The organism is Streptomyces sp. NPDC100445, from assembly GCF_044759735.1.
Classification (GTDB): Bacteria; Actinomycetota; Actinomycetes; order Streptomycetales; family Streptomycetaceae; genus Streptomyces.
Genome location: NZ_JBIVZV010000011.1, coordinates 237,498 through 340,014, shown reverse-complemented (window position 1 = coordinate 340,014; position 102,517 = coordinate 237,498). Strand labels below are relative to the sequence as shown.

At 74.5% G+C, this 102,517-nt stretch carries 65 protein-coding genes and 4 pseudogenes (1 of these 69 running past the window's edge); 32 read left to right on the top strand and 37 right to left on the bottom strand.

The genetic code is table 11. From position 1 onward, the window contains the following. The 6 genes from ACIQVT_RS25950 to ACIQVT_RS25925 all read left to right on the top strand — a co-directional run. A partial coding sequence (locus ACIQVT_RS25950; RefSeq protein WP_403758647.1) for an SDR family NAD(P)-dependent oxidoreductase occupies positions 1-2,412 on the top strand: 2,412 nt, incomplete at its 5' end. A gap of 4 nt (positions 2,413-2,416) precedes the next feature. After that, complete coding sequence (locus ACIQVT_RS25945) at positions 2,417-3,220, top strand: arylamine N-acetyltransferase (RefSeq protein ID WP_403758644.1); 804 nt, start codon at positions 2,417-2,419, stop codon at positions 3,218-3,220. Continuing rightward, positions 3,217-4,857: a bifunctional 3-(3-hydroxy-phenyl)propionate/3-hydroxycinnamic acid hydroxylase gene (locus ACIQVT_RS25940; RefSeq protein WP_403758641.1), complete on the top strand. Its 1,641-nt coding sequence runs from the start codon at positions 3,217-3,219 to the stop codon at positions 4,855-4,857. Before ACIQVT_RS25945 ends, ACIQVT_RS25940 begins: the two co-directional genes overlap by 4 nt. A gap of 43 nt (positions 4,858-4,900) precedes the next feature. Beyond that, complete coding sequence (locus tag ACIQVT_RS25935) at positions 4,901-5,851, top strand: methyltransferase domain-containing protein (RefSeq protein ID WP_403758638.1); 951 nt, start codon at positions 4,901-4,903, stop codon at positions 5,849-5,851. Positions 5,852-6,115: 264 nt separating this feature from the next. After that, positions 6,116-6,343 (top strand): hypothetical protein, encoded by a 228-nt coding sequence (locus ACIQVT_RS25930; protein WP_403758635.1) that lies wholly within the window; start codon positions 6,116-6,118, stop codon positions 6,341-6,343. 381 nt (positions 6,344-6,724) lie between these two features. Beyond that, positions 6,725-7,909, top strand: a complete 1,185-nt coding sequence (locus ACIQVT_RS25925; RefSeq protein ID WP_403758632.1) for a type III polyketide synthase — start codon at positions 6,725-6,727, stop codon at positions 7,907-7,909. A gap of 40 nt (positions 7,910-7,949) precedes the next feature. Here the strand turns inward: ACIQVT_RS25925 and ACIQVT_RS25920 are convergent, their stop codons facing one another. The 7 genes and pseudogenes from ACIQVT_RS25920 to ACIQVT_RS25890 form a co-directional block, all read right to left on the bottom strand. Beyond that, on the bottom strand, positions 7,950-10,112 hold the full coding sequence (locus tag ACIQVT_RS25920) for a SpoIIE family protein phosphatase (RefSeq protein WP_403758629.1): 2,163 nt from the start codon (positions 10,110-10,112) through the stop codon (positions 7,950-7,952). Between the two features lie 307 nt (positions 10,113-10,419). Continuing rightward, positions 10,420-10,989, bottom strand: a pseudogene (locus ACIQVT_RS25915) (fatty acid desaturase family protein); the annotation flags it as partial. A 285-nt stretch (positions 10,990-11,274) separates the two neighbouring features. Further along, a complete protein-coding gene (locus ACIQVT_RS25910) occupies positions 11,275-12,864 on the bottom strand; it encodes a PfaD family polyunsaturated fatty acid/polyketide biosynthesis protein (protein ID WP_403758626.1) in 1,590 nt (529 codons plus the stop codon). Next, positions 12,861-13,265: a hypothetical protein gene (locus ACIQVT_RS25905; protein WP_403758623.1), complete on the bottom strand. Its 405-nt coding sequence runs from the start codon at positions 13,263-13,265 to the stop codon at positions 12,861-12,863. The genes ACIQVT_RS25910 and ACIQVT_RS25905 overlap by 4 nt, the downstream gene beginning before the upstream one ends. A gap of 2 nt (positions 13,266-13,267) precedes the next feature. Then, positions 13,268-19,459, bottom strand: a complete 6,192-nt coding sequence (locus ACIQVT_RS25900) for an SDR family NAD(P)-dependent oxidoreductase (RefSeq protein ID WP_403758620.1) — start codon at positions 19,457-19,459, stop codon at positions 13,268-13,270. Between the two features lie 259 nt (positions 19,460-19,718). Then, positions 19,719-20,549: a class I SAM-dependent methyltransferase gene (locus ACIQVT_RS25895; protein WP_403758617.1), complete on the bottom strand. Its 831-nt coding sequence runs from the start codon at positions 20,547-20,549 to the stop codon at positions 19,719-19,721. A gap of 443 nt (positions 20,550-20,992) precedes the next feature. Continuing rightward, positions 20,993-21,142, bottom strand: a complete 150-nt coding sequence (locus tag ACIQVT_RS25890; protein WP_403758615.1) for a hypothetical protein — start codon at positions 21,140-21,142, stop codon at positions 20,993-20,995. Positions 21,143-21,264: 122 nt separating this feature from the next. Between ACIQVT_RS25890 and ACIQVT_RS25885 the strand changes: the two genes are divergently transcribed. Further along, a complete protein-coding gene (locus ACIQVT_RS25885) occupies positions 21,265-21,465 on the top strand; it encodes a hypothetical protein (RefSeq protein ID WP_403758612.1) in 201 nt (66 codons plus the stop codon). A gap of 24 nt (positions 21,466-21,489) precedes the next feature. On the opposite strand, the gene ACIQVT_RS25880 is transcribed toward ACIQVT_RS25885, so the two are convergent. Both ACIQVT_RS25880 and ACIQVT_RS25875 read right to left on the bottom strand, forming a co-directional pair. Continuing rightward, positions 21,490-21,735, bottom strand: coding sequence for a DUF5133 domain-containing protein (locus ACIQVT_RS25880; RefSeq protein ID WP_403758609.1), 246 nt, complete (start codon positions 21,733-21,735; stop codon positions 21,490-21,492). Between the two features lie 196 nt (positions 21,736-21,931). After that, positions 21,932-22,213, bottom strand: coding sequence for a hypothetical protein (locus ACIQVT_RS25875; RefSeq protein ID WP_403758606.1), 282 nt, complete (start codon positions 22,211-22,213; stop codon positions 21,932-21,934). Positions 22,214-22,414: 201 nt separating this feature from the next. Between ACIQVT_RS25875 and ACIQVT_RS25870 the strand changes: the two genes are divergently transcribed. The 4 genes from ACIQVT_RS25870 to ACIQVT_RS25855 are packed head-to-tail and all read left to right on the top strand — an operon-like array spanning position 22,415 to position 38,553. Then, positions 22,415-28,708, top strand: coding sequence for an amino acid adenylation domain-containing protein (locus ACIQVT_RS25870; RefSeq protein WP_403758602.1), 6,294 nt, complete (start codon positions 22,415-22,417; stop codon positions 28,706-28,708). 56 nt (positions 28,709-28,764) lie between these two features. After that, positions 28,765-36,012: an amino acid adenylation domain-containing protein gene (locus tag ACIQVT_RS25865; protein ID WP_403758598.1), complete on the top strand. Its 7,248-nt coding sequence runs from the start codon at positions 28,765-28,767 to the stop codon at positions 36,010-36,012. After that, positions 36,009-37,262: a cytochrome P450 gene (locus ACIQVT_RS25860; protein ID WP_403758595.1), complete on the top strand. Its 1,254-nt coding sequence runs from the start codon at positions 36,009-36,011 to the stop codon at positions 37,260-37,262. Before ACIQVT_RS25865 ends, ACIQVT_RS25860 begins: the two co-directional genes overlap by 4 nt. A 40-nt stretch (positions 37,263-37,302) precedes the next feature. Beyond that, positions 37,303-38,553, top strand: a complete 1,251-nt coding sequence (locus tag ACIQVT_RS25855) for an MFS transporter (RefSeq protein WP_403758592.1) — start codon at positions 37,303-37,305, stop codon at positions 38,551-38,553. A 31-nt stretch (positions 38,554-38,584) separates the two neighbouring features. Here the strand turns inward: ACIQVT_RS25855 and ACIQVT_RS25850 are convergent, their stop codons facing one another. The 3 genes from ACIQVT_RS25850 to ACIQVT_RS25840 all read right to left on the bottom strand — a co-directional run bounded on the left by ACIQVT_RS25850 (position 38,585) and on the right by ACIQVT_RS25840 (position 45,051). Then, positions 38,585-41,500, bottom strand: a complete 2,916-nt coding sequence (locus ACIQVT_RS25850; RefSeq protein WP_403758589.1) for an AAA family ATPase — start codon at positions 41,498-41,500, stop codon at positions 38,585-38,587. 152 nt (positions 41,501-41,652) lie between these two features. Beyond that, on the bottom strand, positions 41,653-41,889 hold the full coding sequence (locus tag ACIQVT_RS25845; protein ID WP_403758586.1) for a hypothetical protein: 237 nt from the start codon (positions 41,887-41,889) through the stop codon (positions 41,653-41,655). A 54-nt stretch (positions 41,890-41,943) separates the two neighbouring features. Next, on the bottom strand, positions 41,944-45,051 hold the full coding sequence (locus tag ACIQVT_RS25840; RefSeq protein WP_403758583.1) for a type 2 lanthipeptide synthetase LanM family protein: 3,108 nt from the start codon (positions 45,049-45,051) through the stop codon (positions 41,944-41,946). 558 nt (positions 45,052-45,609) lie between these two features. Between ACIQVT_RS25840 and ACIQVT_RS25835 the strand changes: the two genes are divergently transcribed. Both ACIQVT_RS25835 and ACIQVT_RS25830 read left to right on the top strand, forming a co-directional pair. Next, a complete protein-coding gene (locus ACIQVT_RS25835; RefSeq protein ID WP_403758580.1) occupies positions 45,610-46,221 on the top strand; it encodes a LuxR C-terminal-related transcriptional regulator in 612 nt (203 codons plus the stop codon). A 68-nt stretch (positions 46,222-46,289) separates the two neighbouring features. Continuing rightward, the gene (locus ACIQVT_RS25830) at positions 46,290-46,895 is read left to right on the top strand and encodes a response regulator transcription factor (protein WP_403758576.1); all 606 of its coding nucleotides are present in this window, start codon (positions 46,290-46,292) and stop codon (positions 46,893-46,895) included. Between the two features lie 83 nt (positions 46,896-46,978). Here the strand turns inward: ACIQVT_RS25830 and ACIQVT_RS25825 are convergent, their stop codons facing one another. From ACIQVT_RS25825 to ACIQVT_RS25815, 3 genes are all read right to left on the bottom strand, one after another. After that, complete coding sequence (locus ACIQVT_RS25825) at positions 46,979-47,719, bottom strand: Type 1 glutamine amidotransferase-like domain-containing protein (protein WP_403758573.1); 741 nt, start codon at positions 47,717-47,719, stop codon at positions 46,979-46,981. Positions 47,720-47,848: 129 nt separating this feature from the next. After that, positions 47,849-48,631 (bottom strand): 4'-phosphopantetheinyl transferase family protein, encoded by a 783-nt coding sequence (locus ACIQVT_RS25820; RefSeq protein WP_403758570.1) that lies wholly within the window; start codon positions 48,629-48,631, stop codon positions 47,849-47,851. Continuing rightward, positions 48,624-48,875, bottom strand: coding sequence for an MbtH family protein (locus ACIQVT_RS25815; RefSeq protein ID WP_403758566.1), 252 nt, complete (start codon positions 48,873-48,875; stop codon positions 48,624-48,626). The genes ACIQVT_RS25820 and ACIQVT_RS25815 overlap by 8 nt, the downstream gene beginning before the upstream one ends. Positions 48,876-49,136: 261 nt before the next feature. Between ACIQVT_RS25815 and ACIQVT_RS25810 the strand changes: the two genes are divergently transcribed. The 5 genes from ACIQVT_RS25810 (at position 49,137) to ACIQVT_RS25790 (ending at position 56,663) form a co-directional block, all read left to right on the top strand. Further along, positions 49,137-51,461 (top strand): lantibiotic dehydratase, encoded by a 2,325-nt coding sequence (locus tag ACIQVT_RS25810; RefSeq protein ID WP_403758563.1) that lies wholly within the window; start codon positions 49,137-49,139, stop codon positions 51,459-51,461. Then, the gene (locus ACIQVT_RS25805) at positions 51,461-52,948 is read left to right on the top strand and encodes an amino acid adenylation domain-containing protein (protein ID WP_403758560.1); all 1,488 of its coding nucleotides are present in this window, start codon (positions 51,461-51,463) and stop codon (positions 52,946-52,948) included. The genes ACIQVT_RS25810 and ACIQVT_RS25805 overlap by 1 nt, the downstream gene beginning before the upstream one ends. Beyond that, the gene (locus ACIQVT_RS25800) at positions 52,945-53,976 is read left to right on the top strand and encodes a threonine/serine dehydratase (protein WP_403758557.1); all 1,032 of its coding nucleotides are present in this window, start codon (positions 52,945-52,947) and stop codon (positions 53,974-53,976) included. Before ACIQVT_RS25805 ends, ACIQVT_RS25800 begins: the two co-directional genes overlap by 4 nt. Positions 53,977-53,990: 14 nt before the next feature. Next, positions 53,991-54,245, top strand: a complete 255-nt coding sequence (locus ACIQVT_RS25795) for an acyl carrier protein (protein WP_403758554.1) — start codon at positions 53,991-53,993, stop codon at positions 54,243-54,245. A gap of 66 nt (positions 54,246-54,311) precedes the next feature. Then, complete coding sequence (locus ACIQVT_RS25790; RefSeq protein ID WP_403758551.1) at positions 54,312-56,663, top strand: lantibiotic dehydratase; 2,352 nt, start codon at positions 54,312-54,314, stop codon at positions 56,661-56,663. On the opposite strand, the gene ACIQVT_RS25785 is transcribed toward ACIQVT_RS25790, so the two are convergent. The 16 genes from ACIQVT_RS25785 to ACIQVT_RS25710 all read right to left on the bottom strand — a co-directional run bounded on the left by ACIQVT_RS25785 (position 56,605) and on the right by ACIQVT_RS25710 (position 77,292). Continuing rightward, on the bottom strand, positions 56,605-57,549 hold the full coding sequence (locus ACIQVT_RS25785) for an aldo/keto reductase family oxidoreductase (protein WP_403758548.1): 945 nt from the start codon (positions 57,547-57,549) through the stop codon (positions 56,605-56,607). The genes ACIQVT_RS25790 and ACIQVT_RS25785 overlap by 59 nt on opposite strands. Before the next feature lie 38 nt (positions 57,550-57,587). Continuing rightward, positions 57,588-59,078 (bottom strand): GMC family oxidoreductase, encoded by a 1,491-nt coding sequence (locus ACIQVT_RS25780; RefSeq protein ID WP_403758545.1) that lies wholly within the window; start codon positions 59,076-59,078, stop codon positions 57,588-57,590. A 62-nt stretch (positions 59,079-59,140) separates the two neighbouring features. Continuing rightward, positions 59,141-60,067, bottom strand: a complete 927-nt coding sequence (locus ACIQVT_RS25775; protein ID WP_403758542.1) for an SDR family oxidoreductase — start codon at positions 60,065-60,067, stop codon at positions 59,141-59,143. Then, the gene (locus ACIQVT_RS25770; RefSeq protein ID WP_403758539.1) at positions 60,064-61,104 is read right to left on the bottom strand and encodes an ROK family protein; all 1,041 of its coding nucleotides are present in this window, start codon (positions 61,102-61,104) and stop codon (positions 60,064-60,066) included. The genes ACIQVT_RS25775 and ACIQVT_RS25770 overlap by 4 nt, the downstream gene beginning before the upstream one ends. Next, complete coding sequence (locus ACIQVT_RS25765) at positions 61,085-61,456, bottom strand: cupin domain-containing protein (protein WP_403758536.1); 372 nt, start codon at positions 61,454-61,456, stop codon at positions 61,085-61,087. Before ACIQVT_RS25765 ends, ACIQVT_RS25770 begins: the two co-directional genes overlap by 20 nt. Beyond that, on the bottom strand, positions 61,449-62,636 hold the full coding sequence (locus ACIQVT_RS25760) for a sedoheptulose 7-phosphate cyclase (protein WP_403758533.1): 1,188 nt from the start codon (positions 62,634-62,636) through the stop codon (positions 61,449-61,451). Before ACIQVT_RS25760 ends, ACIQVT_RS25765 begins: the two co-directional genes overlap by 8 nt. A gap of 8 nt (positions 62,637-62,644) precedes the next feature. Beyond that, positions 62,645-64,696: a 4-alpha-glucanotransferase gene (gene malQ / locus ACIQVT_RS25755; RefSeq protein WP_403758530.1), complete on the bottom strand. Its 2,052-nt coding sequence runs from the start codon at positions 64,694-64,696 to the stop codon at positions 62,645-62,647. After that, positions 64,693-67,710: a Cof-type HAD-IIB family hydrolase gene (locus ACIQVT_RS25750; RefSeq protein WP_403758526.1), complete on the bottom strand. Its 3,018-nt coding sequence runs from the start codon at positions 67,708-67,710 to the stop codon at positions 64,693-64,695. Before ACIQVT_RS25750 ends, malQ begins: the two co-directional genes overlap by 4 nt. A gap of 11 nt (positions 67,711-67,721) precedes the next feature. Beyond that, entirely contained in the window at positions 67,722-68,669 is a 948-nt protein-coding gene (locus ACIQVT_RS25745; RefSeq protein WP_403758523.1) for a carbohydrate kinase family protein, read from the bottom strand. Further along, positions 68,666-69,772 carry a sugar phosphate nucleotidyltransferase gene (locus ACIQVT_RS25740; protein WP_403758520.1) on the bottom strand — a complete coding sequence of 369 codons (1,107 nt, stop codon included), beginning with the start codon at positions 69,770-69,772 and terminating at the stop codon, positions 68,666-68,668. Before ACIQVT_RS25740 ends, ACIQVT_RS25745 begins: the two co-directional genes overlap by 4 nt. Next, entirely contained in the window at positions 69,765-71,858 is a 2,094-nt protein-coding gene (locus tag ACIQVT_RS25735; protein WP_403758517.1) for a glycogen/starch synthase, read from the bottom strand. The genes ACIQVT_RS25740 and ACIQVT_RS25735 overlap by 8 nt, the downstream gene beginning before the upstream one ends. Beyond that, positions 71,855-73,315: a hypothetical protein gene (locus tag ACIQVT_RS25730; protein ID WP_403758514.1), complete on the bottom strand. Its 1,461-nt coding sequence runs from the start codon at positions 73,313-73,315 to the stop codon at positions 71,855-71,857. Before ACIQVT_RS25730 ends, ACIQVT_RS25735 begins: the two co-directional genes overlap by 4 nt. Then, a complete protein-coding gene (locus ACIQVT_RS25725; protein ID WP_403758511.1) occupies positions 73,315-74,115 on the bottom strand; it encodes an ABC transporter permease in 801 nt (266 codons plus the stop codon). Before ACIQVT_RS25725 ends, ACIQVT_RS25730 begins: the two co-directional genes overlap by 1 nt. Beyond that, positions 74,112-74,966, bottom strand: a complete 855-nt coding sequence (locus ACIQVT_RS25720; RefSeq protein ID WP_403758508.1) for an ABC transporter permease — start codon at positions 74,964-74,966, stop codon at positions 74,112-74,114. Before ACIQVT_RS25720 ends, ACIQVT_RS25725 begins: the two co-directional genes overlap by 4 nt. Next, positions 74,963-76,003, bottom strand: a complete 1,041-nt coding sequence (locus tag ACIQVT_RS25715; RefSeq protein WP_403758505.1) for an ATP-binding cassette domain-containing protein — start codon at positions 76,001-76,003, stop codon at positions 74,963-74,965. Before ACIQVT_RS25715 ends, ACIQVT_RS25720 begins: the two co-directional genes overlap by 4 nt. Next, positions 76,000-77,292: an aspartate aminotransferase family protein gene (locus ACIQVT_RS25710; protein WP_403758501.1), complete on the bottom strand. Its 1,293-nt coding sequence runs from the start codon at positions 77,290-77,292 to the stop codon at positions 76,000-76,002. The genes ACIQVT_RS25715 and ACIQVT_RS25710 overlap by 4 nt, the downstream gene beginning before the upstream one ends. Before the next feature lie 245 nt (positions 77,293-77,537). Between ACIQVT_RS25710 and ACIQVT_RS25705 the strand changes: the two genes are divergently transcribed. From ACIQVT_RS25705 to ACIQVT_RS25660, 10 genes and pseudogenes are all read left to right on the top strand, one after another. After that, positions 77,538-78,605, top strand: a complete 1,068-nt coding sequence (locus tag ACIQVT_RS25705; RefSeq protein ID WP_403758499.1) for a glucose-1-phosphate thymidylyltransferase — start codon at positions 77,538-77,540, stop codon at positions 78,603-78,605. Further along, positions 78,602-79,579 (top strand): dTDP-glucose 4,6-dehydratase, encoded by a 978-nt coding sequence (gene rfbB / locus ACIQVT_RS25700; RefSeq protein WP_403758496.1) that lies wholly within the window; start codon positions 78,602-78,604, stop codon positions 79,577-79,579. The genes ACIQVT_RS25705 and rfbB overlap by 4 nt, the downstream gene beginning before the upstream one ends. Before the next feature lie 407 nt (positions 79,580-79,986). After that, positions 79,987-81,684, top strand: a complete 1,698-nt coding sequence (locus ACIQVT_RS25695) for a carbohydrate-binding module family 20 domain-containing protein (protein ID WP_403758493.1) — start codon at positions 79,987-79,989, stop codon at positions 81,682-81,684. A 188-nt stretch (positions 81,685-81,872) separates the two neighbouring features. Beyond that, positions 81,873-84,965, top strand: a pseudogene (locus ACIQVT_RS25690) (alpha-amylase family glycosyl hydrolase); the annotation flags it as partial. Between the two features lie 124 nt (positions 84,966-85,089). Then, positions 85,090-88,161 (top strand): annotated as a pseudogene (locus ACIQVT_RS25685) (alpha-amylase family glycosyl hydrolase); the annotation flags it as partial. A 482-nt stretch (positions 88,162-88,643) separates the two neighbouring features. Continuing rightward, entirely contained in the window at positions 88,644-89,936 is a 1,293-nt protein-coding gene (locus ACIQVT_RS25680) for an extracellular solute-binding protein (RefSeq protein WP_403758490.1), read from the top strand. A gap of 128 nt (positions 89,937-90,064) precedes the next feature. Continuing rightward, entirely contained in the window at positions 90,065-91,063 is a 999-nt protein-coding gene (locus ACIQVT_RS25675; protein WP_403758487.1) for a carbohydrate ABC transporter permease, read from the top strand. A gap of 13 nt (positions 91,064-91,076) precedes the next feature. Beyond that, positions 91,077-91,994 (top strand): sugar ABC transporter permease, encoded by a 918-nt coding sequence (locus ACIQVT_RS25670; RefSeq protein WP_403758484.1) that lies wholly within the window; start codon positions 91,077-91,079, stop codon positions 91,992-91,994. An 89-nt stretch (positions 91,995-92,083) separates the two neighbouring features. Further along, positions 92,084-93,748 carry a glycoside hydrolase family 13 protein gene (locus ACIQVT_RS25665; protein WP_403758481.1) on the top strand — a complete coding sequence of 555 codons (1,665 nt, stop codon included), beginning with the start codon at positions 92,084-92,086 and terminating at the stop codon, positions 93,746-93,748. Between the two features lies 1 nt (position 93,749). Then, the gene (locus ACIQVT_RS25660; RefSeq protein WP_403758478.1) at positions 93,750-94,796 is read left to right on the top strand and encodes a LacI family DNA-binding transcriptional regulator; all 1,047 of its coding nucleotides are present in this window, start codon (positions 93,750-93,752) and stop codon (positions 94,794-94,796) included. Positions 94,797-94,907: 111 nt separating this feature from the next. On the opposite strand, the gene ACIQVT_RS25655 is transcribed toward ACIQVT_RS25660, so the two are convergent. Together ACIQVT_RS25655 and ACIQVT_RS25650 are read right to left on the bottom strand one after the other, a co-directional pair. Further along, the gene (locus ACIQVT_RS25655; protein WP_403758475.1) at positions 94,908-95,186 is read right to left on the bottom strand and encodes a GlsB/YeaQ/YmgE family stress response membrane protein; all 279 of its coding nucleotides are present in this window, start codon (positions 95,184-95,186) and stop codon (positions 94,908-94,910) included. A gap of 165 nt (positions 95,187-95,351) precedes the next feature. After that, positions 95,352-95,501, bottom strand: a pseudogene (locus ACIQVT_RS25650) (hypothetical protein); the annotation flags it as partial. Between the two features lie 243 nt (positions 95,502-95,744). On the opposite strand from ACIQVT_RS25650, the gene ACIQVT_RS25645 reads away from it, so the two are divergent. Both ACIQVT_RS25645 and ACIQVT_RS25640 read left to right on the top strand, forming a co-directional pair. Further along, the gene (locus tag ACIQVT_RS25645) at positions 95,745-97,391 is read left to right on the top strand and encodes a glycoside hydrolase family 27 protein (protein WP_403758472.1); all 1,647 of its coding nucleotides are present in this window, start codon (positions 95,745-95,747) and stop codon (positions 97,389-97,391) included. Positions 97,392-97,633: 242 nt separating this feature from the next. Next, positions 97,634-98,044: a peptidase inhibitor family I36 protein gene (locus tag ACIQVT_RS25640; protein ID WP_403758466.1), complete on the top strand. Its 411-nt coding sequence runs from the start codon at positions 97,634-97,636 to the stop codon at positions 98,042-98,044. A gap of 70 nt (positions 98,045-98,114) precedes the next feature. Here the strand turns inward: ACIQVT_RS25640 and ACIQVT_RS25635 are convergent, their stop codons facing one another. The 4 genes from ACIQVT_RS25635 to ACIQVT_RS25620 form a co-directional block, all read right to left on the bottom strand. Further along, complete coding sequence (locus tag ACIQVT_RS25635) at positions 98,115-99,008, bottom strand: glycoside hydrolase family 19 protein (protein ID WP_403758463.1); 894 nt, start codon at positions 99,006-99,008, stop codon at positions 98,115-98,117. A 420-nt stretch (positions 99,009-99,428) separates the two neighbouring features. Further along, positions 99,429-99,818, bottom strand: a complete 390-nt coding sequence (locus ACIQVT_RS25630) for an STAS domain-containing protein (RefSeq protein ID WP_403758461.1) — start codon at positions 99,816-99,818, stop codon at positions 99,429-99,431. A 162-nt stretch (positions 99,819-99,980) separates the two neighbouring features. Then, positions 99,981-100,652, bottom strand: coding sequence for a phosphatase PAP2 family protein (locus tag ACIQVT_RS25625; RefSeq protein WP_403758457.1), 672 nt, complete (start codon positions 100,650-100,652; stop codon positions 99,981-99,983). Beyond that, positions 100,649-101,254, bottom strand: coding sequence for a phosphatase PAP2 family protein (locus ACIQVT_RS25620; RefSeq protein WP_403758454.1), 606 nt, complete (start codon positions 101,252-101,254; stop codon positions 100,649-100,651). Before ACIQVT_RS25620 ends, ACIQVT_RS25625 begins: the two co-directional genes overlap by 4 nt. Positions 101,255-101,478: 224 nt before the next feature. Between ACIQVT_RS25620 and ACIQVT_RS25615 the strand changes: the two genes are divergently transcribed. After that, entirely contained in the window at positions 101,479-101,850 is a 372-nt protein-coding gene (locus tag ACIQVT_RS25615; RefSeq protein WP_403758451.1) for a BlaI/MecI/CopY family transcriptional regulator, read from the top strand. Then, positions 101,847-102,517, top strand: the 5' portion of a protein-coding gene (locus ACIQVT_RS25610; protein WP_403758448.1) for a M48 family metalloprotease. The gene runs 259 nt beyond the window's last position; the window shows 671 of its 930 coding nt (coding positions 1-671); it begins with the start codon at positions 101,847-101,849; the stop codon falls past the right edge of the window. The genes ACIQVT_RS25615 and ACIQVT_RS25610 overlap by 4 nt, the downstream gene beginning before the upstream one ends.

The following is a 102,517-nucleotide window of genomic DNA, read 5'->3' as shown; positions in this document are numbered from 1 at the left end:
GTGGACCACGTGCGCGGCACGGTCCGTTTCCACGACGGCGTCCAGGCCATGAAGGCCCAGAAGGTCACCACCTTCCTGGAGCTGGGCCCGGACGGAGTCCTGACCGGGATGGTGGAGGAGGACTGTGTACCGTCCCTGCGCCGGGACGTGCCGGAGGACCGGGCCCTGATGCACACGGTGGGACGGCTGCACACCCGTGGTGCCGGGATCGACTGGGAGCAGGTCCTCGCCGGCACCGGCGCTCGCCGGGTGGCTCTGCCCACGTACGCCTTCCAGCACCGGCGGTTCTGGATCGAGGGCGACGGGCCGGCTGCTCCCGAGACGGTCACCGATCCGGTGGACGCGGCGTTCTGGGAGATCGTGGACAGCGGTGACGCGGACTCGCTGGCGCGGTCGCTGCACCTCGACACTGCGGCCCTGGACGGTGTGCTGCCCGCCTTGTCATCGTGGCGCCGCCGCCGTCGGGACCAGGCGCTGCTGGACGACTGGCGTTACCGGATCGCCTGGGAGCCCTTCGCGGACCTGCTCGCGCCGGATGACGCCGTCGCCGACGGCGGGTGGCTGATGCTGGTGCCCGCCGGACAGGCCGACGCGACGGCGGTGGCCACGAGTGCTGCGCTGACCGCCCGCGGCGGACGTGTCGTGCGGGTGGACGTGGACCTGGACGGTGAGGACCGGGAGGCCTTGGCGAAGCTCGTACGGGGCCGCCTCGACGCCGAGCCCGGCACACCGGCCGGGGTGGTGTCCCTGCTCGCGCTGGACGAGCGGCCGCATCCCGCCCACCCGACGCTGTCGCGGGGTACGGCCGCCACCGTCACGCTCGTGCAGGCTCTGGGCGACGCGGACGTCACCGCACCGCTGTGGTGCCTGACTTCGGGCGCCGTCGCGGTCCGTGCGGACGCGGAGGTGGTGAGCGCGGCACAGCCGATGATGTGGGGACTGGGCACCGTACTCGCCCTGGACCACCCGAAGACGTGGGGCGGGCTGGTCGACCTGGCCGCCGAGCCCGACGCCGCCGCGTGGGACCGGTTGGCCGCCGTGCTGTGCGGACAGCATGGCGAGGACCAGGTGGCGATCCGGGCCGACGGCGCGTACGGGCGTCGCCTGGTCCGCGCGGATTCCGCTGCCCCGGGCGACGGGACCGGGCCCGCCGAGGCCTGGACGCCGCGCGGCACGGTGCTCGTCACCGGTGGCACGGGCGGTGTCGGCGCGCACGTGGCGCGCTGGGCCGCCGCCCGGGGCGCGCGGCACCTGCTGCTGCTCAGCCGGCGGGGCCCGGACGCGGCGGGCGCGGCGCGGTTGGAGGCGGAACTGACCGCGCTGGGCGCCGGCGTCACCGTCGTGGCCTGCGACGTCACCGACCGGACGGCGCTCGCCGAGGTGATCGCGGGAGTGCCGTCGGACCGGCCGGTCACCGCCGTCTTCCACGCCGCCGGGGTCGCGCAGGAGCCGTGGAAGCTGGCCGACAGCACGGTGGCGGAGTTCGCCGAGGTCGGCCGGGCGAAGGTCGCCGGTGCCGTACACCTCGACGAACTCCTCGCCGACCGCACCCTCGACGCGTTCGTGGTGTTCTCCTCCGGGGCGGCCGTCTGGGGTGGTGCGGGGCAGAGCGGGTACGCCGCCGCCAACGCCTTCGTCGAGGGGCTGGCGCACCGCAGGCGTGCCGGCGGGCGTCCGGCGACCGCCGTGGCCTGGGGTGCCTGGGCCGGTGGTGGCATGGTCGACGACTCCGTGGCCGAGGAGTTCGCGGAGGTGGGCGTGGAGCTGATGCGGCCCGAGCTGGCCGTCGAGGCGCTGGGCCGCGCCATGGCGAGCGGCGAGGGGCATGCCGTGGTGGCGGGCATCGACTGGACACGGTTCGCGCCGTCCTACACGGTCGCCAGGGCACGTCCGCTGCTGCGGGCCCTGCCCGAGGCCGACGCCCCGGAGCGGGCGACCGACGCGGGCGCCGAGCGGGTGGGGGACGACGGTACGGCGCTGCGGTCGCGGCTGCTGCCCCTGTCGCCGTCGGAACGGCAGGCGGCGCTGACCGGCCTGGTGCTGGCGGAGGCGGCGCAGGTGCTGGGGCACGCCACGGGCTCCGGCGTCGTCGAGGACGGGGTCGCCCTCCTCGACATCGGGTTCGACTCGCTGACCGGCCTGGAGCTGCGCAACCGGCTGAACCGGGTGTCGGGACTGGAACTGGCGCCGGGGCTGATCTTCGACTTCCCGACCGCCGGCATGATCGCCGAGCTGATGCGGGACACCCTGGAGCCCGGTCTGACGATCACCCCGGAGGCGGTGACGGAGGAGTTCGGCAAGCTGGAGCTCGCGCTGACCCCGGCGCTGCACGACGGCGCGGCGCGTGCGCGGGCCGTCTCGCGGCTGCGCGAACTGCTGTCCGAGTGGGACCGCCCGGAAGAGGGAGAGTAGCCGGATGTTCGAGGTCGAGACCTACCTGCGGCGCCTGGGGTTCACCGAGGTGCCCGAGCCCGACGCCGAGACACTGCGTGTGCTGCACAAGAACCACATGATGGCGCTGGCCTACGACAGCAGCGACTTCATCAAGAGCTTCACGGGGTTCCGCAACGTCGTCGACATCGACGTCGACGCGGCGTTCCGGGCGATCGTCACCGGTGGCGCGGGAGGCGTGTGCCACGACCTGAGCGGCCTGTTCCGCCGGCTGCTGACGGAACTCGGCTACGACGTCTCGATCCTGGCCGCGTCCCAGCGCTGGCCCGACGGCCGGTTCGGGCCGGACTTCGAGCACACCTTCAACCGGGTGCGGCTCGACGGGGAGAGCTGGCTCGTCGACGTGGGCTTCGCCGGCCCGTCGTACCTGGAGCCGCTGCGGGTGACCGACGAGGTGCAGGAGCAGTACGGCTGCGCCTACCGGCTCCGGACGGACGGCACGTACCACGTGCTGGAGCGGAAGGCCGCGGCCGGGGACTGGCGGTCGGTGTACCGGTTCGAGCTGACGGACCGCGCCGTCTCCGACTGGGACAGTCCGCGGGACACCGCCGTCGAACGGATCGTCAAGGACTCGCTGTTCGCCGGGACCGTGCTGCGGGGTCGCGCCACCGGCAACGGGCAGGTCGTCCTCACCGGCAGGCGGCTGACGCGGGTCGAGGACGGACACGAAACGACCCGCATGCTGATCGACAAGGCCGAGTTCGACGCCGTGGTGAAGGACATCCTCGCCGGCTCGGGCAACGGCCGGGACGGGAGCGTACCGCGATGACGACGCGGACACCGGCCGGTGGCGCCGGGCCCCGGACGGCCGCCGCCGCCGACACGGACGTGGCCGTCGTCGGCTACGGCCCGGTCGGTCAGGTGCTGGCGATCCTCCTGGCCCGGCTCGGCCATCGGGTCACGGTCGTGGAACGCTGGCCGCGGCCCTACCCCATGCCGCGGGCGGTCGGCTTCGACGACGAGGCGGCCCGCATCCTCGCGGCCGCCGGCATCGGGCCGTTCCTCGACAAGTTCGGTGAGAACTCACGGGAGTACGCCTGGCGCAACGCGGCCGGTGAGACCCTGCTGCACATGGAGAGCGCCGAGCACGGCCACTGCGGCTGGCCGCAGGCGACGGCCATGTACCAGCCCGGCCTGGAGGCCACGCTCATCGAGCGCGGTACCGACTTCCCCGACCTGCGGGTGGTGCGCGGGCGCGAGGTCGTGGAACTCGACGACCGCGGCGACCTCGTCGAGGTGGTCTGCGAGGACGGCGACGAACGGGAACACAGCTTCACCGCGCGGTACGTCGTCGGGTGCGACGGCGCCAACAGCTTCGTCCGGGAGGCCATGGAGAGTCCCCTGACCGACCTCGGGTTCTTCTACGACTGGCTCATCTGCGACGTCGTCCTGGACGAGCCCCGCGACTTCCACCCCAACAACCTCCAGATCTGCGACCCGCAACGGCCCCGGACCGCCGTCTCGGCCGGCCCGGGGCACCGCCGGTACGAGTTCATGCGGCTGCCGGGCGAGACCTTGGAGGAGCTGGAGCGGGACGACACCCTCTGGCGCATGCTGGGCATGTTCTCCCTGCACCCCGAGAACGCCACCCTCGAACGGCACGCCGTCTACACCTTCCAGGCCCGCTGGGCGGCTCAGTGGCGCAAGGGCCGGCTGCTGATCGCCGGGGACGCCGCCCATCTCATGCCGCCCTTCGCCGGGCAGGGCATGTGTTCCGGTTTCCGGGACGCGGCCAACCTGTCGTGGAAACTCGACCTGGTGCTGCGCGGCCTCGCCGACGACTCCGTCCTCGACACCTACACCGTCGAACGCCGGGCCCACGTCCGCAACGCCGTCACCACGTCCGTGAAGCTCGGCAAGGTGATCTGCGTGACCGATCCGGCGGCCGCCGCCGACCGGGACGCCATCATGCTGGCCGGCCGCGACCGCGACGGCGGTGGCGCGCTGCCGATGTCGACCGCGATCCCGCTCACCGAGGGACTGCTCCACCGTGCCGGCGACGGCACGCCGCTGCCGCCCGCCGGCACCCTGTTCCCGCAGGCGCGGGTGGCGGGCGCCGACCGGGAGGGGCTGCTGGACGAGGTGGTCGGCCTCGGTTTCGTCCTGCTCACCGCCGCCGACCCGGCGACCGTGCTGGACGACCGGCGGCGGGCCTTCCTCGACGGCCTCGGCACGCGCTGTGCGCACGTCCTGCCCGCGGGCGCGCCACCGCACGCACCCGGTCACACGGCCGTGACCGACATCGAGGACCGGTATCTGCCCTACCTGGCGGACAGCGGTGCGACGGCCGTGCTGGTGCGCCCCGACTTCACCGTCTTCGGCGCGGCGCACGGACCGGAGGCGCTGGCCGCCCTCGTGGACGACCTGGCGCACCAGCTGGGGGCGCCGCCCCCGGCCGCCGGCTGACGCTCACCCACCTGACGAGCACGACGAGAGAGGACCACCGACCATGGGCGCACGCGAGGACATGTACGGCCTGTTCACGAGTGTCAACGAGATCAACCTGACGGACGACCAGGGCGGCCAGCAGGCCAAGGAGGGCGTGCACAAGAAGAACATCTCCACCAGCTACGACCTCCAGGCCCGGATGTCGAAGAAGGGCATCCTGTGGAACTGGGGCTACCACGACGACCAGGTGGCCAAGGAGATCAACGCCCGCATCCCCGGTTTCCTGGACTACGACACGGACGGCTTCTCGGAGGAGCTGTACTTCGCCGCGCTCCGGGAGGTGCCGATCGACCTGGACGACTACGCGGACCGGTTCGTCCTCGAGGTCGGTTGCGGACTGGGCGAGGGGCTGAACTTCCTGTCCCGCGTGGTCGACGCGAAGGACATGGTGGGCCTCGACCTGTCGCAGCAGGCCGTCAACCGGGCGAACGCCGCGCTGTCCCGCAAGGGGCTGCGCTACGTCCAGGGCGACGCGGAGAGCCTGCCGTTCGGGGACGGCGAGGTCGACGTCGTGGTGAACATCGAGAGCGCGCACAACTACCCGAGGCTGGAGGAGTTCCTCCGGGAGGTGGCGCGGGTCCTCAAGCCGGGGGGCTACTTCACGCACGTCGACCTCTACACCACGCAGCGGCACGCCTTTCTGACGGAGCTGCGGCGCAAGGACCTCGGCCTGGAGTGGGTGCTCGACCGTGACATCTCGCCCAAGGTCCGGGCCGCCATCCACCGGCGGCTGTCGCCCGACGGCTCCTTCCACAAGGCGCTGCGCGAGCAGCGGGTCGGCGCCGTCCAGCGTCACATGGCCAAGCGGGTCGGCCCGCAGGCCGTCGGCGGCGCCTTCGCCGGTTACACCGACAGCGGCTCCACCAAGCTGCTGAAGCGGATGGGAGTACTGCCGTCGCAGTTCATGCCGCCGGTGGACAGCTACCGGCACTACGTGGCGAAGAAGGTCTGAGCGCCGGACCGGTGAGCCCCGGCCGGTCCGACGGCCGGAGAACCGTGCGCGGATCCGAGCTGATAGCCAGCGGGACACCGTGCGCGTGGACATCATGAAGGTGACCGGCACACAGGCGCGGTGCAGCGGCATCCTGATCAACCACAGCTGGCACCTCACCACGAAGAGCGCTGCCCGGGGCGACGCCGGGGAGCATGACCGTAGGCCGCCGTCACGAGTCCTGGAGGATTGGGGGCCGGCGGCCGGTTCCCGTCGCGCCCGGCGGTGTGCACGGTCAGGCCCGACCAGCAGCAGGTGAACGAGATCGCCGTGCGGCGCTTCCGCTTCGTCCGGGGGAACGGAATCCAGGACCAGGGTGACTCCGGCGGCCCGATCATGGACGCCGGGGGAGTCGCCCACGCCATGACGATCACGGGCAACAGGGTGGACAGGGCGGTGGCCGTCTCCCTGCCGGACGCGGGTCCGCGGGCCCGGGTGACGAGCAGGCTCTGAAGTCCGGGCGGGCCCGCCGATACGGCCCCCGTCCCCCGCGGCGCGCTCCCGGGCGCGCGACGCGCCGGGGGCGGGGGCCGCGCGCTTCCCCCGCCCCGGCGCGAACGCCTCGGCAGGCCGCCGCGCAGTTGAGGACGGGTCAGCTCCGTCCTGTCCCGAAAAGATCCTCATCGCGGTGATGTGTGCCGTATCACGCCCCTGATGGGCGCCCAAGTTGTCTGAATCACAGCGGATATGTCCCTTTGGCTCCATGCTGGGGTGGGGACGCCGGCTCCCCGAGTGGAGCCCCCCGGCATGGGCACCCGCTTCCCAAGTGGCCCATGGCGCAAGCCTCGTGACCGTCCCCTCCCGTCCCCCGTTCCCCCCGGAAAGGTGCCCATCATGGCCGCTTACCTGTGCCCTCCCGCCGTGATACACGGCGAGCACGCCGTGAAGACCAGCCAGATCGTGGCGGAGGTGCGCGACCGGCACCCGCACGCGGCGTGGGCGCCGCGGATCGACGGCATCGCGGCCGGCACCGGCATCGAGACCCGCGGCTGGATGCTGCCGCTGGAGACCGCCGTCGCACCCGGCAAGGGCGGCGGCCTGCGTGACATCGGCGTCGGCCCCGCCCAACAGGCGCTGACCCGCGAGGGGTTCACCGAGCAGGACGTGAACCGGGTGATCGCCGCCCTGGAGGCGGCCCCCGCGCCGCAGACCGTCCAGGAACGCACCGCGCCCGCCTGGGAGGCCGTACGGTCCTACGGCGAGCGCGCGGCACGTGGAGCCCTCCAGATCGCCGGGCTGGACACCGCGGACGTCGACTGCCTGATCACCAGTCACTCCACCACCCCGGCACTGCCGGGCCTCGACATCGCCCTCGCCAACAGGCTCCCGCTGCGCGGCGACGCGATGCTGCTGCCGGCCACGCAGTGGGCCTGCGTCGCCGGGACCCGCTCCCTCGCCCTGGCCGCCGACCTCGTGGCCGCGGACCCCGACCGGGTCGTCCTGGTCGTCATCTCGGAGGCGCTGAGCACGACCTACCAGCCCGCGGACGACACCCTCGAATCCCTGATCGTCCGGCTGCTCTTCGCGGACACCGCGGTCGCCGCGGTGGTCACCGGCCGCCCGCGGCCCGAGTCGGTGCTGCGGCTGGACGCCGCCTGGCACCACACCCTGCCCGGCACCCAGGACCTGCACCGCCTGGACACCCGGGCGGACGGCACCCACTTCGTGATGGACCGGCGCGGGCCGCGCGCCGTACAGGAGACGGTCACCGCCATGTGGGAGTGGCTGCGCGTCCGCTACCAGGACGACCCCGACTCCTGGCACCCCGACGTGCTGCTCGCCCACCCCGGCGGCACCCGGGTGCTGGAGTACATGGAGCAGACGATGCCCGAGGCGTGGCCGTCGGGGCTGCTGAAGCACAGCCGGGAGAGCTACACCAGCGGCAACCGCGGAGGCGCCGCCGTGTTCGACATCCTGCGGCGGGCGCACGACGCCGGGCAGAAGCCGGGCAGCCGCGCCGTCCTGTACGCGGCGGCACCGGGCCTCACCGCCACCGCCCTCCAGGGGGAGTGGCTGTAGCACGGGCCCACCGCCGGCCGCGTCTCGCCCCGCGACCGCCTCACCTGGCGATCTCCGCCCAGATCACCTTGCCGGTGTCCGTCCACCGCACCCCCCACCGGGTGGTGAGCCGGTGCACGACGTGCAGGCCGCGCCCGCCGTCGTCGAGGAGACCGCCCCGGCTGAGCCGCGGCCTGCCGTTGCCGGTGTCACCCACCTCGCACAGCAGGCCGTGACCGGTCCTGATCAGCCGTACCGTGATGGGACCGGTGGCGAACCGGACCGCGTTCGTCACCAGCTCGTCGACCAGCAGCGGCACGTCGTGCCGGGTGTCCTCCCTGGCCCGCCAGCGGTGCAGCAGGGCGGAGACGTACGCGCGGGCGCGGGCGGGCGCGTCGTCGCGGGCCGGCAGCCGCCAGGTGACGGTGTCACCCTTGCGGTAGCCGAGCACGCGCGCGAGCAGCAGGGTGACGTCGTCGCGCCGGCCCGGGGGCGTCAGCGTGGCGACGACGTGCCGCGCGGCCCGCTCCAGGGCGTCCCAGGGGTGCACCGTGGACACGGCGTCCGCGAGCCTGCCGATCCCCTCGTCGATCGACAGGGCCGGATCCTCCACCAGGCCGTCGGTGTAGAGGGCGAGCAGGGAGCCCGGGGGCGTGTCGAACACGTGGACGCCGAACGGCTCGCGCAGCGCGAACTCGGCACCCAGACCCGGGTGGGGCCGGACCGCGAGCGGACCCGCCCGCCCGTCCGGCAGCACCAGCACCGGCGGGAGGTGGCCGGCGCTGGAGAGCGCCACCTGGTGGCTGACCGGGTCGTAGAGGGCGATGCAGCAGGTGGAGCCGAGGGCGCTGTAGCCGGCCGCCAGCCCGGACTCCGCGTCGTCCAGCAGGGTCACGGTCTCGTCCAGGTGCTCCAGCACCTCGTCGGGCGCCAGCCCCGCCGACAGCAGCGCGCGGGCCTCCATGCTCAGCTGGCCCATGGTCGCCGCGGCTCCCAGGCCGTGTCCGACGACGTCACCGACGACCAGCGCGGTACGGCCGTCCGGCAGCGGGAAACTGTTGACCCAGTCGCCGCCGACACCCGCGCTGTCCGGGGTGGCGGGGTGGTAGACACTGGCGATCTCGACGGTGCCGCCGCCGGTGCGGGGCAGCAGCCGGCGTTGGAGCGCCAGCACCTGCGTGTGCTCACGCTGGTGCTGACGGGCCAGGTCGACGTGGTGGGCGGTCCTGGCCACCAGCTCCTGGAGGTCCAGCAGCTCGCTGTCGCGGAACGGGTGGTCCACCCGCCGCCAGACCTCCGCCACGCCCAGCACGACGGGCGGGGTGCCGTCCAGGACCAGCGGTATGCACGCCACGCTCGCCGCCCGGTCACCGGGGACCAGGGCACGGATCACCCGCGGACTGCCGAGCACCCGCTCCACCGTCTCCCGGTCGGGTATGACGATCGCCTGCGGGGCGTCGTCACGGCGGACCGCCTGCGCCAGCAGGCGACTCGCGTCCCCCGGGAGGTCGTCGCCCGGCGTCACGTAACCCTCCGGCCATGCCCGGTCCGGCACCAGGGCCGCCCGGCGCAACCGGATGCGGCCCTGCGCCCGCTCGGTGACCCCCTCGCCCGTCCACACGGCGAAATCCAGGTCCACGGCGGCCACCTCCCCCCAGGCCAGCAGGGACTCCGCCAGCGACTGGGCGGTCTCACCGATGTCCAGCGAGGTGCCGATCGCGGTCTCGGCGGCGTACAGGTGCAGCCTCCTCGCCATGGCGATCACCGAGACGGTCAGCCCTTCCTGGGGCGCCGCGGCGGGCAGGATGCTCATCGAGACCACCAGCTCCGACCCGTCGCGCCGGCGCAGGCGCTGGATGCGGGCGACGTGCGCCTCCCCCAGCTCCAGGACCTGCCGCAGCCGCCGGGTCACCGTCGGCACGTCCCCCGGCGGCAGGAGGTCGACGAAGGAACTGCCGGCCTCGGCGTCCAGACCCGCGAACACGGGAGCGTCCAGGTTGCAGCGGGTGATCCTCAGCTCCCGGTCCAGGTTGACCACGCCGAGGATCTGGTCCTGCCGGTCGTCCGCCGGGCCGTCGGGCACCCGCGCGCGGACCGTCCGGTCGCCCTGCGCGCCGCCGGGCCCGGCGGCGGCTGACGCTCCGCCGCGCGGGATGTAGCGCCCCAGCGCCCCGCTGACCAGTTCGAACGGCGAGGAGGACGAGGAGGAGGGTGTGGAGTCCATGCGGCTCTCTCGGCAATCCCCGGCACAGCGCCGGGGCCGGTACTCGGACCCGTGCGGCGGGGCCCCGAGATCCCTCACCGCACACCCCATTGAATAACACCGGCGGCCGCTTCGCCCACACCGGCCCATACCCGGTGAACACCGACAGTGAGGAGGCACCGCGGCCGGCCGGCGCCGGGAACCGGTCACCGCCGCGGCGGGCCGGCCGCCGCCATGTGGTCCCGGGCCTCGCGCAGCGACTCGACAGACCGGCCTCCGTGTAGGGCAGCCCCAGACGGTCACGGGGCAGGTCGTCGGCCATGGTCATGCCCTTGTGGTTCGGGGCGAAGGCGCAGCCCAGGTGCAGGCCGGGCAGGCTCTGGTGGACGGCGGCGAAGGCGAGGGCCCGCAGGGGGCCGAGCGCGGCCACCAGCCCACCGGTGCAACCGGCGGCGTGCAGGAGCAGCAGCCCCGCCTTTAGGGCCCGCTCGCCTCGCGGGAGGCGGCCGAGGCGGGCGATCCCGGCGGCGCGGATCAGCGCGGCGTCCAGTGCCACGGTCGGGAGTAACAGCGGACCCTGGTGGCGTGCCGCCCAGCGTCCGGCGCGGTTGCGCGCGGCCGCCCGCGCCGGGGTCCACGCGAGGGGTCCGTCCGTGACGTCGGGGTCGCGGCGGCTGTCGTTGGGGTGGGCGTGGTGGCGCCGGTGGCGGTCGTTCCAGCCGTTCCAGGCCACTCCCACCGCCAGTGCGAGGTGCGTGCGGCCGACGGCGCGGCCGACCGCCGTGCTCCGGGTGATCTGCCGGTGACCGGCGTCGTGCCCGACGAACGCGCAGCGCACCGACCAGACGGCGGCCGGCGGGGCGACGCACAGCGCCCACCAGGAGGGACCCAGGCGCACGAGGGCGGTGACGAGGACCGCGAGGTACGCGCGGTCGCCGACGATCTCCGCCGTGCAGTACGCCACGGCCGGCCGCAGCAGCCCGGCGGAGCGCACCTGCCGCAGCAGCGGAGCGAAGTCGCTGCCTCCCGGCGCCCGGCCGGCGGGGCCGCGGACGGCCGGGGAGCCGGACGGGGCTCTCGTTCATGGGTGTCATCAGCCGTGCTTCCGTAAGGGCGGGGAGGTCGTGCCGCACGGCCGGGGCACGGGCCGTGCGCACGGGGGCGGTCACCGGACGGGGCGCGGTCATACGGGAGGCAGGCGGTACTCGGCGCACCGGACCGGAAGGCGCAGCCCCGCCCCCCGCAGGTGGGTCACCCGGGTGTGGAAGGCCGCGCCACGCATCAGGTGCTCCGCGACGGACACCACCTGCCGGTTCCCGGGCGAGGCGAGGGCGGTGCCCGCGGTCCAGCCGTTGAACGCCCCCATCGCCGGCCCGCACCAGATCTGCCAGTCGCCCCGGCGTTCCTCGGCGCCGGAGATCGCCCAGCGGCTGGCCATCGCCAGGTACCAGCGGAAGACCATGGCCATGCGGAACTTGGGATCCTGTTCGGCCCTGCGGTGCCAGGCCGGATGGTGGGCGAGCAGGTGGTCCGCGGTGTCCCGCCAGGCCGCGGCCAGCGGGCGCCGGAGGATCCGCTCCTCCACGTCGCGACGCTCGGCCGCCGGGAGGTCGTCGAGGGACGCGTGCTCCCGGTAGAGGCGGTACAGCCGTGCGGCGTTGCCGGCGAACATGGTCCCCCGGCCGAGGACCTGCACGGTGCCGCCCTGTTCGAACAGATCGGCGGCCGGGGCCATGGCGCAGTCGGCGAGACCGGCCCGGGCGAGCAGCTCCTTGACACCGGGTGAGGTGCCCGCCTCCGTCGCGCCCTGGTTGACCGACCCGGTGACGACGTAGCAGGCTCCGAGCGCGAAGGCGGCGGTGATCGCCTCCGGCGTCGCGATGCCGCCCGCCGCGCCGATCCCGGTCCGGCCGGCGGCGGGGTGCTCACGGGCGACACGGTCACGCAGCCGCAGGACGGCGGGGAGGGTGACGACCAGCGGCCTGCGGTCGGTGTGACCGCCGGAGTCGGCCTCGACGGTGATGTCGTCGGCCATCGGGACGTGCCGGGCGAGTTCGGCCTGCGCCCGTGTCACCTGCCCCCGCGCGAGCAGGTCCGCCACGAGTTCCTCCGGCGCCGGCCGCAGGAACAGCTCCGCGACCTCCTCCCGGGAGACCTTCGCGACCACGCGGTGCTCGGCGCGCACCCCGCCGCCGGAGTCGGACCGCAGCCCGGTCAGCCGGTAGCGGACCAGGTCGGTGGTGAGCCGGACGAACGCGGAGGCCTCCACGCAGGGCACCCGGTGGCGCAGGCAGGCGTCGACACAGGCGCGTTCCCGCTCCGGGGAGAGGGGCTGGTGGATCAGGTTGCACGCGTACGGCGTCGCGGTGTCCCCGAGCGCGCGGGCCAGCCGTGCCAGCGCCCGGTCCAGCCGGTCCTCCGGCAGGCCGGCGGCGCCGAAGGAGGCCAGGAGACCGGCCCGGGCCAGGCTCAGCACCAGTTCCTCGGAGGCGATGCCGCCGGCCATCGCGCCGGCCATGTACGCGTACCGCACGCCGTGCCGGCGCCGGAAGTCGGAGGAGCCGAGCCGCTCGGGCGGCTGCGGGGGCGCGGCCGCGAGGAGCGTCCACCCGCTGCCCGGTCCGGGCGGGTGCGGCGTCATCCCGACCCGGTGCCCGTCGCCGACGGCGTAGCACGGGCTGTCGAGGTCGGCGAGGACGCGGTACACCTCGTCGGGTTCGAGGCCGACCACACCGTCGGCGCTGTCCCGCGCTGCGGTCGTCGCCGTGGTCATCGGGCCTCCTCGGCCGCGGGCGGGGCGGTGGGGACGCCGGACCGTGGCGCGCCGGGCCGCCGGCCGTCCCGGGGCGCGGCTCCGGTGAGGGGGGCGGCGGCCCGCCGGAGCAGCCGGGCGTCGACCGCCCGGTGCGCGGAGAGGACCTGGCGGTGCGCCCGCTGGATCCGCTCGGCCAGGCACACGGCGAGAGTGGCCGCGTCGAGGTGACGGCCGGTCGCGGCCGGCGGTGCCGTGGGTACGGCCGTCCGGTCGGCGGACCCGGGGGGCCCGGCCGGTGCGGCCGAGGCGGGTCCGGGCGGGGCCGGCTCCGTCCAGGAGCTCCTGGGCACGGCGCGCGCGGTACCGGGCGCGCCGGTCGGCAGGACCATCGGGGTGCCCTCGAAGACCAAGTGGTCCATGCTCACTGTCCTCCTCGTCCGTGGCCGGACAGGGCCGGCGCCGCGTGCCTCTCGACGTTCCGCGCGACGGCCTCGGGGGCCGCCCAGAGCAGCCGGACGCGGGTCCAGCGCTGGTGGACCCGGCCGTCCGGGGCGGCCGCGGTGAGCGTGCACTCGCCGAACAGGGGATGGGCCCCGTCGTCGTGGACCTCGACCACGACGGCGAAGGGTTCGTCGTCCGGCAGCGGCGTGAACATCTCCAGGCGCCGGAACCCGACGGGAACCGGGATCCGGGGGCCGCCGGGCTCGGGCACCAGGGTGACCAGGGCGGCCTGGAGCAGCAGGTCGGCCGTCGCGGGACGGTAGAGCTGTCCGGCATAGGCGCCGTCGGCCAGGCAGGGTTCGGCCAACCGCGCGGCCAGCACCGCGCGGCCGGGCTCCTGCGCCAGCACGTTCCGCAGGCCCCTCAGCGTCGGCCCGTGGAACAGCCGCCCGTCGCCGTACGCGGGATGAGCGGCGGTGTCGATCCGGTACGGCGGCAGGACCACGCGGGGTGCCGGGCCCGGCGGTACCTGCCGGAACACGCCCTCGTACCGGCGTCTCCCCTCCGGCCCGGGATCGGACACGTGCACGGCGACGGCCGCGGGGTCGTCCTGGGGGAAGAGGTCGACGCGGAAGTGCTCCTGGTGGCCCGGCGGGAGCAGGACACCGCGCGGGATGTCGAAGTCCTCGCAGCCGGTCACCGGACGCACGCCGCCCAGTGCCCGCTCGACGCAGTGCACGCCCCACCCCACCGCGGCCGTCATGGGCAGGACCGGCACCCGCGCGAAGCGGTGGTCGCGCAGGACCGGCTCCGCACCGAGACCGGTCACCGTGCGGAGCGCGCTCCGGCCGCCCGCGGGCAGCCGTTCGACCCTGCGGTAGAACGGGGTGGTCGGCCCGACGACGGTGACCCCGTTCCGTCCGGCACCGGGCGCCATCCGGTCGGTGAAGTGGGCGGTGCCCTGCTCCCGGGTGAGCACCGGGACCCCGGCGTTCGCGAACACCTCGTGGATGCGGCCCGCCATGCCGCCCTCCCAGGGGCCCCACGCGATGGACACGACCCGGCAGCGGGGGTGAGCGGCCTGGAAGGCGCGGCCGAGGCTGTTCACCGCCTCGTTGGCCAGCGCGTAGTCGCTCTGACGCAGGTTCCCCCAGATGCCCACGACGGAGCTGAACAGCACCAGGTGCCGCAGCCGGCCGGGGTCGAGCGCGTCGAGCACGTGGTGCAGTCCGCCGACCTTGGTCTCCACCACCGAGGCGACGGAGTCGGCGGCGGCGTCCCGCAGCGGTCGGTCGCCGAGCACCCCGGCTCCGTGGACGACACCGGTGATCCGGGCCGCGTACGGCGCGAGGACCGACGCCACCCGTGCGGCGTCCCGGACGTCCGCCGACACGTAGTGCGCCTCGGCCCCGACGGCGCGCAGCGCGTCCAGCGTGGCGCGGACCTCGCGCCCACCGAGCAGCCGGCGTGCGCGCCGGGTGATCCCGGCGGCGGTCGCCGGGTCCCGCGGGTCCTCGCCCGCCGCCCGGGCGCGGTCCGCCAGCGCCCCGCGCAGGTCGTCCTCCGTGCGCAGCCCGGCGGCCCAGGCGGGCTCGTCCTCCAGCGGGGTCCGGCCCAGCAGGAGGTATCCGCAGGCGTGCCGGGCGGCCAGGGCCCGCACGCACCAGGACGTGATCCCTCCCGCGCCGCCGGTGACGAGCAGGAAGTCGTCCCCGGTGAGGCCGGTGTCGTCGCCGGTGGCGGGCTGCGGGGGCGCCGGTGTCCGGGACAGCACCGGTGTGCGGCGTCCGCCGTCGGCGTCGAGGCCGACCTCGTGCACATCCGTCGCCAGGTCGGCGATCTCCGCCGCGAACGCCGCGCCGATCCGCTCGGCGTCCAGCCCGGGTGCGAGGTCCAGCGCACGGCAGAACAGGGAGGGGGCCTCCAGGGCGGCGACCTTCACCAGCCCGCCGAGGCCGGCGGCCGGTGCCCGTACGGTGTCACCGTCCGTGCCGGCCTGGCCGAGGGCGCCGTCCAGTTGCGTGACGGAGACCAGCGCGGCCCGGGTGCCGCCCGCGGCCGCCGACCCCAGGCGCGGCAGCACGTGTTTGGCGATGAGGACGGCGTGACACAGCCGGCGGGTCGTGAGGCGCGCGTCGGTCTCCGCGTCCCGGCTGAACGGCAGGACGCACAGGTCGACCCGCACCTCGTCGGCGAGCAGCTCCGCCAGGCGCGCGGAGATGCTCCCCTCCTCCCAGTCGGCGAGCCCCAAGTGGTCCGCCGGGCCCGGGCCGCCGGCCGGCGCGGTGCCGGGCAGGGACAGCCGCCGGGTCCGCCAGCCGAGCGCCGACAGGCTTTCTGTCAGCGTGGTCACCAGCTCGCCGCCGTCGTCGAGCAGCAGCGCGGACGGCCGGTCCGGGTAGAGACCGGCGCAGACGTCCACCGGCGGCAGCCGCCGCAGGGTCACGAAGGTGGGGCCGACGTCGGCGCTCATCGGCGTGATGACCAGCTCGGACCGCGCCTCCGTCCGGGTGATGACGCTGCGCAGCAGGTCCGTCAGGTCGCCGACCGTCCGCGCCTCGGTGAAGCGGTACAGCTCGTCACGGCCGATGGCCGGGTAGCGGCGCCAGATCTCCGCGCCGATCTCCACCTGCTTCAGGGAGTCGATGCCCAGCTCCTCCTGGATGTGCATGCCGGGTTCGATCATGTCGAGGTCGTAGCCCGTCTTCTCCGCGACGACGGTGCGGCAGACGTGTTCCAGCTCCGCCAGGTCCACCTCGCCGGGCGGCGCCGCCGGTGCCGGGGCGGTGGTGCCGCGTTGTTCCGCCGTCCACAGCTCCGCGAGGGCGGACCTGGCCGGCGGCGGTGCCGGCTCGTCGTCCGCCGTGGGCCGTGCGCCGGGTGGGCCGGGCTGCCTGGGCAGCGCCGGCGCCGCGGCCTCCTCGGCGGCGGGGTGCTCGGACGCGTCGGCGGGGGAGCGGAGGGAGGCGGGCGCCGGTGGCTCGACCCCGGCGTCTTCCCCGGCGGGGCCGTCGGAGGGGACGCCCAGCAGACGGGACACGACCTCACCGGCCCGCTCGTGCGTCCGCCCCAGCGCCATGCTGTGCTCCGCGACGGTGTGGACGGCCGCGGCCAGCGTCGCGTCGATCCCCTCGCCCCGGCTGCCCCGCCGCAGCAGGTCCGTCAGCTCCTCGGCCGTGCGCAACTGGCCGTCCAGGTACCGGGCGTGCGCCGCCAGGTGCTCCGCCGCCGCCCGGGCCAGCGGATCGTCCGGCGCCGCCGGGGCGGCGATCGTGGCGCCCACCGGCGGGACGCCGCCGTCCGGCTGTGCGGGCGCGGCCGCCCGTGCGGTGTCCCGGGCGAGCCGTTCCTCGTGCGCCGGGCGGAGCGCCCCCATCGCGAACATCGGGCCCTCCAGCACCCGTGCGACCCTCGACGGCCGCGCCTTCCTCCGCCGTGCGACCTGGGCGCAGGGATCGGCCACGGACTCCAGGACCCCGAGGACGGCCAGCCTTACCGCCGCCTCCTTCAGCGCGGCGGCGCCGTCCGTCCCCGGACCGCGGTCGCAGGCGACCGTCTCCACCCCGCGGTCGCCCAGCGTCCGCTCCACCAGCTGCGTCAACGTCCGCCGGGGCCCGAACTCGACGAAGACGCGCACCCCGTCCGCGTACATCTCCTCCAGGCGCGCGGCGAAGTCCACCGGCCGCAGCAGCTGTTCGACCAGGGTGCGGCGATCGGCGTCCGCGTCCCCGGTGTACGCGGCGCCCGCCGTCGCGGAGTGCACCCGCAGGGCCGGCGCGGCGAAACGGGTCTCGGCGCAGGCCGCCGCGAACGCCTCGGCCGCGTGCCCGACGAGCGGCGTGTGGAACGCGGCGGCCACCTCCAGCCGCTTCGCCCGCACACCGCGGCCCGCGCACAGCTCGGCGCACCGCAGGACGGCGGCGGTCGGCCCGGCGAGCGTGTACTGGTCCGGGGCGTTGCGCGCGCCGACGGCCAGTCCGGGGACCTCGCCCAGCAGGGCGTCCAACCCGGCGGAGGACACCTCGACCGAGAGCATCGCCCCAGCGTCGGCGTCCTCGCCGGCCGGCAGCTCCATGGCCCGCCCGCGGGCGCGGGCCAGCCGGGTGAACGCCTCGTCGTCCAGTACGCCGGCCGCCCACAGCGCGGTCAGCTCCCCGAAGCTGTGCCCGAGGACGGCCCGCGGGGCGAAGCCCATCGTGCGCAGGTACCGGTACTGCCCCATGGACAGGGCCCCGATGGCCGACTGGGCGTGTCCGGTGCGCCGCAACCGCTCCTGCGGGGTGTCCGGCCCACCCGCCACCGGCGGCGGGAACACCGCCCCGGCGAGGCTGTCCCCCACCGGGAAGAGGGCGTTGGCCTCGTCGAAGGCGGCCCGGACGGGTGGGACGGCGAGCGCCGTGCGCAGCCCCATGTCCACGTACTGGCTGCCCTGCCCGGCGAACAGGGCGCCCACGCCCGCCTCCGCCGGCAGCGCCGCGGCACGGTAGTGGACGCCGCGGGGGTGCCGCCAGTGGGGCAGGTCCCGGCCGCGCCGCAGCCGGTCCACCGCGATGGCGAGCAGCTCGTCGTACTCCTCCTCGCCGGTGGCCACGAAGCCGATGCGGGGGTGCCCGGCCGGGGCCGGTCCACGATCGGGGGCGTCGCCCCGCTCCAGACGCCGCAGCAGCTCCTCGGGGTCCGGCGCGTGCCACAGGGCCGTCGCCGGGGTGTCGTGCAGCGGGTGGTCGCGGTCCTCGCCGCCGCCCGTGTGCTCCTCCAGGACGGCGTGATAGTTCACCCCGCCGAAGCCGAACGACGACACCCCGGCCCGGCGCACCGGGCGGGACGGGTCGAGCACCCACGGACGGACGTGCGTGTTCAGGTACAGGGTGCTGTCCTCGCGCGTCGTGCGGGGGTGGGGCTCGCGCACGTTGATGGTCGGGGGCAGCACCCGGTGGTACAGGGCCAGCACCGCCTTGATCATGCCCGCGGCGCCCGCCGCCGCCTTGGTGTGGCCGATCTGGGACTTCACGCTGCCGACCGCGGTGAAGTGGTGTTCCGGCGGCCCGGACAGCACCTCGTGCAGAGCCGTCAGCTCGACGTCGTCACCCACCCGGGTGCCGGTGCCGTGCGCCTCGATCAACTGGACCGTCCGGGGCGGGCAGTCGGCGTCGTGGTAGGCCCGGCGCAGCGCCGCCACCTGACCTTCGCCACAGGGCGCGTAGATGCTTCCCGTCCTGCCGTCGCTGGAGCTGCCCAGCCCCCGCAGGACGGCGTAGACGCGGTCGCCGTCCCGCTCGGCGTCCGCGAGGCGCTTGAGCACCAGGACGCCGATGCCCTCGCCCACCAGGGTGCCGTCGGACTCGGCGTCGAACGGGCGGACCCGCTCGCTCGGGGACAGCGCGGGGGTCTTGCTGAAGCACATGAACGACACGATGGCGTTGTCCGCGTCGCAGCCACCGGTGAGCATCACGTCCGCCCGGCGGCTGAGGAGTTCGTCCACGGCCGAGCGCAGCGCCGCCAGGGAGCTGGCGCAGGCGGCGTCCACGGTGTGGTTGGCGGCGCCCAGGTCGAGCCGGTTGGCGATCCGCCCGGAGACGACGTTGCCGAGGACCCCGGGGAAGCTGTCCTCCGTCCATTTCGGAAGGGCCGCGAGCTGGCTGCGCACGATGGCGTCGACCTTGTCCTCCGGCACGCCGTGGGACCGCATGGTCTCGGCCATCTGCGGGACGAACAACCGGGCGGCCAGCGGCAGGATCGTGGAGTTGGTGCCGCACACCCCGAGCACCACGCCGGTGCGTGCCGCCTCGTACCAGTCCGGTCTGCCGAGCCCCGCGTCCTGAAGCGCCTCCTTGGCCACGACGAGGCCGAGGAGCTGCACCAGTCCGGTCGAGTCGAGGGTGTTCGGTGGGATCCCGAACTCCTTGGGGTCGAACACCTCGGGGGTGAGGAAGCCACCGCGCCGGCAGTAGGTCCTGTCCTCGGCGAACGGATCCGGGTCGTAGTACTGGTCCGGGTCCCACCAGGCCGACGGCACGACGTCCGAACAGTCACGGGCGGACACGACGTTGTTCCAGAACTCCTGGACGTCCCCCGCTCTGGGGAAGCGTCCCGCCAGCCCGACGATCGCGACGGGGTCTCGGGCTAGCCGGTGGTCTGCGGCGGGTGGCTCGGGAGCGGTGTGTTGCACCATGACCTCATGGGGTGAGTGGGGGGTGGGTGAGGGGTGCGGCGGCCGGGGACGTACCGCCGGTCCGGGAACTCACGTATACCGGCGACGACGGGCCCGTCGGAGAGGTCCTCGCGCGTTTCGCGTGACGAAGCCTCGATGCGCGCCGACCGGGAGGGCCGCGGGTTGACAGGGGCCCGGGAAACGCATGATGAGATGTCCGCCGAACGGCCGGTGCCACGGTCTCCCGCACCACCCGGACGCGGTGGGCCCGACGATCACCTCATCGGTTCTCGCACACCGGGAACACGACCCGCACGGTCGCGGGAACACACCGGCGTACGAAGGGGATTCGATGGCCGAGGCGCTGGAACGCCGCGAAGGGACCGGAAGCGTCCCGCGTCGGAATGTGCGACACGGACGTTCCCGCGGGCAGCCGGGACCGCAGCCGGGCCAGGCCGCGCGGTGACAGGCTGCTGGACAGCGCAGGGATGCGGAACCCCCCGCACCGCAGCCACTTGAGCCGGGACAGGACGAGGAACCACCACGGCGAGGTGTCGAAGATCATGGTGTCGCCCGGGTACCTGCGCGCACAGGCGCGGAGCAGCTCGGTGACCTGCCGGGGCCGCAGGTACATGAACAGGCCCTGGGCGGTGATCAGCAGTGGTCCGTCCCGCGGCACCTGCTCCATCCAGTGCGGGTCGAGCACCGAGCAGGCGACGTGGGTGACCCGGTCGGACGGCGGCATGAGGCGCTGGCGCAGGCGGACAACCTCGGGCAGGTCGACCCCGATCCAGCGCAGCCTCCCGTCGTCCACCCGCCAGAACTGCGTGTCGAGTCCCTCGCCGAGGGTCACGACCACGGCACGGGGGTGCCGGGACAGGAACTGCCGGATCTCGGCGTCGAAGAGCCTGGCGCGCTGCGTGAAGTAGTGCGCCATGATCGAGGTGCGCCTGCCCATCAGGGGCCCCGGCGTGCCCCGTCCGCTGCCGATCTGCGCGAGGACCCGCTCGGCCACCGGATCGTGCAGGTGCAGGCTGCGGTGGTGCAGCGCCCACAGCGCGGTCAGGCCGATACCGCTCAGCGCGTGGGGCGGCGGTGGTTGCTGTCCCATGGAGCCTCCTCGTGGCCGGCGGGAGTACGCGGGGGGCGCGCACCCCGGACGACGGCGAATGCGCTGGTGCACGGGCGTGCGTCCGCGACACCGCAGGCCCTCGGGTGCGGTGAGCCGGCACCGGCCCGGGAGCACACGGGGAGAAAGGGATCGGGGGGTGGGAATTGCCGTTCCCGGTGCGGGGAGGGAATGAGCCGTCACCGGGAGCGGGTGGGATGTCCGCGGCACGCATTCAACGCACTGCGATGGTCCCACGCGGAAGTGGAATCGCCATGGCCCGGACGGGGAATCCACCCGGGCGCGTGAAGGGCGCGGCTCGGATGCGACGACTCCGGGGGAACGCGGGACGGTCGGTGTCAGCCGGACGGCCTCGCGATGAAAATAAGATCAGGGAGCCGTCGAAAACGATCCTCGGGGCCCGCGCGCCGATTCGGATGACACGGTCAGCTGACCGAGAGGTTGCCGCGTCCGGTGAGGTGGCCGACACCACCGCCGAAGCACCGTCGTACGTCGTTGGTCGGCACCGCGCTGCCGGAGAAGCGGTGACCCGACATGAGCCCCGAGGTGATCCGCCCCCTGAGGAAGGAATCCATCGGCGGGTAACCGCCTCCGCCGCGGACATCCGGCACCAGGACGGAACGTCCGACGACCCGGCCGGTGCGGCCGGTCCCGCTGTCTCCTCCTGGTCATCGGGGCGCGCATCGACCGCGGCGACGTGTTCGCGCGCCTGCGGCGCCGGGCCGGGCCGACCGCGGGACCGTCACCGTGGCTGAGGACGGCGCGCCTGTCCACGGACCGGCCGGTGCTGGTGGGCGCGGGTGCCGCCGTGCTGCTGCTCACGCTGGCGCTGCCCTTCGCCGGTGCCCGCGGCGCGGGAGGCCGGTCCATGAGCCCGGGGAGCGACCGGGCGGGCTGAGGGCCCGTCAGCGTGGTGGCGCGGTCAGGCGGCCAGGGTCTGGGCCGCCCTGGCGGCCGGGCGGCGGGTCGCCCGGAGCTGGTCCAGGAGCGTGTCGGCCGCGGCGAGGGCCGCCTCCACCGTCTGCGTGCCCGTCATCACGCACAGCGTGTAGGAGGTGTCGGCCAGTTCCCGGCTCGAACGGCCGGTGGGGTGCAGGTCGTGACGGAAGCGGGCCTCGGCGAACCGGGCCAGTACCGTACGCAGTTCCTTCTCCGCAGGCAGCAACACAGCGACATCCTCCTGAAACGGCGGCCGTCGGTCCGGCTCGCGACACCCCGGGAGGCGCGCACCCCGCCAGGTGGCGCCACCGTCGACATGGAGAGGAGATCACCTCCTCCGACATGCCGTGTGCCCCCGCCGGGTCACTGTATGCACCGCTTCTGTCGCTGTGGGCACGACGCGCACCGCACGCCGGGCCGCCGCGTCACCCGTCGGGGTTGAGTTCGGAGTGCACCATGTCGACGAGGTCCCCGGCCTCGGGGGAGTCGGGGTCGCCGGGAACCCGGTAGTACCCGCCCAGGGTGGTGATCACGTCCTCCCGGTCGTCGTCGTACGCGTGGCCACCGTCCTCCCCCTGCTCGGCGGCGTCGGGGGTCCACCACCACACCCGTCTGCGGACCTCGTCCTTCGACAGCCCTCCCTCCAGGGTGATGTCCCGCCCCCGCACCTTCGCCGTGATCCTCGCCGCGTTCGCGTCGCTGCCCATGTGCCCACTCTCCCTCGTCGGACGAACGGCACGCCGCCCCGGCGGCGTGGTCGCGTTGCGGCTACCCCGAGAACCAGGCCGGACGCCGGCCCCGAGCCCCCGGAACGGCAGCCCGCTCTGCCGTCGGTGCTGCGTCTTCTTCCCTATGGCCCGCGGCGGCCCGAGGGCAGTCTGCTGCAAAACACGGCTGGGAGGCTCACAGTGACAACAGGCCCGGCCCCCGAGGGGGCACCGAACGACGTGGACGGCCGCACGGCGTCCTTCGCCCAGCGCCGGCTGTGGTTCCTGGACCAGCTGGCGGGCTCCTCCACCGGCTCGATGCTCCCCCTGGCGCTGCGGCTGCGCGGCCGCCTGGACCCGGTCCGGCTGGCGCGTTCGCTGTCCGGCGTCGTGGCCCGGCACGAGGTGCTGCGCACCCGGTTCACCGCCGTCGACGGCGAACCGGTGCCCGTCGTGGACCCGCCGGCGGACGTGGTCCTGGAACACATCGACGCGACCGGACCCGACGACCTGTTCGCCCGCTGCCTCGGCCGCCCGGTCGACCTGTCCGCACAGCACCCGATCCGGGCCACGCTGGCACGGGTGACACCCGAGGAGCACCTGCTGCTCGTCGAGGTGCACCACATCGCCGTGGACGGCTGGTCGTGGGGCGTCCTGCTGGACGAACTCGCCGCCGGCTACCGCGGTGAAGTCATCGCCCCGCCCGCTGTGCGCTACGCCGACCTCGCCCGCGCGCAGGCCGGCCGGCTCTCCGGCGAGCGCCTCGAACGCCTCCTCGCCCACTGGCGGGACCGGCTCGACGGACTCGCACCGCTCGACCTGCCCACCGACCGGCCCCGCCCCCGGGTCTGGGACGGCTCCGGCGACGTCGTCCGCTTCGACCTGCCCGCCGACCTGGTCGCCGCGGTCGACGTCCTGGCCCGGTCCCGGCGCGCCACCCGCTACATGCTGCTGCTCACCGCCTACCAGGCGCTCCTCGGCCACTGGGCGGGCCGTACCGACGTCGCCGTGTGCAGCACGCTCGCCGACCGCGCCCAGCGCGGCGCCGACGCCCTGATCGGCCCCCTCGTCAACACGGTCGTACTGCGCACGGACCTGTCCGGCGGCCCCGGCTTCGGCACGCTGCTGGACCGGGTGCGCGGCCGGGTCCCGGCCGACCTCGCGCACGCCGAGGCCCCCTTCGACCTCGTCGTCGGCGCGCTCGGCGGCTCCCGCGACCTGTCCCGTCACCCCCTCGCCCAGGCGTCGTTCACCCTGCTCAACAGCCCGATCCGACCGATACGGATGCCCGGCCTGGAGGTGGGCCTCGTCCAGCCGCCCCTCACCGAGACGCCGCTGGACGTCTTCCTGGACCTGACCCTGCGCACCGACGGCAGCATCGCCGCCATCCTCCAGTACGCCACCGCGCTGTTCGACCCCGGCACGATGCGCGCGTTCGCCCGGGCCTACTCGGCGCTGCTGCGCGCCGTCCTGGCCGACCCGGACACCCCCGTACGGGACCTGCTGCGCGCGCTGCCCGCCGGCCCCGGGGCCCCGGCGAGGCCCCGGCCCGAGTGGCACCGGGCGGCCGACCGGCCCGCCGGGCCGCCCCCGCCGGCCGGCTTCCACGGGCGGCCGGACGCCACCGCCCTGCGGTGCGGCGCCGACAGCGCCACCTACGCCGAACTGGACGCCATGACCGGCGGCCTGGCCGGCGCGCTCCGCGCCGCCGGGGTCACCGCGGGCAGCCCCGTGGGCGTACTGCTGCGCCGCGGGCTGTGGTCGGTCGCCGCCATCGAGGGGATCTGGCGGGCGGGCGGCGCCTATGTGCCCCTCGACCCCGAACTCCCCGCCGAGCGCCTGCGGTTCATGGCCGCCGAGGCCGGGATCGGATGCGTGGTGACCGACCCGGCGACCTCCGGCACCGCCACCGGTCTCGCCCCCGTCACCGTCGACGTCACCGGTGTCCGCCCGGCCGCGGACGGACCCCGCCACCGGCCCGACCCCCGCGCACTCGCCCATGTCATCTTCACCTCCGGGTCCACCGGCCGGCCCAAGGCGGTGGGCGTGGAGCACGCGGCGCTCGCCTCCCATGTCGCCGCCGCCCGGACCCGCCTCGGCATCACCGCCGCCGACCGGGTGCTGGCCTTCGCCTCCTTCTCCTTCGACGCCTCCCTGGACCAGGTGCTGCCCGCCCTCTCCGCCGGCGCCACGGTCGTCATGCGTCCCGACGAACCCTGGCTGCCCACCCAGGTCCCCGAGATCGTCCACCGCCACGGACTGACCGTCGTCAACGTGCCGCCCACCTACTGGTCGGAGCTGACGCTCTCCCTCGACCGCCGGCAGGCCGCGGCGCTCGCCTCCTTGCGGCTGCTCGTCCTCGGCGGCGAGGCCGTCCCGGCCGACACCCTCGCCGCCTGGCGCGCCGCCGTCCCCTGGGTCCGCGTGTGCAACGCCTACGGGCCGACCGAGACCACCGTCACCGCCACGACGTACGACGTCGGCGGGGAGCCCGGGGACAGCGTGCCCATCGGCAGGCCGCTCGGCGACCGGAGGGTGTACGTGGTCGACGCCGACGGCGAACCGGTGCCGGTCGGGGTCGCCGGCGAACTGCTCATCGGCGGGACCGAGGTGGCCCGCGGCTACCTGAACCGGCCCGCGCTGACCGCCGAACGGTTCGTGCCCGACCCCTACGGGCCGGCCGGCGCCCGCCTGTACCGCACCGGCGACCTCGTGCGCTGGCAGCCCGGCGGAGACCTGGAGTTCGTGGGCCGCCGCGACGACCAGGTGAAGATCCGCGGCTTCCGCATCGAACTCGGCGAGGTCGAGTCCGTGCTGCGCGCCTGCCCGCTCGTCGCCGCGGCGGCCGCCCGTCCCGACCGCGCCACCGGACGCGCCCTGGTGGGCTACGTCGTCCCGGCGCCGGACGCACCCGGCGTCCCGGACCGGGCGGAACTGCGGGCCTGGTGCGCGCGCCACCTGCCGCACTACGCCATCCCCTCCGACTACGTCGTCCTGGACGCCCTGCCGGTCGGTGTCTCCGGCAAGCTCGACCGCGGCGCCCTGCCCGACCCGGTCCACACCCGCTCCACCGACGACCCCGGCCTCAGCGCCCCGCGGGACGAGACCGAGCGGATCGTCGCCGAGGTCTGGGCCGACGTCCTCGGCCTGGACCGGATCGGCATCGACGACAGCTTCTTCGACCTCGGCGGGCACTCCCTCCTCGCCACCATGGCGGTCTCCCGGATCGCCCAGCGGCTCGGCCGCGACATCGAACTGCGCACCGTGTTCGAGCACCCCACCGTACGTGGCTTCGCCCCCCGGGTCAGCGCCGCCCGGGCCGCCGGGACCACCGAGGTGCGGCCGACCGGCCGCGACCGGCCGCTGCCGCTGTCCTTCGCGCAGGAGCGCCTGTGGTTCCTGGACCGCACCTCCGACCACGGCGACTCCTACCTGCTGTGGTACTGCTGGCGGGTGCGCGGCGGCCTGGACCGCACCGCGTGGCAGCGGGCCCTGGACGACCTCGTGGAACGGCACGAGGTGCTGCGAACCGCCCTCGTCGAGAGCGACGGCCGGCCCGTGCAGCAGGTGTACGACCCGGTGGGCGTCCCCCTCCACTGGGAGCCGGCGCCCGGCGCCCCGGACGAGGAGTCACGTCTGGCCGCCGTCCGCCGGGCCGCCGCCGCCCTCGCCACCCGCCGCTTCGACCTCGCCCGCCCGCCCCTGCTGCGGGCCGGCGTGTGGGAGCTGGCCGACGACGACCACGTCGTCCTGCTCGCCCTGCACCACGCCGTCACCGACGGCTGGTCCAAGGGCGTCCTGCTGGACGAACTGGCCCGGCACTACGCGGCCCGCCTCGCCGGCCGGAGCGCGGAACTGGCGCCGCTGCCCGTCCAGTACGCCGACTTCGCCGTCTGGCAGCGCGACCGCGCCGACGGCGGTGCCCTCGAACCCCAGCTGGACTACTGGGAGAACATCCTGGACGGGGCGTCCGTGCTGGAGCTGCCCACGGACCGGCCGCGCCCGGCCGTCTTCACCGGCCGCGGCGGCGCCGTCGAGGTCGACCTGCCCGCCGCCCTCGTGGCACGCGTGGACACCCTGGCCCGGGAACGCGGCGCGAGCCGCTTCATGGTGCTGCTGGCCGCCGCCCAAGCGGTGCTCGCCCGCTGGACCGGGCAGACGGACGTGTCCGTGGGCACCCCCGTCGCCGGCCGTGACCGGCTCGAACTGGAGCCGTTGGTCGGCTTCTTCGTCAACACGGTGGTGCTGCGCACCGACCTGTCCGGGCGGCCCACGTTCGCCGGCCTCGTGGACCGGGTGCGGCAGGTCGTCCTGGGCGCCTTCGACCACCAGGAGGTGCCGTTCGAGCGGGTGGTGGAGCGGCTGCGCCCCGAACGAGATCTGTCCCGCAACCCGTTGTTCCAGGTGATGGTGGACGTCCAGGACGCCTCCACGGGCGGCACCGGCCTGCCGGGCCTGGACACGGCCGACTTCACCCTGCCCTGGGACTCGGCCAAGTTCGACCTGACCGCCACCTTCGTGGTCCGCCCGGACCGGTTCGCCCTCAACGTCGAGTACGCCGCCGACCTGTTCGACCCGGCCACCGCCACCCGGTTCGCCCGGCACGTCGGCCGGCTGCTGGAGGCCTTCCTCGCCGACCCGGCCGTCCGCGTGGACGAGGCACCCCTCCTCGCGGCCGACGAGCGCGAGCGGCTGCTGGCCACGGCCGGCACGGACGCCGCGCCCGCGCCGAGGTTCCGGGTGACGGGCCGGCCGGACGCCACCGCCGTCGTCTGCGAGGGCACCGCTCTCGACCACGCGCGCCTGGACGCCCTGACCGGTGGGCTCGCCACCGCACTGGCCGGCGCGGGCGTGACCGTGGGCGACGCCGTGGGGGTGTGCGTGAGCCGGGGGGTGTGGTCGGTCGCCGCGATGCTCGCCGTGTGGCGCGCGGGCGGCGTGTACGTGCCGCTCGACCCCCGGCTGCCCGGCGAACGGCTGCGGTACATGCTCCGGGAGGCCGGAGTGCGGCACGTGGTGTCCGACGCGGGGACCGCGGGCACCGTGACGGCGCTCGGCGTGACCGTGGTCGACGTCCGCGACGTCCGGCCGGACCCCGACGGCCCCCGCCACAGCCCCGACCCGGACTCCCTCGCGTACGTCATCTTCACCTCCGGCTCCACCGGCCGGCCCAAGGCCGTCGGCGTCGAACACCACGCGCTGGACGCCCATGTGGTAGCCGCTCGCGAGAAGTTCGCGCTCACCGCGCGGGACCGGGTGCTCACCTTCGCCTCCACCTCGTTCGACGCCTCCCTGGAGCAGATCCTCCCGGCGCTCGCCACCGGGGCGGCGGTGATCGTCCGCCCGGACGAGATCTGGACCCCCGAGCAACTCGCCGACCGGGTCGCGCGGGAGCGGGTCACCGTCATGGAACTCACCCCCTCCTACTGGGCGGAACTGGTGGCCCGCCTCGACGAGCTGGCGCCCCGCCTCGCCTCCCTGCGGCTGCTGGTCACCGGCGGGGAGGCCCTGCCCGCCGACCCGCTGGAACGCTGGTTCGCGCACCTGCCCTCGGTCCCCGTCGTCAACACCTACGGGCCCACCGAGGCGGTGATCTCCGCGACCGCGCACACCGTCGACCTCCTGCCGCGCGGCCGGGTGCCCATCGGCCGCGCGCTCGGCGGCCGCCGTGCCTACGTGGTCGACGCCCAGGGGGAGCCGGTCCCGGACGGCCTGCCGGGCGAACTCCTGATCGGCGGTGCCGAACTGGCGCGCGGGTACTTGGGGCGGCCGGCGCTGACCGCCGAGCGGTTCGTGCCGGACGCCTTCGGCCGGCCCGGCGGACGCCTCTACCGCACCGGTGACGTGGTACGCCGACTGCCCTCGGGGGAGCTGGAGTTCCTCGGCCGCAACGACGACCAGGTCAAGATCCGGGGCTTCCGGGTGGAACCGGCGGAGGCCGAGGCGGTGCTGCGCCGGCACCCCGGGGTCAACGGCGCGGCGGTCGTGGTCCGCACCCTGCGCGGCGAGGCCGCCCTGGTGGGCTACGCGGCGGGCGGCGGCCTGTCGGAGGAGTCCCTCGCCACCCACTGCCGGGCCCACCTGCCGCACTACCTGGTCCCGTCGGCGTTCGTCCTGCTCGACACCCTGCCGCTGACCGTGCAGGGCAAGCTGGACACCGCGGCCCTGCCCGAACCCGCCGACCGCGCCCCCCGCGTCCTCGTGGCGCCCCGCACCCCCGCCGAGACCGTCGTCGCCCAGATCTGGTGCGAGGTGCTCGACCTGCCCCGGGTCGGCGTCCACGACGACTTCTTCGCCCTGGGCGGTCACTCCCTGCGCGCCGTCGCGGTCGCCTCCCGGCTGCGGGCGGCCTTCGACTGCCCGCTGGCGGTCCGCGACCTCTTCGAACACCCCACGGTGGAGCGACTGGCCGCCGAGGTGGAGCGCAGGCTCCTGGAGCTGATCTCCCGGATGAGCGACGACGAGATCGACCTGTCACTCACCGCCGACCTCTGAGGGCGCCACCGCCCCGGCCGTCCCCCTCACCACCGTTTCGAGATCGGAGTGCCCTCATGACCACGTCCGACGTACGCCCCGGCCCCCCGGCCCCGTCCGACACACTGTCCCCGGCCGCCCGGCGGCTGCTGGAGCAGCGGCTGCGCGGCCAGGGCGCCGTACGGGACGACGGACCCCGCCGCGCGCACCCCCGCCCGGACCGGCTCCCGCTGTCCGCGGCCCAGCAGCGGCTGTACTTCCTCGACCGGCTCGACCCCGGAGCCGCCACCTACCTGCTGCCGGCCGCCTGGCGGTTCACCGGCCCGCTGGACCTGCCGGCCCTGCGCGCCGCCGTCCACGACCTGGTCGCCCGGCACGAGCAGCTGCGGGTCGTCTTCCCCGAGGACGAGGGCGTCCCGTACCAGCGCGTCCTGCCCGCCGACGGGACGGACCTCGCCGTCGTGGAGGTGACCGGAGCGGCCGGTGAGGAACGGGAACGGCGCGTGTCCGCCGCCGTGCACGCCGCCGCCGTCCGCCCCTTCGACCTCGCCCGCGAGACCGCCTTCCGCGCCACCCTGGTCCGCGCCGCCGACGACGACCACGTCCTGGTCCTCGGCATGCACCACATCGTCTCCGACGGCTGGTCCCTCGGCCTGATCGTCCGCGACCTCACCGAGCTGTACCGGGCCCGCGTCCGGGGACAGTCCGCGCGCCTGCCCGAACTGCCCCTCGACTACACCGACTACGCCATCTGGCAGCGGTCCGGCGACCATGCCGCGGCCCTCGACCACTGGCGCGGCCGGCTGGCCGGACTCGTCCCGCTGGACCTGCCCACCGACCACCCGCACCCCGGCACCCCCGGCAGCGTCGGCGCCACCCACACCCTCACCCTGCCGCCCGGGCTGACCGGCGCGCTCGCCGACCTCGGCCGGCGGGCCGGCACCACGCCGTACATGACGGTGCTGGCCGCCTTCCAGGCCGCGCTGGCCTTCCACAGCGGACAGCGCGACATCGCCGTCGCAACCGTCGTCGCCAACCGGGAGCGGGCCGAGACCGAACAGCTCGTCGGCTTCTTCGTCAACACCCTCGTGCTGCGCGGCGACCTCTCCGACGACCCGACGCCGGCCGCGCTGCTCGCCCACACCCGGGACCGGGTCCTGGAGGCGTTCTCCCACCAGTCGCTGCCGTTCGAGCAGGTCGTCGACGCGCTCAGTCCGCAGCGCGACCTCGCCCGCAACCCGCTCGTCCAGGTCCTCTACACCCACACCGACACCTCCGGCGGACCCGGCCTCGTCCTCGGCGAGGCGAGCGGGACGCCGTACCGGATCGACCTCACCACCGCCAAGTTCGACCTCACCCTCGACCTGAGGGACGGCGACGGGCGCACCGACCTCGCCTTCGTGTACCGGCCCGACCTGTTCTCCGAGGCCTCCGTCGCCGCCCTGGCCCGGCACACCCTCGCCCTGCTGGAGGCGTTCCGCGCCACCCCCGACCTGCCGCTCAGCGCCATCGACCCCCTCACCCCGGCCGAACGCGCCCACCTCCTCGGCCCCGACGGCCCCGCCAACACCGGCCACGACCTGACCACCGCCCCGCGCACCGCCCCGGACCGCGTCGCCGAGCAGGTCCGGCGCACCCCGCACGCCACCGCCGTCAGCGGGTCGGGACGCACCCTGACCTACGCCGGGCTCGACGCCGCGGCGAGCGGCCTGGCGCGCCGGCTCCGCGCGGCCGGCGTCACTCCCGGCTCGCTCGTCGGCGTCTGCCTCGACCGCACCCCCGACCTGGCCGTCGCCCTGCTCGCCGTGTGGCGCGCGGGCGCCGCCTACCTGCCGCTCGACCCCTCCCACCCCGCGGCGCGCCGCGCCTTCACCGTCAGCGACTCCGGCATCGACTGGATCGTCACCGACACCGCCACCCGCCCCGCGGTGGAGTCGCTGCCCGCCCGGCTCGTCGTCCTCGACGCCGAACCGGCGCAGTCGCCCGCCGACGGCGACGACGACATCCTCCCGGGCCCCGAAGACCTCGCCTACGTCATCTACACCTCCGGCTCCACCGGCCGCCCCAAGGGCGTCGAGGTCACCCACGCCAACCTGGCCTGGCTGCTCGGCGCCGCCGACCGGCACTTCGGCTTCGGGCCCGCCGACGTGTGGACGCTGATGCACTCGCCCGCCTTCGACTTCTCCGTGTGGGAACTGTGGGCCCCGCTCACCGGCGGCGGCCGCGTCGTCGTCCTCACCGGGGACGAGGTGCGCGACCCGGCCGCCGTGCACCGGGTGCTGCGCGAGGAGGGCGTCACGGTCCTCAACCAGACCCCGGCCGCCTTCAAGGGCCTGCGCGCCCACCTGAAGGACACCGGTGCCTCCTTCGCCGGCCTGGCGCTGCGCACGGTGGTCTTCGGCGGCGACGCCTTCGACGTCCGCGACTACCGCGACTGGTTCACCGCCCCCGGACCCCGGCCCGACCTGGTGAACATGTACGGCATCACCGAGACCACCGTGCACGTCACCCACCGCACGATCACCGCGGAGGACATCGACGGGACGGTCCGCTCGCCCATCGGCCGGCCGCTCGCCGGCCAGCACGGCTACGTCCTCGACGCCTCGGGCCGGCTCGTGCCCCCCGGCAGCGTCGGCGAGCTGTACGTCGCGGGCGGGGGCGTGGCCCGCGGCTACCGCAACCGGCCCGAGCTGACCGCCGAACGCTTCCTGGACGACCCCTTCGGCGCGCCCGGCGCCCGCATGTACCGCACCGGTGACCTGGTCCGGGTACTGCCGGACGGACAACTGGCCTACGTGGGCCGCGCCGACAACCAGGTGAAGATCCGCGGCTACCGCATCGAACCCGGCGAGATCGAGACCGCCCTGCGCGCCCTGCCCGGTGTCGCCGACGTCGCCGTGGTGGCCCGCCGGGACGGCGGCACCGCCCGCCTGGTCGCCCACGTCGTCACCCCCGAGGGCCGCCCCCTGGACCCGCCCGCCCTGCGCGCCGGCCTCGGACTGACCCTGCCCGCCTACATGGTCCCGGCCCTCTTCGTCCGCCACGAACGGCTGCCGCTGACCGCCAACGGCAAGGTGGACCGGGCCGCCCTGACCGCCGTCGCCCCCGCCTCGACGGGGCAGCGCACCCACGTCCCGGCCGAGGGCCCGGTGGAGGAGGCGCTGGCCGGGGTGTGGAGCCAGGTGCTGGGAGCCGAACACGTCAGCCGCACCGACAACTTCTTCGACCTCGGCGGCGACTCCATCCTGGCCCTGCGCCTGGTCGGCCTCGGCCGCCTGGCCGGGCTCGGCTTCACCGTCGCCGACGTGTTCCGCGCCCGCACCCTCGCCGACCTCGCCGCCCTCGTCACCGACGCGGCCGACGCCCCGGCCCCCGTCGCGCCCTTCTCCCAGCTCGACCCCGCCGACGCCGCCCGCCTGCCCGACGGGCTCGCCGACGCCTACCCGCTCACCATGCTCCAGGCGGGCATGCTCCACGAGATGCTCGCCGACCCCCGCCGCGGCGCCTACCACAACGTCACCGACCTGAAGATCACCGTCCCCGAGGGCTTCGACGCCGGTGCCTTCCAGGCCGCCGTGGACGCGGTGGTCGCCGGCCACCCCATTCTGCGCACCTCCGTCGACCTCGTCTCCTACCGCGAACCCCTCCAGCTCGTCCACCGCACCGCCCACCTGCCCGTCGGCTACACCGACCTGCGCGGGCTCGCCCGGGAGGAACAGCGCGCGCACCTGCGCCGGTTCGTCGAGGAGGAGTTCGAGCGCCGCTTCGACCTCGCCAGCGCCCCTCTGGTCCGCATCCACCTGCACCACGTCACCGACCACGACCTTCGGCTCGTCCTCACCGACTGCCACGTCGTCCTGGACGGCTGGAGCCTCACCTCGCTCGTCGCCGACCTGCTCGCCCTGCACCGCGAGGCCGTCGCCCACCGCACCGCCCCCCGGCCGCCCGACGCACCGGCGTTCGCCGAGTACGTCGCCCTGGAACGCGCGGCCCTGGACAGTGAGGAGTCCCTGCGCTACTGGCGGGAACGGCTCGCCGACCTGCGCCCCGTCACCTTCCGCCGGCGCCCCGCGGGCGAGGACACCGGCCGGACACCCGTGCACGAGGTCCGCCGCTCCTACGCCCACCTCGCCGAACGCATCGGCCGGCTCGCCAAGGAGGCCGGCGTGCCCCGCCGCACCGTGCTGATCGCGGCCTTCCACCACACCATGAGTCTCTTCGCCGACCGCGACGACAGCGTCTCCGGGCACAGCATCGGCCTGGTCACCAACGGCCGGCCCGAGGTGCCCGGCGCCGACCGGATGCGCGGACTGTTCCTGAACACCGTGCCGTTCGGCGTGAGCCGTCCGCGCGGCAGCTGGCTCACCTACCTGCGCGACGTCTTCGCCGCCGAGCAGGAGATGCTCCCGCACCGCAGGGTGCCGCTGGTGCGCATCGCGCGACTGCGGCCCACCGAGCCCGCCCTGACCGACGCCGTCTTCAACTACGTCAACTTCCACCGGCTCTCGCACGAGTCCTGGGACGACTCCCTGGAGATCGCCCGGACCATGTTCCCGCTGCTGGTCAACGCGAGCGTCAACGCCTTCACCCTGGACGCCGACCCCGCGTTCGTCGCACCGGCCACCGCCGAGCAACTGGCCGACGTCTACCGCGCCCAACTGGAGGCCATGGTCACCGACCCGCACACCCGGGTCACCCGCCCCGCCCTCACCGGCGACGCCCGTGCCACCGCCCTCGACGTCTGGGCGCGCGGGCCACGGATCCCCTCCTCGCCCCTGCTGTTCCACGAGCACGTCGCCGAGCACGCCGCCCGGACCCCGGGGGCGGTCGCCGTCGAACACCGCGGACAAGCCCTGACCTACGGCGAACTGCACGAGCAGGCAGAGCAGTTGGCGCGGCGCCTGCGACTGCTCGGGGTCGGCCCGGAGACCGTGGTCGGCATCTGCGCCGAACGCGGCCCCGACCTGGTGCGCGCCGCGCTCGGCGTGCTCCGCTCGGGCGGCGCCTTCCTGCCGCTGGACCCGCAGCACCCCACCGAACGGCTCGCGTTCATGGCCGAGGACAGCGGGATGCGGGTACTGCTGACCCAGCGGTCACTGGCCGACGCCGTGCCCTTCGGCGGACCGGTGCTCCTCCTGGACGCCCCCGCCGAACCGGTCGACCCGGCCCCCGGCACGGAACCCGGCGCCGACACCCTCGCCTACATCATCTACACCTCCGGCTCCACCGGCACCCCCAAGGGCGTCGCCATCCCGCACCGGGGCCTGTCCAACATGATCGAGGGTCAGCGCGACCTGGTGCGTCCCGCCCCGCACGACCGGGTGCTCCAGTTCGCCTCCTTCGGCTTCGACGCCTCGATCCTCGAACTGACCTGGTCCCTGGCCAACGGCGGCCGGCTGGTCACCGCGGACCGGGAGGACCTGCGTCCCGGCCCCGACCTCGCCCGCACCCTGCGCGACGCCCACGTCAGCTGCGCCATGCTGCCGCCCAGCGCCCTCGCCGTGCTCGGCGACGACGACTTCCCCGAGCTGCGGGTGCTCCAGGTCGCCGGTGAGGCCTGCCCGGCCGAACTCGCCGACGTCTGGGCGCGCGGCCGGCGCTTCCAGAACGTCTACGGGCTCACCGAGACCTCGGTGTGGTCCGTCGCCGCCGAACTGACCCCCGGCGGGGGCACCCCGCCCGTCGGCACACCGATGCGCAACACCCGCGTCCACGTCCTCGACGACGACCTCCAGCCGGTCCCGGCCGGCGTCCCTGGGGAGATCTACCTCGGCGGACAGGCCGTGGGGCGCGGCTACCTCGGCCGGCCCGGGCTCACCGCCGCCACGTACGTCCCCGACCCCTACGGCGCGCCCGGCGAGCGGCTGTGCCGCACCGGCGACCTCGGCACCCACCGGCCCGACGGCTCGGTGGAGTGGCTCGGCCGCCGCGACAGCCAGGTGAAACTGCGCGGCTTCCGCATCGAACTGGGCGAGATCGAGCACGCGCTGCGGCGGCTGCCCGAGGTCCGCCAGGCCGTGGTGCTGCACCGCACCGACCTGCCCGGCGAACCCGCCCTCGTCGCCTACCTCGTCGCCCACGGCCCGCACCGGCCCGCCCCCGGGGAGCTGCGCGACGCCCTGCGCTCCTCGCTGCCCGCCTACATGGTGCCCGCCCGGTTCGTCGTCCTCGACGAGCTGCCGGTCAACCGCAGCGGCAAGATCGACAAGCGGGCCCTGCCGCTCCCGCCCGCCGAGACCCGCCACGACACCGAGTACGTCGCCCCGGCCACCCCGGCGGAGAAACTCCTCGCCGAGATCTGGCGCGAGGTCCTCGGACTGTCCCGCATCGGCGTCCACGACGACTTCTTCCGTATCGGCGGCAGTTCGCTGTCCACCGTCCGCGTCTCCCTGATGGCCGCCGCGCGCGGGCTCACCGTCTCGGTCGGGGACCTCATCGAACACCCGACCGTGGCCCGGCTCGCCGCGCACGCCACCCGCACCGCCGAAGCGCTGCCCGCCGCCGTCACCTCGGAGGTGCGGCTGCGCGGGGGCACCGGCGAACCCCTGTGGTGCGTGCACCCCACCGGCGGCAGCGCCGCCTGGTTCGTGCCGCTCGCCCGCGCCCTGCCGGCCGGCCGGCCCGTGCACGCCTTCCAGGCGCGCGGGCTCCTCGGCGGGGTGGACCCCAGCACGGTGACCGGCATCGCCGCCAACTACGTCGCCGAGATCACCGACCGGCCGGGCCGGGGCCCGCACGCCCTGCTCGGCTGGTCCATGGGCGCCAACATCGCCCTGGAGATGGCCACCCAGCTGGACCGGGCCGGACACCGCACCGCGCCGCTGGTCCTGATCGAGCCGTACCTGCCCAACAGCGCCGCCCGCGCCCGGCTGGACGGTGTCACCCAGGACCTGCGCACCGCCCTGCGCCTGCGCGACCGGCTGCGGGAGATGCCACCGTCCCCGCGGCGCGACCGCGCCACGGCCGAACTGACCGCCACCCTGCTCGGCGCCGGCATGAGCCCCGCCGAGGCCGCCCTGGTCGAGGGCGCGCCGATCGAGGTGTGGCACTCGCTGCTGGCCGCCCTCGCCGGCTACGAGGTCCGCCCGTACCCCGGCCACCTCCACCTCGTGGTCGGCAGCGAGGCCGCGGGACTGCCGCGCGGCCGCACGATGCCCGGCCTGGACGTCGACTACGACACCTACGTCGCGCGCTGGCGGGAGCTGGCCGGCGGCGGACTCACTCTGCACATCAGCGACGGTGACCACATGTCGATGATGGCCGAGCCGAGGGTGGCCGGCATCGCCGAACTGCTCACCGCCATCGAGACGGAGCACACCCGATGACCACCACGGCCCCCGTTCCCGCGCCCGTCCCCGCCACCGCCTTCGCCGAGCGCTATCTGCTCTCCCCGGAGATGGTCGCCGACCCCTACGCGCACCTCGACGCCCTGCGCGAGCACGCGCCGGTGCACTGGAGCCCGATGCACCACGCCTGGCTCGTCACCGGCTACGACCAGGTGATGCGCTGCCTGCGCGACCCCGCGGTCTCCGCCGACCGGGTACGGCCCCTCATGGACGCCGTACCGCAGGGCGCCCGCGCGGACGCCGAGCGGGCCTTCGGGATCCTGTCCCGCTGGATGGTCTTCAACGACCCGCCGCAGCACCGCAGACTGCGCCAGGTCTTCCAGGAGGCCTTCGCCGCCCGGACGGTGGCCCGCTACCGCGCCTTCACCGAGAAGGCCACCCGGGCCGTCCTGGCCCGCAAGGCCGTCCCCGGCCGCACCGGCGACCTCATGGCCGACGTCGCCAAGCCCCTGCCCGCGCTGGTCTTCGCCCGCTGGCTCGGCATCCCCCGCACCGACGCCCCCTCCTTCTGGTACTGGAACGCCCGCGTCGCCGACCTCGTCCTCGGCACCGCCCAGGAGGAGAGCGAGTACCGGGCCTCCCTCCAGGCCCTCGTGAGCCTGGAGGACTACCTCGCCGACCTCGTCGCCCGGCGCCGGGCCGAGCCCGCCGACGACCTGATCAGCCAGGTGCTCAGGGAGGGCCGGGTGGGGGAGTCGGTCACCGAGGAGGAGTTCGTCGGCATGCTCACCCAGATGGCGTTCGCCGGCGGCGAGACCACCAGCAACCTGATCGCGAACACCGTCCTGGCCCTGCACACCGACCCCGCCCGGCTCGCCGCCGTCCGCGCGGACCCCGAACTGGCGCGAGGGGCGGTGGAGGAGACGCTACGCCTGGACGGCCCGTCGAAGATGTCGATCCGCACCGCCGCCCACGACCTCGACCTGGACGGCCGCACCCTGCGCGCCGGCGACCGGATCTTCCTGGTCACCGCCGCCGCCAACCGCGACCCGGCCCGCTTCCCCGACCCCGGCCGGTTCGACCTCCGCCGCACCGGCGCCACCCACCTCGGCTTCGGCTTCGGCGCCCACTTCTGCATCGGCGCCGCACTGGCCCGGCTGGTCGCCGTGGCCGCTGTGCGCAGCCTGGTCCGCGACCACCCCGGCCTGGTCCTGACCGACCCGGCCCGGCCCACCTGGCAGCCGTCGCTCCTCAACCGCAGCCTCACCGCCCTGCCCGTCCGCTACTGACCGGACCCCGCGCGAGCATCCGTACGACGAAAGGCACACCATGGCCACCACCCTCGCCGGAGCCGGTCCGCGGCTGTGGGCACCCGCCCGGCACCGGCCCTTCCGGCTCCTCTGGCTGGGCCAGTCGCTGTCCCTGCTCGGCGACGGCTTCAGCGTCGTCGCCTTCTCCTGGATCACCCTGAGCCTGACCGGGTCGACGCTCACCCTCGGCTACGTCCTCGCCTTCCAGGCCGTACCCCGCGCCCTGCTCACCCTGGTCGGCGGTTCCCTCGGCGACTCGCTGTCCACCCGGACCCTGATGATCGCCTCCAGCTGGACCCGGGCCGGGCTGATGACCGGGGTCGGCGTCGCCGGTCTGACCGGGCAGCTGACGGTGTGGATGCTGTGCCTGGCGGCGGCCGCGTTCGGCGCCGTCGACGCCTTCTTCCAGCCGGCCCGGATGTCCATCCTGCCCTCCGTGGTGGACGAGAGCCTGCTGACACCGGCCAACGCCCTGCTGGGCGCCGGTTCGCGCACCGCCGCCGTGGTCGGACCGGCCGTCGGGGGCCTGGTCATCGCCGTGACCCGGGCACCGGTGGCCTTCCTGGTCGACGCGGTCTGCTTCGCCCTGTGCGGCTGGTGCGTGGCCGGCATCCGCACCCGGCCCCGGCCGGCCGTCCGCCCGGAGCCCGGGACGGCCGAGCCGGGGGCGTCGCTCGGCGCCCGGATCCGCGAGGGCGTGACCTTCACCCTGCGCGACCCGCGGCTCCGCACGGTCGTCGCCCTCGACACCGCCGTCAACTTCTGTTACGCCGGGCCCTTCACGGTCGGCTTCGCCACCCTCGCCGACCAGGTGCTGCGCGGCGGCTCCGCCACGCTGGGCCTGCTGAACGGCTCCCTCGCCGGTGGCGCCATGCTCGGCACGCTGGCGGGCGGCGCCCTCGGCGGCCGGCCCCGCGTCGGCCTGCTGGTGGCCGGCCTGGCCGGCTGGCTGGGCGCCGGGATGGCCGTGCTCGGCCTCGTCCACAGCACCGCGGCCGTCGTCGCGACGGTGCTCGCGATGGGCTTCGCCATCGGCTTCCAGGGCGTGTTCGGGCTCAGCTGGATCCAGCGGAACATCCCCCAGGACGTGCTCAGCCGGGTCGTGTCGGTCGACATGGTCCTCGGTTACGCCGCCGCCCCGCTGTCCCTGATCGTGTGCGGCGCGCTGGCCCGGGTCGACGTCCTCGCCCTGTTCGCCATGGTGGCCGTGGTGCTCGCGCTCACCGGACTGGCGGTGCTGGCCTCCCGCCAGGTTCGCGAGATGCGCTAGCCCACCGGTAGGGGCCCGCCGCGGCGGGCCCCTACGCGTCCCGCAGGGCGGCCGACCGCGCGCACAGGTCCGCGCGGTTGGCCGCGCCCGTCTTCGTGATCAGACTGGCGATGTGCTTCTCCGCCGTGCGCGGTGAGATGAACAGCCGGTCGGCGATGTCCTTGTTGCTCAGCCGCTCGGCGAGCAACCGGTACACATCGAACTCCCGCACCGTGACGCCCTGGGCGCGCAACTGATCGGGGATGCCGCTGGTGCCGCTGCGGTGCTGGTGCACCGAGGCGCCGAGCCGGCGCAGCCCCACCCGGCAGGCGCCCGTGACGGCCTGCACGTCCCGCTCGTGGAAGTAGTGCTCGGCCCGCCGCAGCCAGCTCACCGGATCGCCCCAGCCGTCCTGGTGCGCCGCGTCCGCGACCAGCCGCAGCCCGAGGTGCTGCGCCAGCGGGTACGGCTCGGCCGCCGTCAGCGCGGCCTCCACGGCGGCCACCGCCCGGTCGCCCGCCCCCTCACGGCCCAGCAGCACGGCATCGGTGAGCAGCACGAACTGGCGGTTCCAGCGCATCCGGGCGACGGCGGTGGCGGTGACCTCCTCGTGCCGGGCCCGGTCCGCCTCCCCGGCGAGCACGTCCAGCAGCAGCACCAGGCCGTGGGTGCCGCTGAGGTGGTAGGTGGACGGGTTGCCCGCCTCCAGCTCCACCACCTGCCGCAGCTCCTCACGGGCCAGGCCGCGGTCCTCCTCCAGCAGGGCGCAGAAGGCCCGGGCCAGACCGCGGCCGAGCGGTTCCTCCTGCGAGCCGGCACCGTCCCACTCGGCGAACACCGCCAGCGCCCCCTCCATCGCCGCCCGGTCGGCGTGGTGGGCCGCCAGGACGGCCTGCGCCATCAGGACGTACCGCACGGCGGGCGCGAGGCGCAGGCGCCGTACGACGGCCAGGCACTCGGCGGCGGCCTGCCGGGCGGCGTCGTAGCGGCCGCGCAGCACCGCGTCCAGTACCAGGATGCCGTCCACCGTGTGCACGATGTTCACCGAGCCGAGCCGCAGCGCCTCCTCGCGGGCCGCCAGCAGCCCCGAGGTGTCGCCGTCCGCGAGCCAGGCGTTGCCGCCGAGTCGGGTGGCCGCGTACATGCGCTGGAGGGGCAGGCGGTGGCGTTCCGCCGTGGCGAGCGCCTCCCTGAGCATCGCCGCCGACTCCTCCGGATCGCGCTCGCGGGCCACGGTCGCGAGCAGCTCCCTGGCCTGGCAGGCGACGACGGGCAGTCCGTGCCGCTCGGCGGTGTCGGCGGCGGAACGGGCCAGCTTCTCGGCGTGCTGGGTGCGGTCGGGTCCCGGTGTGTCGAGGGCCAGGTAGGCGGCCGCGACGTCGACGGCAGCGGTGGCCGACTCGTCCGGCGCCGCCGCCAGCACCTCCCTGGCCCGGGCTATCTGCCGGTTGCCGTCGCTCCACCGGCCCGCCGTGTGCGCGACCTTGGCCAGCCGGCTGTGCAGCGTGGCCAGACGACCGGCGCTCAGCCCGGAGCCGTCCAGCACGTGCAGATCCTCGGCCAGTTCGAAGGCGCGGGCGAAGTCACCGGCCTCGGCGAGGGCCGGCAGCAGGTTCTCCAGCACCATGGCCCGCGCCTGCGGGTCGCCCGCGTCGGCCAGCAGGCCCTCGGCCCGGCCCAGCAGGGTGACGGCGGAGCCGAGCGCCCCGGCGGCCAGCGCCCGCCCGCCGGCGTCCGCGAAGAGCAGACCGGCCTCCACCTCGTCGCCGGCCGCGCTGCGCAGCCCGGCCGCGAGCGGGCACCAGTCCCCGGCCAGATCGGGGTGGAGCTCCTCGACCGCCTCCGCGCCCCGCCGGGCCAGGTCCGCGCGCCGGCCCGGGGTCATCTGCGTGAACAGGGCCTCCACGGTGAGGGAGTGCCGGAAGGAGTACCAGTCGGGCGCCGGCTCGTCGGGCAGCACCAGCCGCGCGGCCACACCGGCGTGCAGATGGCTGAGCAGGGCCCGGTCGTCGATGCCGGTCATGCGCTGGAGGACCGTCAGCGGGAAGCGCCGGCCGAGCACGGCGGCGGCCGACAGCAGGGTCAGGCCCTGCGCGCCGAGCCGGTCGATCCGGCGCAGGATGCCCCGGGCCAGCGACGAGGACACGTCGCTGCGCAGGTCGCCGACGGCCCGCCAGCCCTCGGGCCCCCGCACCAGCGTGCCGGCCCCGATCATCGACTGGAGCAACTCCTCGACCAGGTACGGGCTTCCGGAGCTGTCCTCCCACAACCGCTCCAGTACCGCCGCCGGCACCTGCTCCGGGCCGTCGGCATCGAGCTGCGCCGCGATCATCTCGTGCGCCTGGGGCCGGGTCAGCGGCGGCAGCTCCACCACGGTCGCGGCGCCGCGCCGGCGGGCGGACTGCGCGAGGTCGAGGGCGTCGCTGAAGTCCGTCCGCACCGTGGCCAGCAGCAGCACGGGGGAGTACTCCAGGTTGTCCACCAGGTACTCGAGGACACCGAGCGTCTCGGGGTCGGCGTCGTGCAGGTCCTCCAGCAACAGCAACTGCCCCTGCCCACGCCCGGCCGCGATGAGCAGGCGCAGCACCGCCTCGCCGAGGATCACCATGGAACTGCTGTCCCGTTCCCCGGTGTCCCAGTCCGGGATCAGCCGCCCGAGCACCGGCCGGTAGGGGCCGAGGGCGAGGTCGTCCATGGGTTCGCCGCCGCGGAACAGCGACATCAGGGCCTCGGTCAGCGGCCGGAACGGTACGGCCGGGCCCGTGGTGCTGCTGCGGCCCCGCAGCACCCGCATCCCGGCGCCCAGCGCCTCACCCACGGCCTCCGCCGCGACCCGCGACTTGCCGACGCCCGCCTCACCCACCAGGAACACGACACCGCCGCGGCCCTGGCGCGCGTCGGCCAGGGCACGTCCGAGCAGGGCCAGTTGGGAGTCCCGTCCGACCAGGGAAGGCGCATGGGAACGCATGAGCGCTGATAGTAATCGGACAGCGGGGTCCACGGCACGCCGCACGGCCCCGGACATCTTCCGCCGCCGGCGCCGCGCGGTGCCGGCACGCACGGCGGCGCGGGCCCGCACCGCGGGCCCGCGCGCTCACCTGCGCCGCGACCGGTCCGGGATCACCGAGGCGCGGAGACCGAGGTGTCGATCGTGCTGAGCGTGATGACGACGCCGCTGGTGAGCACCATGCCGGCCAGCACCCGGGCGCGGGCGCAGGCCCGGTTGCGGCCCTTGAGCGTGATCCCGCCCGCGGCGTCCTGCTCGTCGGCGGCGGTCTCGGTGACGTCGGCGGCGGTGGCGGCGAGGTGCTTGTCCATGACGGTGATCCCCTTCAGGTGTCCCGTGCGGTCGAGCACGGGGGGTGGTGGAGGAAGTGCCGTGGTGCTGGGCGGGTGCGGGCGGGTGATCGGTCAGCGGCCGGGCTGTCCCAGGAGCAGGACGGACGGCACGGACGAGGGGTGGGCGAGGCGGAGCAGGCCGTAGCCGATGCCGGACAGGCCGGTCAGCAGCCCGGGGGAGGGCACGTGGTCGGGGGTGGCGCAGCGGTGGCCCTGCGCCTCGACGAGCGCGAGCACCTGTCCGGTGCGCCGGCTCAGCGCTCCGGCGGCGGCCGTGTCGCCCTGTCCGGCGAGCACGGCCAGCGCCTCCAGCGTGCCGAGCGTGCCCTGTCCGAGGCTCAGACCGGGGTGCACGTCGACGGCGGCCAGGCGGTTCGACAGCGTGGCGGCGGCGTCCGGCGGGGCGGCGGCGGCCACACCGGCGAACCCGGAGTTCCAGGAGGCGTCGGCGGGTGCGGCCGCCATCTCCCGGACCGCGTCACGCAGCAGGGCGTCGGCGGCGCCCGCGTGGGCGGCGGCGCGCCCGGGGCGACGACCGGCGTAGCGCCGCAGCGCCCAGCCGATCCCGGCCGTGCCGTGGGCGAAGCCCCGGTCGCCGCCCGTGGCCGCGCCGGCGGCACCCGGGGAGCCGTCGGGACCGCACACCGTCGCCAGCAGCAGGTCCGCGACCGAGTCCGCCAGCCGCAGCGCGTCCGGTGCGCCGGTCGCCTCGTGGACGGCCACCGCGGCGGCCAGCGCCCCGGCGGTGCCGGCGGCCAGGCCCGGCTCGGCGGCGGCGTTGACGGCGTGCCCCAGCGCGGTCAGCGCGTCGGGCAGGCAGTCCGTCAGGTCCTCGCCGAGCAGCGCCGACAGCCGAGGGATCGCGTGGACGATGCCGGCGAGCCCTTCGTAGGCGCCGGGTCCGGCCGCCGCGCTCAGCTCGGGATCGGCGGCCAGCGCCTTCATCAGGGCGGGCAGCGGCCGGACCGCCTCCCGGGCCGGCGCGGCGTACCGCCCCGCCCCGGTCAGCGCCTCCGCCTGCGCCAGGAACAGCGCGACGCCGCAGTAGCCCTGCCCCAGTCCGGCGCCCATCGGCAGCACCGCCCAGTGCGGTCCCGCGACCTGCTCCAGGCCGAGCCAGTTGGTCCGGCCGTCGTCGCGTACCGCGCGGGCGACGATCTCGTCGGCGATGCCGCACACGGCGGCCAGCAGCCGCGAGGCGTCAGGCACGACCGCCGGGAGCGGGGCGACGGCGAGTTCGGAACGCCGTGCGAGCGGTGAACCGGCGCCCCGCGCCGCCAGGGAGGCCGCGATGATCCACTCCTGGTCGTGGCAGTCGACCTCGTCCATCCGGGCCAGCTTGGCGCCGACCGCGGTCAGGCTCGCCACCGGCAGCACCCCCTCCAGCCAGGTACCGTCGGCCGTCCGGACCCCTGTACCGGACGGCCGATGCGCGAACAGCGGTACGTCACCGCGCCACAGGTCCGCGGTCTCGTGCTCGACGAGCCGGCGGCGCGCCTCGTCGTGCTCGGACTCGGTCCACAGCACCGCGAACACCCCTTCCCGGGCGAGTGCGTCACCGAGCAGCGAGGGGTGCGCGGACTCCTCCAGCAGCGTGGTGTACAGGCGGGTGGAGCGGGCGATGAGCCGGGCCGGGTGGCCGGCGTGCACCGCCAGCGGCCCTCCCGGGCCGAGCAGTTCCCGGCCGTGCGCGGCCAGCGCCGCATAGCCGGCGCGGAACCCCTCCAGCAGGGCCGCCCGGTGGTCGGCCCCCTCCAGGGGTGCCCCCGCGGGCAGCGGCTGGTTCTGCGCGGCCGGGCTGGGCAGGGGGGCGCGTACCGCCCGCATCGTGTCCCTGCCGCTGTCCTCCCAGCGCAGTCCCTCGCTCGGGAACGTGCCGTCGGTGGACCGGCCCAGCGCGGAGATGTCCAGCGCGCCGTGCTCGCCGATCAGCAGGTGGGGCAGGAGGCAGGTGCGGTGCACGGAGGCCGCCAGGGCGTCCGCCGCCGGGTCGGCGCCGGCCGTCATGGGCTGCGGCAGCCCGGTGTGCAGCAGGGTCTCGGCGTCCACCAGGACCGGTTGGTCGCCGCAGGCGATGACGTTCTCGTAGTGCATGTCGGCACCGTCGACCGCGTACAGCAGGGCCAGCAGCGCGCCCTGGCGGCGGTAGAAGGCGTCCGTCTCGGCCACCGACCGGCACCAGCGGTGCTGCACGAACTCCAGCCAGCCGTACCCGGGCCGGCGCACACCGCGCGGCGTGCGCAGCTCCAGTCCGGGCACCTTGGCGCCGAGCCAGGCGACCAGGTCGTCGAGCAGGGTGTGCTGGTCGATCGGGCGGGGCTTGTAGACGACGCGGTCCCCGCCGGCGTGCCGCAGGATCGCGACCGCCCGGTTGCCCTGGTGGGCGTCGCCGAGGCCCAGGTCCACCGCGGCCAGCGGGCCGGGGTCACGGCCGTCGAGGAGCCCGGCGGCCAGGTCGCCCCGGTCGGCCTGGAACCGCGTGACCAGGTCCGCGACGGCGTCCGCCGCGTCCAGCGCGGTCTGCGCGAGCATCCGGGCCAGCACCGGGTAGGCGGCGAAGAGGGCGCGCAGGCCGTGCCGGCTGCCGGTGGCGGCCACGAACGAGGCGAAGCGCGCACGGGGGTCCGCTCCGGCGAGCCGCCGGGCACGCCGGGCCAGCGAGAGCTCGTGGACCAGGGTGCGGGCCGCCTGCTGGACCAGCTGCTCGGTCAGCCACCGCTCGAACGCCTCCCGCCACACGGTCCGTTCGGCCGCCGGGACGTCCGCGAGGAAGCGGGTGAGTCGGTCCGCGGCCGGGGTGACGAGCGGGCGTACCACGGTGGCGAAGACGTCGGGACCCGTGGCGTCCGCGGCCGGTGCGGCCGGGAGTTCGGGGGCGGCGTCCAGCGCCTCCTCGGCGTAGCCGGCCCAGCGGGGCTTGGCCGCGCGGGCGGCGAGCAGTTCGGCGGGTTCCGCGGCGAGGGCCGCCGCGGTCGCCCCGTCCACCCCGAGGTGGGCCAGCCGCAGGGCGAAGCCCTCGCCGTCCCCGGCGGCCCAGGGGGCGCGCCCGGCGGCGGTGCCGGCGGTCGCCGCCGGGGATCCGGGTGCGGCGAGCCGTTCCGCGAGGGACAGCGCCGGGGCCCACCAGGCGAGCGGCAGGCCGGCGCTCCGGGGAGTCGGGAGGCTGGCGGTCTCAGTCACGAGAAGAAGGTCGCAGACCCCGTACGGGCCCCGCATGGGGAACTGTTCCCCATATTCCTGCGGGGCCCCCTCACCGGTGGGGATCGGCCCCGCGCGTCCGCCGCGCGCCGGGTGGAACCGCAGGTCAGCGGGGCTACCCATGGTCCCCGTGGGGGGCGGGGCCGACCCCCGTACGGGCCCTGGCCCTCCCGGTACGGGGACGTGTCCCGCCCCGCGCGGTGCCGGAAACCCCCACCGTCCGCGCCGCCGGATCCCCATGGCGACCCGGTGCCCCGTCCGTCCACGGGCCGTTTCCCCCCATCCGGGCGGCGCGCCACCCGCACTTCCCGGCCCCGCGCCGCACCGGCGGTGCCGCGCACCGCACCGCCCTCCCGCCCGGCCGCGCCCCGGGAGGGGCACGGACCGTCCCGGCGGGCCCCTCCGGCGGCGCGGGGCGGGAAAGGTGGGGACCGACTACCGATGCTCCCGGCTCCCCGGCGGACGCAGGGTGTCCTCCAGAACCCCCCGGACCGCCCACGGTGCTCACCACCGGGCGGACGACCTTCCAAGGAGCAGCAGATGGGAGTACCCGTACCCGTCGGTGTGGTCGCCCTCGACCCGGTGCTGGAAGCCGGCACCCGCAGTACCCTGCTCGCCTGCCCGGAGCTGACCCTGTGCGAGCCCGGTGACGCCCGCGTCGCCGTGCTGATCGTGGACCGGCTCGGCCCGGCCGAGCTCGACACGGTGCGCATCACCCGTGCCTACCCGCAGCGCCCGGCCGTCGTCCTGGTGGCCGGCGCCCTCGCCTCCGGTGACGCCCTGCACGCCCTGGCGGCCGGGGCCCGGGGCCTGCTGCTGCGCCGCGACGCCGACGCCCCGCACCTCGCCCACGCGGTGCTGGCCGCCGCCCAGGACGAGTGCACGGTGCCGACGGACCTGCTGGAGGAGGTGCTGGACCGTCCGGCCGGCGCCCCGCACGACGGCGGGGGCTGGGCCGGGGGCGGCCTCACCGACCGGGAGCGCTCGGTGCTGCGGCTGGTCGCCGACGGGCACGAGACGGCGGAGATCGCCCAGCGCCTCGCCTACTCGCCACGCACCGTGACGACCGTCGTGCACGACATCACCCAGCGGTTCCGGCTGCGCAACCGTGCCCACGCGGTCGCCTACGCCCTCCGGGCGGGCCTGCTGTGACGCCCGCCCTCACGGCCGCGCCCCCCGCGCCGAGCGGGCCCGCGGGACCCCTGGCCCCCGCCGCGCCGATGGTGTCCGCGACGGCCGCCGGTCCCGCCGTCCTGCACGTGCCGGCCGCGCGCGGCGCGGAGCGCGTCCGCGCGCTGGCCCGTCGCGCCGGACTGCGCTGTACGGACGGGCACGCGGAGGCGGGCGCCGTCACCGTGGTCGTCGCGGACGACGCCCAACAGGCCCTGCGCGGCCGCCCGGACCACCACGGACCGCTGCTGCTCGTCTGCGACACCGTCGGCCGTACCGGACTGCTGCGCGCCCTGCGCGCGGGCGCGGTCGTCCTGCGCGGCGCGGACCTCACCCCGGAAACCCTGGCGGCGGCCGTCCGGCGCGCCCGGCACCCGCACCCGAGCATCCCCTACCCGGAACTGTCCCACCTGCTGGCCGGCGGCCCGCCGGCCGACGGACCGGACCGGTCCGGCACCGCGCCGCCGGCGCTGACCGCGCGTCAGACGTCCGTACTGCGCCTCATGGCGGAGGGCCACGGCAACGCGGACATCGCGCGGCTGCTGGACTGCTCGGAGCACACCGTCAAGAACGTCATCTACGAGGTCATGGCGCGCCTCCAGGCCCGCAACCGGGCGCACGCGGTCGCGCGCGCGGTCCGCCACGGCCTGGTGTGACCCCGGTGCGGCGCGGGGACGGGGGCGCGGACGGGAGGCGCGCCCCCGCCCGTCCCCCCGCGCGGCGCGCGGCGCGTACCGGGTCAGAACCGGGGCGTGGGCAGCGACCGGGGCTCGATCCGCTCCTCCACGGCGCCGGCGCCCGCGCGGCGGACCACGTAGGCGGCCTTGCCCGGCAGTTCCGTCACGGCCTCGACCAGCTCGGTGCCCCGGTACACCAGGCCCACCCCGTCGTCGGTGCAGTGCGCCGTGTCGAAGGCGCCCTCGGCGACCAGCCGGTGGATCAGCGGACGCCGGCCCGCGTCGGAGTCGTAGTGCACGCCGTTGCCGTACGGCAGCAGCCCCAGCCCGTCGGTGACCGGGCGCAGGCCGGGCCCGAACGAGTCGGTCGCGCCGCCCCGGAACCAGCAGATGGAACCCGCGCTGACCCCGGCGAGCACCACGCCCGCCCGCCACGCGCGCCGCATGACCGCGTCCAGGCCGTGCACCCGCCACACGGCGAGCAGGTTGGCCACCGAACCGCCCATCACCCAGACCACGTCGTGGGCGAGGACCGTGCCCTCGACGTCCTCGACGTTCGGCATCGGGAACAGATACAGGGGGGTGAGGTCGAAGCCCGCCACCCGCGCCGCCTCCGCCACCCGCGCCGTCACGTGCTCGGCGTCACCGGTGGCCGTGCCGACGTACAGGATGCGCGGGCGCCTGCCGTGCGCGCCGGAGAGGTCGACCGCGTGATGGACCAGGGCGTCGAAGAGCACCCGGGTCCGCGTACCGACGCGGTGCCCTCCGGACGTGGCGAGGATGGTCGGTTCCGAAGCGGTCACACGCGTGATCGTATCGCGCCGAACTGGCCTCCACGCGTGGTGAATTGGTGAAAACCGACGGACGTCGGGGGCACACGAGGGCGGGGACCGGCCCACCGGCCGGTCCCCGTCCTCGTCCGTCGGGCCGCCTCATCCCGTGTGCAGGGCCACCGCCGCCGCGTACCCCGCCGGGACCAGCACGTCCCGCAGTGTCCACGTCGGTCCCGGAGCCCTCGGCAGCGGTCCGGCACCGACGTGGTCCAGCGCCGGATCGCGCACCAGCCCGGTGCCCAGACCCTTGAGGTAGGCCTCCTTGCGGACCCAGGTGCGGGTGAACGCCGCCGGACGCTCGTGCGCCGGCAGCCGGGCCAGTTCCGCCGCCTCCGCCGGGTGCAGCGCCGACTGCGCGCCGAGCACCGCCTGGGCGGTGGCCAGCCCCTCCACGTCGACACCCACGGGGGTCGGGGCGAGCGCCACCATCACCAGGTCGCCGCTGTGCGACAGCGAGAAGTGCACCCCCGGGGCGCGCAGCGCGGGCCGGCCGTGCGGCCCCCCGCACCCCGCGCACGGCTCCCGCACCAGCGGCAGCGTGTCGGCGGGGACGCCCAGCAGTCGGCTCAGCACCCCGCGCAGGGCGGCGTGCGCGACCACGTACGCGTCGCGGTCCCGGGGCCGGTGGAAGGCACCGGCCCGCGCCCGCTCGTCGGCGTCCAGCCACTCCTGCGCGCGCCGCAATTCGAGCCGGTCCTGCCGGCCCACCTCGGCCAGGTACAGCTCCACCGGCCGCCGCGGCGCCCGCGGGCGCGGGACGGGGACGCCCCGGCGCAGCCCGGCCAGGTCCATGACGGCGGGGCACAGCAGGCCGGGCGGCGGCCCCGCCGGCGGGGCGTGCGCCGGCCGGGCGAGCGGCGGACCGGTGGTGGTGTCAGACATCGGCCCCGGCCAGCCGACGGCGCAGGCTGAGCGGGCGCATGTCCGTCCAGACGGCGTCGATGTGGTCCAGGCACTCCTGCCGGGTGCCGCGCCGGCCCTCCGGGTGCCAGCCGGCCGGCGGCTCGCGGTCCGCCCGCCAGATCGAGTACTGCTCCTCGTCGTTGCGCACCACGAGGTACACCTCGTCGGTGCCCGGGCGGACCTCCTCGCCGTCCGTGCCGGTCGCGGAGTGGGATTGCGTCACGGTGAACCTCCCGCAGGTGATGGGGGCCGGCCCGCGGAAGCAGGGGCCGACGAGGTCAGCGTGCCCGCCGCCGGCCGCCCCGGTCAGGGACGAACGCGCCGAACCCGAGGCACGCGTTGCTGCCGGATCTTCTCTGGTGGGGCGGGGCCGCGGCGCGGGACGGTGCTCTCCGGTCGCGGGGCGCCAGGCGGCCCGGCGGCGCCCGCCGCCCGGCCCAGCCGCGCGAACCCCGCGCACCCCCCGTTTCGGAAGGAGCACGCGATGTCGGACCAGCACGCACCTGTCCTGCTGCCGGGCGGAGGCTGGCGGCTGTGGGAGCAGTTCGCGCTGCGCGGCCCCGGCTTCCCCGCCGACGGCGTGCTGCGCCTGTCGCCGCCCGGACTGGCCGAGGCCGCCGACAAGTTCGGCCCCGGGCGCGAGCTGTCCGGGCCCGAGTGGCAGGCCTTCGCCGACGAGCTCGCCACGGCCGCCGTCGGCACCGCCCGGCACCTCCAGGAGATCGCCGCCCAGCCCCGCTTCCAGGCCGCCCTCGCCTGGCAGAACCCGGCCGTCCTGCGCACCGGCATCGCGCCGTTCCTGCGCTGGACGCCGGGCGTCGACAGCCGCAGCAGCATGCCCCGTCAGCGCGAGGAGCTGGTCGCGCACTACTGGCAGCGGTTCTGCGTCAAGAACGACACCATCGGCTTCTTCGGCCCGGTCGGCTGGGGCTCCTGGGAGCCGTCCGCACCCGGGGGCGTCACCGTGGACCCCGGCCGGGGTTTCCTCGCCGCGCAGGAGGTCTACTTCTCCGGCTGGGCCGTCGACGCCCTGGCGAAGGTGCTCGCCGAGGACCCCGAGCTGATGCGCTGGATCCCGCCGCGCCGGGTCTCCTTCGTGCGCTGCGCCGACGGCACCGTCCGGGTACCCGGCCGCCCCGCGCAGCGGATCGACGCGACCGGGCTGGCCGTGCTCGACCGGTGCGACGGCACCCGGTACACCGCCGCCATCGCCGCCGAACTGGGCCTGGACGCGGACGAGGTGACCCGCGTGGTGCGCGAGCTGGTGACCCGCCGCTGGGTGCACTGGCGCTTGGAGGTGCCCGCCGCCACCCACCCCGACCGCGCCCTGCGCCGCATCCTGGAACGCGTCCCCGACGACGCCGCCCGCACGCGGGCGCTGGACCGGCTGGCCGTGCTGGAACGCGGCCGGGACGCGGTGCACGCCGCCGGTACCGACGCCGACGCGCTGACCACCGCGATCGGCGCCCTGGAGGCCGACTTCGCCGCGCTCACCGACAGCGACGCCCAGCGCGCCAAGGGCGAACGCACCGCGCCCTGCCGGGGCCTGGTGTACTCCGACGCCCGGCGCGCCGCGACCGCCACGGCCGGCGCCGGGCTGCTGGCCCACCTGGAGCCGCTGCACCTGTGCCTGACGGCCGCCCGCTGGATGACGAACCGCTTCGCCGACGCCGTGCGGGTCCGCCTGCGCACCGTGTACGACCGGCTGAGCGCCACCGGGGAACCGGTGGACCTCGGCACCATGTGGCTGCACACCCTGCCCTCGCCGCACCCCGACGCCGGCGACCTGATCGACGGCGTCCAGGCGGAGCTGCGCGCCAAGTGGGCCCGCGTCATGGACCTGCCCACCGGTGCGCGCCGGGTCCGGCTGACCACGGCCGACCTGGCCGAACGGGTGCGCCGCGAGTTCGACGAGCCCGGCGACGGCTGGTCCCTGGCCCGCTACATCAGCCCCGACGTGCTGGTCATCGCCGAGGACGAGACGGCCCTGGGCCGGGGCGAGGTGGAACTCGTCCTCGGCGAGATGCACTGCGCGCTCAACACGATGGGCGCCTCCCTCTTCGTGCATCAGCACCCCGACCGGGACGAGCTGCTCGCCGAGACCACCCGCGACTTCCCCGGCCCGCGCCTGCTGCCGATGCTGCCCAAGGAACTGCCCCTGAAGTGGTCCTCGCGCAGCAGGCCCTCGCTGGACCGGCCCCAGGACCACTACGTGGCCCTCGTCGACCAGACCGGCGACCCGCACCGCCCGCGCACCGTCCTCGGCGCCGACGTCACGGTGGAGGACCGGCACGGCCGGCTGACCGCGGTCCTGCCCGACGGCACCGGCCACGACCTGCTCGACGTCTACGCCAACACGCTCACCCAGCGCGTCATGGACCGCTTCACCCTCCGCCCCGAGGGCACCCACACCCCGCGCATCACCGTGGACCGGATGACCGTCGCCCGCGAGACCTGGCAGCTGCCCGTCGCCGAGATCGACTTCGCCGACGAGAAGGCGGAGGCCGCCCGGTTCGTGCGCGCCCGGCACTGGCAGCGCCGCCACGAGCTGCCGCGGTTCGTGTTCGTCGTCTCGCCGACCGAACCCCGCCCCTTCTACGTCGACTTCGACAGCCCCGTGTACGTCACCATCCTCGCCAAGGCCGCCCGCCGCCTCGCCCGCAAGGACCCCGACGCCCGGCTCCGGGTCAGCGAGATGCTGCCCACCCCCGAGCAGGCCTGGCTCACCGACGACGAGGGCCGCCGCTACACCTCCGAACTCCGCTTCGTCGCCGTGGACCGGACCGTCACCGGTGAGGAGGACGCGTGATGCGCACGGTCGCCGACGACATCGCCGCGCACGCCGCCCGGCACCCGCACCGGATCGCGCTCAGCACCCCCGAGGGCGACGTGACGTACGGCCGGCTCGCCGCCCGGGTCGAGGAGATCGCCCGCCTGCTGCGCGCCCACGGCGCCCGTCCGGAGACCGTCTGCGCCGTCGCCGTCGAGGACGGCACCGACGCCGTCGCCGCCATGGCCGCGGTGCTGCGCTGCGGCGCCGCCTTCCTCACCCTGGACACCGGCCAGCCCCGCGACCGGCTGGCCGACTTCGTCCGCGGCGCCGGCGCCCGCCTGCTCCTCACCCGCACCGCGCTGGCCCCGGCCCTCGACCTGGGCGTCCCCACCGTCCTGCTGGACGGGCCCGGGGCCGCCCCGGGCCCACCGCCGGAACCGGTCGACCCGCGCGCGCTCGCCTACGTCAGCCACACCTCCGGCAGCACCGGCCGCCCCAGCGCCGTCCTGGTCGAACACCACGCCCTCGACACCTACCTGCGCGACACCGCCCGGGCGTTCGGCCTCGGCCCGGACACGGTCGCGCTGCGGACGGCACCGCTCGGCTACGACGCCTCCCTGCGGGACACCTTCGTCCCGCTGCTCGCCGGGGCCCGCGTGGTGATCACCGACCGCGCCCGGCTGCTGCGCCCCGAGGAGTTCGCCCGCACCGTCCGCGAGCACCGGGTGACCGCCCTCCTCAGTGTCACCCCCTCCTTCCTGGCGCACCTCGCGGCGCAGCCGGGGCTCACCGACCCGCTGGCCGGGGTCACCCTGGTCGCCTCCAGCGGGGAGTCCCTGCGGCCGTTCCTCGCCGCCGGCGGACGCGCGCTCGTCCCCGGCCGGCTCGTCAACCAGTACGGCCCGACCGAGTGCACGATGACCACGACCCGGCACACCGTGCCCGTACCCCCCGATCCCTCGGCCGACCTGGTCGGCACCCCACGCACCGGCGCCGTGGTCCGGGTGCTCGACGCCGACCTGGCGCCGGTGCCCGACGGCACCGTCGGCGAGGTGTACATCGGCGGGACCGGCGTGGCCCGCGGCTACGGCGGCCGTCCCGCCCGCACCGCCGAGTGCTTCGTGCCGGACCCCTACGGCCCGCCCGGAGCCCGCCTCTACCGCACCGGCGACCTCGGTTGGTGGGGGCCCGGGGGACTGCACTACACCGGCCGCACCGACCGTCAGGTCAAGATCCGCGGCTACCGCGTGGATCCGGCGGAGGTCGAGGGCGCCCTGCTGACCCACCCGGGCGTCACCGGCGCGGTGGTGACCGCGCACACCGACGACCGGGGACGCGTGTACCTGCTCGCCCACCTCACCGGCGACCTGTCCGGCACCGCCGACGCCGCGCTGCGCGGCCACCTCGCCCGGTCCCTGCCACCGCACCTGATGCCGCGCCGGTTCCGGCGTCTGGAGACCCTGCCCACCACGCGCGGCGGCAAGGCCGACCGCCGGCTCCTGGCCACGGGGAGCACCGCATGACCCTCCTCGGGCTGCGCACGGCCACCGGGCCGGAGCCCCACACCCGCGCCGGGTCCCCCGGCACCGCCGACCTGCACGCCGCCGCCGTCCGCATCGCCCCGTACATCCTCCGCACCCCGCTGCTCCGCGTCCCGGTGACCGGCGCCCCCGGGCCCGCCCTGCTGCTGAAGGCCGAACACCTCCAGCACGGCGGCTCGTTCAAGATGCGCGGCGCCGCCAACGCCGTCCTCACGCTCGGTGCCGACCGGGTCGTCACCGGCTCCTCCGGCAACCACGCCATCGCCCTGGCCCGGCTGGCCCGCTCGCTCGGCATCCGGCTCACCGTCGTCCTCGCGGCCGGAGCGGCACCGGCGAAGATCGCCGCCGTCCGGGCCCTCGGCGCCGAGACGGTGCACGTGGGCGGCGGAGTGGCCGAACGCGAGGAACGCGCCCGCGCCCTGGCCGCCGAGCGGGACGCCGTCCTCGTCCCCTCCTCCGACCATCCGCTGGTGGTAGCCGGGGCCGGCACGGTCGGCACCGAACTGCTGGCCGACGCCCCCGACACCGAGAGCGTCTACGTGCCCACGGGCGGCGGCGGGCTCCTCGCGGGCGTCTGCCTCGCGGCCCTCGGCCGTCCGGTCCGGGTGGTCGGCGTGGAGCCGGCCGCGAGTGCGCGCTACGCCCGCTCCCTGGCCGCCGGCCGGCCCGTCCAGCTCGCGCCCGGCACGACCGTCGCCGACGGCCTGCGCGGCCAGCGGCCCGGAACCGTGCCCTACCCCATCATCCGCGACCGCGTCGACGAACTGATCGCCGTCGGCGACGCCGAGATCCTCGCCGCCCAGGCCCTGCTGCACCGCCACGGCGTCGACGCCGAACCGAGCGGAGCGGTCGCCCTGGCCGGAGCGCTGCGCGCCGGCCGCCGCGAACGCGCCGTGGCCGTCGTCTCCGGCGGCAACACCCCCGCCCGGCTCCACGCCCAGGGCGGCTCCCCGGCCCACCCGCACACCGACACCGTCACCGACGGCCGCCGACCGGCCGTCACCTCATGAGAAGGAGCACCGACATGACCACGAACACCGCCGCCACCACCGCCACCGTCGACCTGCTCACCGGCATCTTCCGGGACGTGCTGCGCCTGCCCGAGCTGACCTGCGACACCGACTTCTACGAGGCGGGCGGCGACTCGCTCACCGCCTTCCAGATCACCGGCCGCTTGCAGGAACTGCTCGGCGCGGACGTCCCGGTCTCGCTGGTCTTCGCCTACCCCACGCCCCGCGAACTGGCCGAGGTGGTCGACGCGGACTACGGCACCGCCTGACCGGCCGCGCACCGCGACGCCCCGGCCCGCCCCCGCCCATCCGTGCCACCCAAGGAGAGCCGTGCCATGACCGAAGACCTCGTGCCGTCCCTCGGCCGCTGGCGGCTGTGGGAGCAGTTCGCACTGCGCGGGCCGGGTTTCCCCGCCGACGGCGTGCTGCGCCTGGCCCCCGCCGGAATCGCCGCGGCGGCCGACAAGTTCACCGCCGAGGATCCCCTCGACGGGGACGACTGGGAGGACTTCGCGCGGCTCTTCGCGGACGCCGCCGTGGAGAACGCCCGCACCCTCCAGGACATCGCCCGCACCCCGGCCTTCCGGGAGGCGGTGGCCTGGCAGAACCGGCCGGTGCTCACCTCCGGCATCGCGCCGTTCCTGCGCTGGACGCCGACCGCCGGCAGCCGCAGCAGCATGCCCCGCCAGCGCGAGGAACTGGTCGCGCACTACTGGCAGCGGTTCTGCGTCAAGAACGACACCATCGGCTTCTTCGGCCCGGTCGGCTGGGGCCGCTGGGACCCGGCCGTCCCGGGCGCCGTCGTCGAACCCGGCCGGGGCCTGACCGAGGCCTCGACGGTGTACTGGGCCAGCTGGGGCATCGACGCGCTGGCGCGGACCCTGGACGCCGACCCGGCGCTGCGCGAGTGGGTCGCCCCCCGCCGCGTGCCCTTCGTCGGCCTCGACGGGGACCGGGTGCGGATGCCGGGCCGGCGCCCGGTGACCGTGTCCGCCGCGGCGGCCGCCGTCCTCGCCCGCTGCGACGGGGTCCGGCCCGCTCGCGGCATCGCGGACGAACTGCCCGGTGTCGACGTGCCGGCCGTCCTCGCCGACCTGGTGGCCCGCCGCTGGGTGGTGTGGCGCCTGGAGGTCCCCGCGTCCACCCACCCGGACCGGGCGCTGCGGGCCTGGCTGGAGTCCGTCGGCGCGGCCGGACCGCGCCGACGGGGGCTCGCGGCACTGGACCGGCTGGAGCGGGGCCGCGCACGCGTGGCGGCGGCCCCCGACGTCGAGGCGCTGGTGGCGGCGATGGCCGAGCTGGAGGCCGAGTTCACCGGCCTGACCGCCACGGCCGCCGTGCGGGAGAAGTCCCGGTCGACGGCGCCCTGCCGGGCGCTGGTGTACTCCGACACCCGCCGGTCCGCCACCGTCCGGCTCGGCCCGGCCGTGCTCGACGCGCTGGCCCCGCTGCGGCTGCTGATGGACAGCGCCGGCTGGCTCACCTCCCGGCTCGCGGCGGCGGTCACGACCGAGACGCGCCGCGTGTACGACCGCCTCGCCGCGGCCGGCCCCGTCGACCTGGCCTCGTTCTGGTTCGCGTGCCTGCCCGTGCTGCACGGCCCGGCGCGGACCACCGCCACCGCGCTCCAGGAGGAGTTCGCCGCCCGGTGGCAGCGCGTCCTGGCGGTGCCGGACGGCGCCCGGGAGGTGACCGTGCGGGCGGCGGACGTCGAGGCCGCCGTGGGCGCGGAGTTCGGTGACACGGCCGGCGGCTGGACGGCGGCCCGCTACCTCAGTCCCGACCTGATGATCGCCGCCGACGGCGCGGAGGCGCTGGCACGCGGCGACTTCACCGCCGTGCTCGGTGAACTCCACGTCGCCTCCAACACCCTGGGCGCCTCCCTCTTCACCCACCAGCACCCCGACGTGTCCGAGCTGTTCCGGCTGACCGACCGCGACCACCCCGGCCCGCGGCTGATGCCCCTGATCCCCAAGGAGCACCGGGCACGGCTGTCGGCGCGGGTCCGGCACACCCTCGTCCGCCCCGAGGACCACCAGGTCGCCCTGGCCGACTTCACCGCGGACCCGGCCCGCCCCCGCGCCGTGCGCAGCGCCGACGCCGTGGTGGAGGAGCACGACGGCGACCTCGTGGTACGGCTGCCCGACGGCTCGCGCTTCCCGGCGGTCGACGTGTTCTCCCACGTCCTTACCACCCTGGCGATGGACCTCGTCCGCATCCTGCCGGAGGCGGAGCACACCCCGCGGGTCACCGTCGACCGCCTGGTGATCGCCCGGGAGACCTGGCGGCCGGCCGCGGCGGAGGCGGCGTTCGCCGACGAGAAGGACGAGGCCCGGCGCTTCGTCCGGGCCCGCCGCTGGCGCACCGGACTGGGCCTGCCGCGTTACGTGTTCGTGGTCTCGCCGACCGAGTCCCGCCCCTTCTACGTCGACTTCGACAGCCCCGTCTACGTCACCATCCTCGCCAAGGCACTGCGCCGCCTGGCCCGCAAGGACCCGCGGGCCACCGTCACGATCAGCGAGATGCTGCCGACGCCCGAACAGACCTGGCTCGGCGACGACCGGGGCCGGCGCTACACCTCGGAGCTGCGGTTCGTGGCCTACGACACGGCGTCCGACGCCGCCCCCGTCAGGGCAGCGGCGTGCCACGGGCCGCGACCCACAGCCCGTACCACTCCTCGTGCGTGAGGTCCGGCTCGCGGCGCAGCGCGTCGCGGCAGGCGGCGATGCGCCCGGGCCGGGTGGTGCCGACGACGGGGGCGATGCCGGCCGGATGCCGCTGGAGCCACCACAGCAGGACGGCCTCGGGCGTGGTGTCCTTGCGCCGGGCGAGGTCCGCGACGAGCCGGTTCACCGGCTCGTCGGTGGGGGCACTGAACCGGCCCCCGGCGAGCGGGCCCCAGGCCTGGAGCCGGACACCGTGGGCCGCGCACCACTCCAGCGTGCCCTCGGCGAACCCGTTCCGCGCGGCGGCCGGCGTGTTGAACAGGACGCCCGCCTCCACCCAGTCCCGCCGGGCCAGGCTCATCTCCAGCTGGTCCACGACCAGCGGGACGTCCGTGTGCGCCTGGAGCGCGGCGAGCCGCGGGCCGCCCATGTTGGACACGCCGAACTGCCTCACCAGGCCCTGGGCGTGCAGCGAGGCCAGCGCCTCGGCGATCTCGGCCGGATCGGCGAGGGGGTCCGGCCGGTGCAGGAGGAGGACGTCCAGGTGGTCCGTGCGCAGGCGGACCAGGCTCTCCTCCACCCGCCGCACGATGGTCGTGCCCCGCAGGTCGTAGCGTCCGGGCCGGTCGCCGTCGGGCAGCCGGATCCCGCACTTGCTCTGGAGGAGGACGCGGTCGCGCAGCCCGGGACTGCGGGCGAGCACCTCACCGAAGACGGCCTCGGCCTTGCCGTGCCGGTAGATGTCGGCGTGGTCGAACGCCGTGATGCCGGCGGCCAGGGCCGCCTCGACCGCTCTCTCGGCGTGGTCGATGTCCGCGGGGGTGTACGGCCGGGTGTCCCAGCCGCCGCCCAGTCCCATGCAGCCGAGCAGCAGTCTGTGCGCGCGTATGTCGGTCGGTGCCGCCATGACGGTCTCCGTGGTGGGTGCGGGTGCGGGGCGGGTGGTCAGCGGCGCAGGGTGTCGGCGAGCATCTCGGCGACGGCCAGCACCGGCAGCTGGGTGTTGGCGGCGGGCACGGTCGGCAGCACGGAGGCGTCGGCCACCCGCAGCCCCGGGATCCCGTGTACGGCGCCCTGCCCGTCGACCACGGCCCGCGGGTCCTGTGCCGGCCCCATGGCGCATGTCCCCACCGGATGCCAGTAGGTGCCCACCCGCTCGCGCAGGCCGGCGTCGGACAGCCCGTGGGCCGGGGGGCCGTCCGTGGGGGTCGCCAAGGGGCGCAGGGCCGAGGCCAGTTCCTCCACCTGGCGCAGTCCGGCGCGCAGGACCGCCAGGTCCCGGCCGGCCGGATCGGTCAGGAACGCGGGGACGATCTCGGGCGGCTCCAGCGGATCGGCCGACCGCAGCCGGACGTGCCCGCGCGAGACCGGCTTCATCAGGAAGGCGGAGACGCCGGCCTCGTACCGCCCGGGCGGGAGCCCCCCGAACAGCGGGGGGCCCGCGGTGGGCAGCAGGTGCAGGTCCCACGCCCCCGGCGGGCAGTGCTCGCTCGCGGCCCGGACCAGCATGCGGCTCACGTACAGTTCCCCGGCCGCCTCCTTGGCCGCCAGCGACCTGTTCAGTGCGTCCGTCGGCGCCAGCGGTACGAAGACGCCCGGCTGGTCGGACAGGTTGGCGCCGACGCCGGGCAGGTCCGCCTCGCACCGGATGCCGTTCTCCGCCAGGTGGGCGGCGGGACCGATGCCGCTGCGCAGGAGCACGCCGGGGGAGCCGAAGGTGCCGGACGCCAGGACGTACGTGTCGGCCGTCAGCGTCACCCGCTCGCCGTCCAGGACGACGTGCGCGCCGCGTACCAGGCCCCCGCGCACGGACAGCCGGTCCACCAGGGCGCCGCCGAGGACCGTCAGGTTCGGCCGGGACCGGGTCGCCGGGTCCAGATAGGCGAAGGCGGCGTTCCGCCGCAGCCCGTCGACCGCGTTGAGCAGGGGCCGGCCGTACCCCGGCCGGCCGGGGGCGCCCATGTCCACCTCCTCGTGGCCGAGTCCGGCCGCCGCCGTGAGCGCGGCCGACGCCCAGGCGGACAGTTCACGGTCCGGGACGGTGCGCAGTCCCATCCGTGCCACCGCCCGCAGTCGGTACGGCTCGAGCGCGGCGGCCGACCACCGTTCGCCGCCCGCCCGGGTCCACTCCTCGTGGTCGGCGTGCGAACCCCAGGTGTTCCAGGCGCCGTTGACGCAGGAGGAGCCGCCCAGGACGCGGGCGCGGATCCGGTGGGAGGCGGTGTGCCGTTCCCACACGTCGTCGCGGGGCAGGGCGCGGGCGTCGCGGATCCTCTCCGGCCAGTCCTCGGGCCGCGGGCCGTAGTCGGGGCCCGCCTCCACCAGGCACACCGCCCGGTCCGGGTCCTCGCTGAGGCGTGCCGCCAGGACGCAGCCGGCCACTCCGCCACCGAGGACGACGACGTCGTAGCCGGACCGCGGGGATGTTCTTGTCATGATCGCTCCGATCGGGGGGCCGTCGCCCGGGGGACGGCGGAAGGGGAGGGCCGGCCGGGCACTCAGCCGGCCGGGACGGTGAACGCGGGTGCCAGCAGGCGTGCCCCCTCGAGCACCCCTCGGACGGCGACCCTCTCGGTTGCGGGCAGGTTCGCCAGCAGCTCGCTGCCGAGGCAGGCGTTGACCGGACGGGAGGCGTAGCGGGTACGGGCCCGTGGCACCGGTGCCACCATCTCCGGGGGCGCTCCCAGGGCGCCGGCGATGACGGTGGCCCACTCGGCGCGGGTGACCCGGTCGGGGCCGCCCAGGTGCAGCACCGGGGGCAGCGGGTGCTCGGCGCGCAGCAGCGCCGCCGTCACCGCCGCCACGTCGTCCACGAGCACCGGGGTCGTCCAGTGGTCGTCCGGGGCCTCGACCCGCTCCCCCCGCGACAACCGGTGGGCGCAGGCGGCGAAGAAGTTCAGCCACTTGCCCGCGTCGGACGGTTCGTGGCCGTAGACCAGGCTGACCCGCAGGGCGACGGCCCGGGGCGCCAGCGCGAGCAGCGCCCGCTCGGCCTCCCGCTTCGCCCGGCCGTAGGCGTTGGCCGGGGCCACGGGAGTGCTCTCGGTGTGCCGCGGCGCGTCGCCGGCGAAGACGTTGTCGGTGGAGATCAGCACGATCCGCGCGCCCGGTGCCAGCGCGGCGAAGGTGCCGGCCACGGCGACGTGCGCGCTCCGCGCCTCCTCCGGGTGGTCCTCGCACCACGTGACGTCGGACGGCCCGTGCACCAGGACGACATGGGCGGGGCGCAGCCGTTCGGTCAGCCGTCGGCACGCTCCGGCGTCGGTGGCGTCCAGCGCCTCCCAGTGGGCGCCGTACGCCTCGGGGGCCAGGGCGGGCGGGCGGCGGGAGACCAGGGTCACGGACCGGCCCCCCGACGCGAGGGACCGGGCGATGCCGGTACCGACCAGGCCGCTGCCCACGACCAGGGTGCCGTGCCCGCTCATGAGGCCCCCTGCGAGGAGGGCGCCGGTGTCCGGGCCGCCAGCAGCCGGCCCGCGCCGATCAGTCCGTGGTCGTCGTCGGCCTCCCCGAGCGACACCATGGCGTCGATCTCCCCCGCGCCGAGGCCGAAGCAGCCCAGCCGGACCAGCTCGGCCACCAGCAGCCGCCGGTAGGGTTCCCCGACGGCCAGGGCGAAGCCGCCCATGAGGATGAAGCGGCACACCCCGATGGCCGCGAACACGCCCGTGACCGCCTGCGCGAGACGGGTCACGGTGCCCCGCAGCACCTCCGTGGTGAACGGATCGCCGGCCCGGACCGCCTCGGCGACGGCCCGGTTGTCGATGCGGTCGGCGCGCCCGTCGCACAGCACGGCGAGCCGGGAGCCGCGGAAGGCGGCGCCGTCGGCGTGCGCGGCCCGCCGGGTCGCGGCCAGCACGCCCCGCCCGGAGGCGACGGCACCCAGGTGGCCGCGGCCCCCGCAGTCGCACAGCGGGGCGTCGGGGGAGAGGTCGCAGACCCAGTGCCCCAGCTCCCCGCCGTGCCCGTCGGCGTCGACGAGGACCTCGCCGCCGCGGAACACCTTGTTGCCGATGCCCGAGCTGACGGTGAGCAGGCAGAAGTCCCCGGGTTCCGAGGCGGCGTACCGCCAGGCCGCCGCCGTCAGGTCGTTGACCACGACGGCCGGCGCACCGGTCCGCTCGGTCAGCAGTTCGCCGAGCGGCAGCGGTGCCCCGCGCCGCCCCCAGACGGTGGGGGCCGCGAGCACCAGCCCCGCCGCGCTGATCGGGCCGGCGAAGGCCACGCCCAGGGCCCGCGGCGGCCGCCCGCCGGTGAGCGCGGCGACCTCGCGGACGATCTGCTCCACCACCCGCCGCTGGAGCACCGGCACCGGGGCGCCGGGGTCGCGGTGCATGCCGTCCACCGGCGTCCGGCGCACCCGGGACAGCGTGTCCGTCGCGGGGTCGTAGGCGCCCACCCGCAGCGTGGTGCCGCCGACGTCGAGCACGGTGAACACGTCGTCAGGCGCCACGCCGCTCACCCGGTCCCTCCTCGAAGACGAGCAGCCGCAGCTCCCGCGCACCGTCGTTGAGCAGCCCGTGCTCCCCGTGCGGGTCGTTGACGACGACGTCGCCGGGGCCCACCCGGAACTCCTCGCCGTCCCGGTGCATCAGGCCGCCGCCCTCCAGCACGACGTACGTCTCACGGTCGTCGCCGTGCCGGTGCCGTCCGATCGAGGTGCCCGGCGGCAGGACGGCCAGGTCGATGAAGTCCGCGCCCGGGCCACCGGGCCGGCGCGCGAAGAGGCGGTGGGCGAGGATCGTGCCGAGACCGCCGTGGTCCCGTTCCTTCTCGGCGAGCAGTTCGCGCAGGTTGACCACGGCCTCAGGCATCGCCGCGCTCCCCGTCCGCCGCCAGGTCCCGCAGGGCGGCCTCCAGGACGTCCCCGGGCACGTCCTCCAGCTCGCGCACGAAGGCCGCCTTGCCGATCGTCGTGGGCACGACCAGGTGCAGCTTGCGGCCCCGGCGCTGCCAGGACGCCCGCAGGGCCTGCGTCATGAGCCCCGGTGTGCAGGTGCCGGGGTCGAAGACCGGCAGCCCGATCCGCCGCAGCAGCCCCACGACCCGGGCGCAGGTCTCCTCGTCCGCCAGGCCCAGCAGCCGCGCCAGGTGCGCGGAGAGCGCCATGTCGACGGCGACCGCCTCGCCGTGCTCCAGCCGGTGGCCGCCGGCCGTCTCGACGACCGGGCTGAAGGTGTGCCCGAAGTCGACGAGCCGCGCCAGCTCGTGCTCCTGGAGGTTGGGGCAGAGCTCCTCCATCATCAGCCGCATCGACGTGCGCAGGACGTAGGTCTCCAGCTCCCCGTCGCCGCCGGGGCGCCGGAACGCGTCCGGGTGCTCCTCCAGCGTCCGGAAGAGGTCGCCGTCCAGGATCACCGCCATCTTCACGATCTCGGCCAGTCCGCAGCGGATCTCCCGGTGCGGGAGCGTGCGCAGGAAGGCGGGGTCGTTCAGGGAGGCGTGCGCCGGGTGGTACGCGCCGAACATGTTCTTCGTCTGGAGGGCGTTGACGCCCGTCTTGACGCCCACGCCCACGTCCACCTGGCCGACGAGGGTGGTGTTGACCTTCACGTAGCGCACGCCCCGGGCGTAGATGGAGGCGGCGAAGCCCACCACGTCGGCGACGATGCCGCCGCCGACGGCCAGCATCACGCCGTGCCGGTCGAGCCCGTCCGCCTTGGCGAGGGCGCAGACCCGCTCCGCCGCGGCGAGCGTCTTGTGGTGTTCCCCGGTGCGTATGACGTGCAGGGTCCACTGGCCGGGACCGGTGTGCGCCTCCAGATAGGCGCGCAGCCGGTGGCCGTGGAGCCGGTCGACGGTCGGGCTGACGAAGGCCACCACCCGCCGGGCCGCCAGGTGGCCGGCGAGCAGCGGGTTGTGCGGGTCGAGGACCTCGGTGGTGAGGTCGACCCGGTAGCGGGTACCGTCCGGTGCCCGCAGGTCGAAGCCGCCGGGGTCCTCGTCGACCCCCGTCGGCGGATGATCGACCCGATCAAGAACCTGGCCTGACATCTCTCTCCTCACGTGTTCTCACGATGCCGCCGGAGGTCCGCGAACACCCGGGACAGAGCGGCCACCAGGGGCCGTCCGGGCAGGTCCTCCAGCGGTACGGGGCGCCCCTGGCCGTCGCTCACGGGCAACCGCCAGTTGGGGTGCACCGTGGACGTGCCGGGGATGTTCTGGGGCCGCCGGTCACCGGTCGCGTCCGGCAGCCAGACGCCGAGCAGGCGTGCCGGGGTGCGGCACAGGAACCGGTGCAGCGCGACGACCTCGCCGTCCGGGTCGGGCAGCAGCCCGAGCCGGTCCAGCTCGGCCAGCCAGCCGTCGCGCTCGGCCGCCGCCTCGGCCTTCTCCTCGGCCTCCGGGCGGGTCAGCAGGCCCAGCCGGGCCCGGAGTTCGACGTGCTCGCCGCTGAGCCAGGCGGCGGTCGGCGGCAGGTCGTGCGTGGTGAGCGTGGCCAGGCAGTCGCGCCGCCACCGCTCGGGCGGCAGCGGACCGTGCCGGCCCTCCGACCCCCCGAGGTACTCGAAGCGCTGCACGGAGGTGCCGAGCACGCCGCGCTCGTCGAGCGCCGCGCGTACGCCGCCCTCGACCGTGCCGAGGTCCTCGCCGATGACGGCCGCGCCGGCCCGGTGCGCCTCCAGCATCAGCACACCCAGCATCGCCTCGCCGTCGTAGCGGACGTAGGTGCCCTCGGACGGCGGCCGCCCCTCGGGGACCCACCACAGCCGGAAGAGGCCCATCACGTGGTCGATGCGCAGCGCGCCCGCATGCCGCAGCCCGGCCCGTAGCAGCCCGGCGAGCGGCCGGTAGCCGGACGCGGCCAGTCCGTCGGGGCGCCAGGGCGGCTGACCCCAGTCCTGGCCGTGCGGGTTGAAGTCGTCCGGCGGCGCGCCGACGCTCATCCCCGCGGCCAGGCAGTCCTGGAGGGCCCAGGCGTCGGCGCCCTGTGGGGCCACCCCGACCGCCAGGTCGTGGATCAGCCCGAGCCCCATGCCGGCGCCGGTGGCGGACGCCTGCGCCGCCGCCAGCTGCTCGTCGGTGACCCAGGCGAGCCAGCGGTGGAAGTCGACCTCCGCGGCCAGCTCCGCGCGGGCGCGGGCCACGGCCGCGGACCGCGGGTCGCGCAGCCCGGCCGGCCAGGAGCGCCACGCCCCGCCGTGCACACCGGCCAGCGCGCACCAGGTGGCGAAGTCCGTCAGGTCGCCGCCCTCGCGCGCGGTGAACTCCGCGAAGGCGGCGGCCCGGCCGGGCGACAGCGGCACCCGGTGCACCGCCCGCAGCGCCTCGTGCTTGAGGAAGCGGACCGTCTCCCGGTCGATGAGCACGTCACCGCGCAGCACACCGTCGTTCAGGGCCCGCGCCCGGGCGGCGCACCGGTCGGCGGTACGGCGGTCCTCCCCGGTCAGGTAGGCGTACTCGGGGATCGCCTCCACCCGGACGTGCAGGGGGTCGGCGTAGCGGCGGGAACTGGGCCGGTACGGCGACGGGTCCGGGAGCGGGCCGGGCTCCACGGCGTGCAGCGGGCCCAGCTGCACGAAGTCCGCGCCCGGCGAGCGTCCCGCCCAGGACGCCAGCTCCGCCAGGTCGCCGAGGTCGCCCATGCCCCAGGAGCGGCGCGAGAGCACCGAGTACAGCTGGACCAGGAACCCCCAGCGCCGTCCGGTCGGCACGGGCAGCCGTTCCGGTACGACGAGCAGCGGCGCGGACGCCTCCCGGCCCGGCGCGCCGACGTGCAGGGTGTGCCGGCCGGCCGGCAGGGAGCCGGACAGGGCGGCGCTGCCCCCTCCTTCGAGGGCCACCTCCGCCGTGGCGTCACCGGGCAGGCCGAGCGGCGGCACCGTGCCGCCGCGCACGACGACGCAGTCCGGCAGCAGCCGGGCCGCCGTCCGCTCGTGGTGGGCAGCCAGGGCGGCGCGGGCCGCGGCGCCGGTGGCCGCGTCGACCCCGCACGCGGCGAGCACGGAGACCAGGGTGCCGGGGGCGACGGCGACCCGCCGCCCCCGGTCGGTGGTGTAGTCGGTGGCTATCCCGTGGGCGCGGGCCAGCCGGCGCAGGTCGTCGTCGCTCACGAGGCGTGCTCCGCCCCGCCGAAGAGACGCTCCAGGACGACGGCGACACCGTCCTCGTCGTTCGTGGGCGCGATCTCGTCGGCCATCGCCCGCAGCGCCGGGTGGGCGTTGGCGACGGCCACGCCGTGGCCGGCCCACGCCAGCAGTGGGATGTCGTTGGGCATGTCGCCGAAGGCGACGGTCTCGGCCGCGTCGAACCCCAGGAGCCGCGCCGCCCGTTCCACCCCGGCCGCCTTGGTGGTGCCCGCCGGCAGCACCTCCACCATCCCCCGCACCGAGTGCACCACGGTGACCTCGTCACCGCACAACGACCGTGCCACGGACTCGACCTCCTCCTCCGGCAGGCTCGTGTGGTGCAGGACCAGCTTGTCGATGGGGTCCGCCCACAGCAGGGCGCGGTCGGCCGTGACGTCCCAGCCGTGCCGGACGCGTTCCCCGAAGCGCGGGGTGACCTTGAAGCGGCTCTCCGGCGGTGCCGTCACGACGCCCAGTTCGAGCGGGCCGAGCGCCGCCTCGACGCGGGCCACCACCTCCCGCGCGAGGTCGAGGTCGAGCGCGGCGGAGGAGAGCAGCCGGTCGGCGCCGGCGTCGTAGAGCTGGGCGCCCTGCCCGCACACGGCGAGCCCGCGGTAGCCGAGCGCGGCCAGGTACTGCCGGCAGGCCGCGGCGGGTCTCCCGGTGACCACGAGATGGTGGGCGCCCGCCTCGGTGGCGCGGGCGAGGGCGCGCAGGGTGCGGTCGGAGACGGTCTGGTCGCCGCGCAGCAGGGTGCCGTCGAGGTCGGTGGCCACCAGCCGGAAGGGCGGCGGGTCCGCGGGGTCCTCGCACGGGACGGTGTCCCAGGTGACACGCCCCGACGCCAGCGTCAGCATGACCGGCAGCCGGTCCCCGGCGCGGGGTCCGGGCAGAATGCCCCGGAAGACGCCGTCACCGGCCGGTGCCAGGGACGCCAGGACCATGCCGGTGTCCGCGGGCACGGCCTCGTCGGAGGCGACGGCCTCCGCGACGGACTCCGGGCCCGCCACGGGGCCGGCGGTGCCGGGCACCGCCACCTCCACGTGCCGCGCGTACGGGTGGCGGTACTCGATGCGCCGGGCACCCCCCGGCGCCCGGGTCACCCGGTGGCGTCCACGGGTCCGCGCCGCCCAGTCCGCCCGCCCGGCCGCGCGGGCGGTGCTCGCGCACCGCTCGAAGTCGGCCCGCGCGTAGGCGGCCTCGAAGAGGCGCTCGTACGCCTCCTCGTCCAGCGGTGCGCAGCGCCCGTAGGCGTCCGTGTCGCCCAGCGCGGCGGCGGACCGCGCGACGAGGTCGCGGTGCCGGGTCCAGGCGTCGGCGGGCAGCGCGTCGAACCAGCCGTACCGGGCCGCGTCCTCGGCGGGGAAGGGCCGGGGCCGGCCGCGCAGCAGCTCCTCGAAGGCCGCCAGCCGCCGGTCCGCGCTCCGCTCCCAGGTGAACCCCCGGGCGGTCGCACGGGCGTTGGCGGACAGCCGGGCGTGCTCCTTGGGGGCCGCGCGCCACAGCGCCACGGCCTCGCGGATGCGCGCGGCGAGTGCCCGGGTGAGGTCCGGGTCGTCGTCCCGGAAGGAGCCCGGCAGCGCGAACCCGGTGGCCCGCGGGTCCTCCCGGGGCAGGGCGTGCCCGAAGTGCGCCGTGACGGTCTGCGCGGTGGCGATCGGCACCGCGCCGCACGCCATGGCCTCGGCCTGGGCGATGAGGAACCCGTCCAGTTCGAACTTCGAGGGGAAGAGGCAGAAGTCGGCGCACGCGGCCTGCTCGAACAGGGTGTCCTCGTCGGCCAGCCGCCAGTCCAGGTGGATCCGGCCGGGGTACCGGTCGGCGACGCTCCGGAACCACGCGTTGCCGGCGGGCGCCGCCTGCCCGCCGCCCCCGCTGGTGGCGAAGCGCAGCACGAAGACCGCCTCCGTGCCGTCCGCCAGCACCTCCTCCACGGCGCGGACCAGCTCCAGCTGCCCCTTGTGGTGCACCGCGTAGCGGGCGGCGTGGTAAAAGACCGGCAGGGCGGGGTCGAGCCCGAGGGAACCGAGGACCGCCCCGCGGTCGACGGCCCCCGGGTCCCGCGCCAGCCAGCCGTCGGATATCCCGCAGCCCCCCACGAACAGTTTGTGCGCCTGTTCGCGCAGCAGGCGCGACACCGGCAGGGTGTGGAACAGCCGCTCGAACGGGGTGTCGCGGAAGGTGCTGTAGTGGTCGCGCTGACCGGGTGAGACGAAGTCGACCAGATCGGCGTGGGCCAGCACCAGGGGCAGGAAGGAGACGTGGTCCGGGCCGTGCTCGACGTGCATCCGGGTGCCCGCCAGGACCCGTGCCACGGCCGCCTCGGCGCCGGCCTCGGCCGGCGGCGGCCCGTCCGCCGCGTCCAGGTCGACGCGCACCCCGAACAGATCGAGCACCCGCTCCACCTGCGGGCGGTACACCTTCTGCGTGACGGGCGCGTTGGCCGCGACCGTGCTCACGGTCCGCACCGCGGGGTCGTCCGCGAAGAGGGCCGGCAGCAGGTAGTGGTAGTACGGTTCGAAGCCGTGCAGCACCGCCTCCCCGCCCGCCAGGTACCGCCGTACGAAGTGCGCTCCCGCGACCTGGAAGACCAGCGGCTTGAAGTGGGCGAGGTCCCTGCCCTCGGTGGCGGGCGGCGGGTAGAGCCGGTCGGGCAGCAGGTCGAGGAAGGCGTCGGAGAGGAAGTAGACGTCCACGTCGTCCAGCCGCAGCAGATGGGCGCGGGTGGTCAGCTCCAGGGTGATCTCGGCCGGGTGGTCCGGCCACACCTTGGGGTCCGGTACCAGCGGCACACGGTGCTCGTGGGCGTAGGGGAGGTCCTCGATCGGGTGGTCGGCGCGGAGAGCGTCCAGGAGCCCGTGGGCGGGGGTGACCAGCGAGACGCGGTGACCGCGCGCGGCGTACTCCCGCGACAGGTTCCACACCAGCGGTGACAGCCCGCCCCGCATCAGGCGGTTGTCGAACCCGCCGCACTCGAAGGCGAAGTGGATGACGTGCATGGAAGCGCCCCTCACCACTGCGCCGCAGCGCGCGCACTGGCCGCGCGCAGCCCCGGCAGGTCGATGAACTCGGTGTGCGTGCCGACGCTGCCGCACACGAACGCCCCGGCCACCGAGCCGGCCAGCACGCACTCCCGCGGCGCGCGGCCCTCGAACCAGGCGTGCAGGAACGCGGTGACGAACGCGTCACCGGCCCCGTTGGTGTCCACCACGGGACGCTCGGGGCGCACGGCGGGGAAGTGGCGGATCACGTCGTCGCCGCGCTCCAGCAGGTAGCAGCCGTCGGCGCCGTCGGTGGCGACGACGAACCGGGCCCGGCCCTCGTCCACGACCGCCCGCAGCACGGTGTCCAGCCGGTCGTGGACCGCCGCCGCGCTCAGGAAGACGTAGTCGGAGTTGAGGGCGTAGTGACGGTGGTGCGGGTTGTGCCCGTCCCAGTCGTGCAGGTCGGTGGAGCTGGTCACGCCGAGGCGGTGGATGTCCTCGTACATGTCCTGGTTGTGGCCGATGATCGACAGGTGGACGTGGGCGGACCGCTCCAGGAAGGGCAGGTAGAAGTCGCGGGGCAGCCGGAGGTCGGCGGGGTGACGCCCGTCGTAGAAGGAGAAGCGACGGCCCCGGGGGTCCACGAGGTTCGCCGCCCGGGGGGTGCCGTGCGGCGAGATCAGGTGGCTGAAGTCGAGTCCGTGGCGGGCATAGTGCTCCAGCACCATGCGGCCCTGCGCATCGTCGCCGACGAAGTCGATGAACTTGGTGCGCAGGCCGAGCGCCCGCCAGCCCAGCGCCACGCCGTTGCCGGTGTGCCCGACGTAGTCCTTCAGCGGCTCCACGAACACCGAGTCGCCCGGCGGTACGCGCAGTTCGTCCACGCGCACGATGGTGTCCACACCGACCCCGCCGACCACCAGGACGTCGTGGTCGTGGGCGTGTTCGCTGTCGTGCTGTCCGGTCAGGGTCATGCGCTCGCTCCTTCGGCAACCTGCTGGATGTGTCCGTCCTCCAGGACGACCGCCCCGTCGATGTCGGCGCCGGGCGGTATCGACGCGCCGGGCAGCACCACGCTGCGCCGCACCCGCGCGCCCGCCCCGACCCGGACCCCGGGGAAGAGGACGCTGTCCTCCACCAACCCGGCGTTGACCAGGTCCGAGGGGACCACCGACGCGCGGACCCCGGGGGCGTCGGCGACCCAGCGGCGGCCGGTCGCCGGCCGTATCGTCCGGGGCGTCCGCTCGACGGGCAGTGGCGCCCGCGGTCCGCGGGCGAGGGCGAGGTGCGCCCGGTGGTAGCGCTCGACGGTGCCGATGTCCTCCCAGTGGCCGTGCACCTCGTGCCCCCGGACGTGCTCGCCGGCCGCGAGCATCGCGGGGATCACGTCCCGGCTGATGTCGTGCTGCCAGCCGGTGCCGTCCAGTTCGGCGAGGTACCGGCGCAGCACACCGGCGTCGAAGACGCAGAAGGCGGCGAAGACCAGGTCGGAGGTCGGGTGTTCGGGCTTCTCCGTGAACTCGGTGAGCCGGCCCCCGTCGTCGAACCGCACCATGCCGAACAGGTGCACCCAGCGCGGGTCGATGCGCTGGTAGGCGATGGTCAGCGCCGCGCCGGACGCGCGGTGCGCCGCCACCAGCGCGCCGTAGTCGTACCGGTAGACGTGATCGGCGTGCAGGACGAGGACGTCCTCGGCGCCGCCGGCGAAGACGTACTCGGCCTTGCGGATGAGCGCGTCGGCCGTGCCCCGTTCCAGCGGCCAGGTGCGCCGCGGCAGCTCCGCGGGCAGCGCCGGACCGCGGTAGGCGGCGTCGTACGGCCCGAAGTGCACCCGGAAGCCCGGCCCGGTGTTCCACACCCGGTGCAGGTCGTCCATCAGCAACCGCTCCTCGTACTGGGACAGCAGCAGCACCTCCGGCAGGCCCGAGGCGCGGGCGTTGGCCAGACTGAAGTCGATGAGCCGGCAGGAACCGCCGTAGGGGACCAGCGGTTTGAGCCGGCCCGCGCCGAGCGGGCCCATCCGGCGCCCCTCGCCGCCCGCGAGCAGCACCGCGCGCACGCCACGCAGGTCAGCCATGACGCACCTCGTCCCAGGTCACCCGGCCGGAGGACAGGGTGAGCAGCAGCACACCGTCCGCGCCGGGGGCCGCGCCCACGAAGACCCCCGGCCCGACGCGTTCCAGGGTGCGTACGTCCGGCAGGGCCCGGGCCCGGCCGCGCCGCGCCTCGACGACTTCCACCCGTTCGGCGTGCGGGAGCCGGTACTCCACCCGCCCGTCGGGCAGGAGGCGGCAGCGTTCCCGCAGCCGCGCGGTCTCCTCCCCGGGCACCGCGCCGGGGACGTGGGCGAGGACCCGTTCGCAGGCGGCGAAGTCCGCCCGCAGCCACGCGGCGCGGAACATCCGCAGCGCCGCGTCCGCGTCCAGCGGGGCCCGGCGTTCGTAGGCGTCGATGTCGCCGTGCTCGACGGCCGCCGAGGTGGTGACCAGGTCGTCGTCGAGCAGGTCGAACCAGCCCTGGCGCAGAGCCAGTTCGGTGGACAGGACGGCGGGCCGGCCCTCCCACAGCCGGGTGAAGGCCGCCAGGTGCAGGTCGGCGCAGTGGTCCCAGGTGAAGGTCCGCGCGACGGCCGAGGCGCGCGCGGACAGCTCCTGGTAGCGGGCGGGGTCCTCGGACCACAGCGCGGCGGCCCGGTGGATGCGGTCCGTGAGCGCGGCGGTGAGCAGTTCGTCGTCCTCCGCGAAGGAGCGGTTCACCGCGAACCCGGTGGCCGTCTCCGGACCGTCGGCGTGCCGGAAGTGCTCCATGCCGCGCTGGTCGGTGGCGATCGGCACCGCGCCCACCGCCATGGCCTCGCCCTGGGCGATCAGGAAGGTGTCCATCTCGAACTTGGAGGGGAAGAGGGCGAAGTCGCCGGCGGCGGCGTAGGAGAAGACGCGCGCCTCCTCGACGCGCTCCCACTCGAAGTGCAGCCGGCCCGGGTGACGGGCGGCCACCTCGTGGAAGAACGGGTCGTCGATACCGTTGCCGGAGATGCACCGGATGACGAAGTTGGCCTTCAGTCCCTCGCCCAGCACCCGGTCCACGGCCCGCATCAGCTCGGTCTGGCCCTTGTGGTGGACGGCGAAGCGGGCGTTGTGGAAGAACGTCGGCAGTGCGGGGTCGAGGCCGAGGCCGCCCAGCACCTCCGCCCGGTCGACGGCGGCGGGGTCCCAGGCCAGCCACCGGTCGGAGATGGCGCAGCCGCCGACGAACATCTTGTGGGCGTTGCGGCGCACCACACCGGCGACGGGCAGCCGCCGGAACAGCGCCTCGAACGGGGTGTCCCGGAAGCCGGCGTAGAAGTCGAGCTGGCCGGGGGAGAGGAAGTCGATCAGGTCGGCGTGCTCGGCGGTCAGCTCGTAGAGCGCCACGTGGTCCGGCGGGTAGGTGTAGTGCAGGTGGGTGAGCTGCTGGTACTGCACGACCGCCGCGGGCACCCCCGGGTCGGGATCGGGGCCGGGGAGCTCGACGTCGACGCCGAGCAGCCCGAGGAGGCCCTCGACCTCCGGCGCGTACACCTTCTTGGCGATCGGCATGTTGCTCTGCACGTTGCTGACGACCAGCTTCGTCGGGTCGTCGCGCAGGGCGGCCGGCAGCAGGTAGTGGTAGTACGGCTCGTGCGCGTGGACGACGGCCCTCTCGTCGCCGAACCAGCCGCGCAGGAACCGCACGCTGTCCGCCTGGAACACCAGCGGCTTGAAGAAGACCAGGTCCCGCCCCTTGGCGGAGTACGGCGGGTAGAAGGTGTCCGGCAGTTGGTCCAGGTACTCGTTGGAGAGGAAGTAGAGGTCCACGCCCTCCAGGCGGATCCGGTGGGCGGTCGTGCGCAGCGCGATGTCCACCCGCGCCGGGAAGTCCCGCCACACCCGGGGGTCGAGGGCGAGCGGCAGCGTGTAGGTGTCCTCGTAGGACAGGTCCTCCACCTCGTAGCGCCCGCGCAGGTCGTCGAGCCGGCCGTGGGCGGGGGTGACGATGGAGACGCGGTGGCCCCGGGACGCGAAGGTCCGGGAGAGGTTCCACAGGTAGACGGAGGTGCCGCCCTGGAGGAAGGTGTGGTCGAATCCGCAGCACTCGAAGTACGTCTCGATGATGTGCATCCGGGGCGCGTTCACGGCGGTCATGTCCTCGCGGGGGTCGTCGGGGCGGGGGTGGCCAGCGCGAGCGCGTGGCGGAGGTCGATCGCGGCGTGGTAGGGGCGGGCGTGGTCGTGGTTGTAGCCCAGTTCGTGCAGGAGCCGGCGCAGGTACAGCAGCCGCCGCAGCGGGCTGTCGGCGGCGGGGCCGAGCAGCAGGCGCAGGACACGCGCCCGCCAGCTGTCCGCGGTGCGGAACACGCTCTCCAGCACGGCCCGGCCCGCGGGCGGCAGGCCGGGGGCGCCGTCCAGGGAGCCGTTCATGGTCTCGGTGGAGTCGACGCCCAGGCGGCGGGCGCTCTCGAAGGCCGCCTCGTCCGCGGCGAAGTACTCCAGCGCACGCTCCACCGCGACCAGGTCCTGGAGGGGCGACTGGGCGGCGTAACCGGGGTCCTCCGGCGAGACGGACGGTGTCGACAGGTCGATGACGCTCATCCGCCAAGTGCCGTCGGCCCTCTCGGAGCGCAGCAGGTGGGACAAATGCAGGTCGCCGTGGCAGGGCCCGGCCCCGGGAGCCGTCGTCCGGCCGCCGAACCGGTCGGTGAGGGAGGCCAGTTCGCGGCGCAGCGCGTCGAAGGCGGCGCTCCGGGGCGCGGCGGGCAGGGGGGCGTCGGCGCGGGCCAGCTCGGTGAGCCGCGCCGAGGACCGCGCCAGGGCGTCGGCCACGGGGTAACCGGTCACGGGGGCGCCCAGACGTGCCGTCAGGTCCGTGTGGAAGGCGCGCAGGAAGCGCCCGGCGCGGCGCAGTCCCTCCTCCAGCGGCAGCAGGTGGGAGCGGACCAGCGGGTCCGGCGCGTCGCCGGCGTTGAGCCGTGGCCACAGCGAGCGCAGGTTCTGCCGCAGCGGCGTGTCGATGCCGTCGCCCGGCACGTGCCGGTAGAGGACGCCCACCGGGTGCCGGGTGCCGTGGACGGGGTCCGTGTAGGTGCAGTCCCCGGCCCATTCGGGGGTGTGCCCGGTGCCGCTCATGAGCCGCAGCAGCTCGGGTTCGTGGATCGTCCCGCCCAGGTGCCGGTAGGTCTTGCCGATGTAGGGGGAGCCGGCGATCTCCACCAGCGACAGCGAGTTGGAGGACCACCCCTGGTCGAAGGGGAGCGGCCGGACCGGGCCCGCCGGCACCGAGGGAGCCCGGCGGAAGTCCACCGCTCCGCCGCGCGTGCTGCGCAGTCGTGCGCCGGCCAGCACACGGCGCACGACCGCGGGTCCGTCGGACCCGTCGCCGCGGGCCTCGGTCACGGCGCCGGACGGCTCCCGGCGCACCGGGACGAAGATCCGCTCGCCCGAGGCGGGACCGCCGACGGCGGCCACCACCAGCAGCAGTTCGCCGGGGCCCAGCTCGGCGTGGTCGACCGCTTCGTAGCGGTCGGCGGCGCGCAGGTCGCGCGGCAGCCAGGGCGCGGTGCGCAACAGTGGTTCCAACTGGTCGTCGCGGATCACGTGCCTCATCAACTCCCGGTCATTTCATAGGCGTCGACCCCGCGCCGCCAGACGGTGAGGGCGACGGCGAGGGCGCCGGCCGTCACCACGGGCAGCCAGACCACCAGGCCGGTGTCGCCGGTCAGCAGGTAGACGCAGGGCACGTACGAGGTGAAGGCGAAGGGCAGCACCCAGGTCAGCAGGGCGCGCAGCGAGGGGTGGTAGATGTCCAGCGGATAGGCGGCGAACTCGGACACCTGCCCGGCCGCGTACATCGAGGGCAGGCTGGTCACGGTCCAGAAGGACAGCGAGGCGAACAGCAGCTTCACCGAGGTGTGGATCAGGGCGCCGCAGAGCACCAGCAGCGGGGCGAGGCACCACTGCAACGGGCTGAGATCGAGGCCCAGTTCGCTGCCGGACCAGCCCACCAGGATCGCGCCGACCGCGAGTTCGCCCAGTCCGTCCGGGTGGAAGAACCGCTCCGACAGCAGGGAGAACAGCGGGTTCACCGGGCGCACAAGGTAGCGGTAGAACTCGCCGCGCTGCACCAGTTTGCGGCCCAGTTCCCACAGCTGGTCGGTGAAGAGGTGGTCCAGGCCGCGCGGCAGCAGCGAGAAGCCCAGCAGGAACAGCACCTCGTGGTAGGTCCAGCCGCCCACCGCGGGCACCTGGCGGAAGACCAGCCCCACCACGGCCGTCTGGAGGCCCACGCGCACCAGGAAGGCGCCCGCCCCGAGGGCGAAGTCCACCCGGTACGCGCTCAGCCGGTGCAGCCCGACCCCGCCGAGGAAGAACACCAGCCGCACGTGGCGCCACACCGTGCCGGTCATCCGCCGAGCACCTCCAGACGGTTCAGCGAGGCCCGCCACAGGACGGTGCCGAGCAGCGTCAGAGCGGCCACCCAGCCGACCTGCCGGGCCAGCACGCCGGCCGCGCCGGCCACGCCGTCGTAGCGGCCGAGCAGCAGGGTGAGCGGCCCGTCGACCATGCCCCGGAAGGGCAGCGCGGACGCGAGGGCCGCGAGCGGTCTGGGCATCAGCGCCAGCGGCACCAGCTGTCCGGCGAAGAAGGCGACCACGCTCTGCTTCACCATCCGCACCCCCCAGGTGTTGGTGGTGACGAACCCCGTCATCCCGGTCAGCAGGTTGACGAGGAAGGCGAGCAGGACGGAGAGCACGGTGGAGACCAGGAACAGCACCAGGTCCACCGGGCGCGGCACGGTCAGCGGTACGACCAGGGAGAACAGCACGAGCACCGGCACGCCGACCAGGACGGTGTTGGCCGCGACCACCGGGAGGCAGGCGAAGAACCGCATCACCGGGTAGCTGACGGGCCGGACCAGCATGACGGCGACGTCACCGCGGTAGACCTCCGCGGCGACCTCGTCGTCCACCCGGTTGGCGTGCAGGATCTGGAGTACCTGGGCCACCAGCAGGTAGGTGGTGATGGTCCCGGCGGTGAAGCCGCCCGGTCCGCCGCCGGGCGGGGCGTCCGCGTACACCGCGCGCCACAGGAAGACGGTGAGCGCCGCGCCGGCGGCGGCCGTGATCCCGGACGTCACGAACGTCGAGCGGTACTGGAGCAGGGACTGGAGCCCGCCGGTGGCGAACGGCAGGTAGTGCGGGAGCCGCGCGGACAGGGGGACCGGGGCCAGGTGCCCGTGGGCGGGGAGGCGGCTCATACCGCGCCCTCCTCGCGCGGGGCCGGCACCGGGGTCGGCCCGGGGTGCCCGCCCGCGTAGATCCGGCGCAGGACGTCCTCCAGGTCGGGTTCGGGGGCGTAGCAGTCAGCCAGGTCGAAGTGTTCGAGCAGGAAGGTCAGCACCTGCCGGGAGGTGAACCGGTCCGCCGGGTAGTCGACCCGGACGCGGCCGTCCTCGGTGGCGGAGGCGCTCACCCCGCGCAGCCCCTGCTCGATCCGGGCGCAGGCGCGCGAGGGATCGGGTCCGCCCCGGTGGTCGAAGACGACGGAACGCCGGTCGGCGGTGCGCAGCAGGTCGCGGATGCTGCCCTGGTGCACGACCCGGCCCCGGTCCACGACCAGCGCGCTGTCGCAGATGGCGGCGATGTCCGCGATGTCGTGGCTGGTCAGGACGACGGTCGTGCCCAGCTCCTCGTGGACCCGGTTGACCAGGTGCCGTACCGCGTCCTTGAGCACCATGTCCAGGCCGATGGTCGGCTCGTCCCAGAAGACGACCGCCGGATCGTGCAGCAGGCTCGCCGCGATCTCCGCCCGCATCCGCTGCCCGAGGCTCAGCTGGCGCACGGGTGTGGTGCCGAGCGCGTCGATGTCCAGCAGCTCCCGGTACAGGGCGAGGTTGCGGTGGTACACCGCGTCGGGGATGTCGTAGACCCGGCGCAGGATGCGGAAGGAGTCCGGTACGGACAGGTCCCACCACAGCTGGCTGCGCTGGCCGAAGACGACGCCGATGCCGCGGGCGTTGGCCTGCCGGTGCCGGTAGGGCTCGATCCCGCGGACCAGGCAGCGTCCGCTGGTGGGCGTCATGATGCCGGTGAGCATCTTGATCGTGGTCGACTTGCCCGCCCCGTTGGCGCCGATGTACGCGGTCCTGGAGCCGGCCGGGATCGTGAAGGACACGCCGTCGACCGCCCGGACCACCCGGTGCTCCCGGGTGAAGAGGGTGGCCAGGCTGCCGGCCAGGCCGGGCTTGCGCTCGGCGAGCCGGAACTCCTTGACGAGGTTCTCCGCGACGATCACGACAGCACCTGCTCCAGGGCCTGTTCGAGGAGTCCGACGCCCTCGTCGAGCAGCGGCTCGTCGATGGTGAAGGGGGGTGCCAGGCGCAGGATGTGCCCGCCCAGGGCCACTCGGAGGCCCAGGTCCAGGGCGGTGGTGTACACGGCGCGGGCGATGTGCGGCGCCGGGGTGCGGCTGGACCGGTCGGTGACGAACTCCAGTCCGTACAGCAGCCCGAGACCGCGCACGTCGCCGAGGTTCTCGAAGCGGGCCGGGAGGGCGGACAGCCGCTCGTGCAGCAGCTCACCGAGGACGCGGACGCGCTCCATCAGACGGTCGCGCTCGACGACCTCCAGCGTGGCCCGGGCCGCCGCGATCCCCAGCGGGTTGCCCGCGTACGTGGACGCGTACGCCCCCGCCGCGGAGGCCGCCGGATGGTGCATCAGGTCGGCCCGGCCCGCCAGCACGGCGAACGGGAACCCGCTGGCCAGACCCTTGGACAGGGCCGCCAGATCCGGTTCGACGCCGAACTGCTCGCTCGCCAGGAAGGTGCCCGTGCGGCCACCTCCGGTCAGCACCTCGTCGGCGACCAGCAGCACCCCGCTCTCCCGGCAGGCGTCGGAGATCTGCTCCCAGTAGCCCGGGGGCGGCACGACCACGCCGGCCGCGCCGAGGACGGGTTCGAAGACCAGCGCGGAGACGTTCGGTTTCTCGGCGATGTGCTTGCGTACGAGGGAGGCGCAACGCAGTCCGCACGAGGGGCGGGTGAGCTCCAGCGGGCAGCGGTAGCAGTAGGCCGAGTACCCGAGGACGGAGTTGCCGGCGAAGGCCTGGTGGCCGACGTCCCAGTGCACGAGCATGCGTGCGCCCATCGTCTTGCCGTGGAACCCCCCGCGCAGGGCGCCGATCCGGTTGCGGCCCGGTTCGGCGGTCGACTGCACCACGCGCAGCGCGGCCTCGACGACCTCCGCCCCGGTGGAGAACAGGGCGTAGGTGTCCAGGCGTTCGGGCAGCAGCCGGGCCAGCAGCTCCAGCAGCGCCGCGCGGTCCGGCGTCGCCGAGTCGTGCACGTTCCACAGGCGCCGGGCCTGTTCGGTCAGCGCCGTCACGACCTCGGGGTGACCGTGCCCCAGGGACTGGGTCAGGGTGCCCGCCGCGAAGTCCAGGTACTGGTTGCCGTCGAGGTCCGTGAGGATCGGGCCACGCCCCTCGGCGAACACCCGGCGGCCCACCGACGCCTCTTCCGAGGCGCCCGGTGCCAGGTGCCGCGCTTCCCGCTCCAGCTGTTCCCGCTGGTGCCGAGCTGTCACTGCTGCTCACACCCTTCCGTGCGAACTGCTCCGCGGCGTAGCGCCGTTGAGCGGTGCCGGGAGTGAGTCAAACACCGACGTCCGGCTCGATGCAAGGACTTGCTGAAACTTACGGAACGACCTTGCGTGTGGTGTGCAACGTCTGCTTGAGTCGAGGCAGTTCCACCGGTGACACCGCGACTTTCGTTCGAGGAGAGATCCGTGAGACCACAGACCCAGCCCGTCCCGCGACACCGGTGGCCGACATGAAAGCCCTGGTCCTGGCGGGGGGCACCGGCAGCAGACTGCGGCCGTTCACCCACACCCGCGCCAAGCAGCTCCTGCCCATCGCCAACCGTCCGGTGGTGCACTACGCCCTCCAGGCGATAGCCGATGCGGGCATCGAGGAGGTGGGCGTGGTGGTCGGCGGCCACGGCGACGCCATCCGCCGCGCGGTGGGGGAGGGATCCGCCTTCGGACTCCGCATCACCTACCTGCACCAGCCCCGGCCCCTCGGCCTCGCCCACGCGGTGACCGTCGCGCGGGACTTCCTCGGCGACGACGACTTCCTGCTGTACCTGGGGGACAACCACCTCGAGGACGGCGTGACGGGATTCGTCCGCCGGGCCACCGCCGAGCGCGACGCCGGCCGGCTGCTGCTCACCCCCGTGCCCGACCCCACCGCCTTCGGCGTCGCGGAGGTCGACGGCGAGGGGATCGTGCGGCAGCTGGAGGAGAAACCCGAACGGCCCCGCAGCGACCTCGCCCTGGTCGGCGTCTACGCCTTCACGCCGGCCGTCCACGAGGCGGTCCGCGCCATCAGCCCCTCCGGGCGGGGCGAGCTGGAGATCACCGACGCGGTGCAGTGGATGATCGACCGCGGTTGGCGGGTGCGGGCGGAGACGACCACCCGGCCGTGGCGCGACACCGGCAGCGTCGACGACCTGCTGGAGGCCAACCGGTCCGTCCTGGACCGGATGGAAGGGCGCGTCGACGGCAAGGTCGATCCGCACAGCGTCCTGGTGGGCCGGGTGAGCATCGCCGAGGGAGCCGTGGTGCGGGGTTCACGGATCGTCGGACCCGTGGTGGTCGGGGCGGGCGCCGTCATCACCGACTCGCACGTCGGCCCGTACACCGCCATCGGCGAGAACTGCCGGATCCAGGACAGCGCGATCGAGTTCTCGGTGCTCCTCCAGGGCGCCAGCGTGGAGGGCGCCGCACGCATCGAGCGGTCGCTCATCGGCCGCGAGGCGGTCGTGGCCGCGGCGCCGCGCCCGCTCCAGGCCCACCGTCTCATCATCGGCGACCACAGCAAGGTACAGCTCATCCCATGACCTCACGCATCCTCGTCACCGGGGGAGCCGGCTTCATCGGCTCCGCCTACGTCCGCGCGCTGCTCGGCCCCTCGGGACCGCCCGGCGTGACGGTCACCGTCCTCGACAAGCTCACCTACGCGGGCAGCCTCACCCGCCTCGACCCGGTGCGCGGCCACCCCGGGCTGACCTTCGTGCGGGGGGACGTCTGCGACACCGCGACCGTGCGGCGGCTGGCGGCCGGGCACGACGAGATCGTCCACTTCGCGGCCGAGTCGCACGTGGACCGTTCCATCGAGGACGGTTCCGGCTTCACCCTCACCAACGTGGTCGGCACCCAGACCCTGGTGGACGCGGCGCTGCGGCACGGGGTGCGCACGTTCGTGCAGATCTCCACCGACGAGGTCTACGGTTCGCTCCCCGAGGGGGCCGCACGGGAGGAGGACCCGCTGCGGCCCAGCTCGCCCTACGCCGCCTCGAAGGCCGCCGCCGACCTCATCGCCCTGGCCCACCACCACACGCACGGCCTCGACGTCAGGGTCACCCGCTGCTCCAACAACTTCGGCCCCTACCAGCATCCCGAGAAGGCCGTGCCCCGCTTCGTGACCACCCTGCTGACCGGCGGCGACCTGCCGGTGTACGGCGACGGCAGGCAGGTGCGCGACTGGCTGCACGTGGAGGACCACGTCCGCGCGGTCGAGCTGGTGCGCACGGCGGGACGGCCGGGGCGGACGTACAACATCGGCGGCGGCACCTCGCTGACCACGCTCGACCTCGCGCACCGCCTGCTGCGGTGGTGCGGGGCCGGCCCCGAGCGCATCGCGCACGTCGCGGACCGCAAGGGCCACGACCGCCGTTACGCGGTGGACCACGGCAGGATCGGCGCGGAGCTGGGCTACCGGCCGCGGGCCGACTTCGAGCCGGCGCTCGCGGCGACGGCCGACTGGTACCGCACCCACCGGTCGTGGTGGGAGCCGATGCTCGCCCCGGTCTGAGCGGCGCCGGACGGGTCCGGACGGACGTACCGGACCGTCCCGCGTGCCGTCGGCACCGCCGCCCGCCCGGTCGGGGCGCGAGGCACGGTGCCGCACGGTGCGGTGAGCACTCCGGCCGACCGGCCGGGCGCGTCGGGAACACACCTGGGGTGCGCCCCGCGGCCGGGAGCCGGAGTTCGTTGAAGGTAACACCGCTGAAATGCTTGCGAAAGAGTTTGCGACGAGGGAGATCACCGGTCGCCTGCTCAACTGGTCGTTCTGCGAGAGGGGTTGACCTACGGTGAGCGGCGCCGTACGGTCTCGATCGCAATTTCTTGCAGCAAGAATCAACGAACGGCTTCCCTGGCACGGCGCGTTGTCAACCGAGGCTGTCCTCCGGATCACCCCACTTCCGAACTGGAGACACCATGGCCAGAAAGACCGTGGCCGCTGCACTCGCCCTGGTGGCGGGAGCCGCTGTGGCCGTCACGGCACCGACGCCGGCGCAGGCCAGTGCGCCCGGCGGCAAGGACGTCACCGCGGTGATGTTCGAATGGAACTTCGCGTCCGTCGCGAAGGCGTGCACCGACGAACTGGGCCCGGACGGTTACGGGTACGTCCAGGTCTCCCCACCGAACGAACACATCCAGGGCCCCTCCTGGTGGACGTCCTACCAGCCCGTCAGCTACAAGATCGGCACCAAGCTCGGCAACCGCTCGGACTTCCGGAGCATGGTGGACACCTGCCACGCCGCGGGCGTCAAGGTGGTCGCCGACACCGTCATCAACCACATGGCGAACAGCTCCGGCACGGGAACCGCCGGGTCGTCCTTCACCAAGTACGACTACCCCGGCACCTACTCCGCGGCCGACATGGACGACTGCAAGGCGAGTATCGCCGACTACGGCGACCGCTGGCAGGTCCAGCACTGCGAGATGGGCGGCCTGCCCGACCTCGACACCGGCGAGGAGTACGTCCGCAAGACCATCGCGGGCTACCTGAACGACCTGCTCTCCCTCGGCGTCGACGGCTTCCGCATCGACGCGGCCAAGCACATCCCCGAGGACGACCTCACCGACATCAAGTCCCGGCTCACCGACCCGGGCGTCTACTGGAAACAGGAGACGATCGGCGGCACCGGCGAGGCGGTCCAGCCACCCGAGTACTACAACACGGGCGACGTCCAGGAGTTCCACTACGCCTACGACCTCAAGAGGGTCTTCACCGGCGAGAAGCTCGCCGAACTGAAGAACTTCGGCGAGGCCTGGGGCTACGTCCGCGGCGACAAGGCGTCCGTGTTCGTCACCAACCACGACGCCGAACGCAACGGCAGCACCCTGACCTACAAGGACGGCGGCGCCTACACCCTCGCCCACGTCTTCATGCTCGCCTGGCCCTACGGATCGCCCGACGTGCACTCCGGCTACGAGTTCAGCGACAAGGACGCCGGCGGGCCGAACAACGGCCAGGTGAACGCCTGTTACACCGACGGCTGGAAGTGCCAGCACGCCTGGCGCGAGATCGCGAGCATGGTCCGCTTCCGCAACACGGCCGCCGGCGCCGCGGTGACCGACTGGTGGGACGACGGCAGCAACCGGATCGCCTTCGGCCGTGGTGCCAAGGCGTACGTCGTCATCAACCACGAGGGCTCCGCCCTCACCCGCACCTTCCAGACCTCCCTGCCCGCCGGCGCCTACTGCGACGTGCAGAGCGGCAAGGGCGTGACCGTGAACGCGTCCGGACAGTTCACGGCCACCCTGGGCGCCGACTCGGCCCTCGCCCTGCACGTGGGGGCGCGGGACTGTGACACCGGCACCGTCCCCGTCGACCAGCCCGCCGGCGCCTCGTTCGACGTCCGCGCCACCACCCGGTGGGGCGAGAACGTGTACGTCGTGGGCAGCACCCCCGCCCTCGGCGGCTGGAAGACCTCCGACGCCCTGAAGCTCGACCCCGCGAGCTACCCCGACTGGAAGCTCGACGTGTCCGTGCCCGCGGGCACCTCGTTCGAGTACAAGTACCTCCGCAAGGACGCCGACGGCAACGTCACCTGGGAGACCGGGGCCAATCGCACCGCCACCGTGCCGTCCAGCGGCACGCTCGCGCTGAACGACACCTGGCGCGGCTGACCGCCGTCCCCCGCCGACAATCCCCGGTCACCGGCACCAGCGGGTGACCGCCGACAGTACCGCCCGGCCCGTACCACCGGCCGACAAGGACCGCCCGGCCCGTACCACCGGTGCCGGGCGGTCCCGCTCCCCGCCGTACGACGGGGTCCCGTCCCGTCCGAACCCGAGATCCCGAGGAGACGCGTCACGTGGCCGGCAGACCCAGACCCCACGCAACCGCCCTGGCCGTCGCGCTGTTCAGCGCGGTGCTGCCACCACTGGCGCCCCGGGTGGAGGCTGCCGACGGGCCACCACCGCCGCCCACGGACGCCCGGCTCGCGCACCAGCCGGCCCGGCCCGCCGCGAGCAGGGAACAGTTCTACCTCCTGCTGCCCGACCGGTTCGCGAACGGCTCCGCCGCCGATGACCGGGGCGGGCTGACCGGCGACCGCACGGTCACCGGCTACGACCCCACCGACAAGGACTTCTTCCAGGGCGGCGACCTCAGGGGCGTCATCGACCGGCTCGACTACATCAAGGGCCTCGGCACCACCGCGATCTGGCTGGCACCGGTGTTCAGGAACAAGCCCGTGACGGTCCGCGACGGCCGGGCGACCGCCAACTACCACGGTTACGCCATCACCGACTTCACCCGGGTCGACCCGCACTTCGGCACCGACGCCGACCTGTCGGAGCTGATCGACAAGGCCCACGCCAAGGGCATGAAGGTCTTCTTCGACGTCATCACCAACCACACCGCGGACACCGTCGACTACGCCGAGAAACGGTACGGGTACCGCGGCAAGGGCGCCTACCCCTACCTCGACACCGAGGGCCGCCCCTTCGACGACAGCGAGGGCATGCGCCCCACGGACGCGGCCGGCGCCCCGTACACCCCGGAGGTCTCCACCGACCCCGGGGACCGCAAGGTGCCCGGCTGGCTGAACGACCCGGCCATGTACCACAACCGCGGCGACTCCACCTTCGCCGGGGAGAGCGCGCTGTACGGCGACTTCATGGGCATGGACGACCTGTGGACCGAGCGTCCCGAGGTCGTGCACGGCATGGAGAAGATCTACGAGCAGTGGGTGCGGGACTTCGGCGTCGACGGCTTCCGCGTCGACACGGCCAAGAACGTCGACATGCCGTTCTGGACCCAGTGGGCCACCGCGCTCCACCGGTACGCGGTGCGGCACGGACACCGCGACTTCCTCCTCTTCGGCGAGGCGTTCTCGGCGGACCCGTCCATCACCGCCCCCTACGTCACGAAGGGCCGGCTCGACGCGACGCTCGACTTCCCGTTCCAGGCCGCCGCCCGCGACTTCGCCTCGCGCGGCGGCCCCGCGGACGACCTCGCCCACGTCTTCGCGCAGGACTACCGCTACACCACCGACAAGGCGAACGCCTACAGCCAGGTCACCTTCCTCGGCAGTCACGACATGGGCCGCATCGGCACGTTCCTCGCCCAGGACAACCCCGGCGCCGACGACACCGAACTCCTGCGGCGTGACCGCCTCGCCGACGAGCTGATGTTCCTCTCCCGCGGCAACCCGGTCGTCTACTCCGGCGACGAACAGGGCTTCACCGGCTCGGGAGGCGACGTCGAGGGCCGCCAGACGATGTTCGCCTCGAAGGTGCCGGACTACCTCGACGACGACGAGATCGGCACCGACCGCACGGCCGCCTCCGACGCCTACGACCCCTCCCACCCGCTGTACCGGGCGATAGCCGCGCTGTCCAGGCTGACCAGGCGCAACCCGGCCCTGCGCGACGGCGTGCAGACCGAGCGCCACGCCCAGGGCTCCGTGTACGCCTTCTCCCGCACCGACGTCGCACGGGGACGCGACTACCTCGTCGCCTTCAACAACGCCACCGAGGACCGCACCGTCACCCTGCCGACCGGTTCGGCGGACACCCCGTACCGCGCGCTGTACGGCGCGACGGGCACCGTCCGCAGCGACACCGTCGGAACGGCCACCGTGACCGTCCCGGCCCTGTCGTCCGTCGTCTACGAGGCGGGCCGGCCGCCGCGGCCGCCGGCCTTCCGCCCCGCCCTCGGCCTCACCGCCCCCGACGCGGGCGCCACCGGAACCGTGGAGATCTCCGCCGACGCCACCGGCGGCGGATATCGCCGCGTCGTCTTCGCCGCCCAGATCGGCGACGGCCCCTGGCACACCCTCGGCACCGCCGACCACGCCCCGTACAAGGTCACCCAGGACATTCCCGCCGGCGTCCCCGCCGGGACGCCGCTGCGGTACAAGGCGGTCGTCGTCGACAGCGCCGGCCGGACCGCCGGCGCGCTCGCCTCGACGACCGCCGGCCAAGCACCGGCGGCGCCGAGACCGACGGCGGCACGCCACTGGGCCGTGGTGCACTACCGGCGTTCCGACGGCGACTACGCGGGTCTTCGGCTGCGGACCGCCGACGGCCGGACGGCCGCCTTCACCGGCCGGGACGCCTACGGGGCCTTCGCCTGGCTCGCCCCGCCCGAGGGCGCCACCCGGATCCCCTTCACCGTCGAGCGCGACGGCGTCGCCGACGGACCCGGGCGCACCCTGGACCTCACCGCCGCGCCCGAGGTGTGGACCGAGCGGGACAGCGCCACGGTGACCGGAACCAGGCCCGCGGACGCCTACCCGGCGCAGGACCCGACGAAGGCGGTCATCCATTACCACCGTCCCGACGGCGACTACGACGGCTGGGGCCTGCACGCCTGGACGGGGGCCGCCCACCCGCCGGAGTGGAACGACCCGATCCGGCCGGTGGGCCGGGACTCCTTCGGCCTGGTCTTCGAGGTCCCGCTGACGGGACACGCGGACTCGCTCAGCTACCTCCTCCACAAGAAGGAGGAGAAGGACGTCGCCACCGACGAGACCCTGGACTTCTCCCTCTACGGGCACGAGGTGTGGCGCGTCGCCGGGGAACCCGCCTACCTCACCCCCACCCTCGGCGGCGCCTTCCCCCTGGACCTCGGCACCTCGGCGGCGACCTGGCTGGACGACACCACCGTCGTGTGGCGGGGGACCGGCGCCGGGGTCGCGGGCCAGCAGCTGGTGTACGCGCCGGACGGCGGCATCACCCTGAAGGACGGCGCCCTCTCCGACGAGGGGTACTGGCTGCGGCTGGTGCCCACGCGGCTCACCGACGCCCAACTCGCCGCCCACCCGGGGTTCTCCGGTCACCAGGTCTTCACCGTCGACCCGCGGGACCGCGACCGGATCGCCCGGGCCCGCGCGAGCCGCCAGGTGATCGCCACTCAACGGGGCGAGGACGGGGCCCTGCTCGGCGCCACCACCGTGCAGGCGCCTCCCGGCTGACCCCCACCACCGAACGAAAGGAACGAGCCGCAACGTGACCGCATCACCCACCGCCCGCGGCAACCCGGGCGGACGACCGGCGGGCCGCCGCCACGGCCTCGCGGGCACCATCCGACGCTCCGCCACCGTGGCCGTCACCGCCGTACTCCTCGCCACCGCCCTGCACGCCGCCCCGCCGGCCGCCGCCACGGAGCGGACCCCCGCCCCGCCGTCAAACGCCCGGCTGGCCGCGGTGGCGAGCCGGCACGACCTGACCCGCGAGCAGTTCTACTTCCTCCTCCCGGACCGGTTCGCCGACGGCTCCGCCGCCAACGACCGCGGGGGGCTGTCCGGCGACCGCACGGTCACCGGTTACGACCCCACCGACAAGGGCTTCTACCAGGGCGGCGACCTGAAGGGACTGATTCGCCGGCTGGACTACGTCAAGGGGCTCGGCACCACCGCGATCTGGCTCGCCCCGATCTTCAAGAACAAGGCGGTGCAGGGCAACGGCGAGAGCGCCGGCTACCACGGCTACTGGATCACCGACTTCACCCACGTCGACCCCCACTTCGGCACCGACGCCGACCTCGCGGAACTCATCCGCAAGGCCCACGCCAAGGGCATGAAGGTCTTCTTCGACGTCATCACCAACCACACCGCCGACACCATCACCTACGCCGAGAAGACGTTCGGCTACCGCGGCAAGGGCGCGTACCCCTACCTCGACACCCGGGGCCGCCCCTTCGACGACGGCAAGGGCATGCACGAGGTCGACGCGCGCGGCCTGCCGTACACCCCGCGGATCGCCCCCGCCGAACGGAACGCCAAGGTCCCCGCCTGGCTGAACGACCCGACGATGTACCACAACCGCGGCGACTCCACCTTCGTCGGCGAGAGCGGCCTCTACGGCGACCACACCGGCCTGGACGACCTGTGGACCGAGCGTCCCGAGGTCGTGCACGGCATGGAGCGGATCTACGAGAAGTGGGTCAGGGACTTCCGCGTCGACGGCTTCCGCGTCGACACCGTCCGCAACGTCGACATGGCCTTCTGGACGCAATGGGCGACCGCCCTCGACGCGTACGCCGCGCAGCGGGGCCGGAAGAACTTCTTCGTCTTCGGTGAGACCCTGTCCTCCGACCCGGCCGTCACCTCGCCGTACGTACGCCAGGGCCGCCTCGACGCGACGCTCGACTTCCCCCTCCAGGACGCGATCCGCCAGTACGCCTCCCAGGGCAGGGCCGCCGACCGGCTCGCCGACGTCTTCGCGCAGGACTACCGCTACACCACCGACAAGGCGAACGCCTACGAACAGGTCACCTTCCTCGGCAACCACGACATGGGCCGCATCGGCGGGTTCCTGCTGAAGGACAACCCGGGCGCGGACGACGCCCAACTCCTGCGGCGCGACCGCCTCGCCGACGAGCTGATGTTCCTCTCCCGCGGCAACCCGGTCGTCTACTCGGGCGACGAACAGGGTTTCACAGGCGCCGGCGGTGACAAGGACGCCCGTCAGACGATGTTCGCCTCGAAGGTGCCGGACTACCTCGACGACGACGAGATCGGCACCGACCGCACGGCCGCCTCCGACGCCTACGACCCCTCCCACCCGCTGTACCGGGCGATAGCCGCGCTGTCCAGGCTGATCAGGCGCAACCCGGCCCTGCGCGACGGCGTGCAGACCGAGCGCTACGCCCAGGGCTCCGTGTACGCCTTCTCCCGCACCGATGTCGCACGGGGACGCGACTACCTCGTCGCCTTCAACAACGGCTCCGCGGCGAGCACCGTGCGGATCCCCACAGCTTCGGCCGGACTGACCTACCGGGGCCTGTACGGCACCGGTGCCACGGCGACCAGCGGCAGCGACACCCGGGTGACCGTCACCGTGCCGCCGCTGTCCGCCGTGGTCTGGAAGGCGACGAAGCGACTCGGCGCCCCCGCGACCCGGCCCTCCCTCACGCTGCGCGCCCCGGCGGCCGGCGCGACCGGGGAGGTCGACGTCTCCGCCGACGTGAGCGGCGGCGGCCTGAACCGGGTGGTCTTCGCCGCCCAGGCCGGCGACGGCCCGTGGCACACGCTGGGCACCGCCGACCACGCCCCCTACAAGGTCGTCCAGGACCTGCCCGACACCCTGAGGGAGGGCACCGCGCTGCGCTACAAGGCCGTGGTCGTCGACCTGGCGGGCCGCACCGCCGGTGACACCGCCACGACCACCGCCGGCCGGCCGGCCACCCCGCGGCCGCCGAGCGCCGTCCACCGCGATTACGCCGTGGTGCACTACCTGCGCCCGGACGGCGACTACACCGGCTGGAAGTTGGACTCCTCCGCCGGTTCCGCGGAGTTCACCGGACGTGACGCCTACGGTGCCTTCGCCTGGGTCAGGCCGCAGGACGGCGCCGGGGACCTGACGTACACGGTCACCAAGGACGGCGCCACGGACGGCCCGCGGCGCACCGTCGATCTGGCCAGGACGGGCGAGGTCTGGATCCGGCAGGGCGACGACGGCGAGTCGGAGACGGCACCGGACGGCGCCCGTCCGACCCCCGACCCGGTCAAGGCCGTGATCCACTACCACCGGTCCGACGGCGACTACGACGGCTGGGGCCTGCACACCTGGACCGGGGCGAAGAACCCCACCGACTGGACGACTCCGCTCACACCGGTCGGCAGGGACGCGTTCGGCCTGACCTTCGAGGTGCCGCTCGCCGACGGCGCGACCTCGCTCAGCTACATCGTCCATCGGGGCGACCAGAAGGACGCCGCGGCCGACCGGTCGCTGGACTTCGGCACCTACGGCAAGGAGGTGTGGCTGATCGGCGGCGACGACGACTACCTGCTGCCGACGGTGGGTGGCGCCCCCGACCTGGACCTCGGCACGGCCAAGGCCCGGTGGATCGACACGGACACGGTCGTGTGGAAGGTGAAGGCCACCGACTCCACCAGCCAGCAACTCGTCTACGCCCCGCACGGCGGCATCACCGTCGAGGACGGGCGGCTCTCCGACGAGGGCCAGTGGCTCCGCCTGATCCCGGCCACGCTGACCGACGCGCAGAAGGCGGCGCACCCCGAGCTGGCCGGGGACCCGGCGTTCACCATCGACCCCCGGGACCGGGACCGGATCCCGGCCGCACGGACCGGGCAGGTGATCGCGACGCAACGGGCCGCGAACGGCGCGCTGTCGGCGGCCACCGGGGTCCGCGGGTCCTGACACCTCCCCGCAGCGCGACCGCGGCCGGCGGACGCCCCTCTTCCAGGGGTGCCCGCCGGCCGTCGCGCTGCAAGTGACGTGAAATCTCCAGCAAGAATCTGCATCGATCGGCCCGACGGGCTCCGTGAAGCCCGGACCGACGGCCCTGTTCGGGGACCGTTCGCCACCCGGGGCGCCCGTCCCCGGGGGTGCGGGCCGGCCCGGCGGCGCGGGGCCCGGTTCGCCTCCCGACTTACCTGCTGACACAAGTGCGCAGCCACACGGGCATGTTGTGGCCATGTGTCGAGCAACTGCACGCACAGGTAACGAGGTTGTCACGCTCACGAGATCGGGCGGGAATCTTCCTGCAACGTCTTTCGCAAGGGATTGCAACCTTGTTATGTTCAACTCGCGCCCGGCGGCCGTCGATTGGGACAGACGGCACCCCGGCCCCCTCTAGGGATGATTCCGGGCCCCCACTTCAAGGAGTTCACATGCGACGTGGCATATCGATCGCCGCCGCAGTCACCGTGGTCGCGCTCACCGCCTCTGCCTGTGGCGGCTCGGACGACGAGGCGTCGTCGGGCGGATCGAAGGACCCGAAGGACATCTCCGGGACGATCACGTACTGGGACACCTCCGACGCGGCGACCGAAGCCCCGACGTACAAGGCGCTGATCGGCAAGTTCGAGGCCACGTACCCGAAGATCAAGGTCGACTACCAGAACGTGCCCTTCACCGACGTCGAGCAGAAGTTCAAGTCGGCCGCCAAGAGCGGCAAGGGCGCCCCCGACGTCGTACGCACCGACGTGGGCCTGATGGCGGAGTACGCCTCGCTCGGCTACATCGCCCCGCTCGACGGCACCCGGGCGCTGAAGGACACCGCCGACTTCCAGTCCGTGCCCCTCAACACCACCAAGTACAAGGGCAAGACGTACGGGGTCCCGTCGGTCACGGACACCCTCGGCCTGCTGTACAACAAGAAGCTGCTGAAGAAGGCCGGCATCGCCCGGCCGCCGGCCACCTGGGACGAGTTCATCGCCGACGCCAAGACCGTCAAGCGGCGGACCGGGGCCTACGGCACCTACCTGAACCCCGACTCCTACTTCCTGCTCCCGCTGCTCTACAGCAACGGCGCGGACCTGGCGGATCCGTCCGCCAAGAAGATCACCGTCAACGACGCGGCCGCCGTCAAGGCGCTCACCGTCGCGAAGAAGATCAACGACGAGGCGTCGATGAAGGTGGACTTCGCCAACGCCTACCAGAACATGCAGGCCGCCTTCAAGAACGGCAAGGTCGCCATGCTGGTGCAGGGCCCCTGGTCGGTCGGCGACGACCTGTCCGGCACGGCCTTCAAGGGCGACGAGGGCAACCTCGGCTTCGCCCCCGTCCCGGCCGGCGCCGGCGGCAGGGCGCAGGCCCCGACCGGCGGTCACAACCTCACGGTCTACCAGGGTTCCCGGAACCTGGACGCCAGCTACCTGTTCACGCGGTTCATGACGTCCACGCAGAGCCAGATCGCCATCGCCAAGGGCACCGGCACCCTGCCGACCCGCAAATCGGCGTACACCGGTGAGATCACCGCCGACCCCAAGATCGCCGGATTCCAGCCGATCGTCGAGCACACGGCCCGGGCGCGCGTGGCCCTGCCGCAGGTCGGTTCGCTCTTCACCCCGCTCGCGCAGAACTACGTGAAGATCCTCCAGGGCGACGTGTCGGTCAAGGGCGGTCTCGACGCCACCGCCGACAAGTTCAAGGACCTCCTGCCCGGCTATTCCATCGGCTGACCCGCACCGGCCCCACCGGTAACCACAGGACACGCAGCCCCGGGGACCGTTTTCCCCGCTGCCGCCCCGACCGGGGCGCCCCGGGGCTGCGGAACCACCCGACTCCGTCCGCGAAAGAGCCGATGAGTATGACGACCGCAACGGGCACCGGTAAGACCGACGAGACAGCACGCGGCCGCGCGACCCCACGCGGCGCACGACGCAGGGCCCTCAGGCGTTCGTGGGACAAGTACTGGTACGCCTGGGCGATGGTGGCCCCGGTCGCCGTCGTCATCACCCTGCTGGTGCTGTATCCGCTGGGGTACGGCTTCTACCAGTCGCTGACCGACGCCAACGAGTCGAACGTCGCCACCACCATCGGCGCCTTCCACCGCCCGGCCACCTACGACTTCGTCGGGCTCCACAACTACTGGCACATCCTGTCGGGCGCGGACGGCGACTTCTACCCGCGCCTGTGGTGGACGGTCGTGTGGACGGTGTCCTGCGTCGTGGCGCAGGTCGGCCTCGGCATGGCGCTCGCGGTACTGCTCAACCGCAAGATGCGGCTGCGCGGCTTCTACCGCGCGATGCTCATCCTGCCGTGGGCCGTCCCGTCGTTCATCGGGGTGTTCGCCTGGCGGCTCATGCTCAACTCGCAGTACGGCGTCTTCAACGAGATCATCCAGGCCGTCGGCCTGCCGGCGCAGAACTGGCTGGGCACCCCGCTGTCCCAGAAGATCGCCGTCATCATGGTCAACGTCTGGATCGGCATCCCCTTCAACATGGTCGCCCTGCTCGGCGGACTCCAGTCCATCCCCAGGGAGCTGTACGAGGCGGCCGAGATGGACGGCGCCTCACCCTGGCAGCGCTTCGTCAACGTCACGCTGCCCGGACTGCGGCCGGTGTCGAACACCGTGGTCCTGCTGGGCTGCATCTGGACGTTCAACATGTTCAACGTCATCTACCTGCTGCTGGGCAACAACACGACCGGTGACACCGACATCCTCGTCACCTTCGCCTTCCGCAAGGCGTTCAACGGGGTCTCGGACTACGCGGGAGCGGCGACCTACGGCATCATCATCCTCGCTCTCCTGCTGGCCTTCTCGACCTTCTACCGCCGCAGCACCCTGAAGTCCGAGCAGGCGTAAAGGAGCCATCGTCATGACCGCAGCAACGCAGCCGACCGCGGCCGTGCCCGGCGGCACGGCGCCCGTCCCCGCCCCGGCCCCCGCGCCCTTCCGCAGGGTCCGCGGCCGGGAGGAGCGCGGCCCCGGCGCCTCCGTCGCCCTGCACGGCACACTGCTCCTCACCACCGTGATCGCGGCCTTCCCCGTGGTGTGGATCCTGTTCATCTCCCTGGGCCCGAAGAACGCCTGGCAGCAGCCGGGCGAGGTGCTGAGCAACCTCAGCCTGCACAACTACACCGACGTGCTCGCCCATTCGGACCTGAAGCAGTGGTTCGTGAACACCGTCGTCGTGGCGGCGGGCACCACACTGCTCGGCGTCTTCCTGGCCGCGACCGCCGGCTACGCCGTGTCCCGGATGCGCTTCCCGGGCAGCCGGCAGCTGATGTGGACCTTCCTGGTCACCCAGATGTTCCCCAGCATCGTGCTGATCGTGCCGCTGTACCTGCTCATGTCCGAACTGCACCTGCTGGACAACTACCTCGGACTCATCCTGGCCTACGCGACCACCGCGGTCCCCTTCTGCGCCTGGATGATGAAGGGCTACTTCGACACCATCCCCAAGGAGATCGACGAGGCGGGCCGGGTCGACGGCCTCACCCCCCTGGGCACGTTCTGGCGGCTGATCGTGCCGCTGGCCAGGCCGGGCCTCGCGGTGACCGCGTTCTACAGCTTCCTCACCGCCTGGGGCGAGGTCGCCTACGCGACCCAGTTCATGCAGTCCGACCACTACACGCTCGCCGTCGGCATCCGCACCTTCGCCCAGGACCAGCGGCCCGACTGGGCGTGGACCTCGGCCACCGCGATCATCATCACCATCCCGGCCGCCCTCGTCTTCATCCTGGTGCAGCGCAGCCTCGTCTCCGGACTGACGGCCGGCGGCACCAAGTCCTGAACGGCGGCGCACCGGCCGGCCCCCGTGGACCCGCGTCCGGTCCCGCGAGCGCCCCCGCCCTCCCCCCCCCGCGTCCCCCGAGGAATCCCATGACCCAGCACGCCACCGACACAGTCCCCAGCGACGCCCCCGACACCTCCTACGGCCACCGCCAGTGGTGGCGCGACGCGGTCATCTACCAGGTGTACCCGCGCAGTTTCGCCGACAGCGACGGCGACGGGATCGGCGACCTGCCCGGCATCCGCGCCCGCCTGCCCTACCTGAGGAAACTCGGTGTCGACGCCGTGTGGCTCTCGCCGTTCTACGCCTCACCGCAGGCGGACGGGGGCTACGACGTCGCCGACCACCGGGCCGTGGACCCCATGTTCGGTACGCTCACCGACGCGGACGACCTGGTGCAGGAGGCCCACGCACTGGGCCTGCGGGTGATCGTCGACCTGGTGCCCAACCACTGCTCCGACCGGCACGAGTGGTTCAGGCAGGCGCTGCGCGAGGGACCGGGCTCCCCGCTCCGGGAGCGCTTCCACTTCCGCCCGGGCAAGGGTGCCGGCGGCGAACTCCCGCCCAACGACTGGGAGTCCATCTTCGGCGGCCCGGCCTGGACCCGCGTGACCGAGCCGGACGGCTCCCCGGGCGAGTGGTACCTGCACCTCTTCGCCCCCGAGCAGCCCGACTTCAACTGGGACCACCCCGCCGTCCACGACGAGTTCCGCTCCATCCTGCGGTTCTGGCTGGATCTGGGCGTGGACGGTTTCCGCGTCGACGTGGCGCACGGTCTGGTCAAGGCCGCCGGCCTGCCGGACGTCGGCCACGACGGACAGGTCAGGCTGCTCGGCACCGAGGCCGTGCCGTACTTCGACCAGGACGGTGTGCACGAGATCTACCGCAGCTGGCGGCGCATCCTCGACGAGTACCCGGGCGAGCGCATCGCCGTCGCCGAGGCCTGGACGCCCACCGTGGAGCGCAGTGCCCGCTACCTCCGTCCGGACGAGCTGCATCAGGCGTTCAACTTCGCCTTTCTCGGCACCGGTTGGCACGCGCCCGAGCTGCGTGACGTCATCGACCGCTCGCTGGACGCCATGAAAGCCGTGGCCGCGCCCGCGACCTGGGTGCTGTCCAACCACGACGTCGTACGGCATTCCACGCGCCTCGGCGGCCAGGACACGGCCCGCGGGCTGCGCCGGGCACGGTCGGCGACGCTGCTGATGCTGGCGCTGCCGGGCTCGGCCTACCTCTACCAGGGCGAGGAACTGGGCCTGCCCGAGGTGGTCGACCTGCCGGACGAGGTGCGCCAGGACCCCGCGTACTTCCGCGGTGCCGGCCAGGACGGCACCCGTGACGGCTGCCGGGTGCCCCTGCCGTGGTCCGGCGAGCTGCCGCCGTTCGGCTTCGGCCCCACCGAGGGCGGCCCGAGCTGGCTGCCGCAGCCGGCGGACTGGAAGCACCTCACCGTCGAGGCGCAGGAGGGCGACCCCACCTCCACCCTGGAGTTCTACCGCAGCGCGCTCGCCGTCCGCCGCGAACACCCCGCCCTCGGCGCGGGCCAGGACATCACCTGGCTGGACGGCCCCGACGGCGTGCTCGCCTTCCGCCGCGAGCACGAGGACGGCTCCTTCGTCTGCACGGTCAACCTCACCGCCGCCCCCGTCACGCTGCCCACCCCCGGCGCGCTGCTGCTCTCCAGCGCCGACGTCGCGCCGGCCGGCGACGTGACGGTGCTGCCCGCGGACTGCGCGGTCTGGTGGGCGGCCTGACATGCGACCGGTACAGTCCGTCCCCGTCACCATCCGGCTCGCCGACATCGCCGCGCAGGCGGGGGTGAGCGAGGCGACCGTGAGCCGTGTCCTCAACGGGAAGCCGAGCGTCGCCTCCGGCACCCGCCAGTCCGTGCTGGCCGCCCTGGACGTGCTGGGCTACGAGCGTCCGCTGCGGTTACGGCAGCGCAGCGAGGGCCTGGTCGGCCTGATCACCCCGGAGCTGGACAACCCGATCTTCCCCGCGCTCGCCCAGGTCATCGGGCAGGCGCTGACCCGGCAGGGCTACACCCCGGTGCTCGCCACGCAGACCCCGGGCGGGTCCACGGAGGACGAGCTGACCGAGATGCTGGTGGACCGGGCGGTGGCGGGCATCATCTACGTCTCCGGGCTGCACGCCGACACCACCGCCGAGATGGAGCGCTACGGGCGGCTGCGCGCCCACGGGGTCCCGTTCGTGCTCGTGGACGGCTTCTCGCCCAAGGTGCAGGCCCCGTTCATCTCGCCCGACGACCGCGCGGCGACGACCCTGGCCGTCGCCCACCTGGTGTCGCTCGGACACACCCGCATCGGCCTCGCCGTCGGCCCCCGGCGGTTCGTCCCGGTGCAGCGCAAGACCGAGGGGTTCGTCCGAGCCATGCAGGACCAGCTGCACCTGTCCGCCGAGGTCGTCGAGGCGCAGTTGATCCAGCACTCCCTCTACACCCTGGAGGGCGGGCAGGCGGCCGCGGCGGCCCTCCTGGAGCGCGGCTGCACGGCGGTGGTCTGCGCGAGCGACATGATGGCGCTCGGTGCGGTACGGGCGGCGCGGCAACGCGGTCTGGAGGTGCCGCGGGACTTCTCCGTCGTCGGCTTCGACGACTCGCCGCTCATCGCCTTCACCGACCCGCCCCTGACCACGGTCCGCAAACCGGTGCCGACGATGGGGCAGGCCGCGGTGCGCACGCTGCTGGAGGAGATCGGCGGGACCCCGGCGCCGCACAGCGAGTTCGTGTTCATGCCGGAACTGGTGGTGCGCGGCTCCACGGCGTCGTCGCCGAGGGCCTGACGGGGACGGCAGGCCGCAGCGGGCGGACCGGACACGGCGACGGCTCCCCCCTGCACCTCAGGGGGGAGCCGTCGAGGGGCGTCCCGGACGGACGCGTTCGCCGTCAGCGGGTCACGCGTGACGGTGCGAGTGCCGGTTGCCGGTGATCACCCGGTACAGGGCGAGCAGGATGAGCGAGCCGACGATCGCGGCGATCCAGGTGGACAGTTCGAAGAAACCGTCGACGGAGTCGACGCCGAAGATCACCTTGCCGAGCCAACCGCCGAGGAGACCGCCGGCCACGCCGATGAGCATGGTGATGATGATGCCGCCCGGGTCCTTGCCCGGCATGATGGCCTTGGCGATGGCACCGGCGAGCAGGCCGATGATGATCCACGCGAGTATGCCCATGGTCCGTCTCCGTCTCATCGTGTAAAAGCTGTGTTAGCTCTCGTGTGCACCGTCTGCGCCCGTACAAACGTCTCCGTTGTGTTGCGGTCCAGCGGCGCCCGGGGTGAGGGGGCGGAGCGCACGGTCCGTCGGCGTGACGGGGCGGTCGTGCGGCGGCGGGTCGGTTCAGCAGGTGGAGTTGGTCTGGGTGAGCAGGCCGAGCCGCCACGGCAGGCCGTCGTAGTCACCGCTCGCGTTGGGGTCCTTGCCCTGGTACAGGTGCTGGAGCCGGCAGGCGGGGATGGTCAGCGTCTGGTCGTGACCGGCGCGGATCATCCGTTGCTCGCCTCGAACAGCGCGTACCTGTCGACGTCGGCGCCAAGTCGACTGCCTGGAAAGCGACTTGGCTCCGTCGCGGGCGTTGACACGCCCGCCCTTGTCGCCGAACATCCGTAGGGCTCGCCGGCCGGACGGTGTTCGGAATGGCGAACGAATCATTCGCCGTGGCGGACCCGCGGGTGGCGGACGCCCGCTCCCGGGGCCGCTCCACGGCGCCCCCCTCCGGGAAAGGAACCCCAGGTGCCCAGACGCTCGGGCAGACGACTTCTGCACCTCCTGGCCGTCGTGGCGTTGACGGTCGCCGGGTCCGTCACGGCCTCGGCCGGGACCACCGCGTCGGCCGCGCCCGGCAGCCCGGCGCAGACGCCGCCGCTGGGCTGGAACAGCTGGAACAGCTTCGGGTGCGGGGTCACCGAGGCCCAGGTGCGCGGGGCCGCCGACGCGATGGTGTCCTCGGGCATGCGGGACGCCGGCTACCGCTACGTGGTCGTCGACGACTGCTGGTTCGACCCGCAGCGGGACGCGGCGGGCGCCCTGCGGGCCAGTCCGTCCCGGTTCCCGAGCGGCATGAAGGCACTCGGTGACTACCTCCACGGCAAGGGCCTGAAGTTCGGCATCTACGAGGCACCCGGCGAACGCACCTGCGCGCAGGCCGTCGGCACCTACCCGGGATCCACGGGCAGCGGCGGCCACGAGGCCCAGGACGCCGCCACGTTCGCCTCGTGGGGCGTCGACTACCTCAAGTACGACTGGTGTTCCTCCGGCGGCACCCGTGACGAGCAGGTCGCGCGGTTCACGGTCATGCGCGACGCCCTGCGCGCCACCGGCCGGCCGATCGTCTACAGCATCAACCCCAACAGCCTGCACGCCATCACCGGCGCCACCTACGACTGGGGCCAGGTCGCCGACCTGTGGCGGACGACCGAGGACCTGCTCGACATCTGGCAGAACGGCAACACCAACAGCTACCCGATGGGTGTCGGCAACGTCCTCGACGTCACCGCGCCCCTGGCGGCGCAGACGGGCCCCGGGCACTGGAACGACCCCGACATGCTGGTCGTCGGCCGCCCCGGCCTGACCACGGCCGAATCACGTACCCACTTCGCCCTGTGGGCGCTGCTGGGGGCCCCGCTCATGGCCGGCAACGACATCCGCACCATGTCCGCCGACATCAGTGCCGTCCTGCGCGCCCCGCGGCTGCTGGCGGTGGACCAGGACCCGCTGGGCGCCGGCGGACGCCGGGTACGGGACGACGGCGCCACGGAGGTCTTCGCCAAACCCCTCTCCGACGGCTCGGTCGCCGTGGGCCTGTTCAACCGGGGGGCGAGCACCGCGACGATCGCCACCACGCCCGCTCAGGTCGGACTGTCCGGCGGGTCCCTCACCCTCACGGACCTGTGGACCGGCGGCACGTCGAGCACCTCCGGGCAGATCTCCGCGAGCGTGCCCGCGCACGGAGTCGCCGTGTACCGGGTGACCGGTGGCAGCCCGCTGGCCGCCACCACCTCGCGGCTGCGGGGCAAGGCCTCCGGCCGCTGCGCGGACGTGGACGACGCCTCCACCGCCGCCGGGACCACGGTACTGATCTGGGACTGCCACACCGCCGCCAACCAGCTGTGGACCACGTGGGCCGGCGGTGAGATCCGCGTCTTCGGCGACGCGTGCCTGGACGCCTACGAGCAGGGCACCACCGACGGCACCCGCGTCGTCACCTGGCCGTGCAACGGCCAGGACAACCAGAAGTGGACGCTCGGCCCGGACGGCTCGGTCCGCAACGTGCACGCCGGGCTGTGCCTGGGCACCGACCGGTCCGGCACCGCCGACGGAACCCCGCTGGTCCTGCGGGGCTGCGACGGCCGAGAGGACCAGAAGTGGACCCGGACGTGAGGCACTTCCGCACACGTCGGCGTTGGCCGGAGCGCGGGCCGGGGGCGTGTCGGGTGCGGGTGTGACACCGCGACTCCGCCGGAGGCCCCGGCTCGTGTGGGGGAGGGGAGGCGACAGGGGCCGCGGGCGGTGCCTCGCGCGCCTGCGCGCACGCTCTGGTGACCGCCCTCGGTGGCCCATGACACTGGCAACCGTCGTTCCGGGGACCGGGACGACGGAAACCGTGGAAAGGAGACGACTCCATGCGCCATGTCACTTCGCTCGCCGTCGCCTCGGTCGCCTTCGCGGCGGCCCTCGTCACCGCCCCCGCCGCGTCCGCCACCACGTCCGCCGCCGCCTCACCCTCGGCCGCTCCCGGGGGCGGCGCCGTCGCGGCGGCCTACCGGTGCGACCCGGGGCACTTCTGCATCTACAGCGGCTGGAGCGGCGGCGGCAGCCGCTGCCAGTGGACGGCCTCGAAGGTCGCGAACACCGCCGACCAGTGTTCCTTCATCCGCAACGGCAGGAAGGTGCTGTCCGTGTGGAACGGGACCGGCCACCGCGTCCAGTACTACACGCAGACCAACTACCACGCGCGCGTGGGCTCGACGCCCGCCGGCAAGGGGGGCAACCTCCAGGGCAGCTACCAGATCCGCTCCTTCAAGAAGCAGTAGGCCGCCGGGCGCGCACGCGGCCTTGCGCCCCGGGCGGACCACCGGGTCCGCCCGGGGCGCGGGCCGCGCGTCAGCAGTAGAGGTTGGCGCCCGCGGAGGTGCCCAGGATCTGCACGAACCGCTGGTAGGCGTCCACACGGCTCTGCACCTGCGCGGGGTTCTTGCCGTCGCACTCCAGGGAGCCGTTGATGCTGCGGATGGTCTGGCCGAATCCGGCACCGTTGACCATCGCGTTGTGCGGAGTCATCGAGCCCGGTCCGGTCTGGGTGTTCCAGTACCAGAGCCCCGTCTTCCAGGCGACCGAGGCGTCGGTCTGCACCAGGTTCGGGTTGTGGAGCAGGTCGATGCCGAGCGCGTCGCCCGCGGCCTTGTAGTTGAAGTTCCAGCTGAGCTGGATGGGCCCGCGTCCGTAGTAGGCGGACTGGCCGGCCGGACAGCCGTACGGCTGGCTCCAGTCGCAGTAGTGCGGGTAGTTGGCGGTGTTCTGCTCCACCACGTAGACCAGGCCGCCGGTCTCGTGACTGACGTTGGCGAGGAAGGCCGCGGCCTCCTGCTTCTTGACGGTGTCGCTGCCGGTGTTCGCGAAGCCGGGGTAGGCGCTGAGCGCCGCCTTGAGACCGCTGTAGGTGTAGAAGGAGTTCCGGTTGGGGAACATCTGGTTGAACTGCGCCTCGCTCACGACGAAGCTGCCGGAGGGGTTGGTCGGGCCGCCGCCGTCGCAGGCGTACGGGTCCCAGTACCAGGTGCTGATGGTGGGGTCGTAACCCGGGTTGTCGTGTTCGGCGATGTACGTCTTGCCGTCGGTGTAGCGGACGATGTCGCCGGTGACGTAGGCCTTGCCGGCCGTCCAGCTCGGGTAGCTGGAGCAGGACGCGGCGGAGGCCCCGGTGGCCGGCAGAAGCGCCGGTGCGGTGGCTCCGATCACGATCGCGGCCATGAGTGCGGACAGGCGGCGCTTCGACATTGAGCAACTCCTTTGCCGGGCCAGGCTGCACCGGGGGCGAGGCAGTGCCTTGCGTACGCTGTCCCAGGGGACGGCGATGCCGTCCGGGCGCCTTGGGCGGGGGGTGTGGGAGCCATACTCAACGACTTGGTGTGTACCGGTCAAGGTATAGACCAATACTGCTGACAACGTTGGCGGAGAAAATCGATCGCGCCGGTACGGGATGCGGTGGGCCGTGGGGGGCGTGTGCGGCCGGTCACCCGGCCGGCGCGGCGCCGCGTGTGACGGATGCGCCCAAGTACCCTGCGTCGCGCGGGAATCCGGTCCGGCCGGTGGTGAGGGGCGCGGCTCCGGGGTGTGGTGCGGGGCGGCCTGCGGGTACCTTCCGCCCCGGCGGGGCCGGCGCCGTGCGGCACGTCGGCCGCGTGCGCCGACGTACCGTCAGGCGGAGCGGAACTCCCGCACCTCGGCGGTCTCGGCGGTCTCGGCGGCCTCGGTGATCGCGGGACGGCGGGCGGCGTCCACGGTGGGGTACACGGTGAACAGCGCGTCCAGGCCCAGGAGGCGCAGGGTCTGCTGGTAGTGCTCGCTGAGGGCCGCCAGGCGCAGCGTGCCCGCCCGCTCGTCGAGGAGGCGCAGCAGCAGGATGAGCATGCTGATGGCCGACGAGTCGAGGTACTCGACGCCGGAGGCGTCCAGGATCAGGGTCCGGCAGCCGCGTCTGATCAGGTCCTCGCACTGCGCACCGACCAACGACGCGTTGTCGTAGTCGATCTCCTGCGGCAGCTGAGCCACCGTGGTGTCCTCATGCTGCATCCGCACCGTGATCATGCCGACGCGCTCCCGTCTCGACCGATTCGATCTCTTTGTTCCGCTGACACACCTACCCACGACCCGGCTTTCCACCCGGGGGTCTTCGGGTACGGGGGTGTGCCCGCACGCGCGGAGCCCGCGACTTGCGCCCGTCGGCGGGCCCGGCGTACGCGGTGAACCCTAGCCGCCCGTAGGGGAGACGAGACGCCCGGGGAGCCGGTCGGGCAGCCAGCGGGCGAGGCCGCACACCCACAGGGCCAGCCAGGCGAGGCCCAGCAGCCAGCCACCGACCACGTCCGTGAACCAGTGCACTCCGAGAAAGACGCGACTCAGCCCCGTCAGCGCCCCCCAGCAGCCCGTGGCGGTGGCCAACAGGGTCCGCCCGCGTGGCTCGCGCAGGCATATCGCGAGGACGAGCAGCCCGGCGGTGAGGGTCGCCGTGGTCGCGTGCCCGGAGGGGAAGGACCAGCCCGAGGCGTGCGTTCCCCAGTCCGCCCGGGGCGGGCGGGCCCGGGCGACCACCGTCATCACGCCGTACCGCACGGCCTGTCCCGAGGCCAGGCACAGGACGGCGAGGCCGGCGGCCGCCAGCCGGAGACGCACGGTACGAGCGGCGACCACGCCGGCCAGCGCGGCGAGCGCGTACGGGACCGGGCCCGTCCCGGTGGCCGTGAGGCAGCGGGCCGGCAGCAGGACCACGCCGGGGCGGTGGGTCACGGACCAGGCGTGCAGTCCCGCGTCGGTGAACAGCGGGCCCCCGTCGCCGAGCACGCACAGGGTCAGCACACAGAGCCCCGCCAGGGCCCCGAGGGCGACGCTCACCGCCAGGTCGGCCACCTCGACCCGGCTCACGACGCCACCAGCAGCGCGCGCAGGCGGCCGGCCGTGACCTGCCCGACCAGGGCGTCCGAGGGGCGCCGCAGTACCGCCGCGGCGAGCAGCGCGACCAGTGCGCCGACGGCCGCGCCGGCCACCACGTCGTGCGGGTAGTGGACCCCGACCCAGACCCGGGACGCCGCCATCGCGCAGGCGGCGACGGCCGCGACCGCGCCGAGCCGACGGGAGACGAGGAACAGCGCCACCGCGGCGGCGAACGCGATGGCCGCGTGGTTGCTGGGGAACGACCAGTCACCCGGTGCCGGACACGCCTCCAGCGTGGCGACGCGGAGGTGCCGGCAGGGCCGGTCCTCGCGCACCGCCAGCTTCAGCGCGGCGTCCACGCCGTACGCGAGGACCACGACCACCGGGACCGCCAGCGCCCGCACCGCCGTGGCGGCGTCGACACGCCTGGCCCGCCACCAACCCACAATCATGAGCACGGCGAACAGCCCGAGGCCGTACGCCGACCAGGCCGCCACCAGGCCGTCCAGCCAGCCGGGGGAGCGGTGGGCGAGCCGCACCACGCCGGTGTAGGCGGAGCCGTCGATCGACGAGCCGCCCAGCGCGAGCGTCATCCGCGCGCCGCCTTCGCGGCCGGCAGCGGACGTGCGTCGAGCGCGCCGGAGGCGAGCTGCGACCATAGGGGGAGGGGTGTGGTCATCGTCGTGGACCCTTCGTGCTGGCGACGCGGAACCGGCGGTAGGCGGTACGGCGACGGCGATACGGCATCCGACCGGTGACTACAATCCTGTAGACGGTCTACTGAACTGTAGACGACGATGGGGTGAGGATCGTTCCCATGAGCGACACCAACGACGAGCGACGGCCGGCCGGCGAGCTGGAGGCCGCCGTCATGGCCGCACTCTGGGCCGCCGGTACCCCGCTCACACCGAGCAGCGTGCAGCGGGAACTGGCGGCCGACCTGGCCCGTACGACCGTGACGACCATCCTGTCCCGCCTGCACGAGAAGGGCGCCGTCGACCGTATGCAGCAGGGCCGCGGCTACGCCTACTACCCCGTCCACGACGCGGCGGGACTCACCGCCCGGCGCATGCACGGCGAACTCGACCGGGACACCGACCGCGAGACCGTGCTGGCCCGCTTCGTCGCCCAGCTCAGCCCGGACGACGAGCAGGTGCTGCGCCGGCTGCTGGAGGCCGACCAGACATGACCGTCCTGCTGCTGGTCCCCCTCCTGGCACCCCTGGCGGCGCCGCCCCTCGCGCGGCACGCCCTCGACCGGCTCCGTCCCGTCACCGCCCTGTGGGTGCTCACCGCCTCCTGCCTCGCACTGGCGGCCGCGTGCGTGACGGCGCTCGGCGTCGTCGTCCTCACCGCCCTGCTGAAGATCCCGGCCTTCGCCTCGCTCGGTGAACTCGTCCACCCCTTGCGGACCTTCTCCGACGGCGTCCTCGTCCCCGCCGCCGCGGCGGCGGCCGGTGGACTCACCGTCGGCGTCCTGACCCTCGGCCGCTCGGCGGTACGACAGGCCGGCGCCTTCCGCGCCGCCCGCACCGAGGCCGGCCGGCGTCCCGCCGCGGGTGACCTGTCGGTCGTCGACTCACCCCATCCGGACGCCTACGCCCTGCCGGGGCGGCCGCACCGCATCGTCGTCACCACCGCGATGCTCCGCAGCCTCGACGCGGCCGAGCGGGAAGCCCTCTTCGCCCACGAGCGCGCCCACAACGCCGGTGGCCACCACTACTTCCTGGCCGCCGCGGAACTCGCTGCCCACTGCCACCCCGCCCTGCGCGCGGCCCGCGCCACCGTCCGGTTCGCCGCGGAACGGGCCGCCGACGAGGCAGCGGCCACCGCTGTCGGCGACCGGCGCCTGACCGC

Excerpts from the sequence above, each read along its gene's own strand:
- ACIQVT_RS25945 (WP_403758644.1), top strand. The coding sequence starts at position 2,417 with ATGTTCGAGGTCGAGACCTACCTGCGGCGCCTGGGGTTCACCGAGGTG.
- ACIQVT_RS25940 (WP_403758641.1), top strand. The coding sequence starts at position 3,217 with ATGACGACGCGGACACCGGCCGGTGGCGCCGGGCCCCGGACGGCCGCC.
- ACIQVT_RS25935 (WP_403758638.1), top strand. The coding sequence starts at position 4,901 with ATGGGCGCACGCGAGGACATGTACGGCCTGTTCACGAGTGTCAACGAG.
- ACIQVT_RS25925 (WP_403758632.1), top strand. The coding sequence starts at position 6,725 with ATGGCCGCTTACCTGTGCCCTCCCGCCGTGATACACGGCGAGCACGCC.
- ACIQVT_RS25920 (WP_403758629.1), bottom strand. The coding sequence starts at position 10,112 with ATGGACTCCACACCCTCCTCCTCGTCCTCCTCGCCGTTCGAACTGGTC.
- ACIQVT_RS25910 (WP_403758626.1), bottom strand. The coding sequence starts at position 12,864 with ATGACCACGGCGACGACCGCAGCGCGGGACAGCGCCGACGGTGTGGTC.
- ACIQVT_RS25905 (WP_403758623.1), bottom strand. The coding sequence starts at position 13,265 with ATGGACCACTTGGTCTTCGAGGGCACCCCGATGGTCCTGCCGACCGGC.
- ACIQVT_RS25900 (WP_403758620.1), bottom strand. The coding sequence starts at position 19,459 with ATGGTGCAACACACCGCTCCCGAGCCACCCGCCGCAGACCACCGGCTA.
- ACIQVT_RS25895 (WP_403758617.1), bottom strand. The coding sequence starts at position 20,549 with ATGGGACAGCAACCACCGCCGCCCCACGCGCTGAGCGGTATCGGCCTG.
- ACIQVT_RS25890 (WP_403758615.1), bottom strand. The coding sequence starts at position 21,142 with ATGGATTCCTTCCTCAGGGGGCGGATCACCTCGGGGCTCATGTCGGGT.
- ACIQVT_RS25875 (WP_403758606.1), bottom strand. The coding sequence starts at position 22,213 with ATGGGCAGCGACGCGAACGCGGCGAGGATCACGGCGAAGGTGCGGGGG.
- ACIQVT_RS25865 (WP_403758598.1), top strand. The coding sequence starts at position 28,765 with ATGACCACGTCCGACGTACGCCCCGGCCCCCCGGCCCCGTCCGACACA.
- ACIQVT_RS25860 (WP_403758595.1), top strand. The coding sequence starts at position 36,009 with ATGACCACCACGGCCCCCGTTCCCGCGCCCGTCCCCGCCACCGCCTTC.
- ACIQVT_RS25855 (WP_403758592.1), top strand. The coding sequence starts at position 37,303 with ATGGCCACCACCCTCGCCGGAGCCGGTCCGCGGCTGTGGGCACCCGCC.
- ACIQVT_RS25850 (WP_403758589.1), bottom strand. The coding sequence starts at position 41,500 with ATGCGTTCCCATGCGCCTTCCCTGGTCGGACGGGACTCCCAACTGGCC.
- ACIQVT_RS25835 (WP_403758580.1), top strand. The coding sequence starts at position 45,610 with ATGGGAGTACCCGTACCCGTCGGTGTGGTCGCCCTCGACCCGGTGCTG.
- ACIQVT_RS25830 (WP_403758576.1), top strand. The coding sequence starts at position 46,290 with ATGGTGTCCGCGACGGCCGCCGGTCCCGCCGTCCTGCACGTGCCGGCC.
- ACIQVT_RS25820 (WP_403758570.1), bottom strand. The coding sequence starts at position 48,631 with ATGTCTGACACCACCACCGGTCCGCCGCTCGCCCGGCCGGCGCACGCC.
- ACIQVT_RS25810 (WP_403758563.1), top strand. The coding sequence starts at position 49,137 with ATGTCGGACCAGCACGCACCTGTCCTGCTGCCGGGCGGAGGCTGGCGG.
- ACIQVT_RS25805 (WP_403758560.1), top strand. The coding sequence starts at position 51,461 with ATGCGCACGGTCGCCGACGACATCGCCGCGCACGCCGCCCGGCACCCG.
- ACIQVT_RS25800 (WP_403758557.1), top strand. The coding sequence starts at position 52,945 with ATGACCCTCCTCGGGCTGCGCACGGCCACCGGGCCGGAGCCCCACACC.
- ACIQVT_RS25795 (WP_403758554.1), top strand. The coding sequence starts at position 53,991 with ATGACCACGAACACCGCCGCCACCACCGCCACCGTCGACCTGCTCACC.
- ACIQVT_RS25790 (WP_403758551.1), top strand. The coding sequence starts at position 54,312 with ATGACCGAAGACCTCGTGCCGTCCCTCGGCCGCTGGCGGCTGTGGGAG.
- ACIQVT_RS25785 (WP_403758548.1), bottom strand. The coding sequence starts at position 57,549 with ATGGCGGCACCGACCGACATACGCGCGCACAGACTGCTGCTCGGCTGC.
- ACIQVT_RS25780 (WP_403758545.1), bottom strand. The coding sequence starts at position 59,078 with ATGACAAGAACATCCCCGCGGTCCGGCTACGACGTCGTCGTCCTCGGT.
- ACIQVT_RS25775 (WP_403758542.1), bottom strand. The coding sequence starts at position 60,067 with ATGAGCGGGCACGGCACCCTGGTCGTGGGCAGCGGCCTGGTCGGTACC.
- ACIQVT_RS25765 (WP_403758536.1), bottom strand. The coding sequence starts at position 61,456 with ATGCCTGAGGCCGTGGTCAACCTGCGCGAACTGCTCGCCGAGAAGGAA.
- ACIQVT_RS25760 (WP_403758533.1), bottom strand. The coding sequence starts at position 62,636 with ATGTCAGGCCAGGTTCTTGATCGGGTCGATCATCCGCCGACGGGGGTC.
- ACIQVT_RS25750 (WP_403758526.1), bottom strand. The coding sequence starts at position 67,710 with ATGCACGTCATCCACTTCGCCTTCGAGTGCGGCGGGTTCGACAACCGC.
- ACIQVT_RS25745 (WP_403758523.1), bottom strand. The coding sequence starts at position 68,669 with ATGACCCTGACCGGACAGCACGACAGCGAACACGCCCACGACCACGAC.
- ACIQVT_RS25740 (WP_403758520.1), bottom strand. The coding sequence starts at position 69,772 with ATGGCTGACCTGCGTGGCGTGCGCGCGGTGCTGCTCGCGGGCGGCGAG.
- ACIQVT_RS25735 (WP_403758517.1), bottom strand. The coding sequence starts at position 71,858 with ATGACCGCCGTGAACGCGCCCCGGATGCACATCATCGAGACGTACTTC.
- ACIQVT_RS25730 (WP_403758514.1), bottom strand. The coding sequence starts at position 73,315 with ATGAGGCACGTGATCCGCGACGACCAGTTGGAACCACTGTTGCGCACC.
- ACIQVT_RS25725 (WP_403758511.1), bottom strand. The coding sequence starts at position 74,115 with ATGACCGGCACGGTGTGGCGCCACGTGCGGCTGGTGTTCTTCCTCGGC.
- ACIQVT_RS25720 (WP_403758508.1), bottom strand. The coding sequence starts at position 74,966 with ATGAGCCGCCTCCCCGCCCACGGGCACCTGGCCCCGGTCCCCCTGTCC.
- ACIQVT_RS25705 (WP_403758499.1), top strand. The coding sequence starts at position 77,538 with ATGAAAGCCCTGGTCCTGGCGGGGGGCACCGGCAGCAGACTGCGGCCG.
- rfbB (WP_403758496.1), top strand. The coding sequence starts at position 78,602 with ATGACCTCACGCATCCTCGTCACCGGGGGAGCCGGCTTCATCGGCTCC.
- ACIQVT_RS25695 (WP_403758493.1), top strand. The coding sequence starts at position 79,987 with ATGGCCAGAAAGACCGTGGCCGCTGCACTCGCCCTGGTGGCGGGAGCC.
- ACIQVT_RS25680 (WP_403758490.1), top strand. The coding sequence starts at position 88,644 with ATGCGACGTGGCATATCGATCGCCGCCGCAGTCACCGTGGTCGCGCTC.
- ACIQVT_RS25675 (WP_403758487.1), top strand. The coding sequence starts at position 90,065 with ATGACGACCGCAACGGGCACCGGTAAGACCGACGAGACAGCACGCGGC.
- ACIQVT_RS25670 (WP_403758484.1), top strand. The coding sequence starts at position 91,077 with ATGACCGCAGCAACGCAGCCGACCGCGGCCGTGCCCGGCGGCACGGCG.
- ACIQVT_RS25665 (WP_403758481.1), top strand. The coding sequence starts at position 92,084 with ATGACCCAGCACGCCACCGACACAGTCCCCAGCGACGCCCCCGACACC.
- ACIQVT_RS25660 (WP_403758478.1), top strand. The coding sequence starts at position 93,750 with ATGCGACCGGTACAGTCCGTCCCCGTCACCATCCGGCTCGCCGACATC.
- ACIQVT_RS25655 (WP_403758475.1), bottom strand. The coding sequence starts at position 95,186 with ATGGGCATACTCGCGTGGATCATCATCGGCCTGCTCGCCGGTGCCATC.
- ACIQVT_RS25640 (WP_403758466.1), top strand. The coding sequence starts at position 97,634 with ATGCGCCATGTCACTTCGCTCGCCGTCGCCTCGGTCGCCTTCGCGGCG.
- ACIQVT_RS25635 (WP_403758463.1), bottom strand. The coding sequence starts at position 99,008 with ATGTCGAAGCGCCGCCTGTCCGCACTCATGGCCGCGATCGTGATCGGA.
- ACIQVT_RS25630 (WP_403758461.1), bottom strand. The coding sequence starts at position 99,818 with ATGATCACGGTGCGGATGCAGCATGAGGACACCACGGTGGCTCAGCTG.
- ACIQVT_RS25620 (WP_403758454.1), bottom strand. The coding sequence starts at position 101,254 with ATGACGCTCGCGCTGGGCGGCTCGTCGATCGACGGCTCCGCCTACACC.
- ACIQVT_RS25615 (WP_403758451.1), top strand. The coding sequence starts at position 101,479 with ATGAGCGACACCAACGACGAGCGACGGCCGGCCGGCGAGCTGGAGGCC.